This window comes from Stenotrophomonas sp. GQ19, from assembly GCF_059758695.1.
The window spans coordinates 1-114,231 of the sequence record NZ_JCAXES010000003.1; the positions used below are offsets into that span (position 1 = coordinate 1).

Annotated in this window: 102 protein-coding genes and 1 pseudogene (1 of these 103 only partly in view); 57 read left to right on the plus strand and 46 right to left on the minus strand. The window is 67.3% G+C overall.

All coding sequences use genetic code 11. The features are described 5' to 3' along the window. Positions 1-425: 425 nt before the first annotated feature. From rplI to AC6CHL_RS07200, 4 genes are all read right to left on the minus strand, one after another. Positions 426-878: a 50S ribosomal protein L9 gene (rplI, locus tag AC6CHL_RS07185; RefSeq protein WP_038687658.1), complete on the minus strand. Its 453-nt coding sequence runs from the start codon at positions 876-878 to the stop codon at positions 426-428. Positions 879-1,029: 151 nt separating this feature from the next. Next, positions 1,030-1,260, minus strand: a complete 231-nt coding sequence (rpsR, locus tag AC6CHL_RS07190; protein WP_002804494.1) for a 30S ribosomal protein S18 — start codon at positions 1,258-1,260, stop codon at positions 1,030-1,032. Between the two features lie 11 nt (positions 1,261-1,271). Further along, positions 1,272-1,709 (minus strand): 30S ribosomal protein S6, encoded by a 438-nt coding sequence (gene rpsF / locus AC6CHL_RS07195; RefSeq protein ID WP_259203201.1) that lies wholly within the window; start codon positions 1,707-1,709, stop codon positions 1,272-1,274. Positions 1,710-1,875: 166 nt separating this feature from the next. Continuing rightward, positions 1,876-2,214, minus strand: a complete 339-nt coding sequence (locus AC6CHL_RS07200) for a HesB/IscA family protein (protein WP_038687654.1) — start codon at positions 2,212-2,214, stop codon at positions 1,876-1,878. Positions 2,215-2,343: 129 nt separating this feature from the next. On the opposite strand from AC6CHL_RS07200, the gene asnS reads away from it, so the two are divergent. The 12 genes from asnS (at position 2,344) to AC6CHL_RS07260 (ending at position 13,502) form a co-directional block, all read left to right on the plus strand. Continuing rightward, the gene (gene asnS / locus AC6CHL_RS07205) at positions 2,344-3,738 is read left to right on the plus strand and encodes an asparagine--tRNA ligase (RefSeq protein WP_038687652.1); all 1,395 of its coding nucleotides are present in this window, start codon (positions 2,344-2,346) and stop codon (positions 3,736-3,738) included. Positions 3,739-3,761: 23 nt separating this feature from the next. After that, positions 3,762-4,067 (plus strand): hypothetical protein, encoded by a 306-nt coding sequence (locus AC6CHL_RS07210; RefSeq protein ID WP_463601274.1) that lies wholly within the window; start codon positions 3,762-3,764, stop codon positions 4,065-4,067. Next, positions 4,064-4,378 carry a hypothetical protein gene (locus AC6CHL_RS07215; RefSeq protein WP_038687649.1) on the plus strand — a complete coding sequence of 105 codons (315 nt, stop codon included), beginning with the start codon at positions 4,064-4,066 and terminating at the stop codon, positions 4,376-4,378. The genes AC6CHL_RS07210 and AC6CHL_RS07215 overlap by 4 nt, the downstream gene beginning before the upstream one ends. 6 nt (positions 4,379-4,384) lie before the next feature. Then, complete coding sequence (locus AC6CHL_RS07220; RefSeq protein WP_498294025.1) at positions 4,385-5,020, plus strand: FMN-binding negative transcriptional regulator; 636 nt, start codon at positions 4,385-4,387, stop codon at positions 5,018-5,020. 76 nt (positions 5,021-5,096) lie between these two features. After that, positions 5,097-5,759, plus strand: coding sequence for a carbonate dehydratase (gene can, locus AC6CHL_RS07225; protein ID WP_038687645.1), 663 nt, complete (start codon positions 5,097-5,099; stop codon positions 5,757-5,759). Between the two features lie 26 nt (positions 5,760-5,785). After that, on the plus strand, positions 5,786-6,313 hold the full coding sequence (locus tag AC6CHL_RS07230) for a 3-hydroxyanthranilate 3,4-dioxygenase (RefSeq protein WP_137189839.1): 528 nt from the start codon (positions 5,786-5,788) through the stop codon (positions 6,311-6,313). Positions 6,314-7,071: 758 nt separating this feature from the next. Further along, positions 7,072-8,349 (plus strand): kynureninase, encoded by a 1,278-nt coding sequence (gene kynU / locus AC6CHL_RS07235; protein ID WP_038687641.1) that lies wholly within the window; start codon positions 7,072-7,074, stop codon positions 8,347-8,349. Between the two features lie 38 nt (positions 8,350-8,387). Then, positions 8,388-9,752, plus strand: coding sequence for an FAD-dependent oxidoreductase (locus tag AC6CHL_RS07240; protein WP_185753533.1), 1,365 nt, complete (start codon positions 8,388-8,390; stop codon positions 9,750-9,752). Next, positions 9,752-11,191 (plus strand): exodeoxyribonuclease I, encoded by a 1,440-nt coding sequence (gene sbcB / locus AC6CHL_RS07245; RefSeq protein WP_498294027.1) that lies wholly within the window; start codon positions 9,752-9,754, stop codon positions 11,189-11,191. Before AC6CHL_RS07240 ends, sbcB begins: the two co-directional genes overlap by 1 nt. Next, positions 11,188-11,874 carry a DUF2461 domain-containing protein gene (locus AC6CHL_RS07250; RefSeq protein ID WP_498294029.1) on the plus strand — a complete coding sequence of 229 codons (687 nt, stop codon included), beginning with the start codon at positions 11,188-11,190 and terminating at the stop codon, positions 11,872-11,874. The genes sbcB and AC6CHL_RS07250 overlap by 4 nt, the downstream gene beginning before the upstream one ends. Positions 11,875-11,879: 5 nt before the next feature. Further along, positions 11,880-12,866, plus strand: coding sequence for an aldo/keto reductase (locus AC6CHL_RS07255; RefSeq protein ID WP_498294030.1), 987 nt, complete (start codon positions 11,880-11,882; stop codon positions 12,864-12,866). A 63-nt stretch (positions 12,867-12,929) separates the two neighbouring features. Beyond that, on the plus strand, positions 12,930-13,502 hold the full coding sequence (locus AC6CHL_RS07260) for a DUF2939 domain-containing protein (protein WP_498294032.1): 573 nt from the start codon (positions 12,930-12,932) through the stop codon (positions 13,500-13,502). A 128-nt stretch (positions 13,503-13,630) separates the two neighbouring features. Here AC6CHL_RS07260 and AC6CHL_RS07265 read toward each other — a convergent pair whose 3' ends face one another. The 3 genes and pseudogenes from AC6CHL_RS07265 to AC6CHL_RS07275 all read right to left on the minus strand — a co-directional run. Continuing rightward, complete coding sequence (locus AC6CHL_RS07265; RefSeq protein ID WP_038687632.1) at positions 13,631-14,578, minus strand: 5'-nucleotidase; 948 nt, start codon at positions 14,576-14,578, stop codon at positions 13,631-13,633. Positions 14,579-14,657: 79 nt separating this feature from the next. Further along, positions 14,658-15,428 (minus strand): NAD kinase, encoded by a 771-nt coding sequence (locus tag AC6CHL_RS07270; RefSeq protein WP_038687630.1) that lies wholly within the window; start codon positions 15,426-15,428, stop codon positions 14,658-14,660. A 434-nt stretch (positions 15,429-15,862) separates the two neighbouring features. Further along, positions 15,863-20,758 (minus strand): annotated as a pseudogene (locus tag AC6CHL_RS07275) (NAD-glutamate dehydrogenase); the annotation flags it as partial. Positions 20,759-21,102: 344 nt separating this feature from the next. Here AC6CHL_RS07275 and AC6CHL_RS07280 point away from each other — a divergent pair. Genes AC6CHL_RS07280 through AC6CHL_RS07290 form a run of 3 tightly spaced genes read left to right on the plus strand, consistent with a single transcriptional unit; the run spans position 21,103 to position 26,222 of the window. Beyond that, complete coding sequence (locus AC6CHL_RS07280) at positions 21,103-21,762, plus strand: TetR/AcrR family transcriptional regulator (RefSeq protein WP_498294034.1); 660 nt, start codon at positions 21,103-21,105, stop codon at positions 21,760-21,762. Continuing rightward, positions 21,762-23,033: an efflux RND transporter periplasmic adaptor subunit gene (locus AC6CHL_RS07285; protein ID WP_038687624.1), complete on the plus strand. Its 1,272-nt coding sequence runs from the start codon at positions 21,762-21,764 to the stop codon at positions 23,031-23,033. Before AC6CHL_RS07280 ends, AC6CHL_RS07285 begins: the two co-directional genes overlap by 1 nt. Positions 23,034-23,048: 15 nt before the next feature. Beyond that, a complete protein-coding gene (locus tag AC6CHL_RS07290) occupies positions 23,049-26,222 on the plus strand; it encodes a multidrug efflux RND transporter permease subunit (protein WP_038687622.1) in 3,174 nt (1,057 codons plus the stop codon). 490 nt (positions 26,223-26,712) lie between these two features. Here the strand turns inward: AC6CHL_RS07290 and AC6CHL_RS07295 are convergent, their stop codons facing one another. Next, positions 26,713-27,006, minus strand: a complete 294-nt coding sequence (locus tag AC6CHL_RS07295) for a hypothetical protein (protein WP_498294036.1) — start codon at positions 27,004-27,006, stop codon at positions 26,713-26,715. A 106-nt stretch (positions 27,007-27,112) separates the two neighbouring features. Continuing rightward, positions 27,113-28,261: an acyl-CoA dehydrogenase family protein gene (locus tag AC6CHL_RS07300; RefSeq protein ID WP_038687618.1), complete on the minus strand. Its 1,149-nt coding sequence runs from the start codon at positions 28,259-28,261 to the stop codon at positions 27,113-27,115. Between the two features lie 148 nt (positions 28,262-28,409). Between AC6CHL_RS07300 and AC6CHL_RS07305 the strand changes: the two genes are divergently transcribed. The 5 genes from AC6CHL_RS07305 (at position 28,410) to AC6CHL_RS07325 (ending at position 35,996) form a co-directional block, all read left to right on the plus strand. Beyond that, positions 28,410-29,339, plus strand: coding sequence for an ArsR/SmtB family transcription factor (locus AC6CHL_RS07305; protein ID WP_038687616.1), 930 nt, complete (start codon positions 28,410-28,412; stop codon positions 29,337-29,339). An 8-nt stretch (positions 29,340-29,347) separates the two neighbouring features. Next, a complete protein-coding gene (locus tag AC6CHL_RS07310) occupies positions 29,348-30,457 on the plus strand; it encodes a homocysteine S-methyltransferase family protein (RefSeq protein ID WP_051598779.1) in 1,110 nt (369 codons plus the stop codon). Between the two features lie 57 nt (positions 30,458-30,514). Then, positions 30,515-33,199, plus strand: coding sequence for a methionine synthase (gene metH / locus AC6CHL_RS07315; protein ID WP_498294038.1), 2,685 nt, complete (start codon positions 30,515-30,517; stop codon positions 33,197-33,199). Between the two features lie 142 nt (positions 33,200-33,341). Continuing rightward, positions 33,342-34,535 carry an MFS transporter gene (locus AC6CHL_RS07320; protein WP_038687612.1) on the plus strand — a complete coding sequence of 398 codons (1,194 nt, stop codon included), beginning with the start codon at positions 33,342-33,344 and terminating at the stop codon, positions 34,533-34,535. 126 nt (positions 34,536-34,661) lie between these two features. After that, the gene (locus AC6CHL_RS07325; protein ID WP_498294040.1) at positions 34,662-35,996 is read left to right on the plus strand and encodes an amidohydrolase family protein; all 1,335 of its coding nucleotides are present in this window, start codon (positions 34,662-34,664) and stop codon (positions 35,994-35,996) included. 555 nt (positions 35,997-36,551) lie between these two features. On the opposite strand, the gene AC6CHL_RS07330 is transcribed toward AC6CHL_RS07325, so the two are convergent. The 5 genes from AC6CHL_RS07330 to AC6CHL_RS07350 all read right to left on the minus strand — a co-directional run bounded on the left by AC6CHL_RS07330 (position 36,552) and on the right by AC6CHL_RS07350 (position 40,557). Further along, entirely contained in the window at positions 36,552-37,265 is a 714-nt protein-coding gene (locus AC6CHL_RS07330; protein WP_038687609.1) for a DUF2058 domain-containing protein, read from the minus strand. A 13-nt stretch (positions 37,266-37,278) separates the two neighbouring features. Then, entirely contained in the window at positions 37,279-37,518 is a 240-nt protein-coding gene (locus AC6CHL_RS07335; RefSeq protein WP_038687608.1) for a SlyX family protein, read from the minus strand. Continuing rightward, positions 37,511-38,860 (minus strand): UDP-glucose dehydrogenase family protein, encoded by a 1,350-nt coding sequence (locus AC6CHL_RS07340; protein WP_463601284.1) that lies wholly within the window; start codon positions 38,858-38,860, stop codon positions 37,511-37,513. The genes AC6CHL_RS07335 and AC6CHL_RS07340 overlap by 8 nt, the downstream gene beginning before the upstream one ends. A gap of 23 nt (positions 38,861-38,883) precedes the next feature. Continuing rightward, entirely contained in the window at positions 38,884-39,864 is a 981-nt protein-coding gene (locus AC6CHL_RS07345) for an FKBP-type peptidyl-prolyl cis-trans isomerase (protein WP_038687603.1), read from the minus strand. Between the two features lie 84 nt (positions 39,865-39,948). Continuing rightward, on the minus strand, positions 39,949-40,557 hold the full coding sequence (locus AC6CHL_RS07350; RefSeq protein WP_463601285.1) for a glutathione peroxidase: 609 nt from the start codon (positions 40,555-40,557) through the stop codon (positions 39,949-39,951). 411 nt (positions 40,558-40,968) lie between these two features. On the opposite strand from AC6CHL_RS07350, the gene AC6CHL_RS07355 reads away from it, so the two are divergent. The 7 genes from AC6CHL_RS07355 to AC6CHL_RS07385 all read left to right on the plus strand — a co-directional run bounded on the left by AC6CHL_RS07355 (position 40,969) and on the right by AC6CHL_RS07385 (position 45,540). Continuing rightward, positions 40,969-41,223 (plus strand): hypothetical protein, encoded by a 255-nt coding sequence (locus AC6CHL_RS07355; RefSeq protein ID WP_038687600.1) that lies wholly within the window; start codon positions 40,969-40,971, stop codon positions 41,221-41,223. A 2-nt stretch (positions 41,224-41,225) separates the two neighbouring features. Continuing rightward, a complete protein-coding gene (locus tag AC6CHL_RS07360) occupies positions 41,226-41,588 on the plus strand; it encodes a GntR family transcriptional regulator (protein ID WP_019185943.1) in 363 nt (120 codons plus the stop codon). Continuing rightward, complete coding sequence (locus AC6CHL_RS07365) at positions 41,585-42,460, plus strand: ABC transporter ATP-binding protein (protein WP_038687597.1); 876 nt, start codon at positions 41,585-41,587, stop codon at positions 42,458-42,460. Before AC6CHL_RS07360 ends, AC6CHL_RS07365 begins: the two co-directional genes overlap by 4 nt. Beyond that, positions 42,457-43,488 (plus strand): ABC-2 transporter permease, encoded by a 1,032-nt coding sequence (locus AC6CHL_RS07370; protein ID WP_038687595.1) that lies wholly within the window; start codon positions 42,457-42,459, stop codon positions 43,486-43,488. The genes AC6CHL_RS07365 and AC6CHL_RS07370 overlap by 4 nt, the downstream gene beginning before the upstream one ends. Positions 43,489-43,511: 23 nt before the next feature. Next, on the plus strand, positions 43,512-44,399 hold the full coding sequence (locus tag AC6CHL_RS07375; protein WP_038687594.1) for a DUF4097 family beta strand repeat-containing protein: 888 nt from the start codon (positions 43,512-43,514) through the stop codon (positions 44,397-44,399). Positions 44,400-44,425: 26 nt separating this feature from the next. Next, on the plus strand, positions 44,426-45,022 hold the full coding sequence (locus AC6CHL_RS07380) for a DUF2884 family protein (RefSeq protein WP_498294042.1): 597 nt from the start codon (positions 44,426-44,428) through the stop codon (positions 45,020-45,022). A 92-nt stretch (positions 45,023-45,114) separates the two neighbouring features. Then, on the plus strand, positions 45,115-45,540 hold the full coding sequence (locus tag AC6CHL_RS07385) for a hypothetical protein (RefSeq protein WP_137190089.1): 426 nt from the start codon (positions 45,115-45,117) through the stop codon (positions 45,538-45,540). A 223-nt stretch (positions 45,541-45,763) separates the two neighbouring features. Here the strand turns inward: AC6CHL_RS07385 and AC6CHL_RS07390 are convergent, their stop codons facing one another. After that, complete coding sequence (locus AC6CHL_RS07390) at positions 45,764-47,179, minus strand: class II fumarate hydratase (protein ID WP_483007795.1); 1,416 nt, start codon at positions 47,177-47,179, stop codon at positions 45,764-45,766. A 285-nt stretch (positions 47,180-47,464) separates the two neighbouring features. Here AC6CHL_RS07390 and AC6CHL_RS07395 point away from each other — a divergent pair, with 285 nt between their 5' ends. The 7 genes from AC6CHL_RS07395 to lpdA all read left to right on the plus strand — a co-directional run bounded on the left by AC6CHL_RS07395 (position 47,465) and on the right by lpdA (position 59,510). Continuing rightward, positions 47,465-48,787, plus strand: a complete 1,323-nt coding sequence (locus AC6CHL_RS07395) for a hemolysin family protein (protein WP_448134003.1) — start codon at positions 47,465-47,467, stop codon at positions 48,785-48,787. 36 nt (positions 48,788-48,823) lie between these two features. Further along, positions 48,824-50,191: an adenylosuccinate lyase gene (gene purB / locus AC6CHL_RS07400; protein WP_038687585.1), complete on the plus strand. Its 1,368-nt coding sequence runs from the start codon at positions 48,824-48,826 to the stop codon at positions 50,189-50,191. Positions 50,192-51,347: 1,156 nt separating this feature from the next. After that, a complete protein-coding gene (locus AC6CHL_RS07405; RefSeq protein ID WP_498294043.1) occupies positions 51,348-52,769 on the plus strand; it encodes a ribosomal protein uL16 3-hydroxylase in 1,422 nt (473 codons plus the stop codon). A 2-nt stretch (positions 52,770-52,771) separates the two neighbouring features. Beyond that, the gene (locus tag AC6CHL_RS07410) at positions 52,772-53,677 is read left to right on the plus strand and encodes a GNAT family N-acetyltransferase (RefSeq protein WP_447594627.1); all 906 of its coding nucleotides are present in this window, start codon (positions 52,772-52,774) and stop codon (positions 53,675-53,677) included. Between the two features lie 185 nt (positions 53,678-53,862). Then, positions 53,863-56,694, plus strand: coding sequence for a 2-oxoglutarate dehydrogenase E1 component (locus AC6CHL_RS07415; protein WP_038687582.1), 2,832 nt, complete (start codon positions 53,863-53,865; stop codon positions 56,692-56,694). A gap of 44 nt (positions 56,695-56,738) precedes the next feature. Beyond that, entirely contained in the window at positions 56,739-57,938 is a 1,200-nt protein-coding gene (gene sucB / locus AC6CHL_RS07420; RefSeq protein WP_141056854.1) for a dihydrolipoyllysine-residue succinyltransferase, read from the plus strand. A 135-nt stretch (positions 57,939-58,073) separates the two neighbouring features. Then, on the plus strand, positions 58,074-59,510 hold the full coding sequence (gene lpdA / locus AC6CHL_RS07425; RefSeq protein WP_498294044.1) for a dihydrolipoyl dehydrogenase: 1,437 nt from the start codon (positions 58,074-58,076) through the stop codon (positions 59,508-59,510). 263 nt (positions 59,511-59,773) lie between these two features. Here lpdA and AC6CHL_RS07430 read toward each other — a convergent pair whose 3' ends face one another. From AC6CHL_RS07430 to AC6CHL_RS07470, 9 genes are all read right to left on the minus strand, one after another. Then, positions 59,774-59,938, minus strand: coding sequence for a DUF1963 domain-containing protein (locus AC6CHL_RS07430; protein ID WP_498294045.1), 165 nt, complete (start codon positions 59,936-59,938; stop codon positions 59,774-59,776). 126 nt (positions 59,939-60,064) lie between these two features. Continuing rightward, positions 60,065-60,940: a YwqG family protein gene (locus tag AC6CHL_RS07435; protein ID WP_498294046.1), complete on the minus strand. Its 876-nt coding sequence runs from the start codon at positions 60,938-60,940 to the stop codon at positions 60,065-60,067. A 236-nt stretch (positions 60,941-61,176) separates the two neighbouring features. Next, entirely contained in the window at positions 61,177-61,395 is a 219-nt protein-coding gene (locus AC6CHL_RS07440) for a hypothetical protein (RefSeq protein WP_498294047.1), read from the minus strand. A gap of 508 nt (positions 61,396-61,903) precedes the next feature. Further along, a complete protein-coding gene (locus AC6CHL_RS07445) occupies positions 61,904-63,328 on the minus strand; it encodes a replicative DNA helicase (protein ID WP_038687575.1) in 1,425 nt (474 codons plus the stop codon). A 194-nt stretch (positions 63,329-63,522) separates the two neighbouring features. Next, the gene (locus AC6CHL_RS07450) at positions 63,523-64,083 is read right to left on the minus strand and encodes an NADPH-dependent FMN reductase (protein WP_038687573.1); all 561 of its coding nucleotides are present in this window, start codon (positions 64,081-64,083) and stop codon (positions 63,523-63,525) included. A gap of 193 nt (positions 64,084-64,276) precedes the next feature. Continuing rightward, positions 64,277-66,220, minus strand: a complete 1,944-nt coding sequence (gene asnB / locus AC6CHL_RS07455) for an asparagine synthase (glutamine-hydrolyzing) (protein WP_498294048.1) — start codon at positions 66,218-66,220, stop codon at positions 64,277-64,279. A gap of 3 nt (positions 66,221-66,223) precedes the next feature. Continuing rightward, positions 66,224-68,503 carry a thiamine pyrophosphate-dependent enzyme gene (locus AC6CHL_RS07460; RefSeq protein ID WP_498294049.1) on the minus strand — a complete coding sequence of 760 codons (2,280 nt, stop codon included), beginning with the start codon at positions 68,501-68,503 and terminating at the stop codon, positions 66,224-66,226. 93 nt (positions 68,504-68,596) lie between these two features. Beyond that, positions 68,597-69,142 carry a GNAT family N-acetyltransferase gene (locus AC6CHL_RS07465; RefSeq protein ID WP_428711629.1) on the minus strand — a complete coding sequence of 182 codons (546 nt, stop codon included), beginning with the start codon at positions 69,140-69,142 and terminating at the stop codon, positions 68,597-68,599. 128 nt (positions 69,143-69,270) lie between these two features. Next, positions 69,271-70,101 carry a glycine zipper 2TM domain-containing protein gene (locus AC6CHL_RS07470; RefSeq protein ID WP_137189878.1) on the minus strand — a complete coding sequence of 277 codons (831 nt, stop codon included), beginning with the start codon at positions 70,099-70,101 and terminating at the stop codon, positions 69,271-69,273. 161 nt (positions 70,102-70,262) lie between these two features. Between AC6CHL_RS07470 and AC6CHL_RS07475 the strand changes: the two genes are divergently transcribed. Further along, positions 70,263-70,487, plus strand: a complete 225-nt coding sequence (locus AC6CHL_RS07475) for a DUF6116 family protein (protein WP_038687562.1) — start codon at positions 70,263-70,265, stop codon at positions 70,485-70,487. Next, positions 70,484-71,248, plus strand: coding sequence for a TatD family hydrolase (locus tag AC6CHL_RS07480; RefSeq protein WP_498294050.1), 765 nt, complete (start codon positions 70,484-70,486; stop codon positions 71,246-71,248). Before AC6CHL_RS07475 ends, AC6CHL_RS07480 begins: the two co-directional genes overlap by 4 nt. Before the next feature lie 563 nt (positions 71,249-71,811). Here AC6CHL_RS07480 and AC6CHL_RS07485 read toward each other — a convergent pair. Continuing rightward, positions 71,812-72,618 carry a tRNA threonylcarbamoyladenosine dehydratase gene (locus AC6CHL_RS07485; protein WP_498294051.1) on the minus strand — a complete coding sequence of 269 codons (807 nt, stop codon included), beginning with the start codon at positions 72,616-72,618 and terminating at the stop codon, positions 71,812-71,814. Positions 72,619-72,712: 94 nt separating this feature from the next. Here AC6CHL_RS07485 and AC6CHL_RS07490 point away from each other — a divergent pair, with 94 nt between their 5' ends. Further along, positions 72,713-73,150: a cytochrome c gene (locus AC6CHL_RS07490; RefSeq protein ID WP_137189880.1), complete on the plus strand. Its 438-nt coding sequence runs from the start codon at positions 72,713-72,715 to the stop codon at positions 73,148-73,150. Positions 73,151-73,268: 118 nt separating this feature from the next. Then, on the plus strand, positions 73,269-73,760 hold the full coding sequence (locus AC6CHL_RS07495) for a glycine zipper 2TM domain-containing protein (RefSeq protein ID WP_038687556.1): 492 nt from the start codon (positions 73,269-73,271) through the stop codon (positions 73,758-73,760). Between the two features lie 86 nt (positions 73,761-73,846). Here AC6CHL_RS07495 and AC6CHL_RS07500 read toward each other — a convergent pair whose 3' ends face one another. Then, entirely contained in the window at positions 73,847-74,050 is a 204-nt protein-coding gene (locus tag AC6CHL_RS07500; RefSeq protein WP_019185917.1) for a cold-shock protein, read from the minus strand. A gap of 235 nt (positions 74,051-74,285) precedes the next feature. Between AC6CHL_RS07500 and AC6CHL_RS07505 the strand changes: the two genes are divergently transcribed. The 3 genes from AC6CHL_RS07505 (at position 74,286) to arsC (ending at position 76,433) form a co-directional block, all read left to right on the plus strand. Next, entirely contained in the window at positions 74,286-74,771 is a 486-nt protein-coding gene (locus AC6CHL_RS07505; protein ID WP_038687553.1) for a DUF456 domain-containing protein, read from the plus strand. A 142-nt stretch (positions 74,772-74,913) separates the two neighbouring features. Then, entirely contained in the window at positions 74,914-76,080 is a 1,167-nt protein-coding gene (locus tag AC6CHL_RS07510; protein WP_051598776.1) for a phospholipase A, read from the plus strand. Next, positions 76,080-76,433 carry an arsenate reductase (glutaredoxin) gene (gene arsC, locus AC6CHL_RS07515; protein WP_498294052.1) on the plus strand — a complete coding sequence of 118 codons (354 nt, stop codon included), beginning with the start codon at positions 76,080-76,082 and terminating at the stop codon, positions 76,431-76,433. Before AC6CHL_RS07510 ends, arsC begins: the two co-directional genes overlap by 1 nt. 17 nt (positions 76,434-76,450) lie before the next feature. Here the strand turns inward: arsC and AC6CHL_RS07520 are convergent, their stop codons facing one another. Together AC6CHL_RS07520 and AC6CHL_RS07525 are read right to left on the minus strand one after the other, a co-directional pair. Further along, positions 76,451-76,798: a hypothetical protein gene (locus AC6CHL_RS07520; protein WP_498294053.1), complete on the minus strand. Its 348-nt coding sequence runs from the start codon at positions 76,796-76,798 to the stop codon at positions 76,451-76,453. A gap of 69 nt (positions 76,799-76,867) precedes the next feature. Beyond that, positions 76,868-77,503: a glutathione S-transferase family protein gene (locus AC6CHL_RS07525; protein ID WP_038687548.1), complete on the minus strand. Its 636-nt coding sequence runs from the start codon at positions 77,501-77,503 to the stop codon at positions 76,868-76,870. A gap of 151 nt (positions 77,504-77,654) precedes the next feature. Here AC6CHL_RS07525 and AC6CHL_RS07530 point away from each other — a divergent pair, with 151 nt between their 5' ends. Further along, positions 77,655-78,290, plus strand: a complete 636-nt coding sequence (locus AC6CHL_RS07530) for a LysE family translocator (RefSeq protein ID WP_038687546.1) — start codon at positions 77,655-77,657, stop codon at positions 78,288-78,290. Positions 78,291-78,403: 113 nt separating this feature from the next. On the opposite strand, the gene AC6CHL_RS07535 is transcribed toward AC6CHL_RS07530, so the two are convergent. Then, the gene (locus AC6CHL_RS07535; RefSeq protein ID WP_038687545.1) at positions 78,404-79,921 is read right to left on the minus strand and encodes a fumarate hydratase; all 1,518 of its coding nucleotides are present in this window, start codon (positions 79,919-79,921) and stop codon (positions 78,404-78,406) included. Positions 79,922-80,092: 171 nt separating this feature from the next. Between AC6CHL_RS07535 and AC6CHL_RS07540 the strand changes: the two genes are divergently transcribed. From AC6CHL_RS07540 to AC6CHL_RS07560, 5 genes are all read left to right on the plus strand, one after another. Then, complete coding sequence (locus AC6CHL_RS07540) at positions 80,093-80,989, plus strand: RNA polymerase sigma-70 factor (protein WP_498294054.1); 897 nt, start codon at positions 80,093-80,095, stop codon at positions 80,987-80,989. A 35-nt stretch (positions 80,990-81,024) separates the two neighbouring features. Beyond that, positions 81,025-81,468 carry a carboxymuconolactone decarboxylase family protein gene (locus AC6CHL_RS07545; protein WP_038692031.1) on the plus strand — a complete coding sequence of 148 codons (444 nt, stop codon included), beginning with the start codon at positions 81,025-81,027 and terminating at the stop codon, positions 81,466-81,468. Between the two features lie 388 nt (positions 81,469-81,856). After that, complete coding sequence (locus AC6CHL_RS07550; protein ID WP_498294055.1) at positions 81,857-83,728, plus strand: ABC transporter ATP-binding protein; 1,872 nt, start codon at positions 81,857-81,859, stop codon at positions 83,726-83,728. 94 nt (positions 83,729-83,822) lie between these two features. Beyond that, positions 83,823-84,602 (plus strand): ferredoxin--NADP reductase, encoded by a 780-nt coding sequence (locus tag AC6CHL_RS07555; protein WP_137189893.1) that lies wholly within the window; start codon positions 83,823-83,825, stop codon positions 84,600-84,602. Between the two features lie 389 nt (positions 84,603-84,991). Continuing rightward, the gene (locus tag AC6CHL_RS07560) at positions 84,992-85,537 is read left to right on the plus strand and encodes a TlpA disulfide reductase family protein (protein ID WP_498294056.1); all 546 of its coding nucleotides are present in this window, start codon (positions 84,992-84,994) and stop codon (positions 85,535-85,537) included. 147 nt (positions 85,538-85,684) lie between these two features. Here the strand turns inward: AC6CHL_RS07560 and AC6CHL_RS07565 are convergent, their stop codons facing one another. After that, the gene (locus AC6CHL_RS07565) at positions 85,685-86,167 is read right to left on the minus strand and encodes a glutathione peroxidase (protein WP_038687537.1); all 483 of its coding nucleotides are present in this window, start codon (positions 86,165-86,167) and stop codon (positions 85,685-85,687) included. Positions 86,168-86,449: 282 nt separating this feature from the next. Between AC6CHL_RS07565 and AC6CHL_RS07570 the strand changes: the two genes are divergently transcribed. After that, a complete protein-coding gene (locus AC6CHL_RS07570; protein WP_038687534.1) occupies positions 86,450-88,621 on the plus strand; it encodes a M3 family metallopeptidase in 2,172 nt (723 codons plus the stop codon). A gap of 123 nt (positions 88,622-88,744) precedes the next feature. Here the strand turns inward: AC6CHL_RS07570 and AC6CHL_RS07575 are convergent, their stop codons facing one another. The 5 genes from AC6CHL_RS07575 to AC6CHL_RS07595 all read right to left on the minus strand — a co-directional run bounded on the left by AC6CHL_RS07575 (position 88,745) and on the right by AC6CHL_RS07595 (position 92,372). Further along, positions 88,745-89,140 carry a UDP-N-acetylglucosamine-peptide N-acetylglucosaminyltransferase gene (locus AC6CHL_RS07575; RefSeq protein WP_448134019.1) on the minus strand — a complete coding sequence of 132 codons (396 nt, stop codon included), beginning with the start codon at positions 89,138-89,140 and terminating at the stop codon, positions 88,745-88,747. Positions 89,141-89,233: 93 nt separating this feature from the next. Then, positions 89,234-89,701, minus strand: coding sequence for a hypothetical protein (locus AC6CHL_RS07580; protein WP_448134020.1), 468 nt, complete (start codon positions 89,699-89,701; stop codon positions 89,234-89,236). A gap of 296 nt (positions 89,702-89,997) precedes the next feature. After that, a complete protein-coding gene (cfa, locus tag AC6CHL_RS07585; protein WP_498294057.1) occupies positions 89,998-91,116 on the minus strand; it encodes a cyclopropane fatty acyl phospholipid synthase in 1,119 nt (372 codons plus the stop codon). A 14-nt stretch (positions 91,117-91,130) separates the two neighbouring features. Further along, a complete protein-coding gene (locus AC6CHL_RS07590; protein ID WP_394343846.1) occupies positions 91,131-92,021 on the minus strand; it encodes a DUF3298 and DUF4163 domain-containing protein in 891 nt (296 codons plus the stop codon). 36 nt (positions 92,022-92,057) lie between these two features. After that, on the minus strand, positions 92,058-92,372 hold the full coding sequence (locus AC6CHL_RS07595) for a GNAT family N-acetyltransferase (RefSeq protein ID WP_038687526.1): 315 nt from the start codon (positions 92,370-92,372) through the stop codon (positions 92,058-92,060). Positions 92,373-92,585: 213 nt separating this feature from the next. Between AC6CHL_RS07595 and AC6CHL_RS07600 the strand changes: the two genes are divergently transcribed. Further along, positions 92,586-92,762 carry a hypothetical protein gene (locus tag AC6CHL_RS07600; protein ID WP_181394068.1) on the plus strand — a complete coding sequence of 59 codons (177 nt, stop codon included), beginning with the start codon at positions 92,586-92,588 and terminating at the stop codon, positions 92,760-92,762. 200 nt (positions 92,763-92,962) lie between these two features. On the opposite strand, the gene AC6CHL_RS07605 is transcribed toward AC6CHL_RS07600, so the two are convergent. Both AC6CHL_RS07605 and AC6CHL_RS07610 read right to left on the minus strand, forming a co-directional pair. Further along, complete coding sequence (locus tag AC6CHL_RS07605; protein WP_498294058.1) at positions 92,963-93,586, minus strand: rhomboid family intramembrane serine protease; 624 nt, start codon at positions 93,584-93,586, stop codon at positions 92,963-92,965. An 8-nt stretch (positions 93,587-93,594) separates the two neighbouring features. After that, a complete protein-coding gene (locus AC6CHL_RS07610; protein ID WP_038687523.1) occupies positions 93,595-95,157 on the minus strand; it encodes a POT-type proton-dependent oligopeptide transporter in 1,563 nt (520 codons plus the stop codon). Positions 95,158-95,330: 173 nt separating this feature from the next. Here AC6CHL_RS07610 and AC6CHL_RS07615 point away from each other — a divergent pair, with 173 nt between their 5' ends. Then, on the plus strand, positions 95,331-96,182 hold the full coding sequence (locus AC6CHL_RS07615) for an endonuclease/exonuclease/phosphatase family protein (protein ID WP_498294059.1): 852 nt from the start codon (positions 95,331-95,333) through the stop codon (positions 96,180-96,182). A gap of 79 nt (positions 96,183-96,261) precedes the next feature. Here AC6CHL_RS07615 and AC6CHL_RS07620 read toward each other — a convergent pair whose 3' ends face one another. After that, complete coding sequence (locus tag AC6CHL_RS07620) at positions 96,262-96,873, minus strand: superoxide dismutase (protein ID WP_038692027.1); 612 nt, start codon at positions 96,871-96,873, stop codon at positions 96,262-96,264. Between the two features lie 247 nt (positions 96,874-97,120). On the opposite strand from AC6CHL_RS07620, the gene AC6CHL_RS07625 reads away from it, so the two are divergent. Together AC6CHL_RS07625 and AC6CHL_RS07630 are read left to right on the plus strand one after the other, a co-directional pair. Beyond that, positions 97,121-97,579, plus strand: a complete 459-nt coding sequence (locus AC6CHL_RS07625) for a guanyl-specific ribonuclease (protein ID WP_447594678.1) — start codon at positions 97,121-97,123, stop codon at positions 97,577-97,579. Beyond that, positions 97,576-98,022 (plus strand): barstar family protein, encoded by a 447-nt coding sequence (locus tag AC6CHL_RS07630; RefSeq protein WP_038687516.1) that lies wholly within the window; start codon positions 97,576-97,578, stop codon positions 98,020-98,022. Before AC6CHL_RS07625 ends, AC6CHL_RS07630 begins: the two co-directional genes overlap by 4 nt. A gap of 187 nt (positions 98,023-98,209) precedes the next feature. On the opposite strand, the gene AC6CHL_RS07635 is transcribed toward AC6CHL_RS07630, so the two are convergent. Further along, on the minus strand, positions 98,210-99,961 hold the full coding sequence (locus AC6CHL_RS07635; RefSeq protein ID WP_498294060.1) for a hypothetical protein: 1,752 nt from the start codon (positions 99,959-99,961) through the stop codon (positions 98,210-98,212). Positions 99,962-99,970: 9 nt separating this feature from the next. Then, positions 99,971-100,570: an NfuA family Fe-S biogenesis protein gene (locus AC6CHL_RS07640; RefSeq protein ID WP_038687513.1), complete on the minus strand. Its 600-nt coding sequence runs from the start codon at positions 100,568-100,570 to the stop codon at positions 99,971-99,973. A gap of 102 nt (positions 100,571-100,672) precedes the next feature. Between AC6CHL_RS07640 and AC6CHL_RS07645 the strand changes: the two genes are divergently transcribed. From AC6CHL_RS07645 to zupT, 3 genes are all read left to right on the plus strand, one after another. Beyond that, positions 100,673-101,014 (plus strand): 4a-hydroxytetrahydrobiopterin dehydratase, encoded by a 342-nt coding sequence (locus AC6CHL_RS07645; protein WP_137189905.1) that lies wholly within the window; start codon positions 100,673-100,675, stop codon positions 101,012-101,014. Between the two features lie 4 nt (positions 101,015-101,018). After that, complete coding sequence (locus AC6CHL_RS07650; protein ID WP_498294061.1) at positions 101,019-101,435, plus strand: energy transducer TonB; 417 nt, start codon at positions 101,019-101,021, stop codon at positions 101,433-101,435. A gap of 100 nt (positions 101,436-101,535) precedes the next feature. Next, the gene (zupT, locus tag AC6CHL_RS07655) at positions 101,536-102,345 is read left to right on the plus strand and encodes a zinc transporter ZupT (protein WP_038687506.1); all 810 of its coding nucleotides are present in this window, start codon (positions 101,536-101,538) and stop codon (positions 102,343-102,345) included. A 240-nt stretch (positions 102,346-102,585) separates the two neighbouring features. Here zupT and AC6CHL_RS07660 read toward each other — a convergent pair whose 3' ends face one another. Further along, positions 102,586-103,563, minus strand: a complete 978-nt coding sequence (locus tag AC6CHL_RS07660) for an RluA family pseudouridine synthase (protein ID WP_038687505.1) — start codon at positions 103,561-103,563, stop codon at positions 102,586-102,588. Positions 103,564-103,968: 405 nt separating this feature from the next. Between AC6CHL_RS07660 and rne the strand changes: the two genes are divergently transcribed. Together rne and AC6CHL_RS07670 are read left to right on the plus strand one after the other, a co-directional pair. Then, positions 103,969-107,511 (plus strand): ribonuclease E, encoded by a 3,543-nt coding sequence (gene rne / locus AC6CHL_RS07665; RefSeq protein ID WP_498294062.1) that lies wholly within the window; start codon positions 103,969-103,971, stop codon positions 107,509-107,511. Positions 107,512-107,602: 91 nt separating this feature from the next. Then, entirely contained in the window at positions 107,603-108,028 is a 426-nt protein-coding gene (locus AC6CHL_RS07670; RefSeq protein ID WP_498294063.1) for a hypothetical protein, read from the plus strand. A gap of 81 nt (positions 108,029-108,109) precedes the next feature. Here AC6CHL_RS07670 and AC6CHL_RS07675 read toward each other — a convergent pair whose 3' ends face one another. The 5 genes in view from AC6CHL_RS07675 to AC6CHL_RS07695 are tightly spaced (at most 47 nt apart) and all read right to left on the minus strand, a layout consistent with a single transcriptional unit that may run on beyond the window. Continuing rightward, positions 108,110-109,027 carry an endonuclease/exonuclease/phosphatase family protein gene (locus tag AC6CHL_RS07675; RefSeq protein ID WP_498294209.1) on the minus strand — a complete coding sequence of 306 codons (918 nt, stop codon included), beginning with the start codon at positions 109,025-109,027 and terminating at the stop codon, positions 108,110-108,112. Positions 109,028-109,032: 5 nt separating this feature from the next. Continuing rightward, the gene (locus AC6CHL_RS07680) at positions 109,033-112,167 is read right to left on the minus strand and encodes a discoidin domain-containing protein (protein WP_051598975.1); all 3,135 of its coding nucleotides are present in this window, start codon (positions 112,165-112,167) and stop codon (positions 109,033-109,035) included. Positions 112,168-112,214: 47 nt separating this feature from the next. Continuing rightward, a complete protein-coding gene (locus tag AC6CHL_RS07685) occupies positions 112,215-113,051 on the minus strand; it encodes a carbohydrate ABC transporter permease (RefSeq protein ID WP_498294064.1) in 837 nt (278 codons plus the stop codon). Further along, complete coding sequence (locus AC6CHL_RS07690) at positions 113,048-113,929, minus strand: carbohydrate ABC transporter permease (protein WP_038687498.1); 882 nt, start codon at positions 113,927-113,929, stop codon at positions 113,048-113,050. Before AC6CHL_RS07690 ends, AC6CHL_RS07685 begins: the two co-directional genes overlap by 4 nt. After that, positions 113,926-114,231: the 3' end of a sugar ABC transporter substrate-binding protein gene (locus AC6CHL_RS07695; protein ID WP_241658956.1), read on the minus strand. 1,008 nt of this gene lie beyond the right edge of the window; only the last 306 of its 1,314 coding nucleotides appear in the window; its start codon lies off the right edge, out of view; the stop codon is at positions 113,926-113,928. Before AC6CHL_RS07695 ends, AC6CHL_RS07690 begins: the two co-directional genes overlap by 4 nt.

The following is a 114,231-nucleotide window of genomic DNA, read 5'->3' on the forward strand; positions in this document are numbered from 1 at the left end:
GTACCGCCTACCCACGCATCACATAACCCTACTTCATTGCCCCGGCCACGCATGGCGTGGCTCTACCCGCCCGCATCGCAGATCCTGGCAGAGGGTGTCGGGTGGCCTTGGCCGGGACCGTTGGGCGCCATGGGTCCGGCGCATGCGCCGGACGGGTTGGGCAGGACGCCCAACCCCGGTCTTGCCGTTTGTGCAGGACTGCACAAACGAGCAAGGCGCCCACGAGCCTCCAGGGATGGATTTACGGCGTGTCCCGGCCAAGGCCACCCGGCACCCTCACACCGGAAGAACCAAAGCGCCGGCACCCGCCGTTGATCTGGCTTCAGGCTTCAAGCTTCTAAGCTTTTAAAAAACAAAACCCCCACATACAAAAACGGGCACCCTTGCGGGCACCCGTTTCAGTGACTCCAGCCTTTCGGCAGGGATCAGGCCTTTTCGGCTTCCACAACCACCTTGACGGTGGTTTCGACGTCGGCGTGCAGGTGAACAGTCACCTCGTACTCGCCCACGTTGCGGAAGGCGCCTTCGCCCAGGATCACTTCGCTCTTTTCCAGCGGCAGGCCGGCCTTGGTGAAGGCTTCGGCGATGTCGCGCGGGCCAACCGAACCGTACAGCTTGCCTTCCGTCGACGCGTTGGCGGCGATGGTGACGCTCTTGCCTTCCAGCTGAGCCTTGCGGGCTTCGGCGTCAGCGTGGATCGACTGGGCCTTGGCTTCGTAATCGGCGCGCTTGGCTTCGAACTCGGCAACGTTGGTGGTGGTGGCCGGAACGGCCTTGCCGGTCGGGACGAGGAAGTTGCGGCCGTAGCCCGGCTTCACGTCGACCAGATCGCCCAGACCGCCGAGGTTGGTGACCTTCTGGAGAAGAATCAGCTTCATGGTGTAGCTCCAAATATGTATTCGTTAGCGAGGCGTGGCCCCGCAGCGATGGCTGTCCGAATATCCGAACGGTAGACCGTGAAACCGCCCGACGCTTTGCAGCGCGGGCGGCCAGGTCCACGAAAGCGGCGACCGAAGCCGCCGGCTTTCATCAGACGTCGTGGTTGTCGGTGTACGGAATCAGGGCCAGGAAACGGGCGCGCTTGACGGCCGTTGCCAGCTGGCGCTGGTACTTCGACTTGGTACCGGTGACGCGGCTCGGCACGATCTTGCCGTTCTCGGTCAGGTACTGGCGCAGGGTGTTGAGATCCTTGTAATCGATCTCCTTGACACCTTCGGCCGTGAACTTGCAGAACTTGCGGCGACGGAAGAACTTGGACATGTCAGTGCTCCTTAAGCGGCCGAAGCGGCGTCTTCGCCGGCATCGGTGTCAGCGGCGGGGGTGGTTTCACCTTCTTCGTCATCACGACGACGACGCTCGCCACGCTCGGGCTTGTCACCCTTCTCGTCCTTGCTCTTCATGATCAGCGACTGCTCGGTGTCAGCTTCGTCACGCTTGATGACGAGGTTGCGCAGCACGGCATCGTTGAAGCGGAAGCTTTCCACCAGCTCGCTCAGCACGGCCTGGTCGCACTCGATGTTGAGCATGACGTAGTGGGCCTTCACCAGGTTCTGGATCGGGTAGGCCAGCTGACGACGGCCCCAGTCTTCCAGACGGTGGATGGTGCCGCTGCCGTTCTCGACCAGCGCCTTGTAGCGCTCGATCATGGCCGGGACCTGTTCGCTCTGGTCCGGATGGACCAGGAACACGACTTCGTAATGACGACTCATGTGTTTTTACCTTTCGGATGTGGCCCGCAGGGGCCGGACAGCCCCCCGCAGATGAACGCGGTGGGGCAAGGGTCCTGCCCGGAATCAGGCAGGAAGCCGCAAAGTATGGCAGCACAAGCGCCCGCAGGCAAGCAGCCGCGGGGCTGGGCGCTTCTGCCGACCCGGATCAGGCCTTGTCGGCTTCGGTGGTGAAGCTCTCGCCGCAGCCGCATTCGGCGGTGGCGTTCGGGTTCCTGAACGTGAACGTCTCGCTCAGCCCGTGCTTGCCGAAGTCGATCTCGGTGCCGTCGACCAGGCCCAGGCTGTCGGCATCCACGTAGATGCGCACCCCGTCCTGCTCAAACACGGTGTCGCCCTGGCGCTCGTCGCGGGCCAGGTCGGTGATGTGGCCCCAGCCCGAGCAACCGGTACGGGTGACGCCGAAACGCAGGCCCAGCGCGCCCGGGGTCTGGGCGACGAACTTCTGCACACGGGCAAAGGCAACAGGGGTAAGGCTTACAGCCATGACAGGCAACTCCAGCGGATCGGGGTCATTATAGGAGCCCACGGCGGCTAAAAATGCCTCGCAAGCAGAACGCTGCACCCGTTAAACTCCTCGTTCAGAGATCGAGTCGATCAATAGAGGATTCAAGTCATGACGGTGGTCAGCGTTGAACATGCGCTTGCCGGGAAGATCCCGGAAGGCGGCGAGGCAACCGTACGCGGTTGGGTGCGTACGGTGCGTGGGTCGGCAGCACTGGCCTTCGTCAATGTCACCGATGGCTCCTGCTTTGCCCCCATCCAGGTGGTGGCCAATGACACCCTGGGCAACTTCGACGAGATCAAGGCGCTCACCCCCGGCTGCTCGGTGATCGCCCGCGGCACCCTGGTCAAGTCGCAGGGCAAGGGCCAGTCGTTCGAGATCCAGGCCAGCCACATCGAGATCGTCGGCCTGGTCGAAGACCCGCTGACCTACCCGATCCAGCCCAAGCCGATGAGCGCCGAGTTCCTGCGTGAAGTGGCGCACCTGCGCCCGCGCACCAACCTGTTCGGCGCGGTCACCCGCATCCGCAACTGCCTGTCCCAGGCCGTGCACCGGTTCTTCCACGAGAACGGGTTCAACTGGATCAGCACCCCGATCATCACCACCTCCGATGCCGAAGGCGCCGGCCAGATGTTCCGGGTATCCACCCTGGACATGGCCAACCTGCCCCGCAACGACAAGGGCGAGGTCGATTTCAGCCGCGATTTCTTCGGCAAGGAAACCTTCCTGACCGTGTCCGGCCAGCTCAACGTCGAGGCGTACTGCCTGGCCCTGAGCAAGGTGTACACGTTCGGCCCGACCTTCCGCGCCGAGAACTCCAACACCACCCGCCACCTGGCGGAGTTCTGGATGATCGAGCCGGAAATCGCCTTCGCCGACCTGGCCGAAGACGCGCGCCTGGCCGAGCAGTTCCTGAAGTACCTGTTCCGCGCGGTGCTCGACGAGCGCGGCGACGACCTGGCGTTCCTGGCCGAGCGCGTGGACAAGAACGCGATCACCAAGCTGGAAGCCTTCATCAACGCCCCGTTCGAGCAGATCGACTACACCGAGGCGGTGAAGCTGCTGCAGAACTCGGGCAAGAAGTTCGACTTCCCGGTCGAGTGGGGCCTGGACCTGCAGACCGAGCACGAGCGCTGGCTGACCGAGGAACACATCGGCCGCCCGGTGGTGGTGACCAACTACCCCGAGCACATCAAGGCGTTCTACATGCGCCTGAACGACGACGGCAAGACCGTTGCGGCGATGGACGTGCTGGCCCCGGGCATCGGCGAGATCATCGGCGGCAGCCAGCGCGAAGAGCGCCTGGACGTGCTGGACGCGCGCATGGCGCAGTTCGGCCTGGACCGCGAACACTACGGCTGGTACCGCGATTTCCGCCGCTACGGTTCGGTGCCGCACGCCGGCTTCGGGCTGGGCTTCGAGCGCCTGGTGGTCTACGTCTGCGGGCTGGGCAACATCCGCGATGCGATCGCCTACCCGCGCGCACCGGGCACCGCCGAGTTCTGATCCACCTACGGAGGCACTGACCCATGACCTTGTTCTTCGCGCTGTGCTTCGTCGGCGTGGCGATCGCCGGGTTCAGTGCCTTCGTGATCTTCTGGCCGCTCACCCTGGTCCACATCCGCGACCGCCACCCGGCGCTGGCGGATCGCTTCGGTACGGGCGCATTCCTGCGCCCGGATGCGCTGCGCTGGCTGCTCGGCCGCGACTATCGCCAGAGCAGTGACCGCTCGCTGACCGGCCTGGCCACGCCGGCCTGGCTCTCGCTGCTTACTCTTCTTGCCGGGCTGGGCATGGCTGCCCTGCTCTGGCTGCTTTCGATGGTACTGATATGAACGACACGACCCCTGACCGCGACGAGTGGTTCCTGGCCAGCCTGGGCAACACGCTGATCTGGGCCCGCCTGCGGATCCGCCCGGCGGGCACCGCCGAAGTGCTCGACAGCGACGGCAACACGCTCAGCTACGACAGCGAAGACACCGCGCGCTCGCAGCTGTTCGACGCCGAATTCGTCTCCTATGACGGGCTGGACGAGGAAGACGCGCTGATCCGCGGCTTCTCGCTGCATGAAGTGCAGCCGCCGCAGGGCGCCAGCGATGCCGACCTGCATGGCCGCATGGTGCAGAGCCTGGGCGCCCGCGCGTAACCGACGATGTTCATTCCGTCCGCCTTCGCCGAGACCGACCTGATCTGGCTGGACCGGCTGCTTGCTCGCGATGCGTTCGTCACCCTGGTGACCAACGGCGCCGACGGCTACCCGCAGGCCACGCGCCTGCCGGTGGTGTACACGCGGGATGCCGACGGCATCCTGATCGAGGGCCACTGGGCCAAACCAAATCCGCAGGCCGGCCACGCCGGCCCGGCCACGCTGCTGGTGAACGGCCCGCACGCGTACGTGTCGCCGGGCTGGTATCCGGACAAAGATGCGCAGGCGCGCGTCCCCACCTGGAACTATGCCGCAGCCGAACTGCGCGGCGTACTGGAGCCGGTCACCGACCCGGATGCACTGGTGGCGATGCTGGATGCACTGAGCACGCATTACGAAGGCACCGTCGGCGGCGACTGGGACCTGCTGCCGATCGAGCCGCGCCAGCAGCGCATGCTGGCCGGCATCGTCGGCTTCCGCTTCCGCCCCGCCGAGGTACAGATCAAGCTCAAACTGAGCCAGAACCACCCGGAGGCGAACCAGCGCAGCGTGATCGACGCGCTGTCGGCGCTGGACGCCCCGGCTTCCCGCGAGCTGGCGCAGTGGATGCGCTGGCGCCGCGACGGCGGCACCGCCGGCTGACCCTCCCCGTTTCCCGCGACGCCGCGGCCAGGCTGGCCGCGCCTTGCCCCCACCCTACGTCAGGGACACCTGCCCCATGAAAGACATCCACAAGCTGCTGCAGAACAACCGCGAATGGGCGGACCGGATCGAGAAGGAAGACCCGGACTTCTTCCACCAGCTGGCCAAGCAGCAGCATCCGGAATACCTGTGGATCGGTTGCTCGGATTCGCGCGTGCCGGCCAACCAGATCATCGGCATGGCACCGGGCGAGGTGTTCGTGCACCGCAACGTGGCCAACGTGGTGGTGCACACCGACCTCAACTGCCTGAGCGTGATCCAGTACGCGGTGGACCAGTTGAAGGTGAAGCACATCCTGATCGTGGGCCATTACGGCTGCGGCGGCGTGCACGCCAGCCTGCACAACACGCGGGTGGGCCTGGCCGACAACTGGCTGCGGCACGTGGGCGATGTGGCGCAGAAGCACGCGTCGATCATGGATGCGATTGAAGACCCGGACCTGAAGCATGCACGGCTGTGCGAACTGAACGTGATCGAGCAGGTGGTCAACGCCTGCCGGTCGACGATCGTGCAGGACGCCTGGGCGCGCGGCCAGAAGCTGATGGTGCACGGCTGGGTCTACAGCCTGAAGGACGGCCGGGTGCGCGAGATGGGCATCGACGTGGGCGCGCCGGAAGACCTGCAGCCGGCCTACGAGCGGGCGCTGGCGCACGTGCCGCGCCGCGGCAAGCGCGACTGACCCTTCCCCACTACGGACATCGCACCATGCTTCCCATGCCGATCAACCTGCTGGGCTGGATCGAAGAAAACCGGCACCTGCTGAAGCCGCCGGTGGGCAACAAGATGATCGAGAACGGGGACTTCATCGTGATGGTGGTGGGCGGGCCGAACAGCCGCACGGACTACCATTACGACGAAGGCCCGGAGTGGTTCTACCAGCTCGAAGGCGAGATGGTGCTGAAGGTGCAGGAAGACGGTGCAGTGCGCGACATTCCGATCCGCGCGGGCGAAATCTTCCTGCTGCCGGGCAAGGTGCCCCATTCGCCCCGCCGCCCGCCCGGCGGCGTGGGCCTGGTGGTGGAGCGCAAGCGGCTGGCGCACGAACGCGACGGACTGCTGTGGTTCTGCGAGCGCTGCAACCACAAGCTGTACGAGGAGTACTTCGCCCTGGAAAACATCGAAACCGACCTGCCGAAGGTGTTTGCGCGGTACCAGGCATCGGTGGAGATGCGCACGTGCGAGGCGTGCGGGCATGTAGACCCGTTGCCGGGTGTTGTTGCGGTGGAAGGCTGAGGATTGAGAAGCGCCGAGCTGCACGCACGCGTTTGAGCGAAAAGCAGCCGACCAACGGTCGGCTCTACCCCGGGGTGACGCCGCGTAGCCCCGCATGGCCCCGCATGGCCCTGCACGGCCCTGCACGGCCCCGACCACAGCGTTGCGCTGCATTGCGCTGCGTTGCGCTGCGTTGCGTTGCGTTGCATTGCATTGCGTTGCGTTGCGGCGCGACCGCGACCACGACCACAACGTGACCTGCGTGACCACGGCCCTGGTAGGGTCGATCCTCGATCGACTGCCGATACCCCTTCGTCGCTCGATGGCAGCATGACCTCTGAGTGAAGAGCAGCCGACCAACGGTCGGCTCTACCAGCGTGGCCCCACGTCACCCCGCGTCAGCCCACGTCAGCCCGCGTGGCCCCCCATCACCCCCCATCACCCCGCATCACCACAATCCCCGCACTACCCGCATTTCCCCTGCGCACCGGCCCTGTGTCAGGGCGTGGTGCGGGTGGGTGGCCGGGACCCTCCACCGCATGGATGCGGTGGCGGAGCCTCCATGGACGGATTTACGGCGTGTCCCGGCCACCCACCCGCACCGCGCCAGCCCACCCACCGCACAGACACCACGGTTCTGCCGTGGCCGTGGCCGTGGCCGTTGCACTTGCACTTGCCTCACGCCTCGAAAAAAACACACACCCCCCACCCACACCGGATTCAGCCCACACCCCCACCACCCGGATAAACTGTCGGTCACTGTCACCGCCGGTTGCACCATGTCCGAACTCCTCAGCCGCACCCATGCAGTTGCCCTGGACGCTGCCGACCCCCTGCGCACCCTCCGCAGCGAATTCGTCTTCCCCCAGCACAACCACCGCGACCAGACCTACTTCGTCGGCAACTCGCTGGGCCTGCAGCCGCGCGGCGCCCGTGCCGCCGTCCAGGACGTCATGGACAAATGGGCCAGCCTGGCCGTCGAAGGCCACTTCACCGGCGACACCCAGTGGCTGCGCTACCACCGCCTCGTCAGCGAACAGCTCGCCCGCGTCGTCGGCGCGCTGCCCAGCGAAGTGGTCGCCATGAACACCCTCAGCGTCAACCTGCACCTGATGATGGTCAGCTTCTACCGGCCCAGCCGCGAGCGCCCCGCCATCCTCATCGAAGCCGGCGCGTTCCCCACCGACCGCCACGCCGTCGAATCGCAGATCCGCTTCCACGGCTTCGACCCGGCCACCGACCTCATCGAAGTCCAGCCCGACGAACCCAACGGCACCATCTCCCTGCAGGCCATCGAACGCGCCATCAACGAACACGGCCCGCGCCTGGCGCTGGTGTTGTGGCCCGGCGTGCAGTACCGCAGCGGCCAGGTCTTCGACCTCGACGCCATCACCCGCATGGCCCGCCTGCAGGGCGCCCGGGTCGGCTTCGACCTGGCCCACTCGGTCGGCAACATCCCCCTGCAGTTGCACGACATCGCCCCCGACTTCGCCGTCTGGTGCCACTACAAGTACCTCAACGCCGGCCCCGGCGCCGTGGCCGGGTGCTTCGTGCACGAACGCCACCACCGCGACACCAGCTTGCCGCGCTTCGCCGGCTGGTGGGGTCACGAAGAAGCCACCCGCTTCAGAATGGCCCCGCAGTTCGTGCCCGCCGTCGGCGCCGAAGGCTGGCAGCTCAGCAACCCGCCCGTGCTCGGCCTGGCACCGCTGCGCGCCGCCCTCGACGTGGTCGACAAGGCCGGTGGCATCGCCGCCCTGCGCGAGAAGTCGCTGCGCCTGACCGGCCTGCTCGACGCGCTGGTGCGCGCCCGCCTGACCGGCGTGCTCGAGGTACTCACACCCAGCGAACCGGACCGCCGCGGCTGCCAGCTCTCGCTGCGCGTGGTCGGTGGTCGCGAACGGGGCCGCAGCCTGTTCGAGTACCTGCAGACCGTCGGCGTGCTCGGTGACTGGCGCGAACCGGACGTCATCCGCATCTCGCCGACCCCGCTCTACAACCGCTACCAGGACCTGCACCACTTCGTCGACGAAGTGGACGCCTGGGCAGGGCTGTAATCCGCCCCGCCCTCCCCGCCCCCACGGACATCGATGTGATCGCACCCCCTTCCCGCTCGCTGAGCATCATCGGCGCTGGCCTGGCCGGCTCGCTGCTCGCCATCCTGCTGTCCCGCCAGGGCTGGCGGATCACCCTGTACGAACGTCGCGGCGACCCGCGCATCAGCGACTACGAGTCAGGCCGCTCGATCAACCTGGCCCTGGCCGAACGCGGCCGCAATGCGCTGCGTCAGGCCGGGGTCGAAGACGCGGTCATGGCCAAGGCGGTGATGATGCGCGGGCGCATGGTGCACCCGCGCCAAGGCGAGCCGCAGCTGCAACGCTACGGCCGCGACGACAGCGAAGTGATCTGGTCGATCCACCGCAAGGACCTCAACACCACACTGTTGCAGCTGGCCGAAGATGCCGGCGCGCAGGTGCATTTCCACCGCCGCCTGCACACGGTTGATTTCGATGCCGGCTATGCCCGCTTCATCGACGACCGCGACGACCAGCCGCACGACATCCGGTTCGACACCCTGATCGGCGCCGATGGTGCCGGCTCGGCGCTGCGCGCGGCGATGAACCGCAAGCAGCCGCTGGACGAGCGCACCGAGTTCCTCGACCACTCCTACAAGGAACTGGAGATCCCGCCCACCGCCGACGGCGGCTTCCGCATCGAAGCCAACGCGCTGCACATCTGGCCGCGCGGGCACTACATGTGCATTGCGCTGCCCAATGACGAAGGCACTTTCACCGTCACCCTGTTCCTGCCCAACGAAGGCGACCCGAGCTTTGCCACCACCACCACCGGTGCCGAGGCCGAAGCGCTGTTCGCGCGCGACTTCCCCGATGCGCTGGCGCTGATCCCCAACCTGCGCCGCGACTGGGAAGAGCACCCGCCCGGCCTGCTGGGCACGCTGCATCTCAACCACTGGCACCTGCAGGGCCGCGCCGTGCTGCTGGGCGACGCCGCGCATGCGATGGTGCCGTTCCACGGCCAGGGCATGAACTGCGCGTTTGAGGACTGTGTGGCGCTGGCCGGCCACCTGCTGGAACAGGACACGCTGGCCGCGGCCTTCGCCGCTTTCGAGGCCGACCGCAAGCCGAACGCCGAAGCGATCCAGCAGATGGCGCTGGAGAACTACCTTGAAATGCGCGATCGCGTTGCCGACCCGGCCTTCCTGCTGCAGCGCGAGCTGGAACAGGCCCTGCAGGCACGCTGGCCCACCCGCTTCGTGCCGCACTACACCATGGTCACCTTCCTGCACACGCCGTATGCGGTGGCGCACGCGCGCACCGAACTGCAGCGTCGCATCCTCGAAGACGCCACCGCCGGGCACGACAGCCTGGACCACATCGACTGGGCCGCGCTGGAGCACATCGTGCATGCGCAGCTGCCCGTGCTGGAGGGCGCGCACTGATGGCTGACAGCTTCCTGTTCTACGACCTGGAAACCTTCGGCCAGGACCCGCGCCGCACCCGCATCGCACAGTTCGCCGCGATCCGCACCGATGCCGACCTGAACATCATCGACGAACCGGTCAGCTTCTACGTCAAGCCCGCCGATGACCTGCTGCCGTCGCCGGTGGCCACCCTGATCACCGGCATCACCCCGCAGCATGCGCTGTCGGCCGGGGTCAGCGAAGCCGAGGCGTTCGCGCGCATCAACGACCTGATGGCGCGTCCGGGCACCTGCTCGCTGGGCTACAACACGCTGCGCTTCGACGATGAGTTCGTGCGCCACGGGCTGTTCCGCAACTTCCATGACCCGTATGAGCGCGAGTGGCGCAACGGCAATTCGCGCTGGGACCTGCTGGACATGATGCGGCTGCTGCATGCGCTGCGCCCGGAGGGCGTGGTGTGGCCGCAGCGCGAAGATGGCGCCACCTCGTTCAAGCTCGAACACCTGGCCACCGCCAACAACGTGCGCCAGGGCGATGCCCACGAAGCGCTGTCGGACGTGCATGCCACCATCGGCCTGGCGCGCCTGTTCAAGCAGGCCCAACCGCGCCTGTGGGACTACGCGCTGAAGCTGCGCGACAAGCGCTTCGTGGCCAGCCTGCTCGACGTGGACGCCCTGCAGCCGGTGCTGCACATTTCCATGCGCTACCCGGCCCAGCGCATGTGCGCCGCCCCGGTGCTGCCGCTGGCGCGCCACCCGTACATCAACAACCGCATCATCGCGCTCGACCTGGACGGCGACATCGACGCGCTGCTGGCGCTGCCGGCCGAGACCCTGGCCGCACGCCTGTACACCCGCGCGGCCGATCTGGCCGAAGGCGAGCAGCGCGTGCCACTCAAGGAAGTGCACCTCAACAAGGTGCCGGCGCTGGTGGCCTGGAATCACCTGCGCCCCGCCGACCACGCTCGCCTGGGCATCGACCCGGCGGAGATCGAGGCGAAGGCCGCACGCCTGCGCGCGCTGGGCCCGACCCTGGCCGAGAAGGTGCGCCAGGTGTTCGGCGGTGAGCGCGTGCTGCCCCCCAGCGACGTGGACGCGTCGCTGTACGACGGCTTCCTGGCCGACGGCGACAAAGCGCTGATGACCCGTATCCGTACCAGCCCGCCGGCCGAACTGGCCAGCTACGCCGAACGCCTGCGCGATCCGCGCATGCCCGAGCTGCTGTTCCGCTACCGCGCGCGCAACCACCCGCAGACCCTGGACGCGACCGAACGCTCACGCTGGAACGACTATCGTCGCCAGCGCCTGCTTGGCGACACCGCGCTGGGCGAGCAGACCCTGCCGCAGTTCCGCGCGCAGCTGGACGCACTGGCCACCGAGCATGCCGACGATCCGGCCAGGCTCGCCCTGCTGCAGCAGCTGCGCGACTGGGGCACCCACCTGGAGCAGAGCCTGTGAGCACGTATTTCAGCCCGAAGAGCTTCACCTTCCTGCGCGGCCTGGCCCGCAACAACGAGAAGGCCTGGTTCAACGACCACAAGCCGCAGTACGAAGAGCACGTGCGCCAGCCGTTCCTGCGCCTGATCGCCGACCTGCAACCGGACCTGGCCGCGGTCAGCGAGCACTTCCGCGCGGACCCGCGCGGCGTTGGCGGCTCGCTGTTCCGCATCTACCGCGACGCGCGCTTCTCCAACGACAAGTCGCCGTACAAGAGCTGGCAGGGCGCGCGGTTGTTCCATGAGCGGCGCAAACAGGTCCCGGCCCCGTCGTTCTACATCCACCTGCAACCCGGCGAGAGCTTCGTCGGTGCCGGCCTGTGGCATCCCGAACCGGCTACCCAGCGCAAGGTGCGGCACTTCATTGTGGACAACCCCGGCAGCTGGAAGGCGGCCGCGCATTCGCCGGTGCTGCGCAAGAAGTTCGACTTCGAGGAAAGCGAGAAGCTGGTGCGCCCGCCGCGCGGGTTCGAGCCGGATTTCGAATTCATCGACGACCTCAAGCACCGCAACTGGGTGTTCTGGCGCTCGCTGGACGATACGGTGATGACCGGCCCGCGCCTGCGCCAGACCATCGCCGCCGACCTGGTCACGCTGGGCCCGTTCGTGGACTACCTGTGCGCGGCGCTGGACCTGGAATTCTGAGCACCATGCCCGCGCATACGGCCGTTCCAACGCGCCCGCTGGGGCGCAGCGGCCTGCAGGTATCGCAGGTGGCGCTGGGCTGCTCCGGGTTCTGGGGCAACCACCGGTTCGCCGAAAGCGAGGCCGAACGCATCGTGCGCCGCGCGTTGGAGCGCGGCGTGAACCTGTTCGACACCGGCCACAACTATTCGGCGTTCAACGCCGAGCCACGGCTGGGCCGCATCCTGCAGCGCGCCTATGCCAGCCACCCGCGCGACGGGCTGGTGATTTCCAGCAAGGCCGGCACGTTGACCGGCCAGGCCGGCATCAGCGGCGCCGAGCACCGCGACTTTTCCCCGGCGAACATCGAGCGCAGCTGCGCCGCGTCGCTGCGCAACCTGCACTGCGACCACCTGGACATCTTCCAGCTGCACGGCATCGGCCTGCACGAACTGAGCGATGAACTGCTCACCGCGCTGGAGCGCATGCGCCGCAACGGGATGTTCCGCCTACTGGGCATCAACACCCACACCGGCGCGATCATGCAGCACATCGCCGACCACCCCACCCTGTTCGACGTGGCGTTGATCGATTACAACGTGCTGCAGCAGGACCGCGAACCGCTGATTGCCGCCATGCACGCGGCAGGCATCGGCGTACTGGCCGGCACCGTGCTGGCCCAGGGCCACCTGCTGCCGGCGCGCGTGCGGCTGCCGCGGCTGGCCGACGCCTGGTACCTGGCGCGCGCGTGGTTGAAGCCCTCCAGCCGCCAGCTGATGCGCAGCGCGCGCACCCTGCAGAAGGCGGTGGCGGGCGTGCATTCGCAGCCGCCGGGGCAGACCGCGTTTGCCTACGTGCTGCAGAACCCGGGCATCGCCAGTGGCGTGCTGGGCACGACCCGGGTGGGCAACCTCGACCAGATCCTGGACACCCGCGTGGACGCGCTGCAGCCCGACGAACGGGCGCGGCTGGTGGCCGCGTTCCAGCGCGCCGGCAGTTCGCCCAGCCAGTAGCGTTCACACTTCTCCACCGGCGCTGCGGCAAGCTCGGGGCAGTCTCCTGCAGGTACCGGATCGATGAAGAAACTTCCGTGGTTGCTGCTGGCCCTGCTGCTGGTGTTGGCAGGCCTCTTTTTCAGCGGGCCCCATCTGACCGTGCGCGGGCTGGCCCAGGCCATCGAAACCCGCGACACCGCCAAGCTGGACCGCTACGTCGACTTCCCGCTGCTACGCGCCAACCTGCGCGCCCAGCTCAACGACTACGTGGTGCGCCAGGCCGGCCCGGAGGTGCAGTCCAACCTGTTGGGGGCGCTGTTGCTGTCGGCCAGCGAGAAGCTCACCGGGACCGCCGTGGACGCGATGGCCACGCCCACCGGCATCGGCGCGCTGCTGGAAGGCCACACGTTGTGGAAGCGCGCCAGCAACGACCTGGAAAGCAACGACGCCTACGCGGCGCCGCGCAAGCCGCGCCCGCTGAAGGGCGCCGAGCACCATTTCGAATCGCTGTCGCGCTTCACCGCCACCACGCACACCGACAGCGGCGCGCCGATCGTCTTCGTCCTGCAACGGTTCGGCCTGCGCTGGAAGCTGGTGGACATCCGCCTGCCGCTGGCCGACGACACCGCGCCCACCGGCCTCCCGATCCGGTAGGTACCGCAAGGAACCGCGCACGCGGTTCCTAACGTCGCTTGCGACGGCCCGAAGGGTGCCCGGCCGCAGGCCCGGCATACCGTTGGTCGGTACGCCGATCTATCCGCGCCATGACCAACGGTCATGGCCTACCCGTCGTTGGCGACGCCGTGGGGGACGTGCCCGGCGGCCACGCTCTGGTGCTGGCGGGCGCTGTCGATGTTGTGCTGGGAATCGTCGAAGAAGATGTCCGCGCCGAACGCTTCCAGGAACGGGCCTTTGTGGCGTCCGCCCAGGAACAGCGCCTCATCCAGGCGCACGCCCCACTCGCGCAGCGTGCGGATGACCCGCTCGTGTGCCGGTGCCGAACGCGCGGTGACCAGCGCGGTACGGATCGGCGCGTCTTCGCCCGACGGGAACACCGCCTGCAGGGTGTGCAGGGCGGAAAGAAAGTTGCGGAACGGGCCACCGCTGAGCGGCTCGCGCGCATTCTCGCGCTCATGCCGGCCAAACGCTTCCACGCCCTGCTCGCGCGAGATGCGCTCGCTTTCGTCCCCGAAGATCACCGCGTCACCATCAAAGGCGATGCGCAGCTGGCCAAGCGGCCGGCCCAGGTCCACCTGCTCGGCGGCGGCGATGGTCTCGCCCGGCGGCTTGGGCAGGATGGTGGCCGCGGCAATGCCGTGCGACAGCGCGCGGCGCACCGAGTCGGGGTTGGCCGACAGGAACAGGTCGGTGCCGAACGGCTTCACGTACGGCCAGGTGGGCTCGCCAGCCGTGAAGGTGGCGCGGATGATGCCCAGGCCGTAATGCTGGATCGAATTGAAGATGCGCAGCCCCGTATCGGCCGAGTTGCGCGACAGCAGGATCACTTCCACCCGCGGCGACTCCGGCGACTGGCCCTGGTTGAGCGCCAGCAGCTTGCGTACCACCGGGAATGCCACGCCGGGGCGCAGCACGTCGTCCTCATGCTTGCGCTGGTACTCGGCGTAGGCGTCCACGCCCTCGGCCTCGAACAGCGCATGGCCTTCTTCGAGGTCGAACAGCGCGCGCGAGGTTACCGCGACGGTCAGCAGACGGGGGGTGTTGTCGCCCATGGCACTCAGCAATCCAATGCGGCCGCAGCGGCCGGCCAGCCATTGTCCCACAGTGCATGGCTGCTACGGCCCGCCCCGTTCAGAACATGAACTGTTCGCTGAGGATGCGGTCTTCCAGGTTGTGCTCCGGGTCGAACAGCAGGGTGACCCGGCGCTCGCGCGATTCGCGGATGGTCACTTCGACCACGTCGCGGGTTTCGTGCGAGTCGGCGGTCACACTCACCGGCCGCTTGTACGGATCGAGCACGCGGAAGCGCACCTCGGTGTCGGCCTTGAGGATCGCCCCGCGCCAACGACGCGGCCGGTACGGGGCCAACGGGGTCAGCGCGATGGTATGCGAGCCCAGCGGCAGGATCGGGCCATGCGCGGAATAGTTGTAGGCGGTGCTGCCGGCCGGGGTGGCCACCAGCACGCCGTCCCCGATCAGTTCGGCCACGCGCTCCTGGCCGTTGAGATCCACGCCGATATGCGCGGCCTGGCGGGTCTGGCGCAGCAGCGAGACGTCGTTGTAGGCGAGCGAGCCGGTGGTGGTACCCGATTCGGTCAGCGCCAGCATCTCCAGCGGTCGCAGGTGGGCGGGCTCGGCCGCCGCGAGGCGGGCCGGCAGGTCGTCGTCACGGAACTGGTTCATCAGGAACCCGACCGTGCCCAGCTTCATGCCGAACACCGGCTTGCCGAGCGCGGCATGGCGATGCAGGGTCTGCAGCATGAAGCCATCGCCCCCCAGCGGGCACAGCACATCGGCCTGCTCGGGCGTGCAATCGCCATAGCGGGCCAGCATCTGCGCCAGCGCCTGCTGCGCAGCCTCGGTGTTGCTGGCCAGAAAGGCGATACGGGGGGAAGCGCTCATCGGTGGATCCGGTGCGGCAGTTTGTTGCACAGAGCATACCTGCCGCACCACGGCAAAGCAGCCGTCGCTCTCTGTTCCTGGGCTGGGCCGGGGGGTGTGGGTTCACGGGACACGCCGCAAGTACATCCTTGTAGGCTCCGCAGCGCCATCCATGGCGGCGTGTCCCGTGAACCCACACAGCCCCGCCCAGCCCAGGAGCAAACGGCACGCGCTGCCTTTCGCCTTTGCCGCACCAAGCCAAACAACCAAACAAAAACGGCCCCGCGTGAGCGGGGCCGTTGGTTACTCATGCAGCTGCAGATCCAGAAACACGCGGCTGGAGCAGAACCCCCCTGAGTCAGGGGGGCGCGCCGAAGGCGCAGGAGTCTGGAAGCACGGTCCGCATGGGGCCCACGGTTTGCAACGCAAACCGTGGGGCGTCAGCGCGAATGCGCTTACGCCCCATGCGCGGCCAGCTGACCCAGGCGCTGCACCGCGACCGAGACGGTCGGGTAGTCCAGGGTCTTCTGCTCGGCCAGTTCGGCCAGCATCGACAGCGTGAAGCGCAGGCTGCTGTCGTCACGGCCGATCCAGGCCGCCACCTTGGCTTCGGCGCTGCTGCCCTTCATCGACAGCACCTGGGCAGCCAGGTTGCGATGGTGGGCGGCCAGCTCGTCGCGCAGCACGCCACGCGCCACGGCATGCCAACGGCCGTTGACCTCCAGCGCGTCGATCTGCTCGAACAGCCACGGCAGCTGCAGGGCGTCGCCCAGGCGGAAGTGGATCTTGGACACGTCCACCGGCTTCAGCTTGCGGGTCCGGGCCAGTTCGATGATGTCGAACGCCGGTTCCAGGAACTGCAGCTCGGACAGCTGCTGTGCCAGTGCCGGCGGCAGGCCCTTTTCCTTCCACTCGGCCACGCTCGCCTCGTAGGCCGGGCGCTGCGAATCGGGCAGCACGCCCGATGCCACGCGGATATCGTTGAACGCGGCCTGGTAGCGGTTCACCGCCTCGGTGATGCCCGGCATCGTGCCCGGGCGCGACAGCAGCCAGCGCACGAACGAACGCTGCAGCTTCCAGATCACTTCCAGCGCATCGATCTGCACCGATTCCGGCAGCGTGCCGTCGAGCGCATCGATCTGCGCCCACAGCGCACGCGCGTCCAGCGTTTCACGGCTGATCGTGTAGGCCTTGGCGACCTCGGCCACGCTGCGGCCGGTGTCTTCCTGCATACGCATCAGGAACGTGGCGCCCATCCGGTTGATGGTCTGGTTGGTCACGGCCGTGGCGATGATTTCGCGCTTCAGGCGGTGACGCTCCATCGCATCGGCATACTTCTTCTGCAGCGGCGTCGGGAAGTAACGCTGCAGCTCCTTGGACAGGTACGGATCTTCCGGGATGTCCGAATCCAGCAGCTGGGCAAACGCCACCAGCTTGGAATAGGACAGCAGCACCGACAGTTCCGGACGGGTCAGGCCCTGGCCGCGCGCCTTGCGTGCCGACAGCTCCGCATCAGAGGGCAGGTACTCGATCTGGCGATCCAGCAGACCCTGCTGCTCCAGCGTGCGGATGAAGTGCTGCTTGGAGCCCAGGCGCTTGACCGCCATCCGCTCCATCAGGCTCAGGGCCTGGTTCTGGCGGTAGTTGTCGTTGAGCACCAGCGCGGCCACTTCGTCGGTCATCGACGCCAGCAGCTTGTTGCGCTGTTCAACGGTCAGCTTCTTGGCCCGCACCACATCGTTGAGCAGGATCTTGATGTTGACTTCGTGGTCGGAGGTGTCCACACCGGCCGAGTTGTCGATGAAGTCGGTATTGAGCAGCACGCCGGCCTGGGCAGCCTCGATGCGGCCCAGCTGGGTCATGCCCAGGTTGCCGCCCTCGCCCACCACCTTGCAGCGCAGCTCGCCACCATTGACGCGCAGCGCGTTGTTGGCGCGGTCGCCCACGTCGCTGTGCTGCTCGGTGGCGGCCTTGACGTAGGTGCCGATGCCGCCGTTCCACAGCAGGTCCACCGGCGCCTTGAGGATGGCGCTCATCAGGTCGTTCGGCGACATCGCCTTGACGTTCTCGTCCAGGCCCAGCACCTCACGCACCTGCGGGGTGATCTCGATGGACTTCAACGAACGCGGGAAGATGCCACCGCCCTTGCTGATCAGCTTGGCGTCGTAGTCGGCCCAGCTGGAGCGCGGCACGGTGAACAGGCGCTCACGTTCGACGAACGTGGTGGCCGCATCCGGGTTCGGGTCCAGGAAGATGTGGCGGTGATCGAACGCGGCCACCAGGCGGATGTGGCGCGACAGCAGCATGCCGTTGCCGAACACGTCGCCGGACATGTCGCCGACGCCCACCGTGGTGAAGTCCTGGCTCTGGCTGTCACGGCCCAGGGCACGGAAGTGGCGCTTGACCGACTCCCACGCACCGCGCGCGGTGATGCCCATGCCCTTGTGGTCGTAGCCCACCGAACCACCGGAGGCGAACGCGTCGCCCATCCAGAAGCCGTGCGCGACGGCCAGGCCGTTGGCGATGTCGGAGAAGGTCGCGGTGCCCTTGTCGGCCGCCACCACCAGGTACGGGTCGTCCATGTCGTGGCGGACCACGTCCACCGGCGGCACGATCTTGTTGTTGACGATGTTGTCGGTGATGTCCAGCAGGCCCTGGATGAACAGCTTGTAGCAGGCCACGCCGTTGGCGAACACCGCATCACGGTCGCCGCTGGCCGGCGGCACCTTGGCGAAGAAGCCGCCCTTCGCGCCGACCGGCACGATGACCGTGTTCTTGACCATCTGCGCCTTGACCAGGCCCAGCACTTCGGTACGGAAGTCTTCGCGACGGTCCGACCAGCGCAGGCCACCACGGGCCACCGCGCCGAAGCGCAGGTGGGTGCCTTCCACGCGCGGGCCGTACACGAAGATTTCGCGGTACGGACGCGGCTTGGGCAGGTCCGGCACCAGCGCCGAATCGAACTTGAAGCTGATGACATGGCCGTGCTGGCCGTTGGCATCGGTCTGGTAGTAGCTGGTCCGCAGGGTGGCGTCGATCACGCCCATGAAGCTGCGCAGGATGCGGTCTTCATCCAGGCTGGAGACGCGGTCCATCAGCTTCAGCAGCGCGTCGCGCGCGGCATCCATCTGTGCCTTGCGGTCGCCCTTGCGGGCATCGACCACGGTCTTGAGCACCTTCAGGGTGGCCTCGTCGCCGCCGGCCAGCACCGTCAGGTGCTCGCGCAGCTGGGCCTGGCCCTCGGCGATGGCGTCCTTGCTCTCGTGGCCGGTTGCCGGGTCGAAGCGGGCTTCGAACAGTTCCACCAGCAGGCGGGCCAGCAGCGGGTAGCGGGTGAAGGTGCCTTCCACATAGGCCTGCGAGAACGGCACGCCGGTCTGCAGCAGGTACTTGCAGTAGCCACGCAGCATCGCCACCTGGCGCCAATGCAGGCCAGCGGCCAGCACCAGGCGGTTGAAGCCGTCGTTCTCGGCATCGCCGTGCCACACGCGGGCGAAGGTTTCACCGAAGGCGGCATCCACGCTCGGGGCGTCGATCGCACCGGCCACCGATTCCACTTCGAAGTCCTGCACGTACACCGGCGCGTTGTCCACCGTGAGGCGGTACGGACGCTCGGCGATCACGCGCAGGCCCATGTTTTCCATCATCGGCAGCGCGTCCGACAGCGGAATGTCGTCCAGCTGGCGGTACAGCTTCAGGCGCAGGCCATCACCACCTTCGCGCTGCACGGCCTGCAGGCTCAGGCGCAGGTCGTCCGGGCCGGTCAGCGCGTCGAGCTGGCTGACGTCGTTGGCCGCGATCTCGGTGCTGGAGTCTTCGATGTAGCCGGCCGGCAGTGCCTTGCCGATACGGGCCGCAATGCGCAGGCCTTCGCTTTCACCGTGGCGGGCCACCAGCGCTTCGCGCAGGTCGTCCTGCCAGTTGCGCAGCACCTGGGCCAGCTTCTGTTCCAGCGCGCTGGTGTCCACTTCAAGGGTCTGGCCAGCCTTCGGGCGCACGATCAGGTGCACCTGGGCCAGCGGCGACTCGCCCAGTACCACCGAGCTGTCCACGTACTCGCCCTGCAGGGCGTCCTTGAGCATCGCTTCGATGCGCAGGCGCACATCGGTATTGAAGCGCTCGCGCGGCAGGTAGACCAGCGCGGAGATGAAACGGCTGTACTTGTCGCGGCGCAGGAACAGGCGGCTGCGCACGCGCTCCTGCAGGCCCAGCACGCCCATGGCGGTGCGGAACAGTTCGTCCTCGCTGGACTGGAACAGTTCTTCGCGCGGCAGGGTTTCCAGGATGTGGCGCAGGGCCTTGCCGCTGTGGCTGCTCGGCGCCAGGCCGGACTGGGTCATCACATATTCGTGGCGCTGACGCACCAGCGGAATTTCCCACGGGCGGCGGTTGTACGCGCTGGAGGTGAACAGGCCCAGGAAGCGCTGCTCCCCGATGATCTTGCCCTTGGCGTCGAATTCCAGCACGCCGATGTAGTCCATGTAGCCGGCGCGGTGAACGCGCGAACGGGCATTGGTCTTGGTCAGGATCAGCGCGTCCTTCAACCCGGTGGTGGCGTTGAGGCCCTGCGCGGCCAGGGTCTTGACCGGACGGGCGGCGGACTTGTCCTTGCCGCGCATCAGGCCCAGGCCGGTCTCGTTGAGCGGGGCCAGCACGTCTTCCTTGCCCTGCTTCTCCACGCGGTATTCGCGGTAGCCGAAGAAGGTGAAGTGGTTGTCGGCGGCCCAGCGCAGGAATTCCTGCGCTTCGGCGCGCGAGGCCGCATCGATCGGCAGCTGGCGGGTGCCGAGGTCGTCAGCCAGGCTCTTGGCCTTGCTGCGCATCGCATCCCAGTCGCCGACGATGGCACGCACCTCGTCCAGCGCCTTGACGATCGCCTGCTCGACGTCGGCCATGGCCTCGGCCGGCTGGCGGTCGATTTCCAGCAGCATCACCGATTCGGCGTTGCCGTCGCTGACACCGCTCAGCTTGCCGGCCTTGTCGCGTGCGAAGCGGATCACCGGGTGGCCCAGCACGTGCACGCCGATGCCGTGCTCGGCCAGCGACATGGTCACCGTGTCGACCAGGAACGGCATGTCGTCATTGACGATCTGCAGCACCGTATGCGGCGATTCCCACCCGTTGCCCTTCAGGGTCGGGTTGAACACACGCACATTGGCCTTGCCGGACTTGCGCACACGCGCGAATTCCAGCGTGTCGGCCGCCAGGGCGGCCCACTCCTCGGCGGTGTGGTGCGGGAACTCGTCCGCCTCCATGCGCTTGTAGAAGTCGGCGGCAAATGCCACGGCCTCGGCCTGCCCGGCCGCCGGGTAGCGCTTGCGCAAGGCCGTGTACACCGGCTCCAGCGAGAAGCCCACTGGCGAAACAGTCTGCGTATCGGCTGGTTTGGATTTGTTTTTCACGGTCTTGGCTGCTGGTTTCTGCGATTTCATGACGGAGCGGTGCGTGTTGCTCAGTTGGGAAAATGAAATTGTAGGCCTACCGCACAAAAATACCTTGCTGCAGGACGGAATAAGGTGATTCGGGTTGGGTGGCGTTTACGTCGCGATGGTCAATCCGCACGAGTACGGACGCTCGCGTAGGAGATCCACGCAGCCAAGCATCGGCCACTTCCGTGGCAACTTGACGATGGGTATCAAATCCCGCGCAAACACAAGGCTTCTCCAATTCTGAACTGGACGGTATAGTCCACCGCGTGAATCCCCCCCACCCCGCCGCCAGCACCCTGGATGCGCGCGACCAGCGCGTGTTCGATGCCGTGCGCGACCTGTTCGCCACCCAGGGCATGCAGATCAGCATGGATGCGGTGGCCCAGCAGGCCGGGTGTTCCAAGCAGACCCTCTACAGCCGCTACGGCAGCAAGCAGGAACTGCTGCGCCGGGTGATGCAGCGCCACGTCAGCCGCGCCACCGCCGGGCTGCACAGCCTGGACCAGGGCGACCTGCGCGGCAGCCTGCTGCGCTTTGCCACCGACTACCTGGAGCACTGCAACCAGCCCCACGTGATGCAGGCGCGCCGGCTGATCGCGACCGATACCGCCCAGTTCCCCCAGGAGGCGCGTGCGCTCTACCGGGACGGCGCCGGCGCGCTGGTTCTTCACGTGGCTGAATGGCTTGCCGTGCGCAGTGCGCAGGGCCAGCTCAGGCATGACGACCCGCACTTCATGGCCGAACTGCTATTGAGCATGATCGCCGGCGTGGATTTCGAGAAACAACGCTTCCATACCCCCCATCGTGCCGACGCCGCCGAGCGCCGCCGCTGGGCCGAATTCTCCGTTGACAGCTTCCTGCGCGCGTTTGCCACGCCGGAAACCGCCGCGGCATTGCATTCAAACCAACACCGGAGTTTTTCCTGATGATCGCCCCACTCCGCAGCCTTGCCCTGACCTGCGCAGTTGCTGTTGCACTGACCGCTTGCAAGAAGCCAGAGCAGCAGACGCCCCCGCCGCCGGAAGTGGGCGTGATCGATGCCAAGCCGCAGACCCTGCCGTTGCAGCGTGAGCTGGTCGGCCGCCTGTCGCCCTACCGCAGCGCCGATGTGCGCGCCCGCGTGCCCGGCGTGCTGCTCAAGCGTGTCTACCAGGAAGGCGCCGACGTCAAGCAGGGCCAGGTCCTGTTCCTGATCGACCCGGCCCCGCTGCGCGCGTCCTTGAACGCCTCGCAGGCCGAACTGGCCTCGGCCCAGGCGACCTACGCCAACGCCAAGGCCGCGGCCAACCGCGCCCGTTCGCTGGCCCCGCAGAAGTATGTGTCCAAGTCCGACCTGGACGCGGCCGAAGCGACCGAGCGTACCGCCGCTGCCGCCGTGCAGCAGGCCCAGGCCGCCCTGACCAGCGCGAAGATCAACCTGGGCTATGCCGAGGTGACCGCGCCGATCAGTGGCCGCGCCGGCAAGCAGCAGGTGACCGAAGGTGCACTGGTGGGCCAGGGTGACGTCACCCTGCTGACCACCGTGGACCAGCTGGACCCGCTGTATGTGAACTTCTCGATGAGCGTGGACGAGCTGACCCAGATGCGCGCCGCGCAGGCCAAGGGCCAGCTGGCGCTGAGCGGGGACGGCAAGTCCACCGTGCAGGTCAAGTTGTCCGACGGCACGGTCTACGACCAGCCGGGCACGCTGGACTTCTCCTCGACCACCGTGGACCCCACCACCGGTGCGGTGTCGCTGCGCGCAGTGCTGCCCAACCCGCAGCAGATCCTGCTGCCGGGTGCCTTCGTGAGCTTCCAGGCCACCCTGGGTGAGCGCAACAACGCCTACCTGGTGCCGTTGCAGGCGCTTCAGCGCGATACCACCGGCGGCTACGTGCTGGTGGTCGGCAAGGACGGCAAGGTGGCGCGCAAGAACGTCAAGAGCGAAGGCCAGCAGGGCACCAACTGGCTGGTCAGCGGCGGTCTCGAAGCTGGCGACCAGGTGATCGTGGCCGGCGTGCAGAAGGTCAAGGAAGGCGCCCCGGCCAAGGCCACCCCGTGGAACCCGGACGCCGCCGCTGCCAATGGCAAGGCGCCTGCGGGTGCTGCGCCTGCGGGTGCCGCACCGGCCGCCGCCAAGCCCGATGCCGCTGCCCCGGCAGACGCCGCCGCCAAAACGTCCGACGCCGCTCCGGCTGCCGAACCGAACAAGCAATAACGGGAACCCTCCGTCATGCCTAAATTTTTCATTGAACACCCGGTATTCGCCTGGGTGGTCGCGATCCTGATCTCGCTTTCAGGCGTGATCTCGATCCTGGGTCTGGGCGTGGAGTCCTACCCGAGCATCGCACCTCCCCAGGTGACGGTGAGCGCCACCTACCCCGGCGCCAGCGCCGACACCACCGAAAAGTCGGTCACCCAGGTGATCGAGCAGCAGCTGACCGGTATCGATCACCTGCTGTATTTCAGTTCGTCGTCGGCCTCCAACGGCCGCGCCTCGATCACCCTGACCTTCGAGACCGGTACCGATCCGGACATCGCCCAGGTCCAGGTGCAGAACAAGGTGTCGCTGGCCACCCCGCGCCTGCCCACCGAAGTGACCCAGCAGGGCGTGGTGGTGGCCAAGGCCAACGCCGGCTTCCTGATGGTGGTGGCGCTGCAGTCCGACACCGCCTCGATCGACCGTGACGCGCTCAACGACATCGTCGGTTCGCGCGTGCTCGACCAGATCTCGCGCATCCCCGGCGTCGGCAGCACCCAGCAGTTCGGTTCCGAGTACGCCATGAACATCTGGCTCAACCCGGAAAAGATGCAGGGCTACGGCCTGTCGGCCAGCCAGGTGCTGGCGGCGATCAAGGCCCAGAACGTGCAGTTCGCCGCCGGTTCGCTGGGCTCGGATCCGTCCCCGCAGGGCCACTACTTCACCGCCACGGTCTCGGCCGAAGGCCGCTTCAGCTCGCCCGAGCAGTTCGAGCAGATCATCCTGCGCGCCAATGCAGATGGCTCGCGCGTGATGCTCAAGGACATCGCCCGGATTGCCTTCGGTGCCAACAACTACGGCTTTGATACCCAGTACAACGGCAAGCCGACCGGTGCCTTCGCGATCCAGCTGCTGCCGGGCGCCAACGCCCTGAACGTGGCCAACGCGGTCACCGCCAAGATGGACGAACTGTCGCCGAGCTTCCCGGCCGGTGTCAGCTGGTTCTCGCCGTACGACAGCACCACCTTCGTCAAGATCTCGATCGAAGAAGTGGTCAAGACGCTGATCGAAGCGGTCGTGCTGGTGTTCCTGGTGATGCTGATCTTCCTGCAGAACTTCCGCGCCACCCTGATCCCCACGCTGGTCATCCCGGTGGCCCTGCTCGGCACCTTCCTGGGCATGAGCGTCATCGGCTTCACCATCAACCAGCTGACGCTGTTTGCGATGGTGCTGGCGATCGGCATCGTGGTCGATGACGCTATCGTGGTGATCGAGAACGTCGAACGCATCATGACCGAGGAGAAGCTGCCGCCCAAGGCCGCCACCCAGAAGGCCATGACCCAGATCACCGGCGCGGTGGTGGCCATCACCGTGGTGCTGGCGGCAGTGTTCATTCCGTCGGCGCTGCAGGGCGGTGCGGCCGGTGAGATCTACAAGCAGTTCGCGCTGACCATCGCCATCGCGATGGGCTTCTCCGCGTTCCTGGCGCTGGGCTTCACCCCGGCCCTGTGCGCGACCTTCCTCAAGCCGACCCACTCCGACAAGCCCAACGTCGTCTACCGCACCTTCAACAAGTACTACGACAAGATCAGTGGCACCTACGTGGGCCACATCACCTCGGCGGTGCGCCATGCGCCGCGCTGGATGATCCTGTTCGTGGTGCTCACCGTGCTGTGCGGCTTCCTGTTCACCCGCATGCCGGGCAGCTTCCTGCCCGAGGAAGACCAGGGCTATGCGCTGGCGATCGTACAGCTGCCCCCGGGCTCGACCAAGTCGCAGACCAACCAGGCCTTCGCGCAGATGCGTGGCGTGCTCAAGGACCAGGAAGGCTTCGAAGGCATGCTGCAGGTGGCCGGTTTCAGCTTCGTCGGCTCTGGTGAAAACGTCGGTATGGGCTTCATCCGGCTCAAGCCGTGGGCCGACCGCAAGGTGACCGTGCCCGAGTTCATCCAGAACATGAACGGTGCTTTCTACGGCATCAAGGAAGCGCAGATCTTCGTGGTCAACCTGCCTACCGTGCAGGGCCTGGGCCAGTTCGGCGGCTTCGACATGTGGCTGCAGGACCGTGGCGGCGCCGGCTATGAACAGCTGACGCAGGCGCGTAACGTGCTGCTGGGCAAGGCCGCCGAGGAGAGCGACCTGCTCACCGGCGTGCGTCCCAACGGCCTGGAAAACGCCCCGCAGCTGCAGTTGCATGTGGACCGCGTGCAGGCCCAGACGATGGGGCTGTCGGTGTCGGACGTGTACAGCACCATCCAGCTGATGCTGGCCCCGGTGTACGTCAACGACTTCTTCTACGAAGGCCGCATCAAGCGCGTGACCATGCAGGCCGACGGCCCGTACCGTACCGGCGCCGAGTCGCTCAACAGCTTCTACACGCCCAGCAGCCTGCAGACCAACGCGGACGGCACCCCGGCGATGATTCCGCTGAGCACCGTGGTGAAGTCCGAGTGGGTGTCCGCACCGCCGTCGCTGAGCCGCTACAACGGCTACTCGGCGGTCAACATCGTCGGTTCGCAGGCACCGGGGCGCAGCTCGGGTGAGGCGATGCAGGCGATGGAGCGGATCGTCAGCGACGACCTGCCCGCCGGCTTCGGCTACGACTGGTCGGGTATGAGCTACCAGGAAATCCTGGCCGGCAACGCCGCCACGCTGCTGCTGGTGCTGTCCATCGTGGTGGTGTTCCTCTGCCTGGCCGCGCTGTATGAAAGCTGGTCGATCCCGGTGGCGGTGCTGCTGGTGGTGCCGTTGGGCGTGCTCGGCGCGCTGGCGTTCTCGCTGGCCCGCGGCCTGCCCAACGATCTGTACTTCAAGATCGGCCTGATCACCGTGATCGGCCTGGCGGCCAAGAACGCCATCCTGATCGTGGAGTTCGCGGTGGAGCAGCGTGCAGCCGGCAAGACCCTGCGCGAGGCCACCATCGAGGCCTCCCGCCTGCGTTTCCGTCCGATCCTGATGACCTCCTTCGCCTTCATCCTCGGCGTGGTGCCGATGGCCATTTCCACCGGTGCGGGCGCCAATGCCCGCCACGCCATCGGTACCGGCGTGATCGGCGGCATGGTGTTCGCCACCTTCCTGGGCCTGCTGATGATCCCGGTGTTCTTCATCGTGGTCCGCCGCATGCTGGGCGACAAGCTGGACGAACCGTCCAAGGAGTTCGTCGAGCGCCAGAGCGAAGCCAACGCGACGCACCGCCCGGATCGTTGATCCGGCGGTGACGCCCTGAAACGGAAAAGCCCCGGCGCGAGCCGGGGCTTTTTTGTGGGCGGTGCATTGCCAGGTGGTACAGCCTTTCATCGGCGGGCGCATGTTCAGATGCATGCCTCGATCCGGTAGTGCCGGCCGCTGGCCGGCTCCTCCAGATACGTGCCATGCATGGACCGCCTGGTTGCCGGCCAGCGGCCGGCGCTACCCTGTTCTGCATGCGCCGCCTGGTTGCCGGCCAGCGGCCGGCACTACGCTGTTCTACATGCACCGCCTGGTTGCCGGCCAGCGGCCGGCACTACGCTGTTCTGCATGCACCGCCTGGTTGCCGGCCAGCGGCCGGCACTACGCTGTTCTGCATGCACCGCCTGGTTGCCGGCCAGCGGCCGGCACTACCCTGTTCTGCATGCACCGCCTGGTTGCCGGCCAGCGGCCGGCACTACCCTGTTCTGCATGCACCGCCTGGTTGCCGGCCAGCGGCCGGCACTACCGCTCAGCGCAGCAGCGCCACCGCCGCGCAGGCAACCACGATCACCAGCGACGGCCACTGCATCGGCACGAAGAAGAAATGATGGCGGGCCCGCTCACCCGGGGCGCGCGGGCCACGGTTGAGCACCAGACCCAGCAGCACATTGATGGCCGCGCCTATGCCGAATCCGACCAGCAGCTGCGTCAGCGACGTATTGCCCTTGGCAACGGCAGGGTCGGGCCACAGCCACATCAGCAGCAGCAACGTGGCGAGGGGGGTGAGCAGGGTCAGGAAACCTGCGCCTCGGTAAATCAGCATGGAATGTCCGGCAGAAAAACGAGCGCACATTCTGCCTCATCGGCGTGCCGACCAACGGGCGGCACCTACCGGGTGGGCCACGACCGATGGTCGTGGCCCCGCACTCTCAGCGCAGCCCGGTCTCGTTGCGCGCGATCACCAGCCGCTGGATCTCCGAGGTGCCCTCATAGATCTCGGTGATCTTGGCATCACGGAAGTACCGCTCCAGCGGCATTTCCTTGGAATAACCCATGCCGCCGTGGATCTGCACGGCCTGATGGGTGATCCACATCGCCGCTTCGGATGCGGTCAGCTTGGCGATGGCCGCTTCATTGCTGAAACGCTTGCCCTGGCCCTTCACCCATGCCGCGCGCAGGGTCAGCAGCAGCGCTGCGTCCAGCTTGCACTTCATGTCGGCAATCTTGGCCTGGGTCATCTGGAAGGTACCGATGGCCGCACCGAAGGCCTTGCGGTCCTTCACGTACTCCAGGGTCGCTTCATACGCCGCGCGGGCAATACCGATGGCCTGCGAGGCGATGCCGATGCGGCCGGCGTCGAGCACGCCCATGGCGATCTTGAAGCCCTCGCCTTCCTTGCCCAGCACGTCGTCGGCGCTGGCCACGTAATCCTGGAACTCGATCTCGCAGGTAGCCGAGGCACGGATGCCGAGCTTCGGCTCGGTCTTGCCACGGTGGAAACCGGCGTTGTCGGTGTCGATCATGAAGGCGGTGATGCCGCGCGCGCCCTGGTCCGGGTCGGTCATCGCAAACAGCACGATGTACTTGGCGACCGGGCCGGAGGTGATCCAGCTCTTCTTGCCGTTGATCACGAAGGTACCGTCGGCCTGCTTGACCGCGCGGCAGCGCATGGCCGTGGCGTCCGAACCGGACTGCGGCTCGGTCAGCGCGAACGCGCCGATGGCCTCACCCTCGGCGATGGCGCGCACGTACTTCTGCTTCTGCGCTTCGCTGCCGTGGGTCAGGATGCCGTTGCAGAACAGCGAGTTGTTGACCGACATGATGGTCGAATGCGCAGCGTCACCGGCGGCGACCTCCACCATCGCCAGCACGTAGGCAATCGGGTCCATGCCCGCGCCGCCGTATTCGGCCGGCACTTCGATGCCCATCAGGCCGTTTTCACCCAGCAGGCGGATGTTGTCCAGCGGGAATTCGCCGGTACGGTCGTGATGTTCGGCGCTCGGCGCGATCTTTTCCTGCGCGATCCGGCGCGCAACGTCCTGCAGCATCAGCTGCTCTTCGGTAAAACTGAAATCCACAACACCCTCCCGGGAACATGGTTGTTTTATGGCCGCGCAACGCGCGTCCAGGTGCGGCGATTGTACCGGGGGGCAGGCAATACCGGCTGACTTGACCCCACCCGGTCCAGGGACGAAAATATCTCTATATCGCGATAGGTAGATATTTATGGATCTTGAGGACTGGTCGATCCGGCTGAAAGTGTTCGCCGACGCCACCCGCGTACGCCTGCTGGCACTGCTGGAGCAGGAAGAACTCACCGTGGCCGAGCTCTCGGCCATCACCACGCTGGCCCAGCCACGCGTGTCCACCCACCTGGCCCGGCTCAAGGAAGCCGGCCTGGTGCGCGACCGCCGGGCCGGCGTGTCGGCTTACTACCGCTTCGACGACGCCGCGCTGGACCCCGCGCAGCGTGCATTGTGGCATGCGCTCAGCACCGGCAGCGACGACCCGCTGCTGCGCCAGGACGCTGAACGGGTGGCCTCGGTGCTGGCCAGCCGCGCTGCCGACCAGAACTGGGCCGACAGCGTCGCCGGCGACATGGAGCGCCATTACTCGCCCGGCCGCACCTGGGAGGCGCTGGCGCGCACCGCGCTGCCGCTGCTGGAAACCGGCGACGTGCTCGACATCGCCTCCGGCGACGGCGTGCTGGCCGAGCTGGTCGCCCCGCACGCCAAACGCTACGTGTGCATCGACACCAGTGCGCGCGTGGTCGCCGCCGCCAGCGAGCGCCTGCGCCGCCTGGCCAACGTGGAAGTGCGCGAAGGCGACATGCACGCCCTGCCGTTCAAGGACCGCAGCTTCGACCTGGTGGTGCTGATGCATGCCCTCACCTATGCCGCCAAGCCGGCCCAGGCCGTGGCCGAAGGCGCGCGCGTGCTGCGCTCGGGCGGGCGCCTGCTGCTGTGCAGCCTGGCCCGCCACGAGCACAAGGCCGCCGTGGATGCGTACGGCCACGTCAACCTGGGCTTCTCGGACAAGGAACTGCGCAAGTTCGCCGAGAAGGCCGGGCTGGTGGTCTCCAACCTGGAAACGGTGACCCGCGAGAAGCGCCCGCCGCATTTCGAAGTCATCTCGCTGATCGCCACCAAACCCTGAGGCCCGCCATGTCGTCCCTGCCCTGGTTGCACCCCGATCGCGTCCACGCCCTGCAGGAAGCGCTTGCCCGGCGCATCCTGATCATCGACGGCGCGATGGGCACGATGATCCAGCGCCACGGGCTGCAGGAAGACGACTACCGGGGCGCGCGCTTCGTCGACGGCTACGACAGCGCCCACGTGGCGCATATCCATGGCGCCGGCTGCGACCACGCCGCACCCGAAGGCCACGACCTGAAGGGCAACAACGACCTGCTGCTGCTCAGCAAGCCGGAAGTGATCGCCGGCATCCACACCGCCTACCTGGAAGCGGGCGCGGACCTTGTGGAGACCAACACCTTCAATGCCACCTCGGTCAGCCAGGCCGACTACCACCTGGAGCACCTGGTCTACGAGCTCAACAAGGCCGGCGCCGCCGTCGCCCGTGCGTGCTGCGACGCGGTCGCGGCGACCACCCCGGACAAGCCGCGCTTCGTGATCGGCGTGCTGGGTCCCACCAGCCGCACCGCTTCGATCAGCCCGGACGTGAATGATCCCGGGTTCCGCAACACCAGCTTCGACGCGCTGCGCGAGACCTACCGCGAAGCCATCGACGGGCTGATCGACGGCGGCGCCGACACGCTGATGGTGGAAACCATCTTCGACACGCTCAATGCCAAGGCCGCCCTGTACGCCATCGAAGAAGCGTTCGACGACCGGGGCGCGCGCCTGCCGATCATGATCTCCGGCACCATCACCGATGCATCCGGGCGCACCCTGTCCGGGCAGACCGCCGAGGCGTTCTATGCCTCGGTCGCGCACAGCCGACCGCTGTCGGTCGGACTGAACTGCGCGCTGGGTGCCGACGACATGCGCCCGCACGTGGAAACCCTGTCGATCGTGGCCGACTGCCTGGTCAGCGCGCATCCCAACGCCGGCCTGCCCAACGCGTTCGGCGAGTACGACGAGACCCCCGAGGAAATGGCCGGCACCCTGCGCGAATTCGCCAGCGCCGGCCTGCTCAACCTGGTGGGGGGCTGCTGCGGCACCACCCCCGCGCACATCCGGGCCATCGCCGAGGCGGTGGCCGACCTGCCGCCGCGCGCCCTGCCCGGCCCCGCCCTGGAGGATGCCGCGTGAGCGCATCCGCCTCCCGTTGTCGTTGACCCTCCCCCGCCAGCACGTGCCCGCCCGCCCATGACGACTCCCCGCCCCACCCGCCTGTCCGGCCTCGAGCCGCTGGTGATCACGCCGGACCTGCTGTTCGTCAACATCGGCGAACGCACCAACGTCACCGGCAGCGCGCAGTTCCGCAAGCTGGTCAAGGAGGAGCGCTACGAAGAGGCGGTGGACGTGGCGCGCCAGCAGGTGGCCAACGGCGCGCAGATCCTCGATGTGAACATGGACGAGGGCCTCATCGATTCCGAAAAGGCGATGACGCGCTACCTCAACCTGATCATGTCCGAGCCGGACATCGCGCGGATCCCGGTGATGGTCGATTCCTCCAAATGGAGCGTGATCGAGGCCGGGCTGAAGTGCCTGCAGGGCAAGAGCGTGGTCAATTCGATCTCGCTCAAGGAAGGCGAGGCGCAGTTCATCGAGCACGCGCGCAAGGTACTGCGCTATGGCGCCGCCGCGGTGGTGATGGCCTTCGACGAGGACGGTCAGGCCGATACCTGCGCGCGCAAGGTGGAGATCTGCACCCGCGCCTACCGCATCCTGGTGGACGAGGTGGGCTTCCCGCCGCAGGACATCATCTTCGATCCGAACATCTTCGCCGTCGCCACCGGCATCGAGGAACACGACAACTACGCGGTCGACTTCATCGAAGCCACCCGCATCATCAAGCGCACCCTGCCGCACTGCCATGTCTCCGGCGGCGTCTCCAACGTGTCGTTCTCCTTCCGCGGCAACGAAAGCGTGCGCCAGGCGATCCATGCGGTGTTCCTGTACCACGCCATCGCCGCCGGCATGGACATGGGCATCGTCAACGCCGGCGCCATGCCGATCTACGACGAGCTGGACCCGGAGCTGCGCGAGCGCGTGGAGGACGTGATCCTCAACCGCCGCCGCGACGGCACCGAGCGCCTGCTGGAGATCGCCGAGCGCTACAAGGGCAAGAAAGGCGAGGTCAAGGGCGAGGACCTGGCCTGGCGCGAGAAGCCGATCGACGCGCGCCTGGCGCATGCGCTGGTGCACGGTCTGGACGCCTGGGTGGAGGCCGATACCGAAGAAGCCCGCGCCCGTTCCAGCCGCCCGCTGGACGTGATCGAAGGGCCGTTGATGGACGGCATGAACATCGTGGGCGACCTGTTCGGCGCCGGCAAGATGTTCCTGCCGCAGGTGGTCAAATCCGCACGCGTGATGAAGAAGGCGGTGGCCTACCTGCTGCCCTACATCGAAGCGGAGAAGGCACGCAGCGGCGACACCGCCAAGAGCAACGGCAAGATCATCATGGCCACGGTCAAGGGCGACGTGCACGACATCGGCAAGAACATCGTCGGCGTGGTCCTGGCCTGCAACAACTTCGAGGTGGTCGACCTGGGCGTGATGGTGCCGGCGCAGAAGATCCTCGACGCCGCGCGCGCCGAGAATGCCGACATCATCGGCCTGTCCGGCCTGATCACGCCGTCGCTGGAGGAAATGAGCCACGTCGCCCGCGAGATGGAGCGGCAGGGCTTCACGATGCCGCTGATGATCGGCGGCGCGACTACCTCGCGCGCGCACACCGCGCTGAAGATCGACCCCCACTACAAGGCGCCCACGGTCTGGGTGAAGGATGCCTCGCGTGCGGTCGGCGTGGCCCAGTCGCTGATTTCCAGCGAGCTGCGCGAGGCCTTCGTGGCCGCCAACGAGGCCGACTACGCTGACATCCGCCAGCGCCACCGCAACCGCGGCGACGCCAAGCGCCTGGTAACGCTGGCCAAGGCGCGTGCGCAGCGCTTCAGCGGCGACTGGGCCGCCTACAGCCCGCCCACGCCGCGCAAGCCGGGCCTGCACGTGCTGCACGACTACCCCCTGGCCGACCTGGTCGGGGTGATCGACTGGACGCCGTTCTTCCAGGCCTGGGAACTGGCCGGCAAGTACCCGGCCATCCTCACCGATGAGATCGTGGGCACGCAGGCCACCGAGCTGTACCGCGACGCGCGCGCGATGCTCGACCGCATCGTCAGCGAAAAATGGCTGACCGCCAAGGCGGTGTTCGGGCTGTGGCCGGCCAACAGCGTCGGCGACGACGTGCACCTGCGCACCGACGACGGCCCGGCGGTACTGCACTTCCTGCGCCAGCAGGTCGACAAGCCGGTGGAACGGCCGGATTTCTGCCTGGCCGATTTCATCGCCCCGGCCGACAGCGGCAAGCAGGACTGGATCGGCGCGTTCGCGGTGACCGCCGGGATCGGCATCGACGCGCACGTGGCCCGTTTCGAGGCCGACCACGACGACTACAACGCCATCCTGCACAAGGCGCTGGCCGACCGCTTCGCCGAAGCGCTGGCTGAGCGCCTGCACCAGCACGTGCGCACCGACTACTGGGGCTACCAGCCCGACGAACAGCTGGACAACGAAGCGTTGATCGCCGAGAAGTACAGCGGCATCCGCCCGGCCCCGGGCTACCCGGCCTGCCCCGAGCACAGCGAAAAGGCCACGCTGTTCCGGCTGCTGGACGCCGAGCGCAACGCCGACATGCAGCTCACCGAGAGCTTTGCGATGTTGCCGACGGCCGCCGTATCCGGCTATTACTTCAGCCATCCGCAGAGCCAGTATTTCGTGGTGGGGCGGGTGTCGCGCGAGCAGGTGAGCGACTACGCCAAGCGCAAGGGCGTGGACCGCGTGCAGGCCGAGCGCTGGCTGGCCTCGAACCTGGATTACGATCCGGAGTGAGGGTGTCACCCGACCAACGGTCGGGTGACACCGCGTCGTGGCGGGTCGGTGGGATGTTCGCCCGACCAACGGTCGGGTGACACCGGCATAATCCACCGGTTGGTACCCACCGTTGATGGGTGCGCGCCCATCGAGATCCCGCATGACCGCCCCCACCCGCGACGCCGTACCGGTCGTCCGCCTCTCTTCGTTCTACCTGGTCTACTACGCCGCGCTCGGCGCGTTCACCCCGTACTGGTCGTTGTTCCTGACCTCCCGCGGGATGAGCGTCACCGCGATCAGCGTGATGATGGGCATCTGGTACGCCACCCGCATCGTCGCGCCCACCACGTGGACCTCGCTCGCCGCCGCCTCGCCGCGCCCGATTTTCTGGCTGCGCTTGGGCTGCGTGCTGACGCTGCTCACGTTCTGCGCGTTCCTGCTGCCGCTGCCGCAACCGTGGCTGTACCCGGCGATGGTCGCGTTCTGCTTCTTCTACAACGCGGTGATGCCGCAGTTCGAATCGATCACGTTGACCCACCTGGGCAGCGACAGCCATCGCTACGGGTTGATCCGCGTTTGGGGCTCGCTGGGTTTCATCGCTGTGGTGATGCTGTTTGGCTGGATCATCGAAGGCCACGGCGGCGCCGGCAACGCGCACCTGCTGCCGTGGCTGATGCTGCCGCTGTTCGGCCTGCTGACCGCCTCGGGGTTTGCCAACCACTACGCGCGCAACCTGCAGCGCAGCGACGGCGACGCGACCGGCTTCTGGCAGATCGTGCGCAAGCCGCAGGTGCTGGCCTTCTTCCTGGCCGCGTTCATGGAACAGCTGTCGTTTGGTCCGTACTACACGTTCTTCTCGGTCTACATGGACCACCACGGCTATGCCACCTCCACGCTGGGGCTGCTGTGGACCGTCGGGGTGGTATTCGAAGTGGGCGTGTTCTTCACCATCGGCCGCTTCTTCCGCCGCTATGACGCCAGCTGGATGCTGCTGATTGCCCTGCTCAGTTCCACCGTGCGCTGGGCGATCACCGCGCTGTTCCCGGAGAACCTGCCGGTGATGCTGATGGCACAGACCGCGCACGCCCTGGGGTTTGCCGCGTTCTTCGCAGCCGCGATGCAGATGCTGGCCACCTATTTCCCCGGCCGCCTCAACGGCCACGGCCAGGGCCTGCTGTATGGCTTCTCCTCCGGCGTGGGCGGCGTGCTGGGCGCCCTGATCGCCGGCCAGCTGTGGGGCATCGACCAGGGCCGCACCGCCTTCCTGGCGGGCAGCGGCTTCGCGCTCGCCGGCGCCCTGCTGTGCTTCTTCGCCATCAGCCTGCCCCTGCTCCGCGCCCGCCCGCGCAGATGAGGGTGGTGCCCAGCAACCACGCACCCCGAACCCGGTAGTGCCGGCCGCTGGCCGGCAACCCCCGCGCCCCCCAACCCGACCACGCCGATAAGGTAGGCTCACCCCTCACCAAGACTGGAGCCGCCGATGCGACCGACCCGCCTGTGGGCACTGCTGCTCGCCGCCGTCGCCCTGCCTGCCGCCGCCGAGCCGATCCTGTTCGAGAACGCGCGCGTCTTCGATGGCCAGCGCGACCGCGGCATCACCCCCGTGCTGATCGACGGCGCCCGCATCGTGCACATCGGCACGCCCCTGCCCGCGGCCGCCACCGGTGCGCGCCGGGTCGATTACACCGGCAAGACGCTGCTGCCTGCACTGGTCAGCGACCACGCGCATGTGGGCAACACGCAGGGGCTGGAGCACGGCGACCGCTTCTACACGCGCGACAACGTGGTGCGCGACCTGCGCCAGTTCCAGCGCTATGGCATCACTACGGTCACCGCGCTGGGCATGAATGGCGCCGACTTCTTCGCCCTCCGCACCGAGGTGAACGCCGATCCCCGCCTGGGCGCGCAGCTGTACGGCGCCGGCGGCGGGATCGGCGCGCCCGATGGCGCACCGCCGGCTGACAGCATGGGTCTGCGCCACGATCCGGTGGCACGCCCGCGCACCGCCGAACAGGCGCGCGCGGCGGTCGCCACCCAGCATGCTGACGGTGTGGACCTGATCAAGTTGTGGGTGGACGACCTCGGCGGCAAGCGCCCGATGATGACCCCGGAGGTGTACCGCGCCGCCATCGCCGAAGCGCACGCACGCGGGCTCACCGTGGCCGCACACATCCACGACCTTGACCAGGCCCGCGACCTGGTCGATGCCCGGGTCGACATCCTCGCCCACGGCATCCGTGACCGTGCAGTCGATCCGATGCTGGCGAGGAAAATGCGCGACCAGGGCACGTGGTACATCCCGACGGTGGCCATCGACGAGGCCAACTACTGGTATGCCGAACACCCGCAGGCGCTGCACCAGCCGTTCCTGCGCCAGGCGCTGCACCGCGACGTGCTGGCGCGCTGGTCGCAGCCGGAATGGCAGCGCGCGCAACTGGCCGGCAGCGGCATTCCGGCCACGCGCGAGGCGGTGGCGACCAACCTGGACAACGTGCGCCGCCTGCATGCGGCCGGGGTCAAGCTGGGTTTCGGCACCGACGCCGGTGCGATGCCGCACCGGGTGATCGGCGTTGCCGAGCACCGCGAGCTGCAGCTGCTGGTGCAGGCCGGGCTGAGCCCGGCACAGGCACTGCAGGTGGCCACGTCACAGGCGGCAGACCTGCTGGGCCTGGCCGACCGTGGCCGGATCGCCGCCGGCAAGCGCGCCGACCTGCTGGTGCTGGACGCCGACCCGCTCACCGACATCGCCAACACCCAGCGCATCGGCGCGGTCTGGCAGGCCGGGCAGGAAGTGGCCGGGCAGATCACGGAGTAACCCCCGCTCGGCACGATGGGCCTTGCGCCCTAAAAAAGAGAGTTCTTCTTCCAACCAAGGGGAGGGTTTTGCTGCGAGGGCCGTCGCAGAGTCAGCACGACGCTACGCGGGTGGCCGGGTGTGCAGGCGCGGTTTGGATCGGCTGGCGTCTCCGATCGGACCGGTCGCGAGCGTGAGGGCCCCGTAGCAACCGGTAGGCCCCTGGCGCAAATGTCCCCCGGCCGCGCATGGCGGCCTCCTCCTTTATTTTGCCCAGGAGCCTACCGGCCGCTACGGAGCTCGGCTTGCGGTAAGGAGGGGAAGCCAGGCTTTTCTGGCGCTGTCGGTGGGTCGGGCGCTGGGCCCCCATGCCCTTGGAGGCGAAATAAAGGAGGAGGGGGCGGCCGCAGGCCGACGCCGGGGGACATTCGCCGGAAAGGGCATGGGGGCCCAGCGCCCGATCCACCGACGGCTGCGCCTGGACAGCGTCAAAGCAGTTTCTGCTTGCCCCGCATCGGGGCGAAGGACCAAAGAAGGGCGCCTTTCGGCGCCCTTCTTCGTCGTGCGATCAACCGCTTACCAGACCAGGTCGTCGGGCACCTGGTAGGCCGGGTCGGCGTACGGGTCAGCCTCGGCGGTGGCGTTGGGATCCACGCGCAGCGCAACTGACGGGGCGAAGATCGCTTCGGCCTCGTCGAGCACGGCCGCCGTCACCAGCAAGTAGCGGCCGTTCTGCTGCAGCACGCCCAACTCGCCGGCGTTGAGCGCCTTGAGCTGGTCGGCGGTGACGTACACGCGCTTGATTTTGCCACCGTAGTTGAAGTGGCGGGCAATCTCGGCGCCGGCGTCATTCAACGACTTGCCTTCCAGCAGCACGTCCAGCTTGGCCTTGGCTTCGCGGCGCAGGCGTGCCTCTTCCTGCTTCAGGCGCTCGGCTTCGATGCGGTCGTCTTTTTCCTTCTGCGCACGGATCGCGTAGGCCTTGGCCAGGTCGATGTCCTCGCGCGAACGGGGCTTGCCTTGGCCGGCGTTCTGGCCCTGGCCGGGACGATTGCCACCACCCGGGCGGCCCTTGCCGTGCGGCGCGCGGCGCGCGGCATCGCCCTCGCGCGGCGGACGCCCCGGGGCACCCTCACGCGGCGGGCGCGCTTCGCCGGGCTTGCCCGGGGGACGCGCACCGTGGGGTTTGTTGCCCGGCCGGCCGTCACGGCGGGCGTCGGGTTTGCGTTCTGGCTTGGGCGCGGATTTGAAACCAAGGCCCAGCAGCTGGTCGCGGAGTGTATCGCTCATGACGTGGAATCGATCAGTAGTGCGGGGGCGGCGGTTCTTCGCCCGAATCGGAATACAGCGCGTTGCGGACCTTGCCCAGGTCCTCCAGCAGCAGGCGGGTCAGGTCGGCGTTGCGGCTGCCTTCGATGCGTGCATCGGCCAGTGCTTCACTGAGCTCGGCCAAGGCCTGTTCCTGGAAGGACACGCGCATTTCCAGCTCGATCAGGCGCGCTTCCAGCGCCTGCTCACGCGGTGTGGGGGTTGAATCATGCATGCAGCGAACGTCCCCGGCCAATGCCGTAGTAGGCCAGGCCCGCGGCTTCGATCTCCTGCGGGTCGTACAGGTTGCGGCCGTCGAACACGACCGCATCGTTGAGCATCTCGCGCAGGCGGACGAAATCCGGGCTGCGGAACTGCTTCCATTCGGTCACCACGACCAGCGCATCGGCGCCGTCCAGCGCGTCGTAGGCGTTGTCGCAGAACACCAGGTCATCGCGCTGCCCGAAAATGCGGCGCGCTTCGTCGGTGGCTTCGGGATCGTAGGCGCGCACGGTGGCGCCGCCTTCCCACAACTGGGCCAGCAGGCGCCGGCTGGACGCTTCGCGCATGTCGTCGGTGTTGGGCTTGAAGGCCAACCCCCACACCGCGAACGTCTTGCCACGCACGCCTTCGTCCTCGCCACGGTCGTAGTGGCGCTGGATCAGCTGGTAAAGATGCCCCTTCTGCGCTTCGTTGACCGCCTCCACCGCGTTCAACAGCTTCGGCTCATGGCCATGCTGCTGCGCGGTGCGGGCCAACGCCTGCACGTCCTTGGGGAAACACGAGCCGCCGTAACCGGCGCCCGGGTAGATGAAGTGCCAGCCGATGCGCGGATCCGAGCCGATGCCCTGGCGGACCTGCTCGATATCGGCACCGACCTTCTCGGCGATGTTGGCAATTTCGTTCATGAACGAAATCTTGGTCGCCAGCATCGCGTTGGCGGCGTACTTGGTCAGCTCCGCCGAGCGCACGTCCATTTCCACCACGCGGTCGTGGTTGCGGTTGAACGGTGCGTACAGGCGGCGCATCAGCGCCACCGAATCGGGGTTGGAGGCGCCCACCACGATGCGGTCCGGCCGCATGCAGTCGGCAACCGCGTCGCCCTCCTTCAGGAATTCCGGGTTGGAGACCACGTCGAACGCGATCTCAACCCCACGCGCCGCCAGTACCTCGGCAATGGCGGCACGTACCTTGTCGGCCGTGCCTACCGGCACGGTCGACTTGTTCACCACCACGGTCGGCACGGCCATGTGCGTGCCGATCGTGCGGGCCACCGCCAGCACGTACTGCAGGTCGGCGCTGCCGTCCTCGTCCGGTGGCGTGCCCACGGCGATGAAAATCACCTGGCCATGCGTGATCGCGCTGGCAGCATCGGTGGTGAAGGCCAGCCGCGATGCGGCGTGATTGGCCTTGACCATCGGCTCCAGGCCCGGTTCGTAGATCGGGATGACGCCACGGTTCAGGCCATCGACCTTGGCCTGGTCGATATCGACGCAGACCACCTGGTGGCCGACATCGGCCAGGCAGGTACCCGTGACCAGACCGACGTAACCGGTACCGAAAATCGCTACACGCATGTCCGTGGGGACTCCAGTTTCGCTTACGGCAGGACGTTGAGCAGTTCGACGTCGAAGGTCAGCGTCGCGTTCGGACCGATCGGACCGCCCGGCGTGCCCTGTTCGCCGTAGGCCAGCTCGCCCGGGATCCAGAAGCGGTACTTGGACCCGGTCGGCATCAGCGAGACACCTTCGGACCAGCCCTTGATCACCTGGTCCAGGCCGAATTCGATCGGCTGGCCACGCTCGTAGCTGCTGTCGAACACGGTGCCGTCCAGCAGCTTGCCTTCATAGTTGACGCGGACCTTGCTGGTCGGCATCGGGCGCTCGCCCGAACCCGGACGCAGCACCTGGTACTGCAGGCCCGAGGCGGTGGTGACAACGCCCGGCACGGTCTTGTTCTTGGCCAGGAACGCGTTGCCTTCGGCGCGGTTGGTACCGCCCTTGGCAGCCGCTTGGGCCTGCATTTCAGCCTGCTTGCCGGCCATGAAGCCTTCCAGCGTGGCCTTGGCCTGCTCCGGGGTCATCTTGGCGGTGCCACCGTTGAAGGTGGTGGTGACGGCATCGAACAGCGCGTCCAGGTCCAGGTCCGCCTTCAGCGGTGCCAGCGACGGACCCACGGCGTAGGTGCCCAGCATCAGGCCCACCTTCTCGCGGTCCACCTTCGGCGGCGCGGTACCCGGGGCCACGCCCGGCACCGGCTGGCCACTCTTGGCCATCATCGCCTGGCGCAGGGCGGCGTCGGTCTTCTGCGCCTCGTCCTGCGAAATCAGCGGCGGCTTGCCTTCAAAGGCATTGGTCACGCCGCGGCGCAGGGCAGCCAGATCGATCTCGCTGGAGATCGGGGCAAACGAGTTGGCCACATCGATACCGATGGCGTAGCCGAGCTTTTCCCGTTGGGAGTTCAAAGCGGAAGTCTCCTTGACGGCCGCACGCGCGGCCGGTTGTTGCGACATCACGGTACCGGTGGCACCCATCGCCAGAATCAGAACCGACGCCGCGGCGCCGCGCATTCCCATCTTCATTCGCTGCTTTCCTGGAAGTGACTGGACGCCGACGACGGCGCGAAAGCGATCATTGTCGCACGCACATGCGAGATGTCGAGGTGGTCAGTGCTTTGCCGGTGTGACAGACAGCTCACGTTCGATCGCGGCCACCAGCGCCTTGTCGTCCGGCGTGACCTTGCTGGGGAACTGCGCCACCACCCGGCCGTCCCGGCCGATCAGGTACTTGTGGAAGTTCCAGCCCGGCGCCACCCCGGTGGCGGCGGTCAACCGCTGGTACAGCGGCGTGGCCTGCGGCCCGGTGACCTGCACCTTCTGGAACATCGGGAACTTGACCCCGTAGGTCAGCGTGCAGAATTCCTGGATCTGGGTCTCATCGCCCGGCTCCTGCCCCTTGAAGTCGTTGGACGGGAAGCCCAGCACCGAGAACCCGCGCGCGGCGTACTTCTGCTGCAGCGCCTCCAGGCCTTCGTACTGCGGGGTGAAGCCGCACTTGCTGGCGGTGTTGACCACCAGCAGCACCTTGCCGCCGTACTGCTTCTGCAGGTTGACTTCGGCCTTGCCGGCCAGCGGGCGATAGGCCACGTCCAGCAGCCCGGCCGCGTGGGCCCCGCCGGCGGCCAGCAACCCGCCCAGCAGCAGCGTCACGCCCCAGCGGCGCACCCGCACGGTGGCCGCACGGCGCGGGGACGACTCAAGGGGGGTCAGGGGCATCGCAACACTCCACGAAAGGGATGAAAAGGGCTGTTTCGGACTATATCACCGGCACTTTTGCCGCTGCGTGGCAGGGCCGGCAGCGCCCTGCCGGGGCGCCGACCGACGGACCTGGCGCCCCCGGCACCCACCGCGGCCCAGGGCCGGGTCAGCCCCGGCTTGCCGAATCTGGCGGTCTGGCGCCGCACCTGAATAGAGGCCCCCGCTCACCTACCATTGACCAGACTGAATGGACGATAGCCCACCCGGCCGTAAGGAATCCAAAACATCATTTTACAAATCAACCACTTGAAATCACGGCGGCGTCGCTGTCATACCCCTGCCATCAGTTGGGGCTGGCAACCTGTTGCACTCCGGCGTGCCGGTGTTATAGTTGCATACAACACCAGTCACCTGATGCAGGGGAAGCCCATGAACCGCATGCGCCGCCGCCAGTCCGCCAAAGCTGTCACCGCCGCCTCCGCGCTGTTGCTGCTCGGCTGGCTTGGCACCCCCGCCGGTGACATCGGCAGCACCGCCGCCACCGGTGCGTTTGAAAGCCCGCAGGACGCAGGCGTACTCCAGGCAGGGAACGCCAACGGCGCCCCCACGCCCCCCCGCCGGCTGCACAGCTCCCTGTCCATGCCTTACTTCTCATTCGCACAGTCGCTGAACCCACGGAGCTGACCATGAGCGATATCCAATGGAGCGATGGTGCTCCGATCTACCGTCAGCTGAAAGAGCGCGTGATTGCCATGATGCTTGACGGCATCATCAAGCCTGGCGACGCCCTGCCTTCGGTCCGACAGGTCGCCGCCGAGTACCAGCTCAACCCCATCACCGTTTCACGCGCCTACCAGGAACTGGCTGACGAAGGCCTGGTCGAGAAGCGCCGCGGGCTGGGCATGTTCATGACCGAGGAAGCGGCCACGCAGCTGCGCAGCAGCGAGCGCGACCGGTTCCTCAATGAAGAATGGCCACTGGTGTTGGAACGCATCCAGCGCCTGGGCCTGAATCTCGACGAATTGCTGCCCCAGGGGAAATCCTCATGAATGCCGTTGCAAGTGATGTCGTCATTTCCGCCCGCGGCCTGCGCAAGGCCTACAAACAGACCGTGGCGCTGGACAACACCAGCTTCACCATCGCCCCGGGCCGGATCACCGGCCTGATCGGCCCCAACGGCGCCGGCAAGACCACCCTGCTCAAGGCGCTGCTGGGCCTGACCACGGTGGAAGGCGAGCTGCAGGTGCTGGGGCTGGACCCGGCCGTGCAGCGCAACGCGCTCATGAACGATGTGTGCTTCATCGCCGACGTGGCCGTGCTGCCGCGCTGGATGAAGGTGCGCGAAGCGATCGACTTCGTCGCCGGCACCCACCCGCGCTTCGACCGCGCCCGCTGCGAGCGTTTCCTGGCCTCGACCAAGCTGCAGCCCAAGCAGCGTGTGCGCGAGCTGTCCAAGGGCATGATCGTGCAGCTGCACCTGGCCCTGGTGATGGCCATCGATGCCAAGGTGCTGGTGCTGGACGAGCCGACCCTGGGCCTGGACATCCTGTACCGCAAAGAGTTCTACCAGCGCCTGCTGGAGGATTACTTCGACGAGCAGAAGACCATCATCGTCACCACCCACCAGGTGGAAGAGATCGAGCACATCCTCACCGACGTGATGTTCATCCGCGATGGCCGCATCGTGCTCACCACCGACATGGAAGACATCGGCGACCGCTACAGCGAAGTGCTGGTGTCGGCCGAATCGCTGGACGCCGCCCGCGCCCTGCAGCCCATCGATGAGCGTGCGCTGCCGTTCGGCAAGACGGTGCTGTTGTTCGACGGGGTGCCACGCGCCCAGCTCACGCCCCTGGGCGAGATCCGCAGCCCGGGGCTGGCGGACCTGTTCGTGGCCATCATGAAGGGAACCTACGCATGAACACCGTCCACTACCACCCCATCAGCAAGGCCAGCACCTTCAAGTGGATGCTCAAGCGCGAGTACTGGGAGAACCGCGGCGGGTTCCTGTATGCGCCGCTGATCGCCGGCGCGATTTCGCTGGTGATGAGCCTGATCGGCATTCTGTTCGGGCTGCTGGCCATGAACCGCGCGGCCAAGAGCGGCGGCCTGGTGATCGACAATGAAAGCGTCAACGTCAACGGGCTGGACCTGGCCCTGCTGACGAAGAAGCTGGACGCCGAGGCGCTGCACAACCTGGCCAACGGCCTGGACCTGACCCTGCTGCTGAGTTCGCTGTGGCCGTTCATCGTGCTGGCCTTCGTGGTGTTCTTCTACTGCCTGGGGGCGCTGTACGACGACCGCCGCGACCGCAGCATCCTGTTCTGGAAGTCGCTGCCGCTGTCGGACACCCAGACCGTGCTGTCCAAGGCAGTGAGCGCCCTGCTGGTGGCACCGGTGATCGCGGTGATCGCCTCGATCCTGACCATGTTCGGCTTCCTGCTGATCATCAGCGTGGTGGTGCTCAGCCACGGCGGCGACCCGATGACCCTGATCTGGGGCCCGGCCAGCCCGCTGGCCATCATGGCCGGCCACCTGTCCTGGCTGCCGGTGTACCTGCTCTGGGCGCTGCCGAGCGTGGGCTGGCTGCTGATGTGCTCGGCCTGGGCCAAGACCAAGCCGTTCCTGTGGGCGGTGATGCTGCCGCTGTTTGCCGGCATCATCGTCAGCAGCACGCACCTGATGAACGCCTTCGACAGCACCAGCGGCTGGTTCTGGAAGCACATCGTCGGCCGCCTGTTGCTGGGCACCCTGCCGGGCAGCGACGTGTTCTACCGTACCGACCAGCTGCGCGCGGTGATCGGCGACCGTGACAACCTGGTGGCCGCACTGGCCCCGACCAACCAGCTGGCCGCGTTGAGCCTGCCCGATATCTGGATCGGTGCCGCAGTGGGCGTGGTGTTCATCATTGTCGCCATCCGCCTGCGCCGCCGCGCCGGCGAGATCTGATCGATTCATTCAAGGAGCCGCATATGATCCGCACGCTCGCTGTTGCTTCCCTGCTGTTGCTGCCGCTGTCGGCCCTGGCCGAACAGCCGCAGTGCACGTTCAATGAACCGCGCGACCTCAAGCTCGACCTGGCCGGTGCCAAGGCGGTGGTGTTCGAGGTCAACCAGCACGATCTGGTGCTCACCGCCGGTGGCGGTGCAGCCCAGCTCTCTGGCCGCGCCTGTGCCTCCAACGCCGACTGGCTGCGCCAGCTCACCGTGACCCAGCAGAAGGTGGGCGACAAGCTGGTGGTGCGCCTGCAACGCGAGAAGCAGAACCTCAGCATCAACATCGGGGGCAGCAACTACGCCTACCTGGACCTGCGCGGCAGCGTGCCGGACACCCTGCTGGTGCAGCTGAAGGTCGGCTCGGGCGACGTCAGCGTCACCGGCGCGCACTCGCTCAGTGCCGACGTCGGTTCGGGCGACATCACGTTGCGCGACATCAAGGGCCCGGTCACCGCGGCGATCGGCTCCGGCGATGTGACCCTGGACGGTGCCGGCGCGCTCAATCTGCTGTCGGTCGGCTCGGGCGACTTCAAGGCACGCAACCTGCGCGGCAACGCGAAGGTCGGCACGGTAGGGTCGGGCGATCTCGAACTGGACGGCGTGCAGGGCAACGTGACGCTGGAAACGCTGGGCTCCGGTGATGCCGACGTGCGCCAGGTCAAGGGCAACGTCAGCGTCGGCAACGTGGGCTCGGGCGATGTCGAGCTGCGCGGCGTGGGCGGCAACGTCAGCGTCGAACGGCATGGCTCCGGTGACATCACCGCGCGCGATGTCGGCGGCGACCTGACCGTGGCCCACAGCGGCAGTGGCGATGTACGCCACAGCGGTATCGGCGGTCGCGTGCAGCTGCCGCGCGGCAAGTAACTCCCCCCTTTTCGAGGAACGTGCGCATGATGACCCGACTGCTGCTGCCCACCCTGCTGCTGTGCCTGCCGCTGGCAGCCTGCGGCAACCACGATGCCGGCAAGGCCGATCCGGCCACCGGCAAGGCCGCGTCACCGGCCGCTGAAGCGAGCACCGTTGGCAAGACCGTACAGGACGCCACCGACAAGGCGCGCAGGGAACTGGCCCAAGGCAACATCAAGATTTCCAACGACCAGTCCGACAAGGCCGAGATCACCCCGCAGGGCGAGCTGCTGATCAACGGCAAGACGGTCTCCACCACCGCCAGCCAGCGCGCGCTGCTGCTGGATTACCGCAAGCAGGTCGAGGCGATTGCCGGCGCCGGCATGGACATCGGCGTGGCCGGTGCCAACCTGGGCGTGAAGGCGGCTGGCGAGGCGCTCAAGGGTATTTTCTCCGGGGATACCAACGGGATCGAGGAACGCGTGAACGCCGAGGCCAGCAAGATCGAAGCCCAGGCCAAGCAGCTGTGCACCCTGCTGCCGGGCATGATGGCCAAGCAGCAGGCACTGGCCGCCGCGGTGCCCGAGTTCAAGCCGTACGCCACCATGGACCAGAGCGACATCGACGACTGCGGCAAGTAACCGCCCTGCCTGCGACGTTCGGTCGCAGCCGGGCCCGCATGCACGGGGGGAGGACTAGAATGGTCCTCCCCCTTTTCATGCCTGCGCCCACCATGAAGAAGCTGTGCCTGCTGCTGTTCGCCCTGTTCTGCCTGGCCGCCACCGGCTGCGACCAGGAATACCGCAACCATCGTGCCGAGCGCGGCAAGCCGAAGATCACCGTCAGCGACGGCATGCTTACCGTGCGCCGCGCACCCGCGCCGAACATCATCGTGCTGCCCAACGGCCACATGAAGATCGACGAGATCGAAATTCCGCTCGACCCGAGCCAGCAGGCGCTGCTGCAGGGCATGTTCGGCCAGCTGCAGGTGCTGCGCCAGAACACGCTCACCGATGCCCCGCCTGACCCGGCCAAGCGCTCGGTCAAGATCCAGGTGCCCGATGGCATGCAGCCGATTCCGCCGGACCTGGTGCAGCGGATTCCGGAGTTCAAGGATTACACCGAGACGTTCGACAACCTGCAGGCGGATCGGCACTGACGCTTCGGTAGCGCGGGGGTCGGTGGGTCGGGCGCTGGGCCCCCATACCCTTTCCGGCGAATGTCCTCCGGCGTCGGCCTGCGGCCCCCCCTCCCCCTTTAGTTCGCCTCCAAGGGCATGGGGGCCCAGCGCCCGACCCACCGACTGCCACTGAGCCAGCGCCCTGCGGAACAAAAAACGGGCCTTTCGGCCCGTTTTTCGTTGTTGCCACTACCTGTATCGATTAACCACCGCCGCCGCTACTGCCAGCATGGATACCACCGGCCGTCAGCGCCGCCGGATCCAGCAGCTTGCGCAGCTCGGCCTCGGACAGCCCGCTGTCTTCCAGCGCCACGTCCAGCACCGGGCGCTGCTCCTTGTAGGCGCGCTTGGCGATTCCCGCGGCCTTTTCATAGCCGATGATCGGGTTCAGCGCCGTCACCAGGATCGGGTTGCGGTCCAGCGCCTCGCGTACCCGGTCTTCGCGCACCGTCAGGCCGGCAATCGCGGTATCGGCCAGCAGGCGCGAGATGTTGGCCAGCAGGCCGATCCCATCGAGCAGGTTGGCCGCGATCAGCGGCAGCGTCACGTTCAACTGGAAGTTGCCGGTCTGCCCGGCCACGGTGATCGCGGTGTGGTGGCCGATCACCTGCGCACACACCATCACCGTCGCTTCGGGAATCACCGGGTTGACCTTGCCCGGCATGATCGAGCTGCCCGGCTGCAGTGCCGGAAGCTCGATCTCGCCCAGGCCGGCCAGCGGACCGGCGTTCATCCAGCGCAGGTCGTTGGCGATCTTGATCAGGGCCACCGCCAGCGCGTTGAGCTGGCCGGACAGTTCCACCGCGTCGTCCTGCGCAGCCAGGCCTTCGAACTTGTTCTCGGCACTGTCGAACTTGACCCCGGTCTGCTGCTTGAGCAGCTTGGCCACGCGTTCGCCAAAGCGCGGATCGGCATTGATGCCAGTGCCGATCGCCGTGCCACCCAGCGGCAGCCGACGCAGGCGCTTGAGGCTGTCTTCGATACGCTCCTGCGCCGACGACAACTGCGCCGACCACGCCCCGAACTCCTGCTCAAAGGTGAGCGGCATGGCATCCATGAGGTGGGTGCGCCCGGTCTTGACCACCTTGCGCAGGCTGCGGCCCTTCTTGTCGATGGTCTTGCGCAGGTGCACCAGCGCCGGCAGCAGCTGTTCATGCACGCCCAGCAGCGCCGACACGCGCAACGCGGTGGGAATCACATCGTTGGAGCTCTGCCCCTGGTTGACGTGGTCGTTGGGATGCACCGCCAGCTTGCCCGCCTTGCCCGCGCGGTTGGCCAGGGTGGCAATCACCTCGTTGGCATTCATGTTCGACGACGTGCCCGAACCGGTCTGGTACACATCGATCGGGAAGTGCGCATCGTGCTGGCCGTCGGCCACTTCGGCCGCGGCTGCCTCGACCGCCTTGCCGATGTTCTTCGGCAGATGACCGAGCTCCACGTTCACCGCCGCCGCCGCGCCCTTGACCAGGCCCAGCGCGCGGATGAAGCCGCGTGGCATGCGCTGCCCGGAAACCGGGAAGTTGTTCACCGCCCGCTGCGTCTGCGCGCCCCACAACGCATCACTGGGCACCTGCAGTTCGCCCATGCTGTCGTGTTCGATCCTGAAACCCTTGCTCATTGCATTACTCCGCGATTCTTTCGGTAGGGAAAGGGAATCTGCGGCTGGCAATGGGCCTGATTCCCTGGCTGGCGGCTCTGCGCACAATACTCCCACCGTGCGCTGAAACCCAACAGCGCGGGTGATCGGCTAGACTCGGGATTCGTGTCCATTCAGAAAGATCTCCGCCCCCATGGGTGACGACCCTCACTGTAGTTCCTGGCGCGCCGCTGCGCGCGCAGCCCTGCACGCTCGCTGCGTCCATGCGGTTGCCTCCCTGCCTGCGGCCACGCCGCGAGGCGCGCGATGATCGGCAACCTGCTCCTGCTGCTGTTGGCCTTCGGCCTGGTGCTGCTCAACGGCTTCTTCGTGGCCGCCGAGTTCGCCCTGGTCAAACTGCGCCATACCCAGGCCGTCGGCCTGGCCGAACGGCACGGCTGGCGCGGCCGCCTGCTGCTCAACGTGCACTCCCATCTGGATGCCTATCTGTCGGCGTGCCAGCTCGGCATCACCCTGTCGTCGCTGGGCCTGGGCTGGGTCGGCGAGCCGGCCTTCGCGCACCTGCTGCAACCGCTGTTCGATGCCTTCGGCATGAGCGCCGACGCCTCGCGCCTGACCGCTTTCATCATTGCCTTCAGCGTGATTTCCTTCCTGCACATCGTGCTGGGCGAACTGGCCCCCAAGTCGATGGCGATCCGCCGCCCGGACCGCATGTCGCTGTGGACCGCCGCGCCCCTGTACCTGTTCTATTGGGCCATGTACCCGGCCATCTGGCTGCTCAACAACAGCGCCAACGCGCTGCTGCGGCTGGCCGGCTGGGGCGATGTTGAACACACCTCGCACCGCTATTCGCGCGAGGAACTCAAGCTCATCGTCGGCCGCCAGCAGCCCACCGACAGTGCGCCCGACCACGGCCTGACCCTGATGAGCCACGCCCTGGAACTGCCGGAGCTGGTCGCCGGCGACCTGATGCGCCCGCGCGACCACCTGCGCTCGTTCCGCGATGGCATGGATCTGGCCGAGGTGATGGCCGAATTTGCCGAAAGCCGCTACAGCCGCTACCCGTGGTTCGACCGCGATGGCGAGGACGTGCTCGGCATCCTGCACATGAAGGACCTGCTGGTGGAAATTGCCCGCGGCAACCCCACCGACAATCTGCGCGCCCTGCTGCGCCCGGCCAACCTGATCGCGCTGGAGACCCCGGTTCCCAGCGTGCTGGAACGCTTCCGCACCGGCACCACGCACCTGGCGCTGTGCGTGGAGGAACATGGCCGCATCCTGGGCTACTTCACCCTGGAAGACCTGCTGGAAGTGGTGGTGGGTGACATCGAGGACGAGCACCCGCATATCGTCAAGGACGCCCCCACCCGCGGCGCCGATGGCAGCCTGCTGGTGGCCGGCTCGACCTCGATCTTCCGGCTGGAACGCCTGCTCGGGCATGACCTGGAGGCCCCGGACCACCTCAATTCGGTCGGCGGGCTGATCGTCCACCAGTTGCAGCGGCTGCCTGAAGAGGGCGAACAGCTGGTGATCGATGGCCACCAGTTCACCATCAAGCGCATGGTCGGCCACCGCATCCAGGCCGTCACCGTACGCATGGCACAGGCCGAGGCCCCCGGGGCAGCGTAGAATGACGGCCCCCGCCGTCATTGCCCTGCGCCCGCCATGTCCGAATTCGCCCTGCTCGCCCTGTCCCCGCTCGATGGCCGCTACGCCGGCAAGGTCGACGCACTGCGTCCGATCTTCTCCGAATACGGCCTGATCAAGGCCCGCGTGAAGGTCGAAGTGGAATGGCTGCTGGCCCTGGCCAACGAGCCGGGCATCGTCGAACTGGCGCCGTTCTCGGCCGCCGCCAGCGCCCGCCTGCGCGCCCTGGCCGAGGATTTCGCCCCCGCCCACGCCGCGCGGGTGAAGGAAATCGAGCGCACCACCAACCACGACGTCAAGGCGGTGGAGTACTTCATCAAGGAACAGCTCAAGGCCGACGCCGAGCTGGGCCCGGCGCTGGAGTTCGTGCATTTCGCCTGCACCAGCGAAGACATCAACAACCTCAGCTACGGCCTGATCCTGGAACAGGCCCGCCGCGAGGTGCTGCTGCCCAGCCTGGACGGCGTGACCGCCAGCCTGCGCGCCCTCGCCCATGCCCAGGCCGAACAGCCCATGCTGTCGCGCACTCATGGCCAGACCGCCTCGCCCACCACCCTGGGCAAGGAAGTGGCCAACGTGGTGGCGCGCCTGGAGCGCCAGCGCAGGCAGATCGCCGCGGTGGAACTGACCGGCAAGATCAACGGCGCGGTCGGCAACTACAACGCCCACGTCATCGCCTACCCGGCGGTCGACTGGCCGGCCTTCGCCAAGCGCTTCGTGGAAAGCCTGGGCCTGGTGTTCAACCCGTACACCACCCAGATCGAGCCGCACGACAACGTCGCCGAAATCGGCGATGCCGCGCGCCGCGCCAACATCATCCTGATCGACCTGGCCCGCGACATCTGGGGCTACATCTCGCTGGGCTACTTCAAGCAGAAGCTCAAGGAAGGCGAAGTGGGCTCCTCGACCATGCCGCACAAGGTCAACCCGATCGACTTCGAAAACGCCGAAGGCAATTTCGGCATCGCCAACGCCCTGTTCGAGCATTTCAGCGCCAAGCTGCCGATCAGCCGCTGGCAGCGCGACCTCACCGACTCCACCGTGCTGCGCGCGGTCGGCACCGCCTTCGGCCACACCCAGGTCGGCCTGGACTCGCTGGCCAAGGGCCTGGGCAAGCTGACCGTGAACCCCGAGCGCCTGGACGCCGACCTCAACGCCGCGTGGGAAGTGCTGGCCGAAGCCGTGCAGACGGTCATGCGCCGCTACGGCCTACCCAACCCCTACGAACAGCTCAAGGCCCTCACCCGCGGCCAGGGCATCACCGCCGAATCGATGCAGGCCTTCGTCGAATCGCTGGACCTGCCCGAAGACGCCAAGCAGAACCTGCGCGACCTGACCCCGGGCGGCTACATCGGCCTGGCGGCGGACCTGGCCAAGGCGATCTGAGGATCGCGCCACCCGCAGGATCCCAGCAGGGACGCCGGCAGTGCCCGCGTCCCTTCTTCGTTGTGGGCTTCGGGGCAGCCGGGCAGAGCCCGGCTCTACGGCGTTTCGTTGCAATGCGTTACCGGGTCTGGACGAAGGCCGCGGCCATTCCCGTCGCCGACCCACCCGGTAGGGTCGGATCCCGATCGACCACCGACCCTGCTGATCAACGCGACGAACGCATGACCCTGGCCGGAGAAGGACGGGCGCTGGCATCGTCTCTTTATCGCCGCGGGCCATAGAGCAGCCGGGCAGAGCCCGGCTCTACCTGTGTTTCGTTGCAATGCGTTACCGGGTCCGGACCCCGTATCGGCAGTCGGTTGGGACCCGACCCTACCGGGCCATGCATCGCCCGGCATTACGTCGCCGCTAAGCCACGGACGGAACGGGCCGCGGGACATCGCCCGAGCCGACGTCGCCCGGTGCGGCACCCGCGCACATTCCCGCAAGACAAAGGCCGCGGACATGCCCGTCGCCAACCCACCCGGTAGGGTCGGATCCCGATCGACCGCCGATCCTGCTGATCAACGCGACGAACGCATGACCTTGGCCGGAGAAGGACGGGCGCTGGCATCGTCAGGGTCCATTTATCGCCACGGGCTACAGAGCAGCCGGGCAGAGCCCGGCTCTACCTGTGTTTCGTTGCAATGCGTTACCGGGTCTGGACCCCGTATCGGCAGTCGGTTGGGACCCGACCCTACCAGAGCCACACATCACCTCTGTCGTACTTCGTTACCGCGCACGTCACGTAACAACGTAGGCCACTGACCCGCCTTACCTGCCGCCCAGACCGGATACCGTCCAGAGGTGGCCGGGCGGCCTTGCCCAGGACCGTGTGTTGCCATGGATGGCAACACCGAGCCCCCATGGACGGGTTTACGGCGTGTCCTGGGCAAGGCTGCCCGGCCACCTCCCGCCGCAGTCAGCCAAGGCGCTGCTTTCGACGTGGCTTTGGACGTGGCTTTGGACGTGGCCTTAACGCTTTGAAACTCCCCCCACCACCCCGCGACACCCCACCGCAGGTGCACATCGGCCCCAACCAGCGGACAATGGCCCCGCTCGCGCCGGCCACCTGCCGCGCCCCCGCTTTCCGTCTACACGCTCCAAGGATTCCCCCATGGCTGCCCGCACCACCAAGACCCCCGTCATCGAAATCCAGGCCCGCCCCGGCCTGCCGCTCGGCATGCCCGCCGCCGTCTTCCTGCGCGACTACTGGCAGAAGCGCCCGCTGCTCATCCGCGGCGCCTTCCCCGATTTCGAAACCCCCGTCCAGCCCGAAGACCTCGCCGGCCTGGCCTGCGAAGAAACCGCCCTGTCGCGCCTCATCACCCATGACCGCGCCACCGACGGCTGGAGCGTGCGTACCGGCCCGTTCCAGGAAGACGAATTCCCCGGCATGCCCGACCACGACTGGACCCTGCTCGTGCAGGACGTGGACAAGTGGGACGCCGACGTCCGCGCCCTCGTCAACCACTTCGACTTCCTGCCGCGCTGGCGCATGGACGATGTGATGATCAGCTTCGCCGCCACCGGCGGCTCGGTCGGCGCCCACGTCGACCAGTACGACGTCTTCCTGCTGCAGGCCTACGGCCACCGCCGCTGGCAGATCGACGCCAGTGAATCCACCAAGGGCAAGCGCCCCCCGCTGGACTTCCGCGACGACGTCGAACTCAAGCTCCTGCGCCGCTTCAAGCCCACCCACGACTGGGTGCTGGAACCGGGCGACATGCTCTACCTGCCGCCCAACGTCCCGCACAACGGCGTCGCCGAAGACCCCTGCCTGACCTTCTCCTTCGGCATGCGCGCACCGGCCTCGGCCGAACTGATCAGCGACTACCTGGACACCCTCATCGAAGGCGCCGACGAGTCGATCCGCTACCAGGATCCGGATCTCAAGCTGCCCGAAGACCCCAACGAAATCGACGTACTGGCCATGAACCGCGTGGTCGAGGCGCTCAATGCCATCCGCATGAACGACCCCGACAAGCTCGGCGACTGGTTCGGCCGCTTCATCACCACCTACCGCGCCGCCGGCGACGTGGTCGCCGGTGCCGACCCGCTGCCGCGTGAAGAAATCGAGGCCGCGCTGGCCACGGGCCTGGACCTGCAGCGCCACCCGTGGGCACGCATGGCCTGGCGCCGCGCCAAGCGCGGGGCCAGCCTGTACTGCAGCGGCCTGGAGTTTGCCCTGCCGGTCAAGGATGCGCAGGTCCTGGCGGCCACCGAACAGCTCGGCGGTCCGCTCTACCTCAAGCTCTCGGCCAAGGGCCGCGACGCCGTGCAGGCCCTGGTGGCCGGTGGCTACTACCAGCTGTTCGACCCGAACGCCATCGAGGAGGATGTCGATGACGAAGAGGACGACGTCGAAGACGGCCACTTCGCCGAGGACGCCGTCGTTGACGGCACCGACAGCATCGAGGTCATGCACGACGCCACCGTCGAGGCCGACGTGCATGAAGTGACCATCCACGAAGATGGCATCGAAGTCATCGTCGATTTCGACGACAGCGACGACCAGGACGACGGCAAGCCCGTCTGAGCATGGCGACCCGCTTCCAGGTCGACGTCGTGGACTACCCGACGCAGCGCGAGGCGCTGCATCGGGTCCGCCAGCGCGTGTTCGTCGAGGAGCAGCAGGTGCCGGCCGCGCTGGAAATCGACGCGCTGGACCCGCTCAGCGCCCACGTACTGGCCCGTGGCAGCGATGGCGAACCGATCGGTGCCGGGCGACTCACCCCGGACGGCCGGATCGGCCGCATGGCGGTGCTGGCCGACTGGCGGGGCCGCGGCGTCGGGGAGGCCCTGCTGCTGGCCCTGATCGACGCCGCGCGCAGCCGCCACTGGCGGGAAGTGAGCCTGCACGCCCAGCTGCCGGCCCGGGTGTTCTATACCCGCCAGGGCTTCCTGCCCGAGGGCGAGGTCTTCACCGAGGCCGGCATCGCCCACCAGCACATGCGTCTGGTGCTGGACGGGGCGGTGGCCATCGATAGTGCCGACCAGGCCGTGGCGATCACCACCGCCCTGGTCCACCGTGCCCGCCGCCAGCTGTGGCTGCACAGCCGCCAGCTCGACCCCGGGGTGCTGGATGCCCCGCCGGTGCTGGAGGCGCTGCGCCGGTTCGCCACCGCCCGCCACGACAAGCAGGCCCTGTTGATCGTGCACGACGCCGCCGCCATCGCCCAGGCCGGCTCACCGCTGCTGGGACTGCTGCAACGCCTGCCCAGCGTGTTCCGGATCCGCCAGGTCAGCGACCCGATCGACCGCGCGTCGGCCTCGGCCTGCCTGCTCAACGATGCCGGCGACTACTACTTTCGTCTGAGCGGGCACCGTTTCGACGGCGAAGCCGGGCTCGCGCTGCGAGCACGTTCGCGGCCGTTGCAGGACGGTTTGCAGCGCGTATGGGAACGTTCGCGTGAATGCAGCGAACTGCGGGCGATCGGCCTGTAGCTCACGCCACGGGCTCGAACCTGTCTGGGAATGACATCGCAGGTCCTGCCAAGGTCCCTGCGGTGCCCCTTCCTGTCCCGATGGGGGTACAATTTGGGGAGTTAGATACCGCCCGCGCAGGGCTATTCACTTTTCCCTGCCGGATCATCGAAGCCTTACCCCACAAGCGAATCCGACCCTCCATCGTGGACAATCTACTGAAGCAGTTTGCGCAGTCTTCGCAGCTCGCCGGCGGCAACGCCTCCTATATCGAGGATCTGTACGAGCAGTACCTCGTTTCTCCGGACAGTGTCGATCCCAAATGGAAGACCTACTTCGACGGCTTCAAGGGCCGCGAAGCCGGTGACATTCCGCACTCGGCCGTCATCGCCCACATCACCGACGCTGCCAAGAACGCTGCCAACAGCGGTACGGCCACCGGTGCCGGCGACGAGCGCGAGCGCAATGTCGGCCGTCTGATCACCGCCTACCGTTCGCGTGGCCACCTCGGTGCGAGCCTGGACCCGCTGGGCCTGACCCCGCCGACCAACCCGCCGGACCTGGGGCTGCCGTTCCACAGCCTGTCCGAGAGCGACCTGGGCAGCGAGTTCAGCACCGGCGGCATCGCCGGCCAGCCGCGCATGAAGCTGCGCGACCTGCTGGAGCGCCTGAAGAAGACCTACACCGGCTCGATCGGTGCGGAATTCATGCACATCTCCGAGGTCGAGCAGCGCCAGTGGCTGTACCAGCGCCTGGAAACGGCCGGTGGCAACTACAACCTGGATGCCGACACCCAGCGCCGCACCCTGGAACGCCTCACGGCGGCCGAGGGTCTGGAGCGCTACCTGCATACCAAGTACGTGGGCCAGAAGCGCTTCTCGCTGGAAGGCGGCGATGCGCTGATCCCGATGATGGACACCATCATCCGTGACGCCGGCAAGGATGGCGTCAAGGACGTGGTGATCGGCATGGCCCACCGCGGCCGCCTGAACGTGCTGGTCAACACGCTGGGCAAGAGCCCACGCAAGCTGTTCGACGAGTTCGAAGGCAAGTTCGAGCACGACGAGCACGCCTCGGCCGGCGACGTGAAGTACCACATGGGCTTCTCGGCTGACGTGTCCACCCCGGGCGGCGCCGTCCACCTGGCGCTGGCCTTCAACCCGTCGCACCTGGAAATCGCCGACCCGGTCGTGGCCGGTTCGGTGCGTTCGCGCCAGGAGCGCCGCGGCGACTCCGCGCGCAAGCAGGTGATGCCGATCCTGATCCACGGCGACGCGGCCTTCTCCGGCCAGGGCGTGGTCATGGAACTGTTCCAGATGTCCCAGGCCCGCGGCTTCGCCGTCGGTGGCACGGTGCACATCGTGGTCAACAACCAGGTCGGCTTCACCACCTCCAACCCGCTGGATACGCGCTCCACGCGCTATGCCACCGACGTGGCGAAAATGATCGCCGCCCCGGTGCTGCACGTGAATGGCGATGATCCCGAAGCGGTGGTGTTCGCGGCCCAGCTGGCCTTCGAGTTCCGCCAGAAGTTCGCCAAGGACGTGGTCATCGATCTGATGTGCTACCGCCGTTGGGGCCACAACGAGGCCGACGAACCGGCGATCACCCAGCCGCTGATGTACCAGGTGATCCGCAAGCACCAGACCACCCGCGAGCTGTACGCGGCCAAGCTGGAAGCGGCCGGCGTGATTCCGGCCGACGCCGGCAAGGCGCTGGTCGATGCTTACCGCAACAAGCTCGATGCCGGTGAAGTCACCACCGAGCTGGCGGCGGTCGAGAAGACCCCGGCCACGAGCAAGATGTACGTCGATTGGCCCGCGCTGCTGAACGGCAAGCTGTCCGATCCCATCTCCACCGCGGTGGGCATGGAGAAGGTCAAGCAGCTGGCGAAGCTGATCAACACCGTGCCTGAAGGCGTGGAGCTGCACTCGCGTGTGGCCAAGGTGTATGACGACCGTCGCAAGATGGCCGCCGGCGAGATCCCGGGCGACTGGGGCTTTGCCGAGAACCTGGCTTACGCCACCGTGCTGGACGAAGGCAACAGCCTGCGCCTGGTCGGCCAGGACGTCGGCCGCGGTACGTTTACCCACCGCCACGCGATCCTGCACGACCAGAAGACCGACAACTACTACCTGCCGCTGCGCCAGCTGGTCGAGTCGCCGGAACAGGCCACCATCATCGATTCGCTGCTCAGCGAAGAAGCGGTGATGGCCTATGAGTACGGCTTCTCCACCACCGATCCGAACACCCTGTGCATCTGGGAAGGCCAGTTCGGCGATTTCGCCAACGGCGCCCAGGTCGTGATCGATCAGTTCATCGCTGCCGGCGAAGCCAAGTGGGGCCGTATCACCGGCCTGACCCTGCTGCTGCCGCACGGTTACGAAGGCCAGGGTCCGGAGCACAGCTCCGCGCGCCTGGAGCGTTTCCTGCAGCTGTGCGCGCTGGAGAACATGCTGGTGTGCGTGCCGTCGACCCCGGCGCAGGCGTACCACATGCTGCGTCGCCAGATGCGCATGACCACGCGCAAGCCGCTGGTGGTGATGTCGCCCAAGTCGCTGCTGCGCCACAAGCTGGCCGTGTCGAGCCTGGAAGAGCTGGCCAATGGCGAGTTCCAGCACCTGATCGGCGATGCCAACGCAGACGCCAAGAAGGTCAAGCGCGTGGTGCTGTGTTCGGGCAAGGTCTATTACGACCTGCTGGAAGACCAGACCAAGCGTGGCCAGGACGATGTGGCCATCATCCGCGTCGAACAGCTGTATCCGTTCCCGCGCGCGCTGCTGGCTGCCGAACTGAAGAAGTACGGCAAGGCTGCCGATGTGGTGTGGACGCAGGAAGAACCGCAGAACCAGGGGGCGTGGTACCAGATCCGCCACCACCTGCAGTTCTGCCTGGCCGATGGCCAGAGCCTGCACTACGCCGGTCGCGCCCGTTCGGCATCGCCGGCCGCTGGACACATGGCTGACCACATCATCGAACAGCAGAAGCTGATCGCCGATGCCCTGGTCAACCCGTTCAACGACTCGGTTGCTGAATAACCTCTCCCCCTCATTCTAGAAAAGACAAACCAGGAAGCTCCCGCATGGCCACCGAAGTCAAAGCCCCGGTACTGCCCGAATCCGTCGCCGACGGCACCATCGCCACCTGGCACAAGAAAGTCGGCGATGCCGTCAAGCGCGATGAAAACCTGCTTGATCTGGAAACCGACAAGGTCGTCCTGGAAGTGCCGTCGCCGGTCGATGGCGTGCTGAAGGAGATCAAGTTCGAGGTGGGCGCCACCGTGACCTCCAGCCAGATCGTGGCCATCATCGAAGAAGGCGCCGTGGCCGCTGCCCCGGCTCCGGCTGCGGAAGAGAAGAAGGCTGACGCCGCACCGGCCGCTGCTGCGCCGGCCGCGGCTGCTGCCCCGGCACCGGCCGCCAAGTCGGCTGCCGACGGCCTGCCCCCGGGCGCGCGTTTCTCGGCGATCACCGAAGGCGTGAACCCGGCCGACGTATCCGGCACCGGCCGTCATGGCGCGGTGACCAAGGAAGACATCGTCAACTTCGCCCGCAGTGGCGGCGCTGGCAAGGCCGCCGGTGCGCGTCCGGAAGAACGCGTGCCGATGACCCGCATCCGCAAGCGCATCGCCGAGCGCCTGATGCAGTCCAAGAACAGCACCGCCATGCTGACCACCTTCAACGAGGTCGACCTGTCCAAGGTCTCGGCCGCGCGCAAGGATCTGCAGGACGAGTTCGTCAAGGCCCACGGCATCAAGCTGGGCTTCATGAGCTTCTTCGTGAAGGCCGCCGCCAACGCGCTGCAGCGCTTCCCGCTGGTCAATGCCTCGATCGACGGCGACGACGTCATCTATCACGGCTACTCGGATATCTCCATCGCCGTGTCGACCGACAAGGGCCTGGTGACGCCGGTGCTGCGCAACGTCGAGCGCATGTCGTTTGCCGACATCGAAAAGACCATCGCCGACTACGCCAAGAAAGCCCGTGACGGCAAGCTGAGCCTGGAAGAACTGCAGGGCGGCACCTTCACCGTGACCAACGGCGGCACCTTCGGCTCGCTGCTGTCCACGCCGATCATCAACCCGCCGCAGAGCGCCATCCTGGGCATGCATGCCATCAAGGAGCGTCCGATCGCCCAGAACGGCCAGGTCGTGATCGCCCCGATGATGTACTTGGCGCTGTCCTACGACCATCGCATCATCGATGGCAAGGATTCGGTGCAGTTCCTGGTGGACATCAAGAACCAGCTGGAAAACCCGGGCCGCATGCTGTTCGGCCTGTAACACCTGCCACCCCTCCGCGCCTGCGCGGAGGGGTGTTGGTTTTACGGCACTGCACCGCACTGCCCTGCTCTCTCCCCGGCGCCTGCGCGCCACCGGCTTCGACCGAAGCTCGGGAATGCAACAAGGACTATTTCAATGGCTGAACAATTCGACGTCGTCGTCATCGGTGCCGGTCCGGCCGGCTACCACGCCGCCATCCGTGCCGCGCAGCTGGGTCTGAAGACCGCCTGCATCGACGCGGCCCTGGGCAAGGATGGCAAGCCGGCCCTCGGTGGCACCTGCCTGCGCGTGGGCTGCATCCCGTCCAAGGCGCTGCTGGATTCCTCGCGCCAGTTCTGGAACATGGGCCACATCTTTGGCGACCACGGCATCAGCTTCAAGGACGCCAAGATGGACGTCGAAGCGATGGTTGGCCGCAAGGACAAGATCGTCAAGCAGTTCACCGGCGGCATCGGCATGCTGTTCAAGGCCAACAAGGTCGCCGCCTACTACGGCTTCGGCGAACTGCAGCCGGGCAACGTGGTCAAGGTCACCCAGCATGACGGTTCCATCGTCGAGCTGAAGGGCACCAACGTCATCATCGCCGCCGGTTCGGACTCGATCGAACTGCCGTTCGCCAAGTTCGACGGCGACACCATCGTCGACAACGTCGGCGGCCTGGACTTCACCGAAGTGCCGGCCCGCCTGGCCGTGATCGGCGCCGGCGTGATCGGTCTGGAACTGGGCAGCGTGTGGAAGCGCCTGGGTTCGGAAGTGACCATCCTGGAAGCGCTGCCGGAGTTCCTGGCCGCTGCGGATACCGAAGTGGCCAAGGCGGCCGCCAAGGAATTCAAGAAGCAGGGCCTGGACATCCGCCTGGGCGCCAAGGTCTCCAAGGCCGACGTGACCAGCAAGGGCAAGAAGAAGGAAGTCGCCCTGACCTACGCCGACGCGGAAGGCGAAAAGAGCCTGATCGTGGACAAGCTGCTGGTGGCCGTTGGCCGTCGCGCCGCGACCAAGGGCCTGCTGGCCGAAGGCACCGGCGTCAAGGTCAACGAGCGTGGCCAGATCGAAGTGGACGACCATTGCCACACCGGCGTCGACGGCGTGTGGGCGGTCGGTGACTGCGTGCGCGGCCCGATGCTGGCGCACAAGGGCTTCGAGGAAGGCATCGCGGTTGCCGAGCTGATCGCCGGCCTGCCGGGCCACGTCAACTTCGACACCATTCCGTGGGTCATCTACACCGAGCCGGAGCTGGCCTGGGTTGGCAAGACCGAGCAGCAACTGAAGGCCGAAGGCATTCCGTACAAGGCTGGCAGCTTCCCGTTCGCCGCCAACGGCCGTGCCGTGGCCATGATCGAGCCGGCCGGCTTCGTCAAGGTGCTGGCCCACGCTGAAACCGACCGCGTGCTCGGCATGCACCTGGTGGGTGCCAACGTGTCGGAACTGGTGCACGAAGGCGTTCTGACCATGGAGTTCAACGGCTCGTCCGACGACCTGGCGCGCATCTGCCACGCCCACCCGTCGCTGTCCGAAGCGGTGCACGACGCGGCCATGGCCGTGACCAAGCGCGCGATCCACAAGGCGAACTGATCGCCCTGCGGAACGCGTAACGAAAAACCCCGCCAAGGCGGGGTTTTTTGTGCCTGCTCATCCGGTGGTGCCGGCCGCTGGCCGGCTCCTCGGCCATTGCTCCGGTGGGGTGGCTCGCTGGCACTCGCCTCGACCATCGCGCCGGTGGGGTGGCTCGCTGGCACTCGCCTCGACCCTGGCTCCGGTAGTGCCGGCCGCTGGCCGGCTCCTCGATCAGCCCTACGTGGAGCCGGCCAGCGGCCGGCACTACCGGCGCGATTCCGTCAGCAACACTGCAGCCCCAGCCAGGTCTGCGACAGGTCCCGCGCGGCCAGGTCCTGCCGGCGCACCCAGACGTACAGCATTCCCGAATCGCCCCACATCGCCTCGTCGTCCGAATCCAGCTGCAGCAGCAGGTGGTGCGGCTCGCTGGCGCTCGCCTCGACCATCGCTCCGGTGGGGTGGCTCGCTGGCACTCGCCTCGACCATGGCTCCGGTAGTGCCGGCCGCTGGCCGGCTCCTCGATCAGCCCTACGTGGAGCCGGCCAGCGGCCGGCACTACCGGCGCGATTCCGTCAGCAACACTGCAGCCCCACCCAGGTCTGCGACAGGTCCCGCGCGGCCAGGTCCTGCCGGCGCACCCAGACGTACAGCATTCCCGAATCGCCCCACATCGCCTCGTCGTCCGAATCCAGCTGCAGCAGCAGCGTCCAGTCGCCCACGCCGGCCTCCAGCGCAGCCGCGCGGGGATCGCCATACCCGCTCGGGTCGCCGCAATACAGCCCATGGCTGACCAGCTGCGCTTCCAGTGCCATGTCACCCTGCACGTTGTGCGACCAGCCACCCAGGCCGTGCCGTTCGCCCGGCGTCGGCGACCCCAGGTCGGCAACCTCCTCCACCAGCGCGTAGTAGCCCTCCTCCGCGTCGTCGTCCCAGCTCAACCCCGCGTCACGCAACGCCTGCGCCACCTGCTCGCCCTCGGACGAAAACGGATGCGGCAGGCTCCAGGCCGGGTGGAATGCCAGCGCGGACGGCGCCAGCGCGGCCTCCGCATCCGGCGCAGGCAGCCGCTGCAATTCGCCCGGGTCGAACAGGTAGATGCCATGCCCACTGCGATCGGCCGGGTCGTAGCCCCACGGTTGTGTCTGGGTGTCGTAGAAGAACGACAGCACGCCCTGCGCAGGCAGGTCCAGCCCGCACTGCGGACCCTGCAGGTCGGCCAGGTTGATCTGCAGCAGGAAGTCCAGCGCCCTGCCCTTGTGGGTAGGCCACGCGAACCCTGCGGGCACATCCGGCCCGCCGCCGATCCGTGAGGCGCCGATCGGTGCATCCGTCTCCGCCCGACGGCTGAAACCCACGCGCGGCCGCAACCACGGCAGCAGCGCACTGGCATGCGGACCAAGCCCATGCGATGCGCAGAGCGCGATGAAATCCTGTTCCGGCAACGTCATGACCACATCCCTGTCTGAAGGCAGCCAGCAGTCTAGGCGCAGCACCGACAAAACCGGTAGAGCCGACCGTTGGTCGGCTGCGCTTTCTGCCGGGCACATGAGGAGCCGGCCAGCGGCCGGCACTACCGATTTTCGAGGGGCCGGCCAGCGGCCGGCACTACGGATTTTCGAGGCGCCGGCCAGCGGCCGGCACTACCGATTTCCAGGGGCCGGCCAGCAAGCCGGCATCATCCGGGTCAGGCCGCCAATGGGCGGCCGCCGTCGCCCAGCAGGCGCGCTGGCAGCATGAACAGGGCGCGCAGGAACGCGAACAGCGCCGAGAACGTGATGCCCACCAGGCGGAACGGCAGGCTCAACAGCCACACCAAGGGCCAGGCGACCAGGGCCAGGATCGCCAGCGGCCAGCACAGCACGAACAACAGGCACCACACCCCCAGCGCAAGCAGTGTCTTCATCGTCGGTCTCCACCGGCATCGGGCGGCAATGCCCGCAGCCTCACGTTGCCGCTGCGCCGTCCGCGCGGCAAGCGGGATGCGACGAACGCCGACCCCGGCCGACGAAAGCAGGAATACGCCGATGAGCGGGTAGAGCCGAGCGTTGCTCGGCTGAACCGCCAGGATCGCCGCTTCGGTAGAGCCGAGCGTTGCTCGGCTGAACGGCCAGCATCGCCGCTTCGGTAGAGCCGAGCGTTGCTCGGCTGAACCGCCAGGATCGCCGCTTCGGTAGAGCCGAGCGTTGCTCGGCTGAACGGCCAGGATCGCCGGCCGCGAGAGCAGCCGACCAACGGTCGGCTCTACCCCGTTCCGGGGCCCAGGCGTACCGCCCCATCGCCAAGGCGTACCGCCCCATCGCCCAGGCGTACCGACCCATCGCCGGGCGTACCGACCAACGGCCGGTACGCAATCCGTTACAGGACCCGGGCCAACCACCGGTAGCACACGACCGTTGGTCGAGTGCCGCAGGTCATTCGAACGAACCCACCGAATCGTGCGACAGGTTGTCGAAGCGGGTGTACTCACCGAAGAACTTGAGCTTGCACGAGCCGGTCGGGCCGCCTCGGTGCTTGCCGATGATGATCTCGGCCAGGCCCTTGTCGGGCGAGTTTTCCTTGTTGTAATAGTCGTCGCGGTAGATGAACACGATCATGTCCGCGTCCTGCTCGATAGCGCCGGATTCGCGAAGGTCGGCCATCACCGGGCGCTTGTCGGTACGCGTTTCCAGCGAGCGGTTGAGCTGGGACAGCGCGATCACCGGCACGTTGAGTTCCTTGGCCAGGCCCTTCAACGAACGCGAGATTTCCGAGATTTCGGTCGCGCGGTTTTCGCTGTTGCCCGGCACGCTCATCAGCTGCAGGTAGTCGATCACGATCAGGCCCAGGTCGTGCTCGCGCTTGAGGCGGCGGCACTTGGAGCGCAGGATCTCCGGCGACACGCCCGGCGTGTCGTCGATGAAGATCTTGGTTTCCTTCAGCATCCGGATCGCACCGGTCACCCGGCTCCAGTCTTCGTCTTCCAGCTGGCCGGTACGCAGGCGCTGGGCGTTGATGCGGCCGTTGGAGGAAATCAGACGCATGGCCAGCTGCGAGGCTGACATTTCCATCGAGAACACCGCCACGCCCTTCTTGGACTTGATCGCCGCGTACTCGGCGATGTTCAGCGCGAAGGTGGTCTTGCCCATGGCCGGGCGCGCGGCCAGGATGATCAGGTCGGTTGGCTGCAGGCCGGAGGTCATCGCGTCGAAATCGGCGTAGCCGGTCGGCAGGCCGGTGATGTTGCCGCCGTTCTCGAAGCGGTTGCGCAGTTCTTCGAACGCGTCTTTCAACGCGCCGGGCATCGCCACGAAATCGGTGCGGCCACGCGCGCCCTGCTCGGCAATGGCGAACACCGACTTTTCCGCCGCCGACAGCAGTTCGCTGCTCTCGCGGCCTTCGGGCTGGAAGCCGTCGTTGACGATGTCGGTGCCCACCTGGATCAGCTGGCGCAGCACCGCCTTGTCACGCACGATTTCGGCGTAGGCGGCGATGTTGGCGGCCGACGGCGTGGTGCTGGCCAGTTCGATCAGGTAGGCGCCGTCAGCCACCAGTTCCATGCGGCCCTGCGACTCGAACCATTCGCCCAGGGTGACCGCATCGAACGGGCGGTCGCGCTCGGACAGCTCGCGGATCGCCCGGTAGATCATCTGGTGGTCGCGACGGTAGAAGTCGGTCTCGGTCAGCTGGTCGTTGATGCGGTCGTAGCTTTCCGGCGCCAGCATCAACCCGCCCAGCACCGCCTGTTCGGCCTCGATCGAATGCGGCGGCACGCGCAGCTGGTCGATCCGCGATTCATCGCGGTCGAAGCGGTCACCGCGGTCTTTGCGGTCGGAACGGAAGCCAGAGCGGGCGGACATGTGAAGGCGTACTTCCTGCGGTGCGGGGCGTGGGGCATGGTAGGCACGGCGCGCGCGCCGCAACCACGCACAACCCTGTGGATAAGCAGTGGATGAGCTGGGTATAACGGCGCTTGCCGGCCGATTGCGGCGGCAGCGCGTGGCGCACGACGCCGGGCCGTGCGCCGAACCGCATTATCGCAGAAGCACCCGGCTCAATGCTGACCGCCGTGGGTGGCGATCCAGGCGAGGAATTTGTCCACGAAGCCCTGCAGGAACGTGCGGGTACCTTCACTGGTGATGTGGCCCGCCTCGTCGATCAGGCCCTCCTTGAAATGCAGGAACACCTCCGGCTGGCCCAGCACCGGCATGTCCAGGTAGGCCAGCACGTTGCGCAGGTGCTGCTGGGCCAACGCGGTGCCGATCACGCCGATCGAAGCCCCGACCACCGCCGCTGGCTTGCCGGCGAAGGCGCTGTCGCCGTAGGGCCGCGAGCCCAGGTCGATGGCGTTCTTGAGCACGCCGGGAATGGAACGGTTGTACTCGGGGGTGACAAACAGCACCGCGTCGGCGTCACGGATCTGCTGCTTCAGGCGGACGCCCTGGGCCGGGTAGTCCTTGTCGAAATCCTGGTTGTAGAGCGGCAGGTCGCCGATCTCCACATGCTCGAAGCGCGCCTTGCCACCGGCCAGCTTCTCCAGCGCGTGGGCGAGCGCCTTGTTGTGCGAGCCCTTGCGCAGGCTGCCAACCAGTACCGCAATCTTCACGTCGGCCATGGGATGTCTCCGTTGGGGGAAAACCCCAGCCTAGGCGGGCGGCCCTTCGGTCATGGTGAAGGGGGGTAGAGCCACCCCATGGGTGGCTACCTTTCAACCCCGCATCATCGACACGTCAGCCACCCATGGGGTGGCTCTACCAGGGCGCCATGCGCACGTGGATGGCGCGCGCGTGCCGACCAACGGTCGGCAGCTACCCGCGCGGGACGGTGGCACGCACGTCGCGCCAATGCGCCTGCCAGGCCTGGAACATCAACACGTTCCACAGGTGCGTGTGCCACTTGCGCTCGCCCTGCTGGAACTGCTGCCACAGCGGCACCACCGCCTCGACGTTGAACACGCCCTCGGCAGCCAGTCGGGCCGGGTCCAGCAGTGCGTCGGCCCAGCTGCGCAGGTCGCCCTTGAGCCAGGCGCTGACCGGCGCGCCGAAGCCGCGCTTGGGCCGGTGGACCATGTCCTGCGGCACGTAACGGCCCAGCACCCGTTTCAGCAGGTACTTGCTCACCCCGTCGCGCTGCTTCATGCCCAGCGGCAGCGACCAGGCGAACTCGGCCACACGCCAGTCCAGCAGCGGCGCGCGCGCCTCCAGGCTCACCGCCATGCTGGTGCGGTCCACCTTGCACAGCAGGTCGTCGGGCAGGTAGGTGTTGAAGTCGGCCAGCATCATCGCGTCGGCCGGCGAGCCGGCGCCGTGCAACGGGTCCGCCAGGTCGTAGAAGCTGCCGGCCCCGCTGGCCCCCTTCACCGCCGCGACCGGGTCGCGCCAGCGCGAGATGCGGTTGCGGTACACATCGCCGATGCCGCGCGCGCCCGTCTCGGCCAGCAGCGCGGCCAGGCCGCCGGTGCGCGAGGCTTCGCCTTGGGTCTGCGAATGCGCTGCCATCCAGCGCCGCAGCGGTGCCGGCACCTTGCCCAGCATCGCCCAGTTGCGCAGCGCACGCTGGTACCGGCTGTAGCCGAAGAACAGCTCATCGCCGCCGTCGCCGGACAGCGCCACGGTGACCGATCCGCGCGCCAGCTTGGCCACCAGCGCGGTGGGCACCTGCGAGGCATCGGCAAACGGCTCGTCGAACATCGCCGGCAACTGCGGCACCACCGCCAGGGCATCCGCACCGCTGACATACAGCTCGGTGTGATCGGTGCCCAGGTGCTGCGCCAGCGCCTTGGCCAGCGGCGCTTCATCGTGGTCCGAGCCCTGGAAACCGATGCTGAAACTGTGGATCGGCGATGCCGACTGCGCCTGCATCAGCGCGGCCACCACCGACGAATCGGTGCCGCCGGACAGGAACACCCCCACCGGAACGTCGGCCACCATGCGCAGCGCCACCGCATCGCGCAGCACCGCGTCCAGCTGCGCTTCGGCCTCGTCATCGCTGCCCCGGAACGGCTGCGCCAGCGCCTGCTGCATGCGCTCGCGCGCATTCCAGAACGGCACCTGCTGTTGGTCCGGGCGGTGCGCCGCGGCACCGGCCGCTACGGCCGCCGCATCCAGCCGCAGCGCGCGGCCGGGCATCAGCTTGAAGCAGCGTTCGTGGATGCAGTGCGGGGCGGGAATGTAATCCAGCCGCAGCAGCAGGGTCAGCGCGTCGCGGTCGATGTCGTTGTCGAAGTGCGGGTGCTGCCACAGCGCCTTCAGCTCCGAGCCGAACACCAGCGCATCGCCGGCCCAGCCGTAGTACAGCGGCTTCTTGCCGACCCGGTCGCGGGCCAGCCACAGGCACTGCTCGGCGTGGTCCCACAGCGCGATGGCGAACATGCCGTTGGCGCGCTGCAGGGTCTCGTCCAGCCCCCAGGCCACGAACGCGGCCAGCAACACTTCGGTATCCGAATGGCCACGGAAGCGGTGCCCCAGCACTTCCAGCTCGGCGCGCAGGGCGGCGAAGTTGTACACCTCGCCGTTGTAGGCCAGCACGTAACGGCCGTCGTTGGACGCCATCGGCTGGTGCCCCAGCGGCGACAGGTCCAGGATGCTCAGCCGCCGGTGCGCCAGCGCGATGCCACGGCCGGCATCGGCCCACACCCCGCTGTCATCCGGGCCACGATGGACCAGCGCGTCGCCCATGCGGCGCGCCAAGCCTTCCAGTGCTGCCTGCTCCGCTACCGGAGCCGGCAACAGCATTCCTGCCAATCCACACATGCGTCAGAGATCCTGCGCCAGTACCCGGGCGGCGCTTACCAGCGCATTGTCGCTTGGAAGCACGCACATTGCTGCCCCCGCCAGCGGGGTGTAGGTATCGGCGCCGCAGACCCGCTGCAACGGCAGGTGGCCCAGCCCGGCCTCGACCAGCGCGGTGATGACGCCCTCGCCCACCCCGGCGCTGTGCCGGCCTTCGTCCACCACCAGCACCCGCTGGGCGTCGGCGGCCTGTTCGGCGATGAAGCCGGCATTGAGCGGCACCAGCCAGCGCAGGTCCACCACCCGCACCTGCCAGCCCAGTTCGGCCTGGATGGTGCGCGCCGCGCGCAGGCTCATCGGCACGCCATTGCCGTAGCTGAAGATCACCAGGTCGTTGGCCTCCCGCGCGTAGACCCGGCCCTCGCCCGGGCGCATGGTCTGGGTGGGCGATGGGTACGGGAACAGCCACTGGCCATCGCCAGGCTCGTACAGGTCCTTGGTCATGTACAGCGCGATCGGCTCAAGGAACACCGACACCCGGCCGTCCACCTGGGCCAGCGCGGCCAACGTACGCAGCATCATTGCCGCATCGTCGCCCCGCGACGGGCACCCCACCACCAGCCCGGGGATGTCGCGCAGCGCGGTGATCGAGTTGTCGTTGTGGAAGTGACCGCCAAAGCCCTTCTGGTAGCCCAGCCCGGCAATGCGTACCAGCATCGGGTTGCGGTACTGGTCGTTGGAGAAGAACTGCAGCGAACAGGCCTCGCCGCGCAGCTGGTCGGCGGCGTTGTGCAGGTAGGCCAGGTACTGGATCTCCGGGATCGGCAGCATGCCCAGGTTGGCCAGGCCCTGTGCCATGCCCAAGATCATGGTTTCATCCAGCAGCGTGTTGAACACCCGGCGCGGCCCGAACGCCTTGAGCAGGCCCTTGCTGACCGTGTACACCCCGCCCTTCTGCGCCACGTCCTCGCCGAACAGCAGCGTGGACGGGTACTTGGCCATCAGTTCGTGCAGGCCCTGGTTGATCTGGATGGCCAGATGCCGCGGCGGCAGCTGCTCGGGCAGCTGCGCCTCGCTGCCGAAGGCGGCCACGCGCGCCTGCGGATCGGCCACGCGTGCGGCTTCGGCCTGCACCGCCGCCGGCGAGTAGGGGGCCAGCGGTGCCATGATCTGCGCGAGCCCGTCCAGCTTGGGCCGGCGGTCGGCCTCTTCGGCGGCGGCGAAACACCGTGCACGCATCGCTTCGTAGCGTTGCAGCAGCTGCTCGGCGGTCAACCAGCCCGATGCAAGCGCAATGTCCGCCGAGCGCAGCAACGGGTCGGCCGCCTCGGCTGCGCACAGTTCCGGCAAGGGGCGCCACTCGATTTCGAAGTCGGTACCGGCGTGGCCCATCAGGCGCGTGGTGCGCAGGTGCAGGAAGGTGGGCCGCCGGGTGCGCCGGCAGTGCTCGAGCGCGCGTTGCACCTGACCGTGGCCGGTGGACAGGTCCAGGCCGTCGGCGAAGAAATAGTCCAGCCCCGGGCGCTGGCTGAAGGCCTGCGCGATCCAGCCGTCGGGCGTCTTCACCGAAATGCCGATGCCGTTGTCTTCGCACACGAACAGCACCGGCGCCGGCAGCCGCTGGTAGGCCGCCCAGGCCGCCGTGTTGAACGCGGTCTGCGCGGTGGCGTGGTTGGACGAGGCATCGCCAAAGGAGCAGATCACCACGCTGTCGTCGGGAATCGGCAGCGCGTGGCCGATGCGGCGCGCGCTTTCGATGGCCATCGCCGTGCCCAGTGCCTTGGGCAGGTGCGAGGCGATGGTGGAGGTCTGCGGCAGCACCCACAGCGGCTTGCTGCCCCACACCTTGTGCCGGCCGCCGCTCGCCGGGTCGTCACAGCTGGCAGCGAACGACAGCGCCGCGTCGAGCACCGGGTCCATGCCCGGCAGCTGACGGAAGCGTTCGGCCATGAACGCCCCGGAGCGGTAATGCAGGAACGCCGGATCGGTGTGCCGGGCCAGCCGCGCCACCAGCGCGTTGCCCTCGTGGCCGGACGAGCCGATGGTGTAGAAGACCTTGTTCTGAACGCGCAGCACGCGCGCCATCAGGTCAAGGTGGCGGCTGACCAGCTGCGACTCCAGCAGCGCGTCGAAGCCGGCGGCGTCGAGGGTGCTGCCGGGCAGGATCGGCGCGTCGGCGGCCGGACGCGGTGCGGGATCGCCCCGCCACTGCTGCACGAATTCAGTGAAGTTGGTATCGCAGATCTCAGCCCGGTTGAGGGCCTTCATGCGTGCGGGAATCGGATCGGGAACCACGGCAAACATCCATCAGCCTCCGTGACGCGCGGCCCAGGTGGCCACGCCGCGAGCATGGCCGCAACCTGCGCAGGTTGCCAAGCGCGGGTGCAGCATGCGCGGTCACGTACGGCGGCGGTGCTGCCATTGGTCGCGCGACTGGCCCCAGATCTCGATCGGCTTGCCGTCATGCGGCGGCGGCAACTCGCCCATGCGCAGCAGCGTGCTGCCGAGCTTGCGCGCCACGATCTTGGAGTTCTCGTTGGCCGCGTCGATGGTGTGGATCACCTCCTCCCAGCCCAGTGCGTTGAACGCCCAGTCGATGCTGGCCACCGCCGCTTCCGGGGCATAGCCCTTGCCCCAGCTTTCGCGGCGGATGCTCCAGCCCACTTCGGTGCCGGGCCAGTCCAGCGGCTGCCACGGGCCCATGCGGCCGACCCAGTCGCCGCTGCTTTTCTCGATCACCGAGAACATCGAAAAGCCGTACAGGTGCCAGCTGCCGGCCAGGCAGCTGAAGCTGCGCCACGCCTGCGACGGGGCCTGCACACCGCCGAGGTGCTGCATGACCTCCGGATCGGAGCAGAAGCGCAGGAAGGCGTCGAAATCCTCGGCGCGGGGTGGGCGCAGGATCAGGCGGTCGGTTTCCAGCTGCAGGTCGAAGATGCTCATTGCGATGGCCGTCGGAACACAGGCAGAGATCATCGCAGAAGGCCGGGCGGCGCGCTGTGGCGGCCCCCGCAAAACGCAACAGGCCGGACGACGCCGGCCTGTTGCTCGCACGATCCATCCGCGCGGAGTTACTGCTTGTTCGAATCCAGCGCGGCGGTCTGGGTGACCAGCTGGCCGTCGATGACCGGCAGGCGGTCGCTGCTCGGCTTGTTGTCCATCTTCACGGTCTTTTCCACGCCATCGTAGCGGTAGGTCACGTTGTAGCCGGTGACCGCGTTGTTGGTGCCCATCGGAATGCGGTTGCCCGGCTTGCTGGCCATGCGCATGGTGCCGGTGGTGCCATCTTCATTGCGGTAAGTGACGTTGTAGCCGGTGACCTTGGTCGACTCGGAGGTCGCCGTTTCGGTGTGGCACTGGCGCTCGGTGCGGTTGACCACGCGGCCACCCACGTGGCGCTTGTCGACCTGGTTGCCGATCAGGCCGCCGGCCACGGCACCGGCCGCGGTGGCGGCCTTCTTGCCGTTGCCGCCGCCCACCTGGTTGCCCAGCAGGCCGCCGATGACCGCACCGGCGACGGTGCCGCCGACGTTGCCATCGCGCTCGGGCAGGCGCTCCTGCACCACCACGTCCTGGCAGACTTCATGCGGGGTCTGGGTGGTGGAGGTCTGGCGCACCGGCTCGGTGCCGATCACGGTGGCGTAGGCCTTCTCTTTCTTGGTCAGCGGATCCACCTTGACGATGTCGGCGTATTCCAGCTTGCCGGCCTTATCTTCAATGGCAACAGCATCGGTGCGCGCACCGTCGTCGGCCAGCGGGGTGGTGTCCAGGGTCGGCCGGGTCTGCGTCGCGGCTACCGGATCGGCGGCGGACGAGCCACTCTTCATGAAAGCAGCGGTGGCGATGCCGCCGACAAGCAGCGCGCCAGCGGCGACCAAAGCAGTGGTAGTAGTACTTTTCATAACCGGCTCCCTGCGGACGATCCGCAACGTTCTTGAGCGGGATTCCAGCATGCGGTGCCTGAACGGAATCTCCACACGGCGTGCACGCCCCCCTTACCCATTCAGGTTCTGTGCCATTGCAGGCCGTGATAGCGTTTACAGCTTCTGTCGAGGAGCGCGTCATGGCCAATCCACTGTTGTTGCCGGTGCTGGAATGGGCACGCCGGCTGCGCTACCCCACCCTGTTCAAACTCACCGCGGGGCTGTTCGCGCTGACGCTGTTCATTCCCGATCCGGTGCCGTTCGTGGACGAGATCCTGCTGGGCCTGGGCACGCTGCTGCTGGCCAACTGGAAAAACCGAAGCGCCGCGCTGCCGCCGGTGCTGCCGGGCAAACGCCGCGCGTGACGCTGGTCGACAGCCATTGCCACCTGGATGTGGCCGAGTTCGATGCCGATCGTTCCGAGGTGATCGCCCGCGCCCGCGCCGCGGGCGTGCACACCCAGGTGGTGCCCGCGGTGACCGCGGCGAGCTGGCCAAAGCTCCGTGACACCTGCCGGCTGGCCGACGGCCTGTATCCGGCGTATGGCCTGCACCCGATGTTCCAGGACGCGCACCGGCCCGAGCACCTGGACGACCTGCGCGGTTGGATCGAACGCGAACGCCCGTGTGCGGTGGGCGAATGCGGGCTGGATTTCTTCGTCGAGGGGCTGGATGCGGACCTGCAGCAGCAGTACTTCGTGGGGCAGCTGCGGCTGGCCCGTGAGTTCGACCTGCCGGTGATCGTGCATGCACGCCGTGCGGTGGATGCGGTGATTGCCGCGATCAAGCAGGTGGGCGGGCTGCGCGGGGTGGTGCACAGTTTCCCGGGCAGCCCCGAGCAGGCGGCGCAGCTGCACAAGCTCGGGTTCCTGCTGGGCGTGGGCGGGCCACTGACCTACGACCGCGCCCAGCGCCTGCAGCGGCTGGTGGCGCAGATGCCGCTGGAGCAGCTGCTGCTGGAGACCGACGCGCCGGACCAGCCCGACGCCGGCATCCGCGGCGAGCGCAACGAACCGGCCCGGCTGCCGGTGATCCTGGAGACTGTCGCGCGACTGCGCGGCCAGCCGGCCGAGGACATCGCGGCGCAGACCACGGCGAATGCGAAGCGGTTGTTCGGGCTACCGTAACAGCACGCACCGCGCATGCGTGCCGGCGGTAGAGCCGACCGTTGGTCGGCTGCTCTTAACCGTACCAACCGATCGACCCAACGCAGGCCGCAATGCTCCGGGACGGATCGGTTGGCGGTGCCGGGTTTCCGGGCAGCTGACCAACGGTCAGCTCTACCGGCGGTAGAGCCGACCGTTGGTCGGCTGCTCTTGACCGTACCGACCGATCGACCCAACGCAGGCCGCAATGCGCCGGTACGGATCGGTTGGCGGTGGCGTCGGGTTTCCGGGCAGCTGACCAACGGTCAGCTCTACCGGCGGTAGAGCCGACCGTTGGTCGGCTGCTCTTAACCGTACCGACCGATCGACCCAACGCTGGGCCGCACTGCGCTGGGACGGATCGGTTGGCGGCGCCGGGTTTCCGGGCAGCTGACCAACGGTCAGCTCTACCGGCGGTAGAGCCGACCGTTGGTCGGCTGCTCTTAACCGTACCGACCGATCGACCCAACGTTGGGCAGCAATGTGCCGGGACGGATCGGTTGGCGGTGGCGTCCGGTTTCCTGGCAGCTGACCACCGGTCGGCTCTACGCGGGGGTGGCGCTCTTTTTGGGCTTCATCAGCATTTCCAGCGCTTTGCCCACGGCGGCGAAGGCGAAGGCGCCGGTGATGTGGGTGGCCGCGCCCAGGCCGGCGCCGCAGTCCAGCTTCAGTGCCGCGTCCGCGCCCAGGTTCGGGCGGATGCCGCACACGGTGCCGTCGGCCTGCGGGTACTTCACGTTCTCCAGCGAATACACCGCCGGCACGCCGAAGTAACGCGACGCGTTCTTCGGGAAATTGAAATCGCTGCGCAGCTTCTTGCGGATCAACGCCATCATCGCGTCGTGCTCGGTGCGCGATACATCGCGGATCCGCACCAGCGTCGGATCGGTGCGCCCGCCCGCCGCGCCCACGGTCAGGATCGGCAGCTTGCGCCGCCGGCACCACGCAATCGTCTCCACCTTGACCCGGAAACTGTCGCAGGCATCAATCACCAGATCGAAATCGCGGTCCAGCAGCTCCACCATGTTCGACACGGTCAGGAACGAGGCGATGGCATCGACCTGGATGTCCGGATTGATCGCCCGGCAACGCTCGGCCATCGCCTCGGCCTTGTTGCGGCCGTACTGACCGGCCAGGGCCGGCAGCTGACGGTTGGTGTTGGACACGCAGATGTCGTCGGCATCGATCAGGGTCAGGTGGCCCACCGCCGTGCGTGCCAGCGCTTCCACCACCCACGAGCCCACCCCGCCCATGCCGACCACCGCCACCCGGCGGGTCGACAGCAGGTCCACGGTGCCCACCCCATACAACCGGTCGATGCCGGCAAATCGCTCGCGCAGTACGTCGTTCATCGGCACATTTTACCGGCGCGCGAGCCCGCGGGAACGCCACATGGACAGGACGCACCGTAAGATCGACCGCAGCCACCCCAAAGGACGCCACTGCATGAGCCAGCCCGCCACGCCCCACCGCCCCTCCGCCGCCTACCGCTATCTGTTCGTCGGCGTGCTCGGCCTGGTGGTCGGACTCATCGCCACCGTCATGGTCTCGCGTGCCATCCAGGCCCGCCAGGACCCGTTCCCCGATGCCCTCATGCACGTCATGAACCGCCAGGTGCAGTTGTTGCAGGACGCCCAGGCACAGAACCGCTGCACCCTGGCCGACAGCGTGCCGCGCCTGCAGACCCTGCGCTCGCTGTCCAATGACGTGGACCTGGCCTTCCCCGGCCTCAAGGACAGCCAGGGCTTCCAGCAGCACGCCAGCGCGCTGCGCGCCACGCTCAACCAGGCCCTGGCCGCCCCGCCCACCGACTGCGTGGGCATGGGCCAGCTGGTCGAAAAGATCCAGAACGACTGCAAGGCCTGCCACCAGGATTTCCGCTGATTCATCTGGCAGCCACCCTTGGGGGGCGGGATTGGCGCGCTGTTCACGTATGACAGGACAGGATCTGCGGCATGCGCCCCAGACGCATTCGACCACCCCTCTGGCCAGGAGAACCACCATGAAGATCCAACTCATTGCTGCAGCCGCCGTCGCCACCGTCGCACTGGCCGGCTGTGCGACCACCTCGCCCGGCTATGGCAGCGGCGGTTACAACAACGGTTACGGCAACAACGGCGGCTACAACAACAACACCAACAACCGGTGCGCCGACTGCGGCATCGTGACCCGCATCAACCAGGTCGCCTCCGGGCGTACCGCGCCTTCGGCCACCGGCGCGATCCTGGGCGGCCTTGTCGGCGCGGTCGCTGGCCATGAGATCTCCGACCACACTGGCGGCAGCAAGGGCAACAAGAACATCGCCGCCGCCGCTGGCGCCGTGGGCGGCGCGCTGGCCGGCAACCAGATCCAGAAGAACGTCACCAGCGACACCTTCGACATCAGCGTGCGCATGGACGACGGCCGTACCGTGGTGGTCAACCAGCGCGACCTCGGCGGCATCCGCGAGAACACCTATGTCCGCGTCGTCAACGGCAAGGTGATCCTGCGCTGATTACGCCGGGCCCCGCCGCGACGTAAGAAAAGGGCCCGCGCAAGCGGGCCCTTTTCGTGTTTCATCCAGCTGACGTCGGTGTGCGCTTAGAGCGGCTTCACCTTGTCGGCCTGCAAGCCCTTCTGGCCGGTCACTACTTCGAACTCGACCGCCTGGCCTTCCTTGAGGCTCTTGAAGCCCTGGGACTCGATCGCGCGGAAATGCACGAACACGTCCTCGCCGCTTTCACGGCTGATGAAACCAAAACCCTTAGCGTCGTTGAACCACTTGACGGTGCCCTTCTCAGCCATCTCAGCTACTCCCTAACTGTCTGTCTTGTTGTTGGATACGCCCTGACAGGCGGCTGACAGCAAGGGGGAAGCGAGGTGCAACGATGCAGCGGATCAGAAGATCTACCATCATCAGGCCACGATCCACGGTGACCTTGCCAAGCTCAGCGAGTGCAACTTAACCCGAGCAAAACGAAAAATCAACTGTGAAAAGCTTTCACATGTCAACCCTATTTCCCAGACCATACCGGACAGCATGGACTATTCATTCATCTTCTACCTGGTAGCCGCCCTGCTGGTGCTGACCGGCATCGCAGGCATCATCCTGCCGGCCCTGCCCGGCATCCCGCTGGTATTCGCCGGCCTGCTGGTGGCCGCCTGGGCCGACGGCTTCGCCCATGTGGGCTGGGTGCCGCTGACCCTGCTCGGCATCCTGACCCTGCTCTCCTTCGCCGTGGACATCCTGGCCACCGTGGTCGGCGCGCAGCGGGTGGGGGCCAGCCGCAAGGCGCTGTGGGGCACCGTGCTGGGCAGCATCGCCGGGCTGTTCTTCATGCCGATCGGGCTGCTGGCCGGCCCGCTGCTGGGCGCCCTGGCGGGCGAGTACTGGCATACCCGCGAACTGGGCCGCTCGACCAAGGTGGGCTTTGCCACCTGGCTGGGCATCCTGCTCGGGGTGGCACTGAAAATGGCGCTGGTGGTGGCGATGCTGGGCCTGTTCGCCTTTGCCTGGTTCTTCTGACGGCCGCGCTTTTCACGCCCCGCGCACGGGTCTGCCCGGCATAAACCCTGCTGCGGGACGACGGTCGGCGCTGGCAGGATCGGCGGGCAACGGCCACACTGTTCCGGAAACCCCATTCATCTTTGCCACCTGGCCTGCTTTCATGACCTCTTCGCGCCCACGCTCCGCTCTGTTCACCGCCCTGGCCCTGGCCTCTGCCAGCCTGCCGCTGGCCGCACAGGAAGCGGCCCCCACCCCGGCCTCGCCGGAGGCGTGTGCGCTGGTGGATACCGACGCCGCGCGGCTGACCTGCTACGACAAACTGTTCGGCCACACCCGCGGGGTGACCGAGGCCGCCGATGCCGCCGCCGTTGCCGCGCAGCAGGCCCGTCGCGACGAACGCCAGGCCGCGCGCACGGCCGAGGCCGACGCCCCGGCAACGCAGCGCGCCAAGCAGCGGCTGGGCGAGCTGTTCAAGAGCGACGGGCATGAAGATGCACTGGCCAACGCGGGCAAGGGCTCGCTGCTGGACAGCCGTTGGGAGCTGGCGCAGGACTCCAAGCTGGGCGCGTTCCAGCTGCGTGCCTACAAGCCGGTGTACCTGCTGCCGGCGTTCTGGACCAGCGACAAGAACCAGACCCCGCAGTCGCCCAACCCGGCCAACACGGTCACCACGCCGCAGCTGCTGGACAGCAACGAGTTGAAGTTCCAGCTCAGCTTCAAGACCAAGGTGGTGGAGAACCTGTTCGGCGACAACGGCGACATCTGGGCCGGCTATACCCAGAGCTCGCGCTGGCAGGCGTACAACGCCGAGAACTCGCGCCCGTTCCGCGAAACCAACTACGAACCCGAAATGATGCTGCTGTTCCGCAACGGCTATTCAATCGGCGGCTGGCGCGGGCGCATGAGCGGGATCAGCATCAACCACATGTCCAACGGCCGCCCCGACCCCTTGTCGCGCAGCTGGAACCGGGTGATCGCCACGATCGGCCTGGACCGCGAAAACTGGGCACTGGTGCTGCGCCCGTGGTACCGCCTGCCGGAAGACCGCAAGGACGACAACAACCCGGATATCGAGGATTACATGGGCCGCGGCGACGCCACCCTGACCTGGAACCGGAATGGCCACGAAGTCTCGCTGATGGCGCGCCATTCGCTGCGCGGCGGCGACCGTTCGCACGGGGCGGTGCAGCTGGACTACGGCTTCCCGATCAGCAACCTGCTGCGCGGCCACGTGCAGGTGTTCGACGGCTATGGCGAGAGCATGATCGACTACAACCACAAGGCCACCTACATCGGCCTGGGCGTGTCGCTGCTGGAGTGGTACTGATGGCGGTGACGATCTGGCACAACCCGCGCTGCAGCAACTCGCGCGGGGCGTTGCAGATCCTGCATGAGCACGGCATCGAACCCACCGTCATCGCCTACCTGGACAGCCCGCCGGACGTGGCCACGCTGCAGTCGTTGGTCGCGGCGATGGGCACCGGCGCACGCGCCCTGCTGCGTACCAAGGAAGACGCGTATGCCGCGCTTGGCCTGGCCGATCCGACGCTGGACGACACGGCCCTGATCGCGGCGATGCACGCGCACCCGGCACTGATCAACCGGCCGATCGTGCGCACCCCGCGCGGCGTTCGGCTGTGCCGGCCGCCGGAAACGGTGCTGGAGATCCTGCCGGCCTGACGCCGGCCCGCGGTGGCTCAACCGCCGCAGCGGCTCACGCAGCGGTCGCGCTCTTCACCGCAGCGCAGCGCCGGCGAACGATTACGGCAGAAGTCGGCACTGGCCTGGCACGAGCGGCGCAGTTCCGGGTTGTCGATCTTGTCGCAGCGACCGTCGCGCTGGGTGGCCACCCCGGTGCCGCAGGTGTCGCTGCTGCCACTGCCCAGTGGGCTGGCCGAACAACTGTCGTACCGGCTCTGGCAGACCGCCATGCACTGGTTGGCGGCGGTCACCTCGCGCAGGCTGGGTGCCGGATAGGTATCGCCGCCGCTGCTGCACGCGGTCATCAACAGGGCCAGCAGTCCGCCGAACAGCATCCTTTGCATGGTATTGCTCCTTGGTGGCATCACCAAGAAGCGTATCAATTCTTCGCGCCGGTTGCCGGCATCGCCGGGTCACCGCCAGTCGGTGATGCCTTCGCGCCGGTACACCTCGATGAAGGCCGGGCGCGCCTTGAGCCGATCGGCGTAGGCCTTGAGCACCGGCCAGGTGTCGCTTGGCACGGGCATGTTGCGCGACCAGCGCAGCAACATCACCAGCATCAGGTCGACCACGCTCAGCTGCGCGCCGAGCATGTACGGGCCACCGGCCTGCAGGTGGTCGGACAGCCGCTGCCACGCGGCCTGCAGCCTTTCGCGGGCCATCTCGCGGGTAGCACCGGCGCTGTCCGGCCCGGCCATTTCATGGGCGTAGAACCAGGCGCGGTACGCCGGTTGCACGGTGTTGGCGCACCAGAACATCCAGCGGTACGCCTCGCCGCGCTCGGCAGTGCCCGGCGCCGGCAACAGACCCGCCTGCGGATGCAGGTCGGCCAGGTGCAGGGCAATCGCCGCCGCTTCGGTCAGGACCTGCCCATCCATCACCAGCGTGGGTACCACGCCTGCCGGATTGAGCGCCAGGTAGTCGTCGGACTTGTGCTGACGGGTCTCGAAATCGAGCAGGACCAGTTCGTGCTCGACACCCAGTTCGATCAGCAGCCAGTGCACCACCAGCGAGGCGGTGCTGGGGGAACCATACAAGGTGGTGGGCATGCGCGGCGCCTGTCAGGAGAAGCCTCCGATTATGCGCCGCCCGGCGGCCTGCGATGGATACAGATGCACGCCTGCGCATGGTGGCGCTGTGGCTGTTGCGCCGCGCCAGGCAGGCCTAGCATGCGCAGCACCTTTCCCCCGGAGTGCGGCGATGCCCGAGCTGTCCCACCTGCTGGCATTCGGCCTGATCTCGCTGGGCATGGTGCTCACCCCCGGGCCGAACATGATCTACCTGGTGTCGCGCTCGATCTGCCAGGGGCGCGCGGCCGGGCTGGTGTCGCTGGGCGGCATCGCGCTGGGGTTCCTGGTCTACCTGCTGTGCGCGGCGCTGGGCATCACCGCGTTGTTGATGGCCGTGCCGCATGCCTACGACGCCCTGCGTATCGCCGGAGCGCTGTACTTGCTGTACCTGGCGTGGCAGGCGCTGCGCCCAGGTGGGCCGTCGCCGTTCCAGCTGCGTGAACTGCCGCGCGACAGTCCGCGCCGGTTGTTTGCGATGGGTCTGTTTACCGCGCTGCTCAACCCGAAGATCGCGGTGATGTACCTGTCGCTGCTGCCGCAGTTCATCCAGCCCAGCGGCCACGGCAGCGTGATGGCGCAATCGGTGGTGCTGGGGCTGGTGCAGATTGCCACCAGCCTGGGCGTCAATGCGTTGATCGTGCTGGCCGCCGGCAGCATTGCGGCCTTCCTGGCGCGGCGGCCGCGCTGGCAGGCAATGCAGCGCGCGCTGATGGGCACGGTGCTGGGTGCGCTGGCGGTGCGGATGCTGGTGGACGTGCGGCGGTGAGGGGGCGCGCCGACCAACGGTCGGCGCCTACCGGGTTTGCCGCAATGAAAAACGGCGCCCTCGGGCGCCGTTTTTTCTGTCTGCGTGCCGACCAGGGCCGGCAGCCGCAGAGGTCAGGCCACCACCACCGGAATCTTGCCGATGCGGGCCTGCCATTCGCGCGGGCCGGTGATGTGCACCGATTCGCCGGTGGAATCCACCGCCACGGTCACCGGCATGTCCTGCACGGTGAACTCGTAGATCGCTTCCATGCCCAGGTCGGCGAAACCGACCACCTTGGCCGCCTTGATGGCCTTGGACACCAGGTAGGCCGAACCGCCGACCGCCATCAGGTAGGCCGACTTGTTGTCGCGGATCGCTTCGATCGCCGCCGGGCCGCGCTCGGCCTTGCCGACCATGCCCAGCAGGCCGGTCTGTTCCAGCACCTGGCGGGTGAACTTGTCCATGCGGGTAGCGGTGGTCGGACCGGCCGGACCCACTACTTCGTCGCGCACCGGATCGACCGGGCCCACGTAGTAGATGAAACGGCCCTTGAGGTCGACCGGCAGCGGCTCGCCCTTGTCCAGCATTTCCACGATGCGCTTGTGCGCGGCATCGCGGCCGGTGAGCAGCTTGCCGTTGAGCAGCAGGGTCTGGCCCGGCGTCCAGCTGGCCACGTCTTCGGGGGTGATCGTGTCGAGGTCGACACGGGTGCCCTTGGAGGCGTCGTAGGTGATCTGCGGCCAGTCTTCCAGCGACGGCGGATCCAGCATCACCGGGCCGCTGCCGTCCAGGGTGAAGTGCGCATGGCGGGTGGCCGCGCAGTTGGGGATCATCGCCACCGGCAGGTTGGCCGCGTGGGTCGGGAAGTCCTTGACCTTGATGTCCAGCACCGTGGTCAGGCCGCCCAGGCCCTGCGCACCGATACCCAGCGCATTGACCTTGTCGAACAGTTCCAGGCGCAGTTCTTCGGCGCGGTTGGAGGCGCCACGGGCCTTGAGCTCGTTGATGTCGATCGGCTCCATCAGCGATTCCTTGGCCAGCAGCATCGCCTTCTCGGCGGTGCCGCCGATGCCGATGCCGAGCATGCCCGGCGGGCACCAGCCAGCGCCCATGGTCGGCACGGTCTTGAGCACCCAGTCCACGATCGAGTCGGACGGGTTGAGCATGGCGAACTTGCTCTTGGCTTCCGACCCACCGCCCTTGGCGGCGACGATCACCTCGACATGGTCACCCGGCACCACCTTGACGTTGACCACGCCGGGGGTGTTGTCCTTGGTGTTGGTGCGCTTGCCGGCCGGGTCGGCCAGCACCGAGGCGCGCAGCTTGTTGTCCGGGTGGTTGTAGGCGCGGCGCACGCCTTCATTGGCCATGTCTTCCACGCCCATGGTGGCATCGTCCCAGCGGACGTTCATGCCGATTTCCAGGAACACGGTGACGATGCCGGTGTCCTGGCAGATCGGGCGGTGGCCTTCGGCGCACATCCGTGAATTGATCAGGATCTGGGCCATCGCTTCCTTCGCGGCCGGCGATTCCTCGCGCTCGTAGGCGGCGGCGAGGCTCTTGATGTAATCGACCGGGTGATAGTACGAAATGTACTGCAGCGCGTCGGCGATGGACTGGATGAGGTCTTCCTGCTTGATCGATGTCACGACTTGCTCGCTTGCTGGAGGCTGGCGGGGATTCAGCCCATCATTTTACCCCCCTGGCGCCGCCAAGGGGCATTGGCCGTGGTGCGACACCGGGCATCGCGCCGGCACGGCGTCTGCGGCACAGTGGCCCTGCCCCTGTCACAACCACGCCCCTGGCGGCGTCCTCCCGGCATGACCCCGACCGATACCTTCCAGACCCACCGCCCCCGCCTGTTTGCCCTGGCCTACCGCCTGCTGGGCAGCCGCAGCGACGCCGAGGACGTGGTCCAGGACGCCTGGCTGCGCTGGCAGGGGGCCGACATCGCCAGCATCCGCGACCCGGAAGGCTGGCTGGTGACCGCCACCACGCGCCTGGGCCTGGACCGCCTGCGGGCGCGGCGCAACGCCCGCATCGACTACGTGGGGCCGTGGCTGCCCGAGCCGCTGGAGATCGCCCTGGACCCGGATCCGCTGCACGACCCGGCCCAGCGCCATGCGCGGGCCGACGAGGTGTCGATGGCCTTCCTGGCCCTGCTGGAGCAGCTGGGGCCGGACGAGCGCGCCGCCTTCCTGCTCAAGGACGTGTTCGACTATGACTACCCCGACATCGCTCCCCTGCTCGACCACAGCCCGGCCAACTGCCGCCAGCTGGTCCATCGCGCCCGCCAACGCCTGCAGGCCGGCAAACCGCGCTTCGAGGTCAGCGCCGGGCAGCACCGCGACCTGCTGACCCGCTTCATGGATGCCTCCCAGCGCGGCGACCAGGCCGCGATCCTGTCGTTGCTGCATGCCAATGCGGAGATGGTGTCCGACGGCGGCGGCCGGGTCACCGCGGCCATCCGTCCGTTGCTCGGCGCCGAACGCATCGCCCAGCTGTACTGGGCGATCGCGCGGCGCAACGGGGCGCACCCGGCCCGGATCGGCTACGTGAACGGCGAGCCGGCCATCCTGCGTTTCCAGGGCGACCAACTGCATTCGGTCACGCTGGTCAGCATCGACGGCGATCGCATCGCACGGGTGCTGAGCGTGCTCAATCCAGAAAAACTCACCGCCCTTGTCACAGCGCGCGACGCGGGCGCGTCCTCCTGATGAAGACGGCCAACCGGGCCGTCATGGAGTCCACCATGTCCGCTTCTCCCCGCGTTCCCTATTTCCGCCTGGCCAACGAGGCCATCAAGGGCCTGCTGGCCACCAGCAAGGCCGTGCATGAGAGTTCGATCGACCCCACGTTGATGGAGCTGGTGTTCCTGCGCGTGTCGCAGATCAATGGCTGCGGCTACTGCATGGACATGCACGGCACGGCCCTGCGCAAGGGCGGCATCGAACCGCGCAAGCTGGACACGTTGCCGGCCTGGCACGAAAGCCGTTTCTTCGACGCCCGCGAACGCGCCGCGCTGGGCTGGGCCGAAGCACTGACCCGGCTGCCCGACGGCGCGCCCTCCGACGCGGCGTTCGAGGCACTGGCGCCGCACTTCGATGAAAAGGGCATCAGCGACCTGAGCGTCGGCGTGGCCGTGATCAACGCCTGGAACCGCCTGGGCGCGGGGCTGCTGCCGCCGCTGCCGTAACCCGGTAGTGCCGGCCGCTGGCCGGCTCCACGCACATCCATCCCCCGCGGTAGCGCCGGCCGCTGGCCGGCGCCACGGACATCCATCCCACCCGGTAGTGCCGGCCGCTGGCCGGCTCCACGGACATCCATCCCGCGCGGTAGTGCCGGCCGCTGGCCGGCTCCACGGACATCCATCCCGCGCGGTAGTGCCGGCCGCTGGCCGGCTCCACGGACATCCCCCCCCCCGCGCGGTGCCGGCCAGCGGCCGGCACTACCGTGCGATTGCCGTGCTGCGGTGTGCCGACCACCGGTCGGCACCTACCGGTTGGGATGGGTGCGCGCTTTGGTGGCGTGGCGTGCAACGCATTCATCCCTCCGCCACGGCGCGGGCGCGCACAATAGCGGCCATGCCTGCTTCCCCCGCTGCCGGTGCGCCCGGCCAGAAGAATCCCAGCCTGCGCGAACGCTTCCAGGCGATGCGCAACCTGCCCCCGTTCCTGCGCCAGGTGTGGCAGACCAGCCCCGGCCTGGCCAGCGCCAGCCTGGGCCTGCGCCTGATCCGTGCGTTGCTGCCGGTGGCAATGTTGTACGTGGGCAAATTGATCATCGACGCGGCGCTGCACCTGAGCCAGCACGAGGCCGGGTTCCCGCCGTTCGGCGAGGCGCTGTCCAGCGGCCTGCTCAATCCACTGCTGGGCCTGCTGGCGTTGGAGTTCGGCCTGGCGATCGTGTCCGACCTGCTGGGCCGCGCGGTGAACTACGCTGACAGCCTGCTCTCGGAACTGTTCACCAACGTCACCAGCGTGCGGCTGATGGAGCACGCCGCCGAGCTGGACCTGGAAGACTTCGAAGACCCCGACCTGCAGGACAAGCTGGACCGCGCGCGGCGCCAGACCATGGGCCGGATGAACCTGATGAGCCAGCTGTTCGGCCAGGTGCAGGACGCCATCACCGTGGCCAGCCTGGCGGTGGGCCTGCTGGTGTACGCGCCGTGGCTGATCCTGCTGCTGGCGGTCGCGCTGGTGCCGGCTTTCATCGGCGAATCGCACTTCAATGCGGCCGGCTACTCGCTTAATTTCCAGTGGACGCCCGAGCGCCGCCAGCTGGACTACCTGCGTCAGATCGGGGCCAGCGTGGAAACCGCCAAGGAGGTGAAGATCTTCAACCTCCACCGGTTCCTGATCGAGCGCTACAAGTTCCTGGCTGACAAGTTTTTCCACGCCAACCGCGCACTGGCCCGCAAGCGTGCGTTCTGGGGCACACTGCTGGCCGCGCTGGGCACGCTGGGCTACTACACCGCCTATGCCTACATCGCGTGGCGCACCGTGCGCGGCGACTTCTCCATCGGCGACCTCACCTTCCTGGCCGGCAGCTTCCTGCGCCTGCGCCAGCTGCTGGAAGGCCTGCTGATCGGGTTCTCGCAGGTGGCCGGCCAGGCGCTGTACCTGGACGACCTGTTCTCGTTCTTCCAGATCCAGCCGGAAATCCACTCGCGCACCGACGCGGTGGCGATTCCGCAACCGATCACCCAGGGCTTCGTGTTCGAGAACGTGGGCTTCCGCTACCCCGACGCCGAGTCGTGGGCCGTGCGCCACCTGGACTTCGAACTGCGTGCCGGCGAAGTGCTGGCCCTGGTGGGCGAGAACGGGGCCGGCAAGACCACCTTGGTAAAACTGCTGGCGCGCCTGTACGACCCCGACGAGGGCCGCATCCTGCTCGACGGGCGTGACCTGCGCGACTACGACCTGGACGACCTGCGTGCCAACATGGGCGTGATCTTCCAGGACTTCGTGCGCTACAACCTGAGCGCCGGCGAGAACATCGGCGTGGGCCTGGTGGAAGCGATGACCGACGATGCGCGGATCCGCGACGCGGCCCGCCGCGGCATGGCCGACGAGGTCATCAACGCCCTGCCCAACGGCTACGACCAGTTGATCGGCCGCCGCTTCAAACAGGGCGTGGACCTGTCCGGCGGGCAGTGGCAGAAGATCGCCATCGCGCGGGCCTACATGCGCGACGCCCAGGTGATGATCCTCGACGAACCCACCGCCGCACTGGATGCGCGCAGCGAGTTCGAGGTGTTCCAGCGTTTCAAGGAACTGTCCGACAACCGCACTGCCGTGCTGATCTCGCACCGCTTCTCCTCGGTGCGCATGGCCGACCGCATCCTGGTGCTGGCCGGCGGCCGGATCGAGGCCAGCGGCACCCACGCCGAGCTGATGACCCAGGGCGGCCGCTATGCCGAATTGTTCGAACTGCAGGCGGCGGGATACCGCTGACAGCCCCGTTCCACAGGCCTTCCCGGCCAGTCAATGAGAATTTATCTCATTTGAGATAAACTGGCCGGGACAAAACAGATCAGACCCCACCCCCATGTCTTCCGCTTTCGGCGCCGAAACGGTGCTTGAGGTCCGTCACTGGACCGACGCCTACTTCAGCTTCACCACGACCCGCGACAGCGGTTTCCGCTTCGAGAACGGCCAGTTCGTGATGATCGGCCTGGAAACCGAGACGCGGCCGCTGCTGCGTGCCTACTCGATCGCCAGCGCCAACTGGGAAGAGAACCTGGAGTTCTTCAGCATCAAGGTGCAGGACGGCCCGCTGACCTCACGCCTGCAGCACATCCAGCCCGGCGACAAGGTACTGGTTGGCAAGAAGCCCACCGGCACCCTGCTGATCAGCGACCTGCACCCGGGCAAGCACCTGTACCTGCTGGGTACCGGCACCGGCCTGGCGCCGTGGCTGTCGGTGATCAAGGACCCGGAAACCTACGAACGCTTCGACAAGGTGATCCTCACCCACGGCGTGCGTTACGAAAAGGACCTGGCCTACCGCGACCTGTTCGAGAAGGAACTGCGCGAGCACGAATTCCTCGGCGAGATGATCGGCGACAAGCTGCTGTATTACCCGGCCGTCACCCGTGAGGCGTTCCCCAACCAGGGCCGCCTGACCTCGCTGATGGAAAGCGGCGAGATGCAGAAGACCCTCGGCCTGCCGCCGCTGGACCCGGAAAACGACCGCGCCATGATCTGCGGCAGCCCGCAGATGCTGGCCGACCTGCGCACCGTACTGGACAGCCGTGGCTTCCAGACCTCCCCGCGCATCGGCACCCCGGGCCACTACGTCTTCGAGCGCGCGTTCGTCGAGAAGTAATCGCGGCGCCGGGCGCTGCCCGGCTCACCAACCTGCGCCACCCCGTAGAGCCGGGCTCTGCCCGGCTGATCGACCGACATGCACGCCAGCCGGGCAAAGCCCGGCTCTACGGGGCTGATCGACCAACCTGCGCCACCTCGTAGAGCCGGGCTCTGCCCGGCTGATCGACCGACCTGCTCGCCAGCCGGGCAGAGCCCGGCTCTACGGGGCTGATTCGCCAACCTGCGCGCCAGCCGGGCAGAGCCCGGCGCTACGGGGCTGATTGGCCGACCGCGGCCCTGCCGGGTAGAGCCGACCGTTGGTCGGCTACCGCGCCAACGATCGCATGCACGTTGGGCTATATTCCGCGTCAGCCCGGCAACGGTCGGGCCGGACCTGGAGCCGTGCCGATGATCAGGAAGATCCGTCCCGCCCTCGCCTGCCTGCTGCTCGGCATGAGCCTGGCCGCCAGCGCTGCGGCACCCGCAACGCCCTCACCGAACGCCGGCGATATCCCGCCGCAGATCCTCGGCAAGGACCGCCAGGGCAACGTGGTCGACCTGGCCAGCCAGCGCGGCAAGGTCGTCATCGTCACGTTCTGGGCATCGTGGTGCGGCCCATGCCGCAAAGAACTGCCGATCCTGGGCCAGCTGCAGAAGGTCATCGGACATGACGCGCTGCAGGTCTACGCGGTGAACCTGAAGGAACCGCGCGCCGATTTCGCCGCCATCGCCCGCAGCCGCAACGCCCCGCCGCTGGACTACATCCATGACGCCAAGGGCGTGGTCAGCGACCAGTACGGCATCCAGGCCATCCCGCACATGTTCATCATCGGCCACGACGGCAGCATCGCCCGCGTGCATCGCGGCTACTCCGAGCAGAGCCTGCCGAAAATCGTCGACGACATCCTCGCCCTCCTGCCCGAAGACGTGCGCAACCGCCAAGCCGGCGGCTGATTCCACCGCCGCGGTGTAGAGCCACGCCATGCGTGGCTGGAACGCTGGGCGAACCGGTAATGCGAGGAGCCGGCCAGCGGCCGGCACTACCGGGATCACGGAGCCGGGCAGAGCCCGGCGCTACGCCGGTGCCGCCTCGCTCCGGTGTTACGCCAGCGCCGCTTCGATGTCGTCGCGCAGGGACTCGGGCTTGTCGGTCGGCGCATAGCGCTGCAGCACCTGCCCGTCGCGGCCGACCAGGAACTTGCTGAAATTCCACTTGATCCCGCGCGTTCCCAACACCCCGGACTTCTCCGCCTTCAGCCACTGCCACAGCGGGTGCGCACCCTCGCCGTTGACCTCGACCTTGTCCGACAACGGGAAATCCACCGCGTAGGTCAGCGAACAGAAACTGCGGATCTCCTCGGCGTTGCCCGGCTCCTGGTGCCCGAACTGGTCGCACGGGAACCCGATCACCACCAGCCCGCGCGCCGCGTACTCCCGCCAGAGCGCCTCCAAGCCTTCGTACTGCGGGGTGAACCCGCACTTGCTGGCCACGTTCACCAACAGCAGCACCTTGCCCCGGTACTGCTCCAGCGCCTGCGGCTGCCCGGTGAGGTCCACGAACGAGAAATCAAAGGCGGTGGTCATGACCGAGCTCCTGGGCAAAAAAGCATCTTAGCGCCGTGGTGGGGATGAACGGGGCGACGGGCTGTGGGGTGGCGCTGACGCGGTGGGGTTGATGGGGAGCCGGCCAGCGGCCGGCACTACCGTCTGATTTGCCACTCAGCGATGCGCCGGCCAAGTGCCCTACGCACGCGGCAGACCCACCGCCGCGCCTTGCGCCCCGCGCTTTCAACATGCCTTTCGACACAAGCCCCACCCCGCCCCCCCGGGTTACCCTCGGGCACTTGTCTGACCGGAGAATTCCCCTTGACCACCCGTCTTGCCCTTGCCGTCGCCGTGACCCTCGGCCTGGCCCTGCCTGCCTATTCCGCCGTCGCCGCTGCCCCCGCCGCCGCGAACGCCCAGCAGGCCAACCCGTTCTTCGCCGACAGCCCGCTGCCGCTGCATTACCCGCAGTTCGACAAGATCAAGGACAGCGACTTCGCCCCCGCCTTCGACGCCGGCATGGCCCAGCAGCTCAAGGAAGTGGAGGCCATCGCCAACAACAAGGCCAAGCCTACCTTCGACAACACCCTCATCGCCCTGGAAAAGAGCGGTGACACCCTGGATCGCGCCACGACCGTCTTCTTCAGCCTGGTCGGCGCCGACACCAACGACACCCGCAAGAAGCTCCAGGCCGACTACTCGGCCAAGTTTGCCGCCCACAGCGATGCCATCGCCCTCAACGGCAAGCTGTTCGCCCGCATCCAGACCCTGTACGACACCCGCGCCCAGCTCGGCCTCGACGCCGAAGGCGTGCGCCTGGTCGAGAAGTATTACGAAAGCTACGTCCGCGCCGGCGCCAAGCTCAACGATGCCGACAAGACCAAGCTCAAGGCCATGAACGCCGAACTGGCCAACCTGGGCACCACGTTCAGCCAGAACGTGCAGAACGAAGTGAACGCCTCGGCGGTCGTCGTCGACGACGTCAAGCAGCTCGATGGCCTGTCGCCTGAGCAGATCGCCGCCGCCGCCGAAGCCGCCAAGGCCCGCAAGCTGGACGGCAAGTACGTCATCGCCCTGCTCAACACCACCGGCCAGCCGCCGCTGACCAACCTGCGCAACCGCGACCTGCGCCAGAAGATCTACGAAGCGTCCATCACCCGCGGCAGCCGCGGCGGCCAGTACGACAACACCGCCCTGGTCTCGCGCATCATGCAGCTGCGCGCCGACAAGGCCAAGCTGATGGGCTTTGCCAACTTCGCCGCCTACAACCTCACCAACCAGACCGCCAAGACCCCCGAAGCGGTCAACGCCATGCTCGGCCAGCTCGCCCCGGCAGCCGTCGCCAACGCCAAGCGCGAAGCGGCCGACCTGCAGGCCATGATCGACCAGGAACAGAAGGCCGCCGGCAAGCCCACCTTCAAGCTGGAAGCCTGGGATTGGGCGTTCTACAGCGAGAAGGTCCGCCAGGCCAAGTACAACTTCGACGAATCCCAGCTCAAGCCGTACTTCGAGCTGAAGAACGTGCTGGAAAACGGCGTGTTCTTCGCCGCCAACCAGGAATACGGCCTGACCTTCAAGCAGCGTACCGACCTGCCGGTCTACCACGACGACGTCACCGTCTATGACGTGTTCGATGCCGACGGCAGCCAGCTGGCGATCTTCATCTTCGACCCGTACGCACGCGCCTCCAAGCGCGGTGGCGCCTGGATGAACTCGTACGTGTCCCAGTCCGCGCTGACCGGCTTCAAGCCGGTGGTGGCCAACCACCTCAACATCCCCAAGCCGCCGGCGGGCCAGCAGACCCTGCTGACCTGGGATGAAGTGACCACCACCTTCCACGAGTTCGGCCACGCCCTGCACGGCATGTTCTCCAACGTGAAGTACCCCTACTTCTCCGGTACCGCCGTGCCGCGCGACTTCGTCGAGTTCCCCTCGCAGGTCAACGAAATGTGGTCGGACAACCCGGCCATCCTGAAGAACTACGCCAAGCACTACCAGAACGGCTCGGCCATGCCGCAGGCGCTGCTGGACAAGGTGATTGCCGCGGCCAAGTTCAACCAGGGCTTTGCCACCACCGAATACCTGGGCGCGGCCATGCTTGACCAGCGCTGGCACCAGATCGGCCCGGACCAGGTGCCGGCCGCCAAGGACGTGATGGCCTTCGAGCGCGCCGCGCTGGAGAAGGACGGCATCTACTACGCGCCGGTTCCGCCGCGCTACAAGACCCCGTACTTCAGCCACATCATGGGCGGCTACTCGGCCGGCTACTACGCCTACATCTGGTCCGAAGTGCTCGACGCCAACACCCAGAAGTGGTTCCGCGAGAACGGCGGCCTGAGCCGCAAGAATGGCGACCACTTCCGCAAGGCACTGCTGTCCAAGGGCGGCAGCGTGGACGCGATGCAGCTGTTCCAGGACTTCGCCGGGCACGCCCCGCAGATCGAGCCGCTGCTCGAAAAGCGTGGCCTGACCTCGGGTGACAGCAAGAAGTAAGCGTCCGCTCCATCGACGTGCACCAAGAAGAACGCCCGGTCGTGCCGGGCGTTCTTTTTTGGTTTTTCTGCCCATGGCGATACGGACGTGGCGGTAGGTACCAACCGTGGGTTGGTACGGCCCTCAATGCGCCTGCGGGTCGAACCAGGCTTCCCAGGTAAACGGTGCGGCGGCCATCGTGCGCGCCTGTTCGAACGCCGCCCTCGCCTGCGCCATGCGCCCGGTATTGAGCAACGCCACGCCGAGGTTGAAGGCCGCATGCCGATCGTCGCTGCCCAACGCCAATGCCCGCTGCAACACCTCACGCGCGTGGGCGTACTGCGCGCGGTCACAGGCGACGGCGCCGAGCGCGGTCAGCAGCAGCGCATCCTCACCGTGGGCGGACAGCGCGGCCTCCAGCGTGGCCGCGGCCGTTGCAAGTGCAGTGTCCGCATCGCGCGTGCCGGCGAACGCGGCCTCCACCTCGCTGCGGGCGCTCAGCAACGCGTGGACCACGGCGGGAGAAACGGCGTCATGCATGTAGTGCAATGCTAACGGGAAACACACCCGCCCGGCGATGCCCGGGCGGGATCAACGCGGCCGCCAGCGCTATGCCGGCGGCCGCAACCGCGCTCAGTTCGAGGCGGTGGTATAGGCGTAACCGAGCGGCGACCCTGCCTGGTCAACCTTCGCCTTCACCTTGAAGTGGAACGCCGGCAGGTTGGAGCCGCTCATCCGGCAGTTCTCGGTTTCGGTCACCTTGCAGGTGTACGCCTGCTCGGTCGGCTCGAAGCCCATGCCGATGTACATCTCCAGGTCCGGGTTGGTACGCAGCATGGTGGTGGTGTAACGGTTCGCCTTCGGCTTGATCACACCGGAAATGGTCTCACCTTCCATCAGCGTCACATTCATGCCCGCCGTGCGCGAGCCGCCCGGGGCGGTCTGCAGGTTCCAGGACAGGCACACCATATCGGACGGGTCGGTGCAGGCCACTTCTTCCACGTCGTAGGCCTTGCGCGCGGCCGACGCCTGGCTGGCCAGGGTGCAGGCGAGCAGCACCGCGATGGCGCTGGCGAAATGGGTTTTCTTGTTGCTCGTCATCTGTTGATCAACTTCACATGGGGGGGATGGATGCCATCGCGAACCACCACCGAACGGGCATGACGTGCAACGACGGCGCCCAGTGGGCCATGCGGTGGCGACGAGAATCTGCGAATCGAATCACGTATTTCCCGGTCCCACCGCGCAGCGTGTCGGCAAGACGTTGAACGCCCCGACCGCGTCATATCGTGATTCTTTTGGCCTATCGCAACTGAACGAATACAGTCCGACATTGACGCATCGTTGGGCCATACGCGACATCCATGGCGATCCCGTCAGTGCAGGAGCCATCTACGTCAGCGCGGCGCCACATACCCACCCGGCACCCCATGCGGCGACAGCACCAGCTGCCACAACTGCGCATGCCGACAGCGGAAGCTGGCCATCGATGCAGCCAGGTAGAAACGCCACATGCGCTTGAAGCGTTCGTCATAGCGCAGCGGGTCCAGCTGCGGCCACGCGTTCTCCACGTTCAACCGCCAGGCCTGCAGCGTGCGGTCGTAGTCGGTGCCGAAATTGTGCCAGTCCTCCAGCACGAACAGCCCTTCGAACGCGGCGGTGAGCTGGGCGGCCGAGGGCAGCATCGAATTGGGGAAGATGTAGCGCGCAATCCACGGATCGGTGCGGTGGCGCGACAGGTTGCCGCCGATGGTGTGCAGCAGGAACAACCCGTGCGGATGCAGGCAGCGCCGCGCCATCTCGACATACCCGCGGTAGTTCTTGTCGCCCACGTGCTCGAACATGCCCACCGAGAAGATCGCGTCGAAGGTCTCCTCGACGTCGTGGTAGTCCTGCAGGCGGATCTCGATCGGCAGCCCGGCGCACAGCTGGTGCGCGTACTCGGCCTGCTCCTGCGAAATGGTGATGCCCACGCCGGACACGCCGTAGCGTTCGGCGGCGAACTTCAACGCTTCGCCCCAGCCACAGCCGATATCCAGAACGTGCTGGCCCGGGCGCAATCCGAGTTTGCGGCAGATCAGGTCGAGCTTGGCTTCCTGCGCCCCGTCCAGGTCCTGCGCGTCGCGCCAGTAGCCGCAGCTGTAGACCAGGCGCTCGCCGAGCATGGCCTCGTACAGGTCATTGCCGAGGTCATAGTGGCGCTTGCCGACTTCGAAGCTGCCACTGCCCGCCTGCAGGTTGAACAGGCGCGCCTTGAGTCCATCGGCCACTTCGCGCCAGCTGTGCACGCGCTCGTCCAGGTGGGCCTGCATCAGGTGATACAGGAAGCCGTCCAGCGAGGCGGCGTCCCACTGGCCGTCCATGTAACTCTCGCCCAGACCGAGCGAGCCCTGGGCCATGACCCGCGTATGGAACTGCGGGTCATGCACGTGGATGTCGTGCGGCTGGTCACCGCCAACGGTAACCCCCGCCTCGTGCAGCAACAGCGTCACTCGTCGTTGCAGTCCCGCGTCCACATTGCCTCCGTCGGTCAGCCTCGGGCAAACAGCCCCGCGTAGGCGGTGCCGACGTGCGGCGCCAGCACGCTGGCCGGAACATCCACGGTCTGCGTGCCATCCGAGTACGGCCCCACCTGGTACGGCGGGAACACAAAGCGTACCGCGCTGATCTTGCCATCGGTACCGGTGAGCGGCTGGAACTGACTGAAGTTCTCCGCGCTCGGCTCGGTGCCGTCAGCGATCATCCGGCTGGCGCTGCGCAGCGATTCCTGCAGTTGGCCCGGGTCCATGTCTTCGCTGCTCAGGCGGGTGGCCACGCGCTCGCGCAGTTGGTCGCCGATGTAATCACTGACCGCCTTCCAGCCCTTGGCGTCGGCCACCAGCTTGTCGGCGGTGAGCATCTGCTGCTGCTCGGGCAACCACACAAAGCGCGCCACCAGCGGCTCGCCATGGGCACCGCCGGTGTAGCGGCTGCCATCGGCGCTGACCACCACAAGCTGCGGGGTTTCCAGCACTTTCTCGAAGCTCAGCGACAGCTCGTAGGGCATCGTCGGTTTGTCATTGCCGAGGCCATCCACGGCCTGCTGCAGCTCGCCGCGCGCCGCGCCGGCATAGTCGGACAGTGCCTTGGCCAGGCCCGGGTACCGCGCGATGTCGGTCGGGTAGCTGATACCCACCACGGCCTGCGGCGTGTTTTCGATCACGTCGCGCAGTTCCACCGGGGCCGCTGCGTCGGCAGGCGTCTCGATGTTGGCCGGCTGCGCTGCCGTGCTGCCATCGGCCGGTGGTGCGGCGGTATCGGCGGCGTCGCGCTTGCAGCCGGCCACCAGCACCAGGCCCACGGCCAGGGCCAACGCGCTGGCGCGCAGCGCGCGACGGTTTACTACGATGTTCATTGCAATCCCCTTGTTGAAACCCAGCATGTTGATCGGTCGTCCCTGAGACACTCCCTGCTGCCGTCAGCCGGCCAGCAGGTCGTCGTATTCCTCATGGCGTTGCATGAAGGCTTCGGCGTAGGCACACGCCGGCACCACCTTGTATTTGTGTTCGCGCGCATAGCGGAGCGCCACCTTGGTCAACTCCCCTGCGATGCCACGCCCCTCGATGGGTTCGGGCACCTCGGTGTGGGTGATGACCATGCGCTTCTGTCGTTTCAGCGACTTGATCTGGTAATCCAGCAGTGCCAGATGCCCTTGAACCCGGGCCTGGAACCGGTGGTTGGCCAGATCGTGCTCCACCTCGTATGCCAATCCGGGCGGGGTGACCGAAGCCATGGGCGGTGTCTCCTGCGGCAACTGACGCGATAGTGCGCAGCGTAGCGCCATGATCGCGTGAAGTCTGAACAGGGGCAAGCAACGACGTAGCGCGTCACATACCGCCCTAAAGGTCCGGCCATTCAAGCCGATATCGGTAACGGACAGGGCGTGAAAGCTGGCACGAGTTTTGCGACACCTGCCTACCCGATCGTGCTCCACAAGGAGGTCCACATGGACAACGCACCTACCTCCCCCGCCCCTGGCGATGCCGACAGCTCGCTGCTGGAAGGTCTGTTCCAGCTGGCCGTGAATGGCCAGACCCAGAGCTGGGAATTCGACCAGATCGACAACGAGGTGTATGCCCGCCTGCTCAGCGCCTATGGTGCGGAAGGCAAGAAGGCCGCGTAAGCGGCCTGGGTCACGACCAACGGTCGTGACCTTCCGCGAAACGGACCCCGAATGCGTCGCGACCCACGGTCGTGACATCCCCCGTGGCGGCATACCGCCCCGGTACGCGCGTCTCGATCAACGGCCGTGACCTGCCGTCGGCTGCCGGTGACCCCGGTCCCGGCAGGTACCGACCGCTGGTCGGTACCCCCGGCGGAGGCTCAGCCCAGCGGGCGGAAGCTGGGGTTGCTCAGCTCGCGCAGGAAATGCTCGAAGATCGCCGGGCGCATGGCCAGCAGGAAGATCACGCCGAACGCGGCACCGGCCAGGTGCGCGCTGTGGTTGATGCGGTCACCGCCCCGCTTGTCCATCCAGATGCTGTAGCCCACGTAGAACACCGCGTAGATGATCGCCGGGGCCGGGATGAAGAACACGTAGATCACGCTCCACGGGCTGAGCAGGATGAAGGCGAACAGCACCGCCGACACCGCGCCCGACGCGCCCAGGCTGAGGTAGTTCGGGTTCTTCTGGTTCTTCAGGTAGCTGGGCAGGATCGACACCACCAGCGCCGCCAGATAGAACGCCGGATAGGTCAGGTAGCTGCCGGTCAGGTTGATCATCAACGACTCGATCTGGCCGCCGAAGAAGAACAGCGTGATCATGTTGAACGCCAGATGCGCCAGGTCCGCATGGATGAACCCGTAGGTCACCAGGCGGTCGTACTGGCGATGGCGGTCCACCGCCGGCGGCCACAGGATCAGGCGGTCGCCGAGTTTGCGGTTCTTGAAGGCCATCCACGACACGATGGCGGTGATGGCGATCAACAGCAGATTGACGGGGGTCATGTCAGGGCTCAGGCCGTACGGTAGTTGTCGACCATACGATAGCGCCTGGCATACCAACCGAAGGCCAACGCCGCCACGAACGCGAAGCCGGCGAAGAAGAACATCAGGAACGCCGCCTGGCTCAGTCCGGTACTCGCGATCTGGTGGGTGACCGTGTCATTGCGCACCGCGGCGTTGGACAGCAGCACCCACAGGTTGCCGATGGTGGTGGTGAGGTTCCAGAAGCTCATCACCACGCCCTTCATCGCCTGCGGGGCCTGGCTGTAGGCAAACTCCAGGCCGGTGGCCGAGACCAGCACTTCGCCGAAGGTCAGCAGGGCGTAGGGCAGAATCTGCCAGAAGATGGACATGGCGTTGCCACCGTCCATCATCACCTGGATACCACCGATCGCTACCCAGGCAAGGCCACTGAAGGCGATACCAGCGGTCATCCGGCGCAGCGCGGTCGGCTCGAAGCCGAACCGGCGCAGGGTCGGGTACAGCACCAGATTGTTGAACGGGATGAGCAGCATCACCAGCGCAGGGTTCAACGCCTGCATCTGCGAGGCCGTGAACCAGCTCGGCATGACCATGTCCTTGCCCTGCAGGACCCAGGTCGAGGCCTTCTGGTCGAACAGCGAGAAGAACGGCGTGGTCAGCGCGAAGATCACCAGCACGCGCAGCACCGAGCGCACGCCCTCCACGGCCTCGGCCGGGTGCACCGCGCGGGCGCGGTCCAGCTGGAGCCAGGTACCGCCACCGATACCGGCCAGCAGCAGGACCAGCGCGATGCACAGGCAGATCACGATGCCCAGGCTGCCCACCAGACCCATCGAAGCCACGGCCAGCACCGCACCGAGAATGGCCAGGGTACGACCCGGACGGCCCTTGCCCGGCACCTGCGCGGTCAGCGCGGTACGCACCACGTTGCCGAACGAATGCGGATCCTTCGGCGGCAGGGGCACCAGCACATACCGCTTGCGGCCCATCCAGAACACGAGGGTGGCCACGAACATCAGGATGCCCGGGATGCCGAACGCCCAGGACGGACCGAGGTTCTTCAGCGCCAACGGGATCAGCAGCGAGGCGAACAGCGAGCCGAAGTTGATGATCCAGTAGAACGCTTCGAACACCACCTTGGCCAGATGCTTGTTGCTCTGGTCGAACTGGTCGCCCATGAACGACGCCACCAGCGGCTTGATGCCGCCGGCACCCAGCGCGATCAGGCCCAGACCGACGAAGAAGCCCTGGCGACTGTCCTCAAAGAAGGCCAGGCAGGCGTGACCGGCACAGTAGATCAGGCTGAACCACAGGATGGTGTGGTACTTGCCGAAGAACTTGTCGGCCAGCCAGCCACCGAGCAGCGGGAAGAAGTACACGCCGATCATGAAGCTGTGCATGATGTCCTTGGCCTCGGCCTCTCTCGCCGGGTCGAGCACTTCCTGCAGCAGCAGCGAAGTGATCAGGAACTGCACCAGGATGTTGCGCATCCCGTAGAAACTGAACCGTTCGCAGGCCTCGTTGCCAATGATGTACGGAATCTGGCGCGGCATTCTTCCCTTGCCTGCGCTGGCGGCTGCGATCGTGCTCATCCTATGGGGCTGTCCTGCGAATACGAAAGGGCGCGAGCTTACCGGAACCCCTACGCCCACGCACGCTGCGCTCCTACATGACAGCGCGCCACGGACATGGCAGGCAAACGCGTCAAATCGCGGCGGAAGTCACGAAGCGTCGACGGACAAAGCGTAAACTTATCGTTATGCGCATGATCTCCACTGCTGTCACGGGACGTTGGCCGGGCTGGTTGCTGCTCATGCTCTGGGCCGCCTCGGCGGCGCAGGTGCAGGCGCGCCAGGCCGACCCCGGTCCGCGCCTGCTCAAGGTGGCCACGCTGGAGCTGCCCACCCTGGACGAAGGGCAATGGGAGCAACGCCGCGACCAGGTGCTGCAGATGCTCGAGACACTGCAGCCGGACGTCATCGCGGTCCAGCGCGTCATGCAGGCGCAGGGCCGCAACCCGGCCTGCTGGCTGGCCACCCGGCTGCGCTACAGCTGCGATTTCGTCACCGCCGACCCGCCCAGCCAGACGCTTCGCCATGGCAGCGCCATGCTGACCCGGCTGCCGGTCAGCGAAGACGGCGTCACCCTGCTGCACCCGCCGGGGCAGTTCAGCGCGGCCGGGATGTTGCGGGTGAAGCTGCAGGAAGAGCTGATCAACATCTATGTGGCACGGCTGCGCCCGGACCCGGACGAACCGGAGGTACGCCGCCACCAGAGCAGCGACCTGATGACCTGGATCGGCGCCACGGCCGAAGGGCTGCCCTCGCTGATCGCCGGCGACTTCTCAGCCGACACCGCCGAACTGGTGCGCAGCGCCCCCGGTTTCCAGCCTGCGCGGCGCAACCCCGGCGAGCGGGTCGATCCACCCTCGGTGGCCGGCAGCGCGCGCGGCCATGGGCTGGACGTGCTGTTCCAGGTCAAGCATTTCGAGGGCATCGGCCAACAAGCGTTGAAGCTGCCCGCCGCCGACGGCACGGTGCCCGACAAGGGCGCGCTGCGGCTGGGGGTGATGGCCACGTTGCGGCTGCAGTCGCCGGTGCCCGCCAGCGCACCCTGATCCACCTGGCGCGGCGCCCCAAACGAAAACGGCCAGGCATTGCTGCCTGGCCGTTTTGTCATGCTACCGGCGGTATCGCTCAGGCGATCGCGGCCTGGTAACGACGCTCGACTTCGTTCCAGTCGACCACGTTGAAGAACGCGCCGATGTATTCCGGGCGACGGTTCTGGTACTTCAGGTAGTAGGCGTGTTCCCAGACGTCCAGCGCCAGGATCGGCGTGTTGCCGTCCATCAGCGGGCTGTCCTGGTTGGCGCTGCTTTCCACCACCACCTTCTTGTCGGGGGTGACGCTCAGCCATGCCCAGCCGCTGCCGAAGCGGGTCAGTGCGGCCTTGGTGAAGGCTTCCTTGAACTTCTCGAAGCCACCCAGCTGCGACTCGATGGCCTTGCCCACGTCGCCCACCGGTGCGCCGCCGCCGTTGGGCGACATCACGGTCCAGAACAGGCTGTGGTTGGCGTGGCCGCCACCGTTGTTGCGCACCGGACCCTGCAGGTTCTCCGGCAGCGACTTGGTCTTCTTGACCAGTTCTTCGATCGGCAGGTCGGCGAACTCGGTGCCTTCCAGCGCGGCGTTGACGTTGTTGATGTAGGTCTGGTGGTGCTTGGTGTGATGGATTTCCATCGTGGCCGCGTCGATATTCGGCTCAAGTGCGTCGTAGGCGTAGGACAGCTTGGGGAGGGTATAGGCCATGTGGTTCTCCTGGTAGCTCACTCACCCGGCGAAGACCGGGCGTTGCGCTGACGATGATGGGGATGGCCGACAAGCTTACCAAGGCCCATGTAAAGGAAACTTGGTCCTGCGCATGCCGGTTCTACACACGGTGTTACGCACCGGTGACGGCAACGCGCGGCGCGGCGGCGCTGTTCGGCTGCGCCTCATCGCCGGATACGCGCTTGGCGGTACAGTAGCGGCTGTCTTCCCTGGCCCGCCCTGCCCCATGCGCAAGCCCCTTCTGTTGCTGCTCGCCATTGTGCTGCTGATCGGCGGCCTGGCCGCGGTCAAGCTGATGCAGCGTCCGCCGCCGCCGCAGTTCGCCCCTTCGTTGTCGCAACCGATCGAGGCCGCACCGGCGGCTGCAGCGGCGCGCACGCCCGCACACGACCCGCTGCCCCCGTTCCTGCCGGCCGAGGCGCGCGCCACCATCGCGCTGATCCAGCGCGGCGGCCCGTTCCCGCACCGCCAGGACGGCAGCGTGTTCGGGAACCGCGAGCAGCGCCTGCCGCCGCGTCCACGCGGCTACTACCACGAGTACACCGTCGACACCCCCGGTGCCGGCAATCGCGGTGCGCGTCGCATCGTCACCGGCGGCACCCCGCCCACCGGCTGGTTCTACACCGACGACCACTACGAAACATTCCGCAGTTTTGATGTACCACCGGCCGGGAGCTGGCAATGAACCACGACGCATTCGAATTGGGCCTGCACGACATCAACAACGCCGGCGTGTACGCCATCGGCAACGGCGACGTGGGCCCGCTGTCGGCGGCGATGCGCGATGCCGGCCTGCGCGTGGTCCAGATCGACCTGGACGGCTGCCAGGACAAGCGCACGCTGCTCATGCGGCTGGCTGCGCGCCTGGATTTCCCGACCGGCTTCGGCGGCAACTGGGATGCACTGACGGACAACCTGCGCGATCTGGCCTGGCTGCCGGCCAACGGCTATGCGCTGCTCTTCAATGATGCCGATGCACTGCGCGCGCAGGCTGGCGCCGACTTCGACACGCTGCTGGAGGTGCTCGACGAAGCCAGCCGCTTCTGGAGCGAAAGCAACGTACCGTTCTGGGCGTTCGTGGCGCTGCAGGATGCAGACGTGGAACTGGACGCGGACCCCGCGCCGTAACCCGCACCCGGGTAGAGCCACGCCATGCGTGGCTGTGATGCGCCGTGACGCCTGACCCGGGCGGCAGCCACCCATGGGGTGGCTCTACCCGCCGATGAGAGGGGCAGCCACCCATGGGGTGGCTCTACCCGCCGATGAGAGGGGCAGCCACCCATGGGGTGGCTCTACCCGCCGCTGAGGCTGCGCCTCAGCGGCTGCCGTTGTCGTCCTGCAGCTCTTTCTTGAACGGAATATCCGGCGGCGGGCGCGCCACGGCCGGCTGGTCCTGCATGTTCGGATCGCTCAGGCCACAGCCGCCGCCGAACTGGAGGATGGACACCACGCACGAGATCGACGAGCTGGTGCCCGGGATCGGGATCTCCACCGACTTGATGCCCTTGCGCACCCACTCGGCGAGCAACGATTCGTTGGGCGCCCAGTATTTCTCGAACGAGGTCGGGGTGTAGTCGTACGGCGGCCGCTTGAGCCACGTGCCGGACTGGGCGATACGCTCCTTGGTCCAGCCGTCCTTGTCGCCACCGGGTGCGCCGCGCTCGGCCGCGCCCTTTCCGTCCTGGCCGGCCACGCGCACGCTGCCGTCCGCATTGAACAGGCTGCCACCACTGGCGCCGGTCGCGCTCACCGCGCGGCCGTTGAGGTCACGGTCCTGCGGGTGGTTGGCGGCCGCCCAGTCGTCACCGCGACGCGACGCGGCCCAGTTGCCTGGATCCGCAGCCGGCTTGGCCGGCGACGGACTCGGCGTGGCCGGGGCGGTGCTCGTGGCGCTGTTGGTGCTGGGCGCAGGAGTGGAACGCGGCGCGGTCGCCGTGGATGCGCTGGCCGGGGCGGTGGTGGGGGTCGGCGGCGCCGGGCGCGGGGTGGCATTGGGTACCGCCCGTTCGCGCACGGCGACCTGCGCCGGCGATGGTGCCGGGACGCTCAGGTCGCGCTGCGGCACGCGCGCCACTGCCACCGGGGGCGTCAGCAACGGCTGCACCTGGCGCTCGCGCACCTGTACCTCACGCTGCGGCAGCGGCACATCCACGCGCGGGCCGGGCACCACCACAGGCGGGGCCGGCGCCTCGACCACGCTGACCTCGCGCTCGCGCACCGTCAGCTCGGGCGTGCGCAGCTGCGGCTCGGTGGGGCGCGGCATCGCCACGTTGGCACGCGGCGACGGGGCCTCCACGGTGGCAACCGTGCGCTCACGCACCGCGATGTCCTGCGGATCGCGCGGTACCACGCGCACCTCGGTGCGCACCGCGCTGGGCGGTGGCACCACGAAATCGGTGGTGGCCTGCGCCACGTCGGTGGCCTGCAGCGGCTGTTCCGGGGTGGGCGTGGCGGGGCTGGGCGGCGCCGGCTGCGGCTCGCTGGCCGGCGGCGGGTTGGCACGCGGCTGCGGCGCGGACGCCGTGGCCGCCGCCGTCGGTTCGGCCTGCGGCGTCGGAGGCTGTGGCTGCGCGGTGTCCGGCGTCGCCTCGACCGGTGTCGGCGCGGGGGCCTGGCCACCATCGTCCTGCTGCGGCGTGCCACGCCCCACCAGCGACACCTGCACGCGGCCACTTTCGCCACCCTGCTCCGGCACCACCGGCGGCCGAATCAGCGCCACCCACAGCAGCAGCGCGGCAAACAGCACGTGCAGCAGCAGGCTGATCGTGGCCGAGCTCCAGCGCATCCAGCGCTGGTCGCGCGGGGCCGGTTCCCAGCCTTGCCACAGCAGGCGCCGCAGCGATTGCACGAACCCCAGCTGCGGCAGCCGCCCGGTGGACACCGGCAACGGGCGCCCGATCAGTACGGCAATGACCTCGCTGGAACGAAACGGACGCGGCAGCGGACTGAGCGCGCGCAGCCACAGGCCCCACCCGTAGGGAAGGCCCGTGGTTTTCTCAAGGATGCGGTTGTCCGGCTGGCGTGCCAGCAGCCAATCGAGGATGTCGTCGGCCCGGCGCAGTGGCACGCAGCGCGGTCAGGCGGCCGTGCCGCGCGGGATATACGGCGCGTCGCCACTGTCGTGGTCGGTCGCGTCGCGTACCGCGGTGATTCCGGGCACCCGGCCCATCAGGGTTTTTTCGATGCCCTGCTTGAGGGTCACATCGGCCATGCCGCAGCCCTGGCAGCCGCCGCCGAAGCGCAGCAGCACCACACCATCGGCGGACACTTCCTGCACCGCCACCTTGCCGCCGTGGGAGGCCAGCTGCGGGTTCACTTCGTTCTCCACCACCCAGCGCACGCGTTCGACCAGCGAATTGGCCTCGCCCGGGGCTTCGCCCTTGATCTTCGGCGCCTTGATGGTCAGCTGCTGGCTGCCGGTGGCGTTGCTGACGATGTCGATCTCGGCACCGTCGAGCCAGCCCACGCTGGGCGCATCCACGAACAGGGTGAAGCCATCGCAGTCCACCGCCCATTCGTCGCCGAGCAGTTGGGCAGGCTCGGCAAACTCCAGCCGGGCATCGGCGCGTGGGGTGCCCGCATCGACGGCGCTCAGGCGCACGCCCATGCCGGGCACGGCCTCACGCTCGATCAGCTTGCGGAAATAGGTTTGGGCGGTGTCGGATATCTGGATCATCGGGCTATTCTAGCGGCTTACATGTTATGCGCTCATTCGGTTTATACATTGGCCGGCGCATCGTTCAGTCATCTTGCTAGAACACTGGGAGTGGAGGATTTCATGGCCGACCTGATTCCGCTGGCGCGGGCGCACTGCGTGCCGCGCAAGGGCAGCGACCACAAGCTGGGCGAGGCCCGGGTGGCCGAACTGCTGGCCCAGGTGCCCGGCTGGGAGCTGGCCGAACACGGCCTGGCGCTCACCCGCACCTTCCGCTTCGACAACTACCACGGAACCATGGCGTTCGTGAACGCCCTGGCCTGGGTAGCCCACCGCGAAGACCACCACCCCGACCTGGGCGTGCATTACGACCGGGCCGTGGTGCGCTTTTCCACCCACGACGTGGGTGGCCTGAGCGAAAACGACTTCATCTGCGCAGCGAAGGCTTCGGCCCTGACGGAGTGACCCCATGAAACTGCAGTCCCTCGTGTTGTCCAGCATCGCCCTTGCCGCCCTCGCCGGCTGCAACAAGCCGGCCGAGCCCGCCACCCCGGTGGCCGCGCCGACCGAAGTGGCCGCCGTGAAGACCCCGCCGCCGCAGTACCCGTTCGAACTGGCCTGCCAGGGTATCGGCGGCACCAGCACCTTCAAGGTGGTGATCGCCGCCAACGGCAAGCCCGGCGAAGTGGCGCTGGTGAGCGGCAGCGGCAACGCCCAGCTCGACGCCCAGGCCAAGACGGCAGTGGAAGGCTGGGAGTTCAAGGCGGCCACCCGCGCCGGCCAGACGGTGTCCACCACCATCCAGGTACCGGTGAGCTTCAACCCGCCGCAGCCCAAGCCGGACGAGTGCTTCGCGGTGGAAGAGCGGCTTCGCCGCGGCGGTTGAGTCCGCCCTGATCCGAGGTCAGCCAGCGCCAGCCTCCCCTTACCGCGCCCCGGTGAACCCCACCGGGGCGCGTTGCACTTCTCCAAGGACGCTGTAGCGCATGCTCGAAATTTCCGCTGAAAATGTCTGGGTCGCGCTTGGCGTCACCCTGGCCGCCGGCCTGGCCACGGGCTTGGGCAGCCTGATGGTGCTGTTCTCGCGACGCCCCAACCCCCGGCTGCTGGCCTTCGGGCTGGCCTTTGCCGGCGGTGCGATGGTGTTCGTGTCGCTTACCGAGATCCTGAACAAGGCGATCGATTCGTTCACCCAGGCCTACGATGCCCGGCTGGGCTTCGCCTACGGCACGGCCGCGTTCCTGGCCGGGGTGCTGCTGATCGTGGTGATCGACCACCTGATCCCGAACCCGCACGAAAGCCTGGACAAGCAGGACCCGGTCTTCCGCGACAACAACAAGGCCTACATCAAGCGGGTGGGCCTGCTGACCGCGATCGCGATCACCGCGCACAACTTCCCCGAGGGCCTGGCCACGTTCTTTGCCACGCTGGAAAGCCCGTCGGTGGGCATGCCGCTGGCGTTCGCCATCGCCATCCACAACATTCCCGAAGGCATTGCCATCGCGGTGCCGGTGTATTTCGCCACCCAGAACAAGTGGTATGCCTTCGGCGCCAGCCTGCTGTCGGGCCTGGCCGAGCCGGTCGGCGCGGCCATCGGCTACTTCGCGCTGTCGGGCATGCTCAACCACGCCACGTTCGGCTGGGTGTTTGGCCTGATCTCGGGGGTGATGGTGTTCCTGGCCCTGGACGAGCTGCTGCCGGCGGCCAAGCGCTACGCCAAGGGCCACGAAACCGTGTACGGCCTGGTGGCCGGCATGGGCAGTCTGGCGATCAGCCTGGTGTTGTTCAAGTGGTGAGGCCGGGGCCATAACCCGATAACGCGGGCCCGGTAGTGCCGGCCGCTGGCCGGCTCCTCCACATGCCGATCGACACGGTGCAGAGCCGGCCAGCGGCCGGCACTACCGATACGTGTCGATCGACACGGTGCAGAGCCGGCCAGCGGCCGGCACTACCGACACATGTCGATCGACACGGTGCAGAGCCGGCCAGCGGCCGGCACTACCGATGCGGGCGGGGGTAGCCGGGCAGATCCGGCTTTACTTCAACCGGTTCAGTACCTCGGTCAGCTCGTCGGCCAGCGGCGCGTTGAGCAGGTACGGGGTCTTGCCGGCGTCCAGGGCGAACTCCAGCGAGGCGGCGTGCAGGAACAGGCGCTTGAGCCCGATCTGGTCACGAAGCCGCTTGTTGACGTCCGGATCGCCGTACTTGTCGTCACCGGCCACCGGATGGCCCAGATGCTGGGCATGCACGCGGATCTGGTGGGTGCGGCCGGTTTCGATGCGGACCTCGCAGTACGAATGCCCGCCCTTGCGCTCCAGCACCTTGAAGTGGCTGATCGACTCTTTGCCGATGGGGTTGACCTGCACATGGCGCTCCCCGCCCTGGCGCAGCCCCACATGCAACGGCGCATCCACCGTCATGGTGCCATCGGGCATGCGCCCGACCAGCAACGTCAGGTAGTGCTTGCGGATGCCCGAACCGTGGTCTTCGCGCAGCAGCGCCTGCAGCTCGCTCAGCGCCGAACGCTTCTTGGCCACGATCAGCAGGCCCGACGTGTCGCGGTCCAACCGGTGTACCAGTTCCAGGGTCTTGCCGGGGCGCAGCGCACGCAGCGTCTCGATCGCGCCGAAGCTGATTCCGCTGCCGCCGTGGCTGGCCACGCCGGACGGTTTGTTCAGCGCCAGCAGCCGATCGTCTTCGAACACGATGGCATCTTCCAGCCGTTTCATGAACGCGGCCGGCGGACCGGCCTTGTCGCCTTCCTCGGTGAGACGAACCGGCGGTACCCGGACCTCGTCGCCCGGCTCCAGCTTGCGCTCGGCCTTGGCACGGCCGCCGTTGACCCGGACCTGGCCGCTGCGCACCAGCTTGTAGATCAGGCTGCGTGGCGCACCCTTGAGCTGGCCGAGCAGGAAGTTGTCCAGGCGCTGCCCGGCGCGGTCGGCCGGGACGGTGATGATACGTACGCTGGTCATGGCTTCAGCGGCTTTGGGGGTGGGCTCGGTAACGGTCATTGGCCTTTTATTCTGTTACACTCGGCATGCGAGATAAGGGATTGATTTCGTTGGAAGTTGCTCTGGGCCAGAAGCCCGACTTCCCGCGATTCCGGCACAGTGCGCAGCCACCGCCCCCGGGGCGGCCATGTTAGCGGCTCACCGGCGGTCCCGGCCATCGCCGGATGCCTGACAAGCGTCTGTGCTGAAAAACATGTCCCTGTGGCGCTCCAGCCTGGCTGACAGCTGCCTCCGGCCCGTAACACCCAAACCAAAACAAATGAAGCGCTCCCGCGGGCTGCCGTGGTGTTGTAGCGCTGGAAACCCAAGCCGCCCTCCCCGCGCCTGCGCGATGGGCGTCGAAGCGTGACCAGAAGCGAAACCCCATGGTGTTCCGCGCGGTAGCAGCGCGCGAGGAACCCAACAATGAAGCGAATGCTGATCAATGCCACGCAGGCTGAAGAGCTGAGGGTAGCCATCGTGGATGGCCAGACGCTGTACGACATCGACATCGAACAGCCGTCCAAGGAACAGAAGAAGTCGAACATCTACAAGGGTCGCATCACGCGCCTTGAACCGTCGCTGGAAGCGGCCTTCGTCGAATACGGCGGTGAACGCCACGGCTTCCTGCCGCTGAAGGAAATCTCGCGCGATTACTTCGCCGCGGGCGTGGACCACAACAAGGCCGGCATCCGCGAACTGCTGCGTGAAGGCCAGGAAGTGGTTGTCCAGGTCGACAAGGAAGAGCGTGGCAACAAGGGCGCCGCCCTGACCACGTTCATCTCCCTGGCCGGCCGCTACATGGTCCTGATGCCGAACTCGCCCACCGCCGGTGGCGTGTCGCGTCGCATCGAGGGTGAAGACCGCGCCGCGCTGAAGGAAGCGCTGGACAAGCTGGACATCCCCGACGACATGGGCGTGATCATCCGCACCGCCGGCGTCGGCCGCGATGCCGAAGAGCTGCAGTGGGATCTGGATTACCTGCTGCAGGTGTGGAAGTCGATCGCCGAAGCGGCGCTGACCAAGCCGGCCTCCTTCCTGATCTACCAGGAATCGCGCCTGATCGTGCGCGCCCTGCGTGACTACCTGCGCGCCGACGTCGGCGAGATCCTGGTGGACACCCAGGAACTGTACGAGACCGCCCGCGAGTTCATGCAGCAGGTGATGCCGCAGACCCTGCGCAAGCTCAAGCACTACACCGACGACATCCCGCTGTTCAACCGCTTCCAGATCGAATCGCAGATCGAAGGCGCGTATGAGCGCAACGTGCGCCTGCCGTCCGGCGGCTCGATCGTGGTCGACCAGACCGAAGCGCTGACCGCCATCGACGTCAACTCCTCGCGCGCCACCAAGGGCAGCGACATCGAGGACACCGCGTTCCAGACCAACCTGGAAGCGGCCGAAGAAGTGGCCCGCCAGCTGCGCCTGCGCGACCTGGGCGGCCTGGTGGTCATCGATTTCATCGACATGGCCTCCAACAAGCACCAGCGCGAAGTTGAAAACCGCCTGCAGAACGCGCTCAAGTACGACCGTGCGCGCGTGCAGCTGGGCCGCATCTCGCGCTTTGGCCTGATGGAAATGAGCCGCCAGCGCCTGCGCCCGAGCCTGGGTGAATCCAGCCAGATCGTGTGCCCGCGTTGCGACGGCCATGGCCGCATGCGCAGCGTCGAGTCGCTGTCGCTGTCGATCATCCGCGTGGCTGAAGAGCATGCGATGAAGGAGAACACCGGGCAGGTGCTGGTCCAGGCCCCGGTCGAGATCGCCAACTACCTGCTCAATGAAAAGCGCAGCGCCCTGCGCGAGATCGAACAGCGCCATGACGCGCCGATCGTGATCGTCGCCGACGAACAGCTGCACACCCCGCATTACGAAGTGACCCGCCTGCGCGACAACGAGCTGGGCGAAGAAAGCGGCAAGCCGAGCTACCAGCGCGGCACCCCGCGCAAGCTGCCGGTGCACGCCCTGACCAAGGCCCAGCTGAACATCCCGGTGGCCCCGGTGGTGACCCAGGTCAAGCACAGCCAGCCGGCGCCGATCCGCGAAGCCCCGGAACCGGAAGCCGCGCCCGCACCGGTCGCTGCCCCGGCCCCGGTGGCCGCACCGGCCGCCACCGGCGTGGTGGGCTGGCTCAAGCGCATCTTCGGTGGCGAACCGGCCCCGGCCGCTGCCCCGCCGGCGAACGCACGCCAGGCCCAGGACGGCAACCGCAACAACCGCAACAAGGATCGCAACAAGGACCGCACTGGCGGCCGCCGCGATGAACGTGGTGGCGAGCGCAACGGCAATGGCGGCGCACAGGCGCAGGGCCAGGGTCGTGGCAAGGACCGCGGTGAACGTGGCGAGCGTGGCGAACGCGGTGGCAAGAACGAGCGTCGCGACGAGCGCCGCCAGGACGTGGCCGCACCGGTGGCCGGCAATGCCGCGCAGGTGCAGGCACCGGGCCAGGCCAAGCCGCGTAACGAACAGCAGCCCAAGCAGCCGCGCAATGAGCAGCAGCCGAAGCTGAAGCAGAAGCAGAACCCGCAGCAGCCCAAGCAGCAGGGCGATGCCGACAAGGCCGTGGCCAGCGACAAGCCGGCACGCCAGCCGCAGGCCGATGCGCCGAAGCCGGGCAACACGACCGCGCCGGTTGCCGATGCGGCACTGGTGACCGCCGCTGCCGTGGGCGTGGCCGAGGCCGCCGCTCCGTACGCCGCCGCGCAGGACAGCGCGCAGACCGCGGCCGCCGTGGACGAGGCACAGGTCGCCACCGGCGAGAACGGTGAACAGACCGACGCCCCGGGCACCGGCGATGACGCCAATGGCGAAGGCGGCTCGCGCCGTCGTCGCGGCCGTCGCGGTGGCCGTCGTCGTCGTCGTGGCAATGGCGAGCAGGCTGCCGGCAGCGATGGTCTGAACGATGACGCCGGTCTGGATGATGACGGCGACAGCGACGACCAGGATGGCGACCAGGACGGTGGCGACACCGCCCAGGCCCCGCGTCCGGCGGCCGGCAATGGCCAGCCGCAGCCGGAGTTCGAGTTCGACGACGAAACCGCTGCTGCGCCCGCCGCCGCACCGGTCCAGGCGCCGCGCCCGGCACCCGTTGCTGCTCCGGTGGCCGCAGTTGCCGCCGCCGCACCGGTGGCCGTGGTCAGCAGCCCGGTCGTGACCGCCGGTCACAGCGAAGCCGCCCCGGTGGCCCCGCAGGCGCCGGCCGAGAAGCCCGCCCCGTCCTACACCGACCGCGTGCCGTTCGTGGAATCGCCGATGCCGGCACCGCCGATGGTCGACGCCGCCAAGCCGGTGCAGGCTGCGCCGGTGGTGGACGCGCCGAAGGTTGCTGACGCTGCCCCGGCTGTTGAAGCGCCGAAGGCTGCTGAGGCTGCCCCGGTTGCCGCCGCACCGAAGCCGGTTGAAGCCGCCCCGGTGGTTGATGCGCCGAAGGCTGCTGAAGCCGCTCCGGTTGCAGCCGCGCCGAAGGCTGCTGAAGCCGCCCCGGTGGTTGAAGCGCCGAAGGCTGCTGAAGTCGCTCCGGTTGCTGCCGCGCCGAAGGCTGTCGAAGCCGCCCCGGTCGTTGAAGCACCGAAGGCTGCGGAAGCCGCTCCGGTTGCTGCCGCGCCGAAGGCTGTTGAAGCAGCCCCGGTTGTCGACGCGCCGAAGCCGGTGGAAACCGCCCCCGTCGCCGTGACTGCCGATGCGGGCCAGGCCGGTCGCCCCGTGCAGTCGAGCATGCTCGATGCCGTCGACCCGACCCAGCCGGCACCGGAGAAGGCCGCACCGGCACCGGCCGCCCGCACCGAGGCCGCCCCGGCTGCCCCGGTCGTGCATAACGGCCAGCTGTTCGGCAATGCAGGCAGCGACACCCCCGCCAGCACCGACGCTGCCGCACAGGCTGCCCAGGCCGAAGCCCGCGATGACATCCCCACCGATGTCGCGCAGGCCGAAGAAGCTGGCAAGCCGGATCAGGACAAGCACGACAAGGCCTGATCCCGCGCCAGTGGGAACGTAGCAAACAGACAGCGGCCTTCGGGCCGCTGTCTGCGTTTGGGCCGCCGGTAGGCTGTGGCATGCTCGGCGCATGAATCGACGCCTTCGCCTTCGCCTCACGCCCTGCGCCGCGATGCTGGTGCTGCTGTCGGCCTGCCAACCCGACCCTGCGCCCCTCAGTGATGCGGCCATCGCCGTGCGCGATGCCGCGCCGGAAGACCTGTTCGTGGGCCGGCTGCAGAACGTGGACGTCGAACTGCTGGTGAAGGACTGCAAGGTCTTCCAGGTGGCGCGCGGACCCGAACAGGCGGTCGCCCTCACCGAAGTGCTGGCACCGCCGCCCTACCCGTTTTTCACCGACTGCCAGCGGCAATCGTTGCGCCACGAAGACGGCGCGGTGGTTGCGGTACTGGGGCGCATGGCGTTCGGCGCCGGCGGGTGCTGCGCCACCGGCGGCACCTGGCGCACGCGCGACGGCCAGACGTGGGAGAAGATCAGCGAGCACACCATCCCGTAGCGCAGGCGCAGGTACCCACCGTTGGTGGGTACACACATGCAGCGAAGGGGCAGCCACGCATGGCGTGGCTCCATCTCGCACTCAGGGCGTGGTGGCGGCCGGGCTGCCCGGGCTGGGCGCGAACTGCAGGCGCGTCCAAACACCGTAGTGGTCCGACGCCCAGCGCCCTTCGGCGTAAGGCTGGTCGAACAGGATCCGCGCCTCGCGCGCGAGCAGGCGGTCCTGCTGGAAGAAAATGTGGTCGATGCGCGACGGGGCTTCGTAGTAGTGCCGGTTGAGCGTGCTCACCTGGGCCAGCTCATTGTTGACGTGCACGCTGCCGAAGCTGTCGCCGTAGTGGTTGCGCAGCGCGCTCAGATCGCCCGCATCCACCAGCGCGTTGAAGTCACCGGCGATCACCACCGGCGCCGTGCCCGAGGTGGTCGCAATGAATTTCAACAGGTCGGCCACCTGCTCGCCGCGGATGCGGCTGCCGCTGTCATCGGAACGCTCGTTCAGATGCGTGGCATAGACGTTGACCGGCTGGCCGTCGACATCGATGCGCAGGTGCGCCACCGTGCGGTAGTCGCCCAGCGGTGCCAGCAGGTGATCATTGCGCGCCAGCACCGGGCGCCGGGTCAGCAGCGCATTGCCATAGCGTTTGAAGCGGCCGGGCGGATCGGTGGAGACGAACTGGTAGTCGTAGCCGAGCTTGCGCGCCAGCCACGCGGCCTGGTTGCGCACGTGCGGTTTCTGGATCACTTCCTGCAGGGCAATCGCATCGGGGCGCAGCGCCTGCAGTTCGCGCAGGATCACCTTGCGCCGCGCAGGCCAGTCTTCGCGGTCGTGGTGCAGGTTGAAGGTGACCATGCTCATGCCCGGCGCAGCGCTCGTCGACGGCGCGGGTGCCGGGGTGACGACGGCGACGGGTTCGGCAGCCAGGGCGACGCCGGCCAGCAAGGCCGCCGATGCCAGCAGCCCGGCCATGCCACGGCGAAGCCACGCGCGATAAAGATGCATGTCCATCACTGTGCCTTCCGCTCGGCGCGGCGCACCGACGACGGCACGTCGATCTCGACCCGCGCCGGCACCTGGGTGATGCGCAGCTCGCCGTTCACCCACTGCGCCGGTTCGCCGTTGACGGTGGTGTTACCGGGTTCGCCACTGTAGGGCCACGGCAGGACCACCCCGCCCTGCGGCGGCACGAGCCCGGCCGACAGGTCCAGCACCAACTGCTTGTCGCTGCGGCTGAGCGCGTAGCTCAGCTGACCGTTCGGGGTGCGCAGGCCCTTGATCGCCACGCCCTTCCCTTCCAGCCATCGCGTCGGCACGCCGGCCGCCAGCACCAGGCTGTCGTCGACGTCGCGGCTGTAGGCAAACATGTCCAGCGCCGAGCGCACGAAGTCCGAGGCAACCCAGGCATGCGGCAGGTCACCGACGAAGAACGGCTTGCGCGGCGTGTGCGAGACCACTTCGGCCCATTGGTTCCAGGCCTGCGGGGCACGGTCCTTGAAGAAGAACTCGGTGGCCTGCCAGGCGCGGTCGCGCCAGCCCAGGCGCACGAACGCGGCCACGTTGCGCCACTCGTACGGGGTGTAGTCCTTCCACTCGCGCTTGCCGTCGCGGCGTTCCTCGAACTGCTTCCAGTAACGCTCGAAGGTGTTGTCCAGGTACGGCTGCGGCAGACGGCCCTGCTCGCCGCCCGGGGCCAGCGCGATGGTGGTGGAGGTGGCGTCGAAGTCGCCCAGCTCGGCCGCGCCGGGCAGGTAGTCGATCTTGTGCAGGGCCACGGCGGCCAGCAGCGAGGCCTGCAGGTCGTCACGGAACTGGTCGCGCGACGCGCTGATCTGCATGGCGTCCACCTTGCCCAGCGTGCTGGCGATGGTGGCCGCGTCCTTGTAGCCGCGCAGCGCCCAGAAGTTGTCCCAGTACGAATGCATCGGCTTGGCCGAATAGCCTTCGTGGCTGATCGACACCGGCATCATCCCGTAGAAGGCGGGGTTGCGCGCGCGGTTCTCCTCGGTGCGCTCGCTCAGGCGCAGCTGTTCCATATAGGAGTAGGCGCCCTGCACGTGCGGCCACATCACCTCCAGGAAGGTGCTGTCACCGGTGTAGCGCCAGTACTCGGCGATGTTGAAGATCAACTCGCCGTGGCTGTCGTTTTCCGGCACCGGGTCGCTGCCGCGCGGATCGACGCAGCACGGCACCTTGCCATTGTCGAACTGGTGCGGGGCATACCAGGTGACGTACTCGCGCACCGCGTCGCTGCGGCCCATGCGCAGCAGGCCTTCGGAAATCATCGCGCCGTCGCGGATCCAGCTGCGCGAGTACGAGCGCGTGCCCGGCTGGATGCTCGGCCCGATCCGCGAGATCAACATGTGTGCCAGCGCGGTACGCAGGGTGTCGGCAAGCGGCTTGCCGGCGGCGGGCACCTGCAAGGTCACCTGGTCCAGCTTGGTCCGCCACATCGAGGCCACGGCCTGCTGGGCCTTGGCCGCATCGAAGTCCTTGGGCATGGTCCAGCTGCCGGTCTGCGGCAGCACGATGGCCACCTCGCGGCTCTGGCCCGGCTCCAGCCGCCAGCGGTACAGCAGCGCACCGCTGGCCAGCCCGGTCGGGTCGCGCACTTCGGTGGTGCCCGGCAGCTTGCCGCTGGCCAGGTGGACCACGTCCAGCTTGCCGTCGAAGGTGGTGGCAAACGTGCTGTCCGGGGCCTGCGCCGGGTACAGGCGCGGGCTGCCGTTGACCTCCACGTCGGTGGCTTCCACCGACAGGTTGTCGATCCGGCTGACGCCGCCGACGGTGTTGAGGAACTGCGTGGGCGGGTTCACCTGCCACGGCCGCACGGCCAGCGCCAGGGTGTAGTCGTGGGCCACTTTGTCGGGGTTGCGCAGCGTGTAGCGCCCCACCAGCTGCGCCTTGTCCGGGGTGCCCTGCACGAACCCGGTGACCTTCAACGCGGCCTTGTCGTGGCGCCAGTCGACGCTGGCGATGGGCAGGTAATCGTCCTGCAGCGACTGGCTGCTGGCCACGTCGGCCCAGCTCAGCAGCTGCTTGCCGTCCACCTGCACGAACGGCTCCACGCTGAAGCTGGCCTTGGCCACTTCCAGCGCGCCGTCCTCGCCGATCAACGCCTGTTCGCGGCCGCCGTCCAGGCCCAGCAGGGTCCAGTACGGCTGCTCGCCACTGAACCCGCGCGGCACCGAACCACGCGGCAGGTCGGCGCCTACCGAACGCACGAAATCGTTGGGGGTGGCCGCAAAATCGAGCGGCTTCAGGCTGATGTCACGAATGCCATAGCGCCAGCTCGGACCGCCCTTGAGGTCGAAGCGCAGGTAGCGCGCTTCGGTATCGGGCAGTGCCAGCCAGTCGCGGTCGCCGCCGCCGCCCACCACTTCGCGTACTTCCTTCCAGCTGCGTCCGTCCTGCGAGGTACGCACCACGTAGCGCGTGGCCTCCAGGCCCGGCAGCCACTGGATCACCGCACCGCCGAACTCGCGCACCTTGTGCAGGTCCAGGCTGATGGTCTGGTCGGCCACGCCACCGCTGATCCATACCGTGTCCGGCTTGCCATCGGCAATGCGGCTCTGCAGTGCGGTGGCGGTATCGGCGATCACCGACGGCGTCAGTGCCGAGGTATCCATCGGCGGCAGGCCCTGCAGGGTGAGGCGGTCAAAACAGACCGTGCCTTTGCCGCCGACCTTGCTGTAAATGGTGAACTCGACCGCGGCGCTGCGCGCCAGCGTGGGGTCCTTGCCCGGGCCCCAGGCCTTGTCGATCTGGCGCGCGCGGTACTGCACCGTGCTCCACGCCTTGGGGAAGGTGTAGCCGGGCCGGTTGACCCACCACACGTTGTCGCCGCTGGCGTCGATCAGCTTGAACTGCAGGTCGTTGGCCGGCGAGTCGCCGCGCAGCTGCAGGCCGAACTGGTAGTTGGCCGGGTACTCGATGCCCAGCTCGCGGCGGATGCCCACGTAACCGGACACATCGTGGAAGTCGTAGTCCACGCACAGCGCGCGCCCGCCGCCACTGCCGACCACGCTGCGCAGCGAGCCGCTGACCTGGTCGGACACGACCAGCTTCCAGGGCGTCATGTCGTCGAAACTGTCCAGCACCTTCGGTGCCGGCAACGGGGCCGGCGCGGCGGCCGGGGCCGCCAGCGACCACAACAGCCCAAGACCCAGACCCACCGCGACGACGGCATGTTTCACCCTTTGACACTCCCCAGCAGCAGACCTTGGATGTAGTAACGCTGCAATGCCAGGAACAGCAGCAGCACCGGAACCACCGTGACCACCGCGCCGGCCATCATCATTTCCACGTCCATGATGTGCTCGCGCGACAGGGTGGCCAGGGCGACCGGCAGAGTGTAGTGCTCCTGGTCGGTCAACACGATCAACGGCCACATGAAATCGTTCCAGGCGCCCATGAAGGTGAAGATCGACAGGGTGACCAGCACCGGCTTGAGCATCGGCAGCACGATCTGGAAGAAGATCCGCATCTCCCCTGCCCCGTCGATGCGCGCCGCTTCCAGCAGTTCATCGGGAATCGAGCGCGCGTACTGGCGCACCAGGAAGATGCCGAACACGCTGGCCAGCGCCGGCACGATCACCCCGCCGAAGCTGTTGACCAGGCCCAGCTGCTTCATCAGCAGGAACAGCGGCAGCATGGCCACCTGCGCCGGGATCACCAGCGCGGCCAGCAGCACCTGGAAGATGCGCTCGTGGCCGGCAAAACGCAGCTTGGCGAACGCATAGCCGGCCATGGTGTTGAGCAGCAGCGACCCCAGCGTGATCGCAAGGGACACGCCCAGGCTGTTGACGAAGTTGTTGCCCATGCCGGTGCGCGCGAACAGCTCGTGGTAGTTCGCGGTGGTCACCGAGGACGGCAGCAGCGGCGGCGGGAAATGCGCCGCCTCGCCGGTGGGCATGAACGACACCGACAGCATCCACAGCAGCGGCGCCAGGCTGACCAGCGCCAGTACCGTCAAGCCACCGTTGACCCACCATGCATGCCAGCGCGACTGACCGATTTCACGACTCATACCAACTGCCTCTTGCGGCCGAAACGCAGCATGACGCTGGTTACCGCCAGGATGATCAGGAACAGCAGGAACGCCACCGCGGAGGCGCGGCCCAGGTTCCACCACTTGAAGCCTTCTTCGAACATGAAATACAGCACGCTGACGGTGCTCTGCAGTGGGTCGCCACGGGTCATCACGTAGGGTTCGGCGAACAGCTGGAAGTAGCCGGACACGGTAATCACGCCCACCACCAGCAGCACCGGGCCGAGCATCGGCAGAGTGATGTGCAGGAACTGCTTCCAGCGCGAGGCGCCGTCGATGCGCGCGGCCTCGTACAGGTCATGCGGGATCGCCTGCAGGCCGGCCAGGAAGATCACCATGTTGTAGCCGAAGTTCTTCCACACCGCGAACAGCATGATGGTCGGCATGGCCCAGTTGGGATCGCCCAGCCAGTCGATCGGGTTGATCCCGATGTGGCCCAGACCGTAGTTCACCAGGCCGTAGCTGGTGTGGAACAGGTAACGCCAGATCACCGCCACCGCCACCAGGGTGGTGACTACCGGGGCGAACAATGCGGTACGGAACAGCGCCTTGAAACGCGCCGCCGGGGCGTTGAGCAGGATCGCCGCACCCAGCGATACGCCGATCGACATCGGCACGCCGACGATCACGAAGTAGGTGGTGTTCCACAGCGACTTCCAGAACATCGGGGTCTGCAGCAGGTCGATGTAGTTGCCCAGCCCGACAAAGCGCAGGTTGCCGCCGTCGGCCAGGGCGTACAGATCGAAATCGGTGATGCTCAGCGCCAGCGCCGAGAACACCGGCAGGCCGAAGAACACGCCGATCACCAGGATGGCCGGGCCGGCGAACAGCCAGCCGGCAAGCGAACGCTGCTTCATTGCGCCGCTCCCGTGGCCACCGCACTGGAATGCACGCCCGAACCGGCGGCCTTTTCCTGTGCATCGCGCTCATGCATCCAACGGCGCTTGGCGAGGACCTTGTCCACGCGCTTGTCCAGTTCCTTCACTGCCACATCCTGATCAAGGCCACCACGCACCACCTGTTCGGTGATGATCCGCATTTCCTGCACGATACGTTCCCACTCCAGCACCTTGGGCGTGGGCTTGACGCGTTCCAGCTGGTCGCGGAACGGCTGCGCCAGCGGGTCGTTGGCCAGCGAGGGATATTCCCAGGTGCTGCG

Bases quoted from the DNA above. Each gene is read 5' to 3' on its own strand.
- AC6CHL_RS07340 (WP_463601284.1), bottom strand. From the start codon at position 38,860: ATGCGTGTAGCGATTTTCGGTACCGGTTACGTCGGTCTGGTCACGGGT.
- AC6CHL_RS07590 (WP_394343846.1), bottom strand. From the start codon at position 92,021: ATGCTGGGTTTCAACAAGGGGATTGCAATGAACATCGTAGTAAACCGT.
- AC6CHL_RS07485 (WP_498294051.1), bottom strand. From the start codon at position 72,618: ATGAACGACGTACTGCGCGAGCGATTTGCCGGCATCGACCGGTTGTAT.
- AC6CHL_RS07215 (WP_038687649.1), top strand. From the start codon at position 4,064: ATGAACGACACGACCCCTGACCGCGACGAGTGGTTCCTGGCCAGCCTG.
- AC6CHL_RS07270 (WP_038687630.1), bottom strand. From the start codon at position 15,428: ATGAGCGCTTCCCCCCGTATCGCCTTTCTGGCCAGCAACACCGAGGCT.
- AC6CHL_RS07255 (WP_498294030.1), top strand. From the start codon at position 11,880: ATGCCCGCGCATACGGCCGTTCCAACGCGCCCGCTGGGGCGCAGCGGC.
- AC6CHL_RS07305 (WP_038687616.1), top strand. From the start codon at position 28,410: ATGGATCTTGAGGACTGGTCGATCCGGCTGAAAGTGTTCGCCGACGCC.
- AC6CHL_RS07430 (WP_498294045.1), bottom strand. From the start codon at position 59,938: ATGGTCGAGGCGAGCGCCAGCGAGCCGCACCACCTGCTGCTGCAGCTG.
- AC6CHL_RS07610 (WP_038687523.1), bottom strand. From the start codon at position 95,157: ATGAGCACGATCGCAGCCGCCAGCGCAGGCAAGGGAAGAATGCCGCGC.
- AC6CHL_RS07625 (WP_447594678.1), top strand. From the start codon at position 97,121: ATGCGCAAGCCCCTTCTGTTGCTGCTCGCCATTGTGCTGCTGATCGGC.
- sbcB (WP_498294027.1), top strand. From the start codon at position 9,752: ATGGCTGACAGCTTCCTGTTCTACGACCTGGAAACCTTCGGCCAGGAC.
- AC6CHL_RS07210 (WP_463601274.1), top strand. From the start codon at position 3,762: ATGACCTTGTTCTTCGCGCTGTGCTTCGTCGGCGTGGCGATCGCCGGG.
- AC6CHL_RS07335 (WP_038687608.1), bottom strand. From the start codon at position 37,518: ATGCATGATTCAACCCCCACACCGCGTGAGCAGGCGCTGGAAGCGCGC.
- AC6CHL_RS07265 (WP_038687632.1), bottom strand. From the start codon at position 14,578: ATGGGCGACAACACCCCCCGTCTGCTGACCGTCGCGGTAACCTCGCGC.
- AC6CHL_RS07645 (WP_137189905.1), top strand. From the start codon at position 100,673: ATGGCCGACCTGATTCCGCTGGCGCGGGCGCACTGCGTGCCGCGCAAG.
- rne (WP_498294062.1), top strand. From the start codon at position 103,969: ATGAAGCGAATGCTGATCAATGCCACGCAGGCTGAAGAGCTGAGGGTA.
- AC6CHL_RS07385 (WP_137190089.1), top strand. From the start codon at position 45,115: ATGAAGAAGCTGTGCCTGCTGCTGTTCGCCCTGTTCTGCCTGGCCGCC.
- AC6CHL_RS07290 (WP_038687622.1), top strand. From the start codon at position 23,049: ATGCCTAAATTTTTCATTGAACACCCGGTATTCGCCTGGGTGGTCGCG.
- AC6CHL_RS07450 (WP_038687573.1), bottom strand. From the start codon at position 64,083: ATGGCCGACGTGAAGATTGCGGTACTGGTTGGCAGCCTGCGCAAGGGC.
- AC6CHL_RS07435 (WP_498294046.1), bottom strand. From the start codon at position 60,940: ATGACGTTGCCGGAACAGGATTTCATCGCGCTCTGCGCATCGCATGGG.
- asnB (WP_498294048.1), bottom strand. From the start codon at position 66,220: ATGTGTGGATTGGCAGGAATGCTGTTGCCGGCTCCGGTAGCGGAGCAG.
- AC6CHL_RS07410 (WP_447594627.1), top strand. From the start codon at position 52,772: ATGGCGACCCGCTTCCAGGTCGACGTCGTGGACTACCCGACGCAGCGC.
- AC6CHL_RS07365 (WP_038687597.1), top strand. From the start codon at position 41,585: ATGAATGCCGTTGCAAGTGATGTCGTCATTTCCGCCCGCGGCCTGCGC.
- AC6CHL_RS07600 (WP_181394068.1), top strand. From the start codon at position 92,586: ATGGACAACGCACCTACCTCCCCCGCCCCTGGCGATGCCGACAGCTCG.
- AC6CHL_RS07320 (WP_038687612.1), top strand. From the start codon at position 33,342: ATGACCGCCCCCACCCGCGACGCCGTACCGGTCGTCCGCCTCTCTTCG.
- lpdA (WP_498294044.1), top strand. From the start codon at position 58,074: ATGGCTGAACAATTCGACGTCGTCGTCATCGGTGCCGGTCCGGCCGGC.
- arsC (WP_498294052.1), top strand. From the start codon at position 76,080: ATGGCGGTGACGATCTGGCACAACCCGCGCTGCAGCAACTCGCGCGGG.
- AC6CHL_RS07685 (WP_498294064.1), bottom strand. From the start codon at position 113,051: ATGAGTCGTGAAATCGGTCAGTCGCGCTGGCATGCATGGTGGGTCAAC.
- AC6CHL_RS07560 (WP_498294056.1), top strand. From the start codon at position 84,992: ATGATCAGGAAGATCCGTCCCGCCCTCGCCTGCCTGCTGCTCGGCATG.
- AC6CHL_RS07500 (WP_019185917.1), bottom strand. From the start codon at position 74,050: ATGGCTGAGAAGGGCACCGTCAAGTGGTTCAACGACGCTAAGGGTTTT.
- AC6CHL_RS07440 (WP_498294047.1), bottom strand. From the start codon at position 61,395: ATGAAGACACTGCTTGCGCTGGGGGTGTGGTGCCTGTTGTTCGTGCTG.
- AC6CHL_RS07475 (WP_038687562.1), top strand. From the start codon at position 70,263: ATGGCCAATCCACTGTTGTTGCCGGTGCTGGAATGGGCACGCCGGCTG.
- can (WP_038687645.1), top strand. From the start codon at position 5,097: ATGAAAGACATCCACAAGCTGCTGCAGAACAACCGCGAATGGGCGGAC.
- AC6CHL_RS07465 (WP_428711629.1), bottom strand. From the start codon at position 69,142: ATGAGCATCTTCGACCTGCAGCTGGAAACCGACCGCCTGATCCTGCGC.
- rplI (WP_038687658.1), bottom strand. From the start codon at position 878: ATGAAGCTGATTCTTCTCCAGAAGGTCACCAACCTCGGCGGTCTGGGC.
- AC6CHL_RS07580 (WP_448134020.1), bottom strand. From the start codon at position 89,701: ATGACGAGCAACAAGAAAACCCATTTCGCCAGCGCCATCGCGGTGCTG.
- AC6CHL_RS07690 (WP_038687498.1), bottom strand. From the start codon at position 113,929: ATGAAGCAGCGTTCGCTTGCCGGCTGGCTGTTCGCCGGCCCGGCCATC.
- AC6CHL_RS07525 (WP_038687548.1), bottom strand. From the start codon at position 77,503: ATGCCCACCACCTTGTATGGTTCCCCCAGCACCGCCTCGCTGGTGGTG.
- AC6CHL_RS07325 (WP_498294040.1), top strand. From the start codon at position 34,662: ATGCGACCGACCCGCCTGTGGGCACTGCTGCTCGCCGCCGTCGCCCTG.
- AC6CHL_RS07650 (WP_498294061.1), top strand. From the start codon at position 101,019: ATGAAACTGCAGTCCCTCGTGTTGTCCAGCATCGCCCTTGCCGCCCTC.
- AC6CHL_RS07405 (WP_498294043.1), top strand. From the start codon at position 51,348: ATGGCTGCCCGCACCACCAAGACCCCCGTCATCGAAATCCAGGCCCGC.
- AC6CHL_RS07675 (WP_498294209.1), bottom strand. From the start codon at position 109,027: ATGCATCTTTATCGCGCGTGGCTTCGCCGTGGCATGGCCGGGCTGCTG.
- AC6CHL_RS07370 (WP_038687595.1), top strand. From the start codon at position 42,457: ATGAACACCGTCCACTACCACCCCATCAGCAAGGCCAGCACCTTCAAG.
- AC6CHL_RS07295 (WP_498294036.1), bottom strand. From the start codon at position 27,006: ATGCTGATTTACCGAGGCGCAGGTTTCCTGACCCTGCTCACCCCCCTC.
- AC6CHL_RS07670 (WP_498294063.1), top strand. From the start codon at position 107,603: ATGAATCGACGCCTTCGCCTTCGCCTCACGCCCTGCGCCGCGATGCTG.
- AC6CHL_RS07640 (WP_038687513.1), bottom strand. From the start codon at position 100,570: ATGATCCAGATATCCGACACCGCCCAAACCTATTTCCGCAAGCTGATC.
- AC6CHL_RS07200 (WP_038687654.1), bottom strand. From the start codon at position 2,214: ATGGCTGTAAGCCTTACCCCTGTTGCCTTTGCCCGTGTGCAGAAGTTC.
- AC6CHL_RS07220 (WP_498294025.1), top strand. From the start codon at position 4,385: ATGTTCATTCCGTCCGCCTTCGCCGAGACCGACCTGATCTGGCTGGAC.
- AC6CHL_RS07510 (WP_051598776.1), top strand. From the start codon at position 74,914: ATGACCTCTTCGCGCCCACGCTCCGCTCTGTTCACCGCCCTGGCCCTG.
- AC6CHL_RS07445 (WP_038687575.1), bottom strand. From the start codon at position 63,328: ATGTCCGCCCGCTCTGGCTTCCGTTCCGACCGCAAAGACCGCGGTGAC.
- AC6CHL_RS07330 (WP_038687609.1), bottom strand. From the start codon at position 37,265: ATGAGCGATACACTCCGCGACCAGCTGCTGGGCCTTGGTTTCAAATCC.
- AC6CHL_RS07310 (WP_051598779.1), top strand. From the start codon at position 29,348: ATGTCGTCCCTGCCCTGGTTGCACCCCGATCGCGTCCACGCCCTGCAG.
- AC6CHL_RS07630 (WP_038687516.1), top strand. From the start codon at position 97,576: ATGAACCACGACGCATTCGAATTGGGCCTGCACGACATCAACAACGCC.
- AC6CHL_RS07350 (WP_463601285.1), bottom strand. From the start codon at position 40,557: ATGCCCCTGACCCCCCTTGAGTCGTCCCCGCGCCGTGCGGCCACCGTG.
- AC6CHL_RS07575 (WP_448134019.1), bottom strand. From the start codon at position 89,140: ATGCATGACGCCGTTTCTCCCGCCGTGGTCCACGCGTTGCTGAGCGCC.
- AC6CHL_RS07530 (WP_038687546.1), top strand. From the start codon at position 77,655: ATGCCCGAGCTGTCCCACCTGCTGGCATTCGGCCTGATCTCGCTGGGC.
- AC6CHL_RS07490 (WP_137189880.1), top strand. From the start codon at position 72,713: ATGAGCCAGCCCGCCACGCCCCACCGCCCCTCCGCCGCCTACCGCTAT.
- AC6CHL_RS07595 (WP_038687526.1), bottom strand. From the start codon at position 92,372: ATGGCTTCGGTCACCCCGCCCGGATTGGCATACGAGGTGGAGCACGAT.
- AC6CHL_RS07555 (WP_137189893.1), top strand. From the start codon at position 83,823: ATGTCTTCCGCTTTCGGCGCCGAAACGGTGCTTGAGGTCCGTCACTGG.
- sucB (WP_141056854.1), top strand. From the start codon at position 56,739: ATGGCCACCGAAGTCAAAGCCCCGGTACTGCCCGAATCCGTCGCCGAC.
- kynU (WP_038687641.1), top strand. From the start codon at position 7,072: ATGTCCGAACTCCTCAGCCGCACCCATGCAGTTGCCCTGGACGCTGCC.
- AC6CHL_RS07550 (WP_498294055.1), top strand. From the start codon at position 81,857: ATGCCTGCTTCCCCCGCTGCCGGTGCGCCCGGCCAGAAGAATCCCAGC.
- rpsR (WP_002804494.1), bottom strand. From the start codon at position 1,260: ATGTCCAAGTTCTTCCGTCGCCGCAAGTTCTGCAAGTTCACGGCCGAA.
- AC6CHL_RS07470 (WP_137189878.1), bottom strand. From the start codon at position 70,101: ATGAAAAGTACTACTACCACTGCTTTGGTCGCCGCTGGCGCGCTGCTT.
- AC6CHL_RS07620 (WP_038692027.1), bottom strand. From the start codon at position 96,873: ATGGCCTATACCCTCCCCAAGCTGTCCTACGCCTACGACGCACTTGAG.
- rpsF (WP_259203201.1), bottom strand. From the start codon at position 1,709: ATGAGTCGTCATTACGAAGTCGTGTTCCTGGTCCATCCGGACCAGAGC.
- AC6CHL_RS07360 (WP_019185943.1), top strand. From the start codon at position 41,226: ATGAGCGATATCCAATGGAGCGATGGTGCTCCGATCTACCGTCAGCTG.
- AC6CHL_RS07505 (WP_038687553.1), top strand. From the start codon at position 74,286: ATGGACTATTCATTCATCTTCTACCTGGTAGCCGCCCTGCTGGTGCTG.
- asnS (WP_038687652.1), top strand. From the start codon at position 2,344: ATGACGGTGGTCAGCGTTGAACATGCGCTTGCCGGGAAGATCCCGGAA.
- zupT (WP_038687506.1), top strand. From the start codon at position 101,536: ATGCTCGAAATTTCCGCTGAAAATGTCTGGGTCGCGCTTGGCGTCACC.
- AC6CHL_RS07495 (WP_038687556.1), top strand. From the start codon at position 73,269: ATGAAGATCCAACTCATTGCTGCAGCCGCCGTCGCCACCGTCGCACTG.
- AC6CHL_RS07605 (WP_498294058.1), bottom strand. From the start codon at position 93,586: ATGACCCCCGTCAATCTGCTGTTGATCGCCATCACCGCCATCGTGTCG.
- AC6CHL_RS07375 (WP_038687594.1), top strand. From the start codon at position 43,512: ATGATCCGCACGCTCGCTGTTGCTTCCCTGCTGTTGCTGCCGCTGTCG.
- metH (WP_498294038.1), top strand. From the start codon at position 30,515: ATGACGACTCCCCGCCCCACCCGCCTGTCCGGCCTCGAGCCGCTGGTG.
- AC6CHL_RS07355 (WP_038687600.1), top strand. From the start codon at position 40,969: ATGAACCGCATGCGCCGCCGCCAGTCCGCCAAAGCTGTCACCGCCGCC.
- AC6CHL_RS07395 (WP_448134003.1), top strand. From the start codon at position 47,465: ATGATCGGCAACCTGCTCCTGCTGCTGTTGGCCTTCGGCCTGGTGCTG.
- AC6CHL_RS07660 (WP_038687505.1), bottom strand. From the start codon at position 103,563: ATGACCGTTACCGAGCCCACCCCCAAAGCCGCTGAAGCCATGACCAGC.
- AC6CHL_RS07390 (WP_483007795.1), bottom strand. From the start codon at position 47,179: ATGAGCAAGGGTTTCAGGATCGAACACGACAGCATGGGCGAACTGCAG.
- AC6CHL_RS07520 (WP_498294053.1), bottom strand. From the start codon at position 76,798: ATGCAAAGGATGCTGTTCGGCGGACTGCTGGCCCTGTTGATGACCGCG.
- AC6CHL_RS07230 (WP_137189839.1), top strand. From the start codon at position 5,786: ATGCTTCCCATGCCGATCAACCTGCTGGGCTGGATCGAAGAAAACCGG.
- AC6CHL_RS07260 (WP_498294032.1), top strand. From the start codon at position 12,930: ATGAAGAAACTTCCGTGGTTGCTGCTGGCCCTGCTGCTGGTGTTGGCA.
- AC6CHL_RS07380 (WP_498294042.1), top strand. From the start codon at position 44,426: ATGATGACCCGACTGCTGCTGCCCACCCTGCTGCTGTGCCTGCCGCTG.
- purB (WP_038687585.1), top strand. From the start codon at position 48,824: ATGTCCGAATTCGCCCTGCTCGCCCTGTCCCCGCTCGATGGCCGCTAC.
- AC6CHL_RS07565 (WP_038687537.1), bottom strand. From the start codon at position 86,167: ATGACCACCGCCTTTGATTTCTCGTTCGTGGACCTCACCGGGCAGCCG.
- AC6CHL_RS07615 (WP_498294059.1), top strand. From the start codon at position 95,331: ATGATCTCCACTGCTGTCACGGGACGTTGGCCGGGCTGGTTGCTGCTC.
- AC6CHL_RS07285 (WP_038687624.1), top strand. From the start codon at position 21,762: ATGATCGCCCCACTCCGCAGCCTTGCCCTGACCTGCGCAGTTGCTGTT.
- AC6CHL_RS07345 (WP_038687603.1), bottom strand. From the start codon at position 39,864: ATGAAGATGGGAATGCGCGGCGCCGCGGCGTCGGTTCTGATTCTGGCG.
- AC6CHL_RS07460 (WP_498294049.1), bottom strand. From the start codon at position 68,503: ATGTTTGCCGTGGTTCCCGATCCGATTCCCGCACGCATGAAGGCCCTC.
- AC6CHL_RS07545 (WP_038692031.1), top strand. From the start codon at position 81,025: ATGTCCGCTTCTCCCCGCGTTCCCTATTTCCGCCTGGCCAACGAGGCC.
- AC6CHL_RS07540 (WP_498294054.1), top strand. From the start codon at position 80,093: ATGACCCCGACCGATACCTTCCAGACCCACCGCCCCCGCCTGTTTGCC.